We start from the raw sequence: 115,343 nt of genomic DNA, 5'->3' as shown, positions 1-115,343 counted from the left end.
AACACTTTCAGCTTCACCTGAATGAGTAATAAATTCACTTGCCATTTCTGGCTCATCTACCTCCACATGCTTTTGCAGTGAATGAATAAGGTCTTCCTTTAAATCAGCGGGCGACAATGTCTCTTCTGCTATTTCACGCAAAGCAACAACTGGATTTTTATCATTATCACGATCAACAGTAATCTGCGCTCCTTGTGAAATCTGACGCGCCCGATGACCTGCTAAAAGTACCAATTCAAAGCGGTTGTCAACTTTATCAATACAATCTTCTACCGTTACACGGGCCATTTATGCCTCTTTCTCAAACAAAAAAATTTAATAGCGGATAGAGGAGTATATACAATAATCAAAATAAAACACAAGAAAAACAACACAAACTTTTATATTTTTTGATTAAAGAACTTACTTCAGGAAATTCTTAGAAAATTTATAAAAATGTATAATCTATTTATGCTCGTTATCAAAGCTGCTCTTAAAAGCATTCCAATAGATTGGCTTCAAACAAAGGAAGGTCTTTCTTGACAAAATACTTGTCTGGAGTCTTCATCCTTTTAAAAGGAATACCAGCCGTTTAAAATTCTTTGCAATAACAGCAGCCTTATGTATACTTTTATGATAATATCTTTAATTTAAAGAGAAAACTTTTTTCTTTGAACATCGTGTGTATTGCAACTCTTATTCATTGAATAAATTACTGAAAGATTACCTCTCTTTACATAATAATTAGCAATAAGTTTATATTAAACTTTATTTATATTCATTATAGATTGTTTATTAAAACATAACTCGTCATATACGCTATAAAAGACTCAAAAAAATAGAAAAAATGATTGATGCTTAACACCATGAATAGCCAATTAACATCACTTTGCCCAGAACCACCTCAAAATTGCAATTTATGTCCTAGGCTCCATCAGTTTATTGCTGACTGGCGTGTAAAAGAACCAAGTTGGTATAACGCACCGGTGCGCCCATTCTTTCCTTATAAAGGGCTAGACACAACGCGCCTTCTTATTGTTGGGCTTGCTCCTGGATTACGCGGAGCAAATCGAACTGGACGTCCATTCACTGGTGATTATGCTGGGCACTTACTTTATTCAACTTTAAAAAAATTTGGTTTTGCCCAAGGAACCTTTGAAGAAAGAGCAGACGATACTCTTGAACTGATTGATGCAGCAATCGTTAACTCTGTTCGTTGTGTTCCACCAGAAAATAAACCCACCGGTGCAGAAATTAACACGTGCCGCTATTTCTTCTCACCTCTTTTAACAAATCTTCCCAAACTTAAAGCTGTTATTACCTTAGGCACCATTGCGCACCACTCAACAATACGTGCCCTTAATGCAAAAGTTTTAGCTCACCCTTTTGGACACGGCAAAATCAATAACATCGGCAGATTACGCATTTTTTCAAGCTATCACTGTTCTCGTTATAATACAAATACTGGACGCTTGACAGACGCCATGTTTCACCAAATTTTTCAAGCAGCAAAAACATACTTAGATCAATGCTAAAACTGTTTTAAACCAGCGCTATAAATAAAGAATATCTAAATCGCATCCGTCATCCATATCTTTTTAAAAGTCTTGCTTTTTCACGTCCCCAATCGCGCTTTTTTTCCGTTTCGCGCTTATCATGAAGCTTTTTTCCCCGCGCTAGAGCAATCTCCAACTTAACGCGCCCTCGTTCATTAAAATAAAGTTTAAGAGGAACAAGTGTCATCCCTTCACGAGACGTTGCATTAAAAAAACGTGCCATCTCACGTTTTGAAAGTAATAATTTGCGCAAACGTCGCGGTTCATGATTAAAACGATTAGCCTGCGTATATTCAGGAATATAGCTGTTTACTAACCATAATTCCCCATTCTCAAAACTCGCATAGCTTTCAGCAATATTGGCATGATTAGAACGTAAAGACTTCACTTCCGCTCCCTGAAGGACAAGACCCGCCTCAAGATTATTAAGAATTTCAAAATTAAAACGTGCTTTACGATTGTCAGCAATTATTTTCCGTACGGGCGCGTTCTTTTTTTTATTCATGGCTCTATCAATATCATTTTATGCTTTTAAAAGACCAGCATGACTGAGAGCGGCATCAATAATCTTCTTTGTGCTCTCTGTTAATGGAACAATCGGAGAACGCACAGTATCACCACAAAACCCTAATTTTGCAGCAGCATATTTAATACCTGCTGGACTAGGCTCAATAAACACAGCACGATTAAGAGGCATCAGGCGATCATTTAATTCTCGTGCTGTTTGATAATCACCACGAAAACAAGCGGCTTGAAGCTCTGCACAAAGCTTTGGAGCAACATTGGAGGAAACCGAAATACACCCCATACCTCCATGTGCATTAAAGCCTAACGCTGTACAGTCATCACCGGAAAGCTGCACAAAATCTTTTCCACACTTTTCACCTTGTTCACTAACGCGCTCAATTCTACTTGTTGCATCCTTAACACCAATGATATTGCTAAAATCTTGATAAAGGTCTTTCATCGTTTCCACAGCCATATCGATAACAGAACGACCAGGAATATTATAAATTATAATCGGAATAGAAACCGCTTTGGCAATGGAAGAAAAGTGCTTGTATAAACCAGATTGATTTGGTCTATTATAATAGGGAGTGACAACCAAAACTGCATCTGCACCAGCTTTTTGTGCGTATTGTGCAAGCTCTACAGCCTCACTTGTGCTATTTGATCCCGCTCCAGCAACAACAGGAACACGCTTTGCAACCTGCTCAACACACAATTCTATAATCCGCTTATGTTCTTCATGACTTAACGTTGCTGATTCACCTGTTGTCCCAACTGGGCTTACACCGTTAATCCCTTGTGTGATCTGCCATTCAATAAAATCACAAAACGCCTTCTCATCAATTGCGCCCTTATTATCAAACGGTGTAATAAGCGCAGTTATCGCTCCCTTGAGCATGATAAACTCCCTATAATGTTCGCTTTTATTTTTTTAATAATCGCCTTTTATAAATTTTAAATAGAGCATAATCTTGCTCTATCATTGAAGCAAGATGAATTTCAAAAAAAGCCCTCATAAGATAAAAATGGCCCTCCTTAAATTTTGCACATTTCTTTAAAATAAGCCGTCTATATTAACGCGTTTTTCATGCTTATGTTCTATAAACCCTTAAGTTTTTACAAAAAGCAAGGTCTCAAGGTCTTTTCTCTATGCGTGTATTTTCCACCTCTCTTTTCGTATCAACCTTTACTGCACTTATACTGGCAATAAAAATTTTATTTTCAAATGTATACGCGCAAACACCCCTTTTGCACGGGAAAACGCCAATCCCTTTGGTGCGCCCTACTCCCTTTACCGAAAAAGAAACTCTAGAGCCTTTTCAACAGATACACACGACATCACACAATACTGCTACACTTCAGCAACTGAAAGCTGGGCTAGATGCACTAGCAAACAACAATATTGCAAAAACAATAAATCTTCGTAATTCAATGGAAAAACATAGCCTTGATCGTCATATTTTGACATGGGCGATGGGAGTATCAAACCAGGAAAATATACCAAGTTCTGAAATATTTAATGCAATCAATATGCTAAAAGGATGGCCAGGTATAGAAGCGATGAAGTGCAATGCTGAACGTGCTTTTCTTAATGAAACCAACGTTACACGCACAATCATCCAAAAATTTTCTCATCACCCGCCCCAAACAGCACAAGGGATGGCTCTCTTCGCTAAAGCACTTATCGCAACGGGACAAACCATTCGTGCTCAACACGTTATTGCACCGTGGTGGCATAAAACACAGCTTAATGCAAAAGAAGAAATATTTGTTCTTAAAAATGCAAGCGCTGCATTAAAACCTATTGATCATTTGAAACGCATGCAGTCTATGCTGTATGCACATCGTTTTGATTCAGCAGCACGCGTTGCAAAATTAGCCCATGCTCAATCTCTTTTTAATGCTTTTGTGGCCGTTGAAAAAAATGATCCTAGAGCTACACAAAAATTAAAAGCTGCAGAGAGATCATGGCAAAAAGATCCTCTTTTTCAGTTTGCTCGAATACGCCATCTTCGACGAACAGAGCAATATGATGCAGCCGCAGCACTCATGATGAAAACATCAAAAGACGCATTCCGCCTTATGAACCCTCATTCATTGTGGAAAGAACAACGCGCCCTCTCTCGTGAAATGCTCGATTTAAACAAACCCAAAATTGCTTATCAACTCGTTACAATGCACACTGGTATAACATCTACATTAGCCATCGATGCTGAGTTTCATGCAGGATGGTACGCACTACGGTTTCTTCATAACCCTAAATTAGCAATGCAGCATTTTTCACGTATTCCTCAACTCTCTTCTTTACCTTTTTCTGCATCACGTGGATATTACTGGCTAGGACGAACAGCAGAAACGCTAGGAGAACATAAAAATGCCCAGCATTATTTTCATCGCGCAGCTCATTTTGGTGCAACTTACTACGGTCAATTAGCCGCTGCACGACTCAATCAAAAAAAGCTTAAAGTTTCCTTTCCCAAACCAACAACCGCTGAGCGACAACATTTTAGTGCACGAAAAGCGATCAAAGCAATTCAACGTCTTGAAGCAGCCGGCTATGCTGATTTTGCTAAAATTTTTTATAGAGAGCTCGGAAAAAAAATAGAAAGCCCCGGTGAATTAGCTCTTCTGGCTGTTATGGCAGAAAAAAATGGAGACTATTATACCAGCCTCAAAATTGGAAAAATGGCTGTTTTTCAGGGAAAAAATGTCGGTGCACTCTCTCATCCTCTGGGAGCTATACCAGCTTCTGCTAATATTTCTGTAGAAGAAAAATCGCTTATCTATGCCATTGCACGCCAAGAAAGCGAATTTAATCCAACTGCCATATCAAAAGCAGGTGCACAAGGTATACTCCAATTGCTTCCTACAACAGCAAAAGCACTGGCAAAAAAACACTCAATCGCATGGTCTTCTAAAAAATTCAGCAGTGATGCTCGTTATAATGCAACATTAGGGGCCCATTTTATCAATGAACAATTGGAACGTTTTAATGGATCCTATATACTAACTCTTATTGGCTATAATGCGGGGCCTCGTCGAGTCAATGAATGGATAAAACGTTATGGCGACCCTCGAGGACAATCTCTCGATAACGTCATTGATTGGATTGAGCGTATTCCTTATACAGAAACACGTAATTACGTGATGCGTGTCATGGAAAATTATGGTGTCTACAAAGCAAGACTCACTGGAAAAATAGATATAAAAACCGACCTTCTTTCTGGTCGATGGAAATAATATACCTTAACTTCCCAAATAGCATTTGAAAGCATTCATAAGAGGTGTTTTTATTCTTTTCTAAATAGTACCCACATACCCGCTTGCTTGTGATGTATAAGAAAGTAATTTTAATTAATTCGGTATCAATAAATTCGAAATGAGAGAATTATACGCTATTCGGGTTTCTTATTCCAAATACAAAATGATGAATTATCATTATAATCAACATGTCGTACAAATAGTTCATTTTTCTCAAAATAAATGGCAATATCATAGATGATTACAAATATTAAGAGAAGAGTGAAACAAATAGCGCATCCTTTTACTGTGGCTTATTAGTCAATATTCAAATCTTGTGCAACAGCATATTTTAAGACTATTTTGTTCTGCTTATAACATTTCTATACCAAATAAGAATACGTTATTATATATATCGTTTGGATTATCTCTGATAACAGAAAGACAGACTCATTGAGTTTAAAAGCCTTAAAGACAAATAATTCTCTTATACCCCTTCCCTTTTCATTCGGTTTTACAACTTTTAAATATGTTAATATCTTTATAATGGTGAAGATAAAGCTTTGCTTTTTGTTTTTCTCATTTTTACATATAAGCTTTCTTTACATATAAGCTTTCATCCTTCACACAAAACGAAGCATACAAAAATAGTATGTTTTTCTTATTTATATTCTTGTTTTATTTTAATGTTTTTAAGTCTATTTCACAACGGTGTATCTGAAAAGTACTTACGAAAATCCTCTCACGAATGGTATGCAAATCGATTAGAAACGATTAACCTTTACTTAATAAAAGCTATAGCTTTATCATCCCTTAACTTCCAATGTTGCAACAACCCTTTCATTTAGGGCATTCATAAGAAGTATATTCACTGCTTTTTAGAAGTTTTTTATCCATGCTCCCCCCTCAACTTGTGTCATAAGTAAGCGGATGGTTTTGATTGATTCAACGTCAAAAAAATGCGAACGAACTATATTTTAACTTTCATTCAAATTATAAATAATCATTATAAAACAATTATATTATAAGAAAAGCACCTCGCATAAAAATCAGCTAAATATCAGGGATACTCTGATCATTTTATTCACTTTTGATGGTGGTGGTGGCGGAAAAGAACCAACGCGTTGAAGTGCTGCCATAGCTAATCGATCAAGTTCTGGATCTCCAGCAGAAGCGACAACACGGCTAGAAAAAATGCTTCCCTGCTCATGCACCCTAAATTCTAACTTCACCGTTCCTTTTGCTCGGCTAGTACGATGTCCTACAACATAATTTTTTTGCTTTTCTAATTGTGACTGTACCTTTGCTAACCACTCCATTAACAACATATCTTCAAGCCCTGCGGTACTGCCGCTCTTTCTGGCGGTCACTGAACGTACGGCCTTTACAGGTAGCTGCTTTACAACTGTCTTTGTCCTTGTTTTTTTTTCAAATATTTTATCTTTTAATTTTTGAGGAAGGGGTTCTTCCAAAGACTTTAAGTCATCTTGTTCTACCATATGCTGAGGTTCTTCCGATTGAACTTCATCCACGGGTTCCAATATCTCTGGATCTTGCTCAGCAAGATCTGGCTGTAATCGTTCTGATTTTGTGCTGACACTTGCTAAATCTGTATCATGATCTGGATTCGACGAATCTATATCAGCATCCAGATAGAGCCCCTCTTGGGCAAGCGTTAGCATAAGCGTCGCCGAGAGCATACCATTAGTGACGCCAGTCTTTCGAAAATAAAACTGTGCTCCCAATACTATATGCAAAGAAAGAGCGCAGAAAAATGCACAAATCCAAAGAGTTGATAACTGCCTCGTGTTTGTAAAATTCATCGTTTTTTTCCGCTATTCTTTAAGTGCAATATTGATATTTCCTCTCATTAAAACAAGCTATTTTGAAATTGCAACTTTTTTCTTGACTGATTTTATCATGTTTAATATGGTCTCCCCGTGGTTTTATATTGTTAAATCATTCCTGCTTGGTTAGCTAATTTTTGATAGGGTTAGGTCAAGCATTTTTACGGGCATTTTTATATGTAAAATTTCAAGCTTAGAGAGGGGATGTTTTTAAAAAAGGTTATAATGTGTTATGCGAATAAGACGAAAAAATATCCATAAGAGCTGTGTGATTTTAGGTGTGTTATCGGTCTGTATACCTTCATTTGTTTTTGCACAAAACAGCGATAAGAGTGTTGTGACTGAGCTCAAACCAATCCTTATTAAAGGAAAAAAAATAGAAAATTCTTCAAATTCAATAACCATTCTAACTGATCGTAAAAACAATAAGAATATTGATGAAAAACAAATAACTGATGTTTATGATGTGAGTCGTCTTAATCCTTTTGTCTCTTATAATTCGGAAAATAATAGTTTCATTATTCGTGGTTTAGATGCAAACCGTGTTCTTACGACAATGGATGGTATTTCTCTTCCATGGCTTAATGATATATTCCGTGGTGGAGGTGGAAACACAACTTTTGATTTCAATGCTCTTTCTACGTTTGATACTATTCAAGGATCAGATTCTAGTCTTTATGGTTCTGGCGCCCTGGGAGGAATAATTGCTCTGCGTACCCTTAATCCTGAAGACCTTATCATGGAAGGAAAGAATTGGGGAAGCCTTATAAAAGGTGGTTATCATTCTGTTGATAATAGTTGGCGCGTCGATCAAGCTCTTGCTGTGCGCAATTACCAAACACTTTTGCTTTTCCAAGGGTCTTATGTAGAAGGTCATGAGCGCAAAAATATGGGAACAGTGGGGGGATATGGAGAACGCACGCGTAAAAACCCCTCTCACTTTGACAAAAATAACTTGCTTTTTAAAATTCATCAATATTTGAGCGATAATCATCGGCTTGGTTTTACTGCAGAGCGTTTTGGTCATAATAGTAACACACATGCATTAAATTCGTCTAAAAGATATGCTCCTGGTTCCGTTTATGAACGGGATAATAAACTTCGTGAGCGTTTTTCTCTTTCTTATGATTATAATGGTGATGGTGATGCAGTTCTTGATGCGTTTAGTGGGCTGCTTTATTGGCAAAGGCAATCAAGTCATTACGTTATGACTGGCGTTCGTGTTTCAGCCCCTAAAGGGGATTATTTGAGAGATAATTTTTTACGTAATATCAATTACGGTTTCAATGCTGATGCACTTAAAAAAGTGGATTTTGGCACTGTAAGCCATACGTTAAAGTTTGCAACGAATATTTCGTCATCTAAATTTCATCACTATTTGTTTGGTAAAGACAATTGTCATATAAAAGAATACGCTCAAGGATGTCTTTTTGTTCCTGCTAATCGATCAGATTCACCAGACACCAATGGTTACAATTTGGGTTTTGCTTTTGAAGATGAAATTGGATTCGTTGATGATCGTTTTCGTGTAACGCCGGGAATCCGGTATGATTGGTACAAATATGTTCCTCAGAAAACATCTTCTTATGAGAAAGCTCTGCTTTCTGACAAATTTCCTCCAGAAAGAGATGGTTCACGTTTTTCTCCTAAATTACGCATGGAGTGGGATGTTCGTAATCAAGTTACGCTCTATGCTCAATGGGCACAAGCTTTTCGTGCACCACGTATTTCAGAGCTTTATGTCTCTTATATAAAACCCCCTGCTTATTACGTGAAAGGAAATCCTGACCTTCAACCAGAAACGAGCAATGGGTATGATGTGGGGCTACGCTATGGAAATGTAAATTTTGGTGGTTCCTTCAATGCCTTTATCAACCAATATAAGAATTTCATAGATACCGAGGATAGAGGACCATCAGAGGAGTTCAAATTTGCGCGTCGGCATTACATGAATCGCTTCCGCGTGCAAATTTTTGGTGTTGAAACAAAAGCGCATTTAGTTCTTAAAAATGGTTTTCATAGCAATATTGCTCTTTCTTATTCACAAGGAAAAGATCTTGATAAAAAAGAGTATCTTAACTCAATTCCTCCTTTGAAAACAATTATCGGATTAGGATATGCAAAAGAAGTTTGGGGAAGCGATGTTATACTTACTGTAGCAGCCAAACGTGACAAAATAGCTAAAGCATCTGATTACCAAAAAAATCCAGGATACCATGTCGTTGATATGACAGGGTGGTGGAAACCATTCGGTGAAACGGGACCTATTCTAAGAGCCGGTATTTATAATCTGTTCAATCAAAAATATTGGAATGTTTCAGATCTTCCTTCCGGTGAAAGCTCAACACCGAAGGATTATTATAGTCAGCCTGGTCGCAACTTTAAAGTTTCGTTCGTGCAAAAATTTTAGTCACTTTTGTTAACCATTAGATCAATTAAAGAGGTTATATCGATAAAGAATAAATTGTTGCGTTTCTGTTCTGATTGTTCTTTGAACAACAAATTTTGATGTTTTTGCTTTAACTCTTTGTAATTTATCGGTTTTTATTGTTCTACTGTTGATAAAATCAGGGCTTGTTTGGTGGTGGGTTGAACCATTAATTGATAGTGGTTTGACTTACTGCCTTTGAGTTGTAAAATTAGACAATTAACCTTCAAACAGGTAATATAAGGATAAGCCCATGTCATACACAGCCGAAATGATTATTCGCTTGCGTGAAGAAAAAAAAGAGATGCGTAACCGCGATTTCGCGGCCTCTATTGGTATATCTGAAGCAGAACTCATTGCGGCTTATTGTACAATTGGAAAAGCAAAAAAACTACGTGCTGATGTCGCTACTCTCTTGGAAAATGCTCCTAAACTTGGGACAGTTATGGCATTAATACGGAATGAAAATGCTGTTCATGAAATAACAGGATGTTTTGAAAAGATTGTTCAAAGCCAGCATATTCCGATAACACTCGGTGAAATTGACTTGCGTATTTTTTCAAAACAATGGAAGTTTGGTTTCGAGCATGACGTGACTATTCTCGAAAGACCTATGAAAAGTCTGCAATTTTTTGATCAATATGGCATTGCTATTTTCAAACTCTATTCTAAAGACGCAACAAATATGGAAGAGTGGGCTGCACTTGTTGAAAAGTTGCTTCATGACGATCAATCACCAGTACTTGATATTTCTCCCGTTCCTACTCCAGTACAATGTGATACAGCAAAGCTGAATGTTGAAAAGTTTCGAGATCGTTGGCGACAGATGACTGATGTACATCAACTTCATGGGATTATTTCTGAACTGAAAATTAATCGACACGATGCTGTAAAACATGCCGGAAATGAATTTGCCGATGAGTTAAAAATAGAAGCTGTTGAGATGATGCTCAAACAAGTTGCACAAGAAGAGTTACCAATTATGTGTTTTGTTGGTAATAAAGGATGTATCCAAATTTTCACTGGGCAAGTAAAGAACATTAAGCAAATGGGACCTTGGCTTAATGTTCTCGATCAGAAATTTCACCTTCATTTACTCGTTTCTGGGATCAATAAAGTATGGCGTGTTCGCAAACCTACGATTGATGGGTATGTCAACTCTCTTGAAGTTTTCGATAAAGATGATGAGATGATTATTCAATTCTTTGGCGTACGCAAGGAGGGTCAAAAAGAACGTGAAGATTGGCGCTCTTTATTGAATGGTTTACCATCGTGCCAAGAAAACAGCAGTAACTAAGATAAGGTAAGGTCGGACATGTTTATATCTCTTTTGCATAGATTATCAAACCTTTTTCTTATGTGTTTACTGTTCTCTCTTATCTGTTTTTCTAAACAAGTGATTGCTGAACCCACAACCCGTTTTCCTGAAAATGCTCGAATTGTTTCTATCGGCGGAGCACTTACAGAAATTGTCTATGCATTGGGAGCCCAAAATCAACTTGTCGCCCGTGATAGTACAAGCGTTTACCCACAAGAAGCGCTCAAGCTTCCTGTGCTTGGATATATGCGTTCTCTTTCGCCTGAGGGTGTTTTATCACTTGCCCCAGAGGGCATATTGCTTGTTGAAGGAAGTGGTCCTGCTTCAACAATTGATATTCTCAAAAAAACATCAATACCTCTGGTGATCATACCAGAAGATTACTCCCGTGAAAATGTAGTAGAAAAGATTCGCCTCGTTGGCCAAGCTATCCATCGGGAAGTGCAAGCCGCTGCGTTAATTGAAAAGTTGAAGCGTAATTTTTTAGATAACGATGCGCTTTTGGCGAAAGTAATAACACCGAAGCGTGTTCTTTTTGTTTTCTCTGTGCAAAATGGACGCGTCATGGCATCTGGAACAGGTACTGCAGCTGATAGTATGATAAAACTTTCAGGTGCTATCAATGCCATCACCGATTATAAAGGATATAAACTTCTCAACGGCGAAGCGTTATTGAAATCAGATCCCGATGTTATCTTACTTGTAAAACATGGAGCAAGATCAACCAGCATTGATAAGATTTTAGCCATACCTGCAATTCAAGCAACAACTGCAGCAAAAAATCATGCCATAAAACAGATGGATGCTATGTATCTTTTGGGATTTGGTCCACGCACTGCAGATGCATCAAGAGAGCTTATTGAGATACTTTATGGTGCAAATTAAAATGGTAAAAGCTGATAAAAATGGCAGATGATACATCCATAATGCATTTACCTGAAACAAAAGAAGGTAAAAAAATAAACCGTTCAAAGCAGGGGAAGATTTTATTATTAAGCTTAATAATATTCCTTACCTTCAGTATTTTTGGTGGGCTCTTGAATGGTGCAGCAAAGGTTTCTTTCGTTGATCTCCTCCATGTGATGCTTACACAAGATTTTTCGGTAAGTAGTAAAACGCGTGATTACCTTGTGCTTATCGACATAAGGCTTCCCCGTGTTATCTTGGGATTGTTGATTGGAGCAGCTTTAGCTGTCTCCGGTGTTCTTATGCAAGGGCTTTTCCGTAATCCTCTTGCAGATCCTGGAATTGTAGGTGTATCAGCAGGTGCTGGACTTGGAGCAGTCTTAGCAATTGTTGTCGGTATTGCTTTTCCTGTTTCATTTGCACCTTTTCTAGAGCCTTACAAAGTTATCATAGGTGCTTTTTTGGGTGGACTTTTATCAACGATTATTCTCTACATAATAGCAACGCATAATAGCTTTACCTCTATTGCAACCATGCTGCTTGCTGGTATTGCTCTTGGTGCATTAAGCAGTGCAGTTGTCGGAACATTGATTTTTATCGCAAATGACCAACAACTCCGTGATATCACTTTTTGGAGTCTTGGCTCTCTTGCGGGTGCTACATGGTTGAAAATATGGCTCGTTCTCCCTTTCATCGTTATTGGTCTTCTTTTCTCTCCCTTTTTATCACGAGCACTTAATGCCCTTGCTCTTGGAGAAGCTGTTGCTGGCCATATTGGATTCCATATTCAACGCGTTAAAAATATTGCTATTCCCCTTGTTGCTCTTATGTGTGGTAGTGCTGTTGCTGTCAGTGGTGGTATTGGTTTTATTGGTATTATTGTTCCTCATATTTTACGTCAGCTCATTGGTCCTGATCATCGCTATCTCATTCCTTGCTCTGCTCTCTTGGGAGCAGCATTACTTATTTTTGCTGATACGTTTGCACGCTTAATTGTTGCCCCCGCAGAATTGCCGATTGGAATTGTAACAGCACTTTTTGGTGCACCTTTCTTTCTATGGATCCTTATATGCAAACGAGGAACAGATTTTTCATGATTGAAGCGACAAATATTTGTGTTCAGCGCGGAAAGAAGCAGATTCTTAAACACATTAATCTTCAAGCTAAAAGTGGTGCTTTTACCATTATTATTGGTCCTAATGGATCTGGAAAAAGTACCTTTATCAAAGCTCTGAGTGGTGAAATTCCTTACAGTGGAAAAATAACCTTAAATGGTTATAATGTATGCCAAACAAAAACGCATGAAATGGCAAAAATGCGTGCTGTGCTACCACAATCAACAACGCTCGTATTTCCATTCTTAGTCCATGAAGTTGTAGGACTCGGCCTTTCTGTAAACCAATTTACCATTACTAAAACTGAATTGCAAAATCTTATCCAAAAAGCTTTAGAGTGCGTTGACCTTTCTGATTATGGCAATCTGTATTATCACCAATTATCAGGTGGAGAACAAGCTAGAGTACAACTTGCCCGTGTACTTTGCCAAATCTGGAAACCTGTTCATAACGGGATTCCTCGCTGGATGATATTAGATGAACCTATTGCTAGCCTCGATATTCAACATCAAATCATTGTTATGGATATTGCTAAACAATTTGCCCATTCTGGTGGCGGCGTTCTTGCTGTTCTTCATGACCTCAATCTCGCGGCACATTATGCAGATAACATGATCTTGCTCAAGGAGGGAGAGATTTATTGCCAAGGGAATGCAACTAACGTTTTGACAACACAAAATCTTCGCAACGTTTATCATTGTTCTTTAAACGTTTCTGAATTACCTAAAAAAGATATCCCTTTTATACTCCCTCAAACGGCATCCTCTATCAAATTAAATCTTTAGCTATCGGCTTCAATCTAAAAACTAAAATCCATAACAAAATAAAACACACAAATATCTAGGAATCTGTTTTATTTTTATATGAATTCCTTTTTGTCATCTGTCATTTTAAACAAGAATACCAAGCATCCTAAAGATATTTTTGGAAAAAACTACTAGTTCAAAATCTTTCAAGATTTTACGTAACTAAAAACATGTGAAATTTTGTTTTGCTATCACACTGTTAGATAGTACGAATTTATACAACATAAATATGCGTTTTCCCACTCTTTCTATCACTTTTATCTTTATAAAAATGATTCAAGAAATGCGTACAAATGTCTTTGTTATAATAATGGGGTGTATTACTTATATCTTCTAAGGACCATATAGAAATCAAGTCCCTTTCTCCCTTCCATAAAAGATTCATTTGTAGCTTTAATAGTAATATTTTCTTTATAACATATATACTTTAGCTTTTTGTATAAATAAATATTGATTTATAATGATATTTTTTTTTTTTCTCTAATTAAAAAATTGGTTATTGGCATATCACAAAGAATTAAACTATTGAATAAAAACTTCAAAATAAACTCAATAACGCTTCTTGTAAGTCCCCTAATGCAAAAACAATGCGGAATACAGGGATGAGGAGAGAGTATAGAAACAGTGTTTGTCTGCTGCTTCACAGGCGTAACTATGATTCCACTCAAGGAGTACTATCATTTACAGATAAAGCCACCACCATGGCAATGCAAAGAAATGAAATAGACAACAAGAGGAGAGATATCTTTATGAAATGAATTAACTCATACAGGGGTAAGCTATTTTTGCACAAAAAACGTTAAAAGTATTGTACTTTTTTATGCCTCAGGTTGAATAATTTTATCACCTTATCCCCTATCAAAACACCCTATGAAAAAATATATCTCCAGATCTCTTCATGGCACAGTTTAAATGATTTTACACATTTTCTCTATGTTATCATACAATTATAAAAAAAATCATGATTTTCTTTTTCTTATAATAAATTATATCCTTAACTCTTTCTTTCAATCATTTTAAAATTATTTCTTTGCCCCTCTTAAGTATCGTATTAACAATATAGATTTTCCTTCATAGACATAGAAGATAACGCGGAATTGCTCCGCGTTAACAAAATTATCAGGGTATATAGAATTATTATTACTCAAACATACTCATGATTTTATCGCATAGACAACGGTTGTATTAACAGGACGCGTTTCTACCTCACCCGTATGGGAAAGAGTTACCTTGTGTGTATGTGCGCCAGCAGAACCTGTTTTCCCTTTCAGGGTCGCATCATAAGTATAATGATTCGGTAGCCTCCCAATATCACCAGTTGGCCATCCAACTCCTTTATACTCAAAACTATGCGCATGCTCGCCTGCATTTTCAATGCTCCCAATATGCGTATGCGATTTTATGCTATCTTGTTGTTCATCTGCAAATTTTCTATCACCATCTAAACCCCGACCATTATCAAAGCCGCGTAAAAACATGCCTCTAAAATCAGGAACTTTAAAAGTTTTATCGCTGTCTTTTCCCCATTTATCACCTATTGCCTTGAATAACTGCGGATAATCCTCACGCTTATAGGCCTTACCATCACATAAAAGCCAACCATTTGGCACATTTTGCATAGCAAATGTTGCAATGAATCCAGCAGGAAAACTTTCTATCTTTGGTGGTGTAGGATTTAATAAATACCAACCCTCATGCTCTTTTATTAAAACACCATTATTGTATACCATTTCATAAATACCATCTGTTTGAAATTCTCCACCTTCTAATGGCATAACCCCCGCATCAGTGGCTTTATAGATAAGCTTTTCTCCTATATTATTAACAGTTATTGTTGTCGCACCAATATTTACACCACAAGCTTTAAAACGTATGACGATATCATTGTTGTATTTCTTTATAGGCGAAACTGTCTTTAAGGTAATTAATGTTGTTTTATTTTCCACATTTACTGTAAAGCTTGAATTAATAGAACCACCATTATCTGCAAGATATTCACGCACGCGCTGCATCATCGCCCGTGCACTATCATTAACAGAACTAGGCGGCTGACCTTCAGCCCAATTAATGATGCTATCTGAATAAGCATTTTCATCAGCCTTTAGAGACCAATCGTAAATATTAGACATTCTAAATCCCCCATTATTTTCATAGTTTTTCTAACAACTTCTCGTTCTGTGTACTAAAATGTGCTGCCGCTGTTGATTGGTATATCATAACCACTGCGCCATCCGTATTTACACATTTTACCTCTCTTCACTCCTTGCAATTTAATAACCTAAATTCACCGGATGCTTTTCATAACATTAGTATTAATGCTTTCTCTTCTAATGTGTAATGGAACCACCTCATCTGAGGTTACTTAATATCTTGTTTTGTTGCTTTGCTGTTATTATATAATTATTTTTCAAATTTTGCTTCTTGTTGCAAAATTTATAAATACTGTTTAAAATCTTTCTTATTATGGATTTTATATAACCATTATTGAATGTAATAATTTATCATACACATAGAAAGTTTCTGACTTAAACATTATCTTTTTTTATTTTTTTAATCGTTTAAATCTATCTCATCGATATTTTATATTTAAACAAAGAAACTCTATCTTTTGGCTATCATTTGTATTAAAATTTTAAAAGTTAGCTTCAAATTCTCTGCATGCTTCATTATGTTTTTATTCGCATGATTATGTTTTTATTCGCATGATTATGTTTTTATTCGCATGCAGATACTTTGTTCTATTTTATTCAATTTATTCCTGAAATTGTGTTACAAGATCAGCATCAATGTTTTTTAAACAAGCTTTTGTTCAATCTAAATGCACCATAGAGAATATATTCAATATGGTCATTTTTTCACACTTTCATTGAACTGGAAATGAAATACTAAAGAAATACCGCACACCTTCACCAAACTTGAAGGTTGTATCCGATCCGGAAAACATTAAAAAGAATGACCTAGCATCCTCCCCCAATCTTTATGAACAACATCCTTGTTTTTTTAACGCCCCGTAACTAACTTCTCCCCTCCTGCACTTAGCACATCTCTCTTTTTGTATATATTATTATATGTATATTTTTTTTGCAAGAACAATAAATCATTCTCAACAACATCTTGCAATTATTAGTGTTCTTCTTAATTCATGGCAATATCAAAAAGCACTTTCCAAACTGTTTTGCTAACTCATCTGCCTCATCAATCCAAACAAAAAATATGCTCCATCGATTTAACACTTGCTATACCCTTAACTATCAAAGAAAACGCCTTACAAAATCTTACTAAATAAGTAGCCAGACAATTGGACTATCCATGGCTTGTTTTTCCAAATAGAATACCCCCTCCACTCATTACCGACTTTATCTTCAGTGTTCTCTACACCTTTAACTTTTATCTTCCCTTCAAAATACGCATCATTTATTAGCTACACCCTTTACACGCCCTTTACCAGCTCTACATGGCGTTATTTTTTACTGTTTTCGAAGTTATCACTATATTTTCTAATGTCAGAAACATTTTCTTTAGGTAATAAAAAACTCAGAAATTCCAGACTTTTTAGATGTATAACGCCATACATAATCTTACCATACATGAATGAAATGTAATCTGTTCTAGTCTACAAAAGATATAATACGTATTGATATAATTATATTAATGAATCCACAAAATGAACACTCAAAAAGAAAGATGGAGATATGAGTTTTGGAGATCTTATAGTATGCAGTATATTAGGATTTTTGTTTATAATCTTTTCATTGGGGGAGGATGCTTAAAATTGTTACAGTGGAATGGAAAAAGAATATTTTAGGTTCTTTTCTATTCCTTGCAGCATTTACCTCATTATTTCGTATAATTGCATTACCTAAATATGATTTTTTAACAAGATCTAAAAGATAAGCTGTTTTTATATCCTTCCTAATGTGCATAACGAGTTTTATGATATTAATAGGACAATACAAAGCGATTATAGAATGCTATGATAGTACAGATAAAGAATTCACTAACGAATTTATCTATGAGTCTCATGTTAACACATTTGTATATCTCTGGGGTATACCAATCATCTTTTCCTGCATAGCTGCAGCTTTTATATGCCTACCAATTATAACATTGCTAATAATAGGAATTTAGTTACTCTTCCTCATAATTCCCTACTTATTCAAAAATTGGTTTTTGGCTTTGTTAATCATTATCATAATAATTCTTTGTTTGCGTTTGTTTTATTTATTACCTATTTTAGTGTTTAAAATTTTTTTGACGCAAATTTACTCAATTTTTCTCTTGTTGTATTATAACAATAAGAGCACTTCATTATAATTAGGAAGCTTTTTGTATATAATTAATGATTTCTTATCTGTAGTATTGTTGCACGATATCACATGACTCTTGAATAACTTTACCTTGAAAACAATGAGCTTTATGTCTCAGAAAATGAATTTTTACCTCGTCTTAAGATAAAACTCTGTGCTTTGCACGCATTTTTATTGCAAACTAATTAATGAATTTACGTAGTATTCTATGCTGAGATACATCCTTTTGCTTTCCTCTCTCTTCCAACTATTTAAAAATGTTGATGAATCTTCAAGATGAAAAACCTTTGTTCGTTTTCATCATCATTTTTTAATTCAGCTTTACGATTTTTAAAACATTCAAGGCAATATTATTTTTAATGATAAAGATTAGGTATTATTTCACGCTTTTGTTTATTGCATTCTTAATGGGAACATCCCCCCATGAAGAATAGAATACCCCAACCGTTCATTTTACGACAGCACACGTCAATGATACAATAGTAAGCCATTATAGATCATCATCTTTAAGCTTTTGAAGATACAAGCTGGAACCCATCATACATTTTGTTGTCCCCACGTTGCGACAGTCCTCGCATCTGAGAATGTTCATAAATGACATTTGGCTTTCTTTCTTCAAGTATCTTGCCCCATACGCCCCCACTTATGACGTGCAAGGAAGTGATTTTATATGAAAAGATGTATCATGAGAGAATCTTATGGTATTCTGGGTGGTTATTTTAATATGAAAAAAATCTCAATCAGAGCTATAAACTATCTACTTTTTCCTTGATAATCCGTTTTTAACTTTATTCTTGTTTATAAAAGCTTGTTTATAAAAGCTTCAATATCATAGTTTATTACTTCATAATATTTATTTTCACTCTTAAAAAACACACCAAAATCGTTTAAAATATATTTTTATGATTGACAATATAGATATTTAAGCCAACCATATTCATATTAACAAAAATACTTTAAGTGGGAGGAGGCATGCAAATATGAGAATAGATATTGTATCAATTTTTCAAAATAAATTTTCTTGAGCTTTATTAGATTTTCTTTGCTATAAAGCAATACTACTCCTATTCATCCGAATGCTCGTAATTGATAATTTGAATACATCCCCATTAACATCGCAACCTATTTTTGAACTCTGTGTCTATAAGGAAAAAGTTTGTGCAGAAAAATACTCCATCAATCAATTGTAGCCCTTTTCCCGCTTCACGCAAAATTTATCAACAGAGCCTTCTCTTTTCTGATGTACGTGTACCATTGCGTGAAATTTCACTGACTGATGGCAGTGGTAAAAAACCTTTAAACGTTTACGACACTTCTGGCCCCTACACAGATAAAGATATGATCATTGACATTACAAAAGGCTTACCAGCAATTAGCTTGCCTTGGCTCTCTAAGCGAGATAATACTGAAACTTATCCTGCACGATCAGTGAAACCTGAAGATAATGGTTTTGCTTCTGATAAAAACCTTACACCAACCTTTAAACAAAAACGCCCCATTTTACGAGCAAAAAATGGCAAAGCAATTACACAAATGGCTTATGCGCGCGCAGGCATTATTACAGCGGAAATGGAATATGTGGCTATACGAGAAAATGAAGGATTAGTAGTAAAAGAACGGCAGAATATATCATCAGATGAAACATTTGCTGGATCAATACCAGAAATTTATACTGCCGAATTTGTTCGCAATGAAATTGCTTGTGGACGCGCCATTATTCCACAAAACATTAATCATCCAGAGTGCGAACCCATGATTATTGGACGTAATTTTCGTGTTAAAATTAATGCCAATATTGGCAATTCAGCAGTAACTTCATCTATGGAAGAAGAAGTTGATAAAATGGTTTGGGCTATTCGCTGGGGAGCAGATACAGTTATGGATCTCTCAACAGGTCGAAATATTCATAATATTCGTGAGTGGATTATTCGAAATGCCCCTGTTCCCATCGGGACTGTTCCACTTTATCAAGCACTCGAAAAAGTACAGGGTATTGCCGAAAACTTAACATGGGATATTTTCCGTGATACCCTTATTGAGCAGGCAGAACAAGGTGTTGATTATTTTACCATTCATGCGGGATTAAGATTACCTTTTATCCCTTTGACCATTGATCGGGTAACAGGTATTGTTTCACGAGGTGGTTCTATTATGGCAAAATGGTGCTTGCATCATCACAAAGAAAGTTTTCTCTATGAACATTTTGATGAAATTTGTGATATTGCACGCACGTATGACATCTCTCTTTCCTTGGGGGATGGATTGCGCCCTGGCTCTATTGCCGACGCCAATGATGAAGCCCAATTTGCAGAGCTTAAAACCTTGGGTGAATTGACAAAAATTGCTTGGGAAAAAGATGTACAGGTTATGATTGAAGGTCCTGGGCATGTCCCAATGCACAAAATTAAAGAAAATATGGAGCAACAATTAGATCTTTGTCATGAGGCGCCTTTTTATACTTTGGGACCTCTTACAACCGATATTGCTCCTGGTTATGACCATATTACATCAGCAATTGGTGCCGCTATGATTGGATGGTTTGGAACAGCTATGTTGTGTTATGTAACACCTAAAGAACACCTAGGACTCCCCGATAGGAATGACGTAAAAACTGGTGTAATCACTTATAAAATTGCGGCTCATGCTGCTGACCTTGCCAAAGGTTTGCCTAGAGCACAATTGCGCGATAATGCTCTTTCGCGTGCACGATTTGATTTTAGATGGCATGATCAATTCAACCTTTCTCTTGATCCAGAAACAGCCTGTGCCTTTCATGATGAAACAATGCCTAAAAAAGCCCATAAATTGGTCCATTTTTGTTCCATGTGTGGACCAAAATTCTGTTCTATGCGTATTTCCCATGATATTCGTGAAGCAGCAGCAATAAGAAAAACAAAAGGGGAAGGTATGGTCGCCATGGCCGAAAAATATCAGAAAAATGGTGACCTTTATATAGATGCCATTCCTATTCAAAAAGAGCAAGTAAACAGTTGAAGAAGATTCTTATCAAAGGTGCAGGTGTAGGCGGCTTAACAGTTGCCTTTATGTTACAGCAAAAAGATGTTTCTGTTACTATATCGGCTCCCCCTTATTCTCCTATAGGAAGTGCTAGTTGGTATGCAGGGGGAATGCTCGCACCTTACTGTGAAAGAGAAAATGCAGAACAGATTGTTGAAGATCTTGGTATACAGGCTATACAGTGGTGGCGTAAAACGCTCCCCAACCTTGTCGTACAAAAAGGCACTTTAGTGGTTGCACCTACACGAGATAGAGGAGAGCTTGAACGATTTTCTGTGCGCACGCACAATCACAAAACCATAGATAATACAGAAATAGCTCATCTTGAACCAGATCTTGCAGAATGTTTTAACTGTGCGCTCTTTTATGAAAATGAAGCCCATCTTGATCCTCGCAAAGCGCTCATGGCTTTAAAAGAAAAGCTTCTCAACAATGGAGCGTGTTTTGTTGATGTAAAGACAGCTGAAACAAATTTTGATATTGTTATTGATGCGACAGGAATAGCACGTTTAGGAAAAGACAAAAATATACGGGGTGTACGCGGCGAAATGCTTCTCGTGCGCTGCACCGATATTAAAATTTCGCGTCCAATTCGTCTGCTTCATCCACGGTTTCCTCTCTACATTGTACCTCGACAAGATAATATTTTTATGATTGGCGCAACAATGATAGAAAGTGACTTTGATGGTGCGATCTCTGTGAGATCAATGATGGAACTGCTCAACGCGGCTTATACTTTACATCCTGCTTTTGCTGAAGCAGAAATTATTGAATCTGGCGTTGGTGTTCGTCCATGTTATCCTAATAACTTCCCTTCTGTGCATAAAGATGGTAACTGTATTTTTATTAATGGGTTTTATAGACATGGTTTTCTTTTGTCTCCAGAAATGGCAAAACGAGCAATGAAATTGGCATTGGAATAAAGCATGCAAATATTTGTTAATGGTGAAACAGTCCAAACAGAAGTTATGACTCTCGGTCTCTTGCTTGAAGAATTGGGGTATGAGGGAAATTGGCTTGCAACCGCTGTTAACGCTGAAGTTGTTCCCATAGATGCACGAAGCCAATTTACCTTGCATGAAGGAGATAAAATTGAAATTTTAAGCCCAATGCAAGGAGGCTAAAATTATGCTGAATCTTTATGGACGACAGTTCTCTTCCCGTCTTCTATTAGGTACAGCACAATATCCTTCACCAGCAATCCTTCGTGATGCTATTCATAAATCGAATACGGAAATTGTGACTGTTTCCTTGCGCCGTGAAACTGCAGGTGGAAAACAAGGTGGACAATTTTGGCAATTTCTTCAAGAACTTGGGGTAACAGTGCTTCCTAATACTGCTGGTTGTTATACTGTTAAAGAGGCCGTAACCACAGCGCAATTAGCAAGAGATCTCTTTAAAACAGCTTGGATTAAACTCGAAGTTATAGGAAACCCAGACACCTTACAGCCAAATATTTTTTCCTTAATCGAAGCAGCGCAAATCTTAAACAATGAAGGTTTCAAAATTTTTGCTTACACAACGGATGATCTCATTGTCGCTGAAAAACTTTTCGACATTGGTTGCCGTGTTATTATGCCTTGGTGTGCTCCTATTGGTTCTGCCAAAGGACCTCATAATACTGATGGATTGCGTTCTATCCGTGCTTACCTTCCTGATGCTACTCTTGTTATTGATGCCGGCATTGGACGCCCATCACATGCCACCATTGCGATGGAACTCGGTTATGATGCAGTACTTCTTAATACTGCAGTTGCTAAAGCAGGTGATCCTGTCTTAATGGCTGAAGCATTTTCTAAAGCTGTTCAAGCAGGACGTATAGGGTATAAAGCTGGCATGATCGAAGCACGCAATGTAGCAGTCCCTTCAACGCCTGTCATTGGAAAAGCAGTATTTTCATGAAACTGGATCCATTTTACCTCATCGTTGATAACGCTGATTGGATTGAACGTTTGCTTCCTCTTGGAGTTAAACTCGTACAATTGCGTATGAAACATGAAAATCAACAAGTAATCCGTCAACATATCAAGCGCGCAAAAAACATATGCAATAAATTGGGAGCACAATTAATTATTAATGATCATTGGGAAATAGCAATTGATGAAAAGTGCAATTTTATTCATCTGGGACAAGAAGACTTAAGCAATGCTGATCTTCACGCAATTCATAAAAGGGGTATAAAAGTTGGCCTTAGTACACATGATGAACATGAATTGGATATCGCGCTCTCTGTTAATCCTGAGTATATTGCACTTGGTCCTATTTATCCGACAATCTTAAAAAAAATGAAATGGATGCCGCAAGGACTAGAAAAAATCAAACAATGGAGAAAGCGGATTGGTACTTTACCTTTGGTGGGTATTGGTGGTTTAACACCAGAACGCGCAGTTGGTGTTTTAAAAGCAGGAGCAAATAGTGCTGCTGTCGTAACTGATATTATCCTTCATAAAAAACCTGAAGAGCGTGTACAGCAGTGGATAAAAGTGACACAAACATGGCGTTGATACCTTCCATTCTTATTGTTGCGGGCACTGATCCAACGGGAGGTGCCGGTATTGTTCGTGATATAGAAACCGCTGTATATTTTCAAATAAAAGCAAATTTAGCAATTACTTGTGTTAACGTACAAGATGATAATCGCGTTGTCGAAATCATTCCAATGCGCGGAGACCTCGTCGCTGCGCAAATGCGTTCCGCCCTAGAAGAAAATCCTATAAGGGCAATAAAAATCGGTATGACGGGGACAAAAGAAATTATAGCAGCAATCAGTAACGTACTCGAAGATTATCCCCATGTCCCAGTTATTTTAGACCCCGTACTTGTTGCTTCATCAGGAGGAAAACTAACAACAGAAACAATCATTGACACTATGATCGATAAACTGCTTCCTCATGTTGATCTTTTAACACCGAATAGAGAAGAACTTGCTCTTCTTAGCCAAAGTCCATTGGCATCTCAGGATAAGCAAGCAATACAACAAGCAAAAAAACTTTTGTCATTGGGAGCTCGCTCTATTTTAGTAAAAGGGGGACACGCAGAGGGTCCTCTTGCAATTGATAGCTTCATTGACAAAACTGAAGTCATAAATATTTCCGCGCCACGCTTAACAGGAACAATGCGAGGAACAGGTTGCACCCTTTCCAGCGCTATTGCTGCGCATTTAGCATTAAATGAACCTCTCATTTCAGCTATAAAAAAAGCAAAAGCATATATCCACACATTGCTTTTAACCCATTGTAAAAACAATTTGTAAAGTCTTAGTATTTTCTCATATAAAAGTAATATTTATATATTTCATTCATATATTTAATATTTTTAATAAAAATTATTAAATATAGAATATAATGACTAAAAATGTTATCATACCACTTGCATTCAGTAGGGAATGCTTTTATTATAAAAAGCTTAGTCTGTTTAAAAAGTTAAAATAGCGTAATTTAAACAAATTGTACATTTAAAGATGTATATAATCGTGAACACGCGCATTTTACGATTTGCCTTTTTTGTGAAAAGAGAAGATCCTATCAGCATTCTTGTACATTAAAGGCTAGCGAGTACATTGATAAAACTTGAAGGATGATTTTGTTTGATCTATAGTTGTTAGATCATTAGAAAAAATAAAATGTTAAATCAAACGTTTTGCTCAATTTCTTATGAAGAACTCTTAAGCTTTTATAAAGAAAGTGGTGCGGATGCTGTCCTGACAGATTTCCCTATTGATCGTTTTAGCCAATCTGCCTCCTTAGAGAAAAAAACGACACAAACGTTAAACATTTCTCATAATCAACAAACATCTCCCAAAACATCTCCCACCGTAAAATTAGATCATCATCCGCTGCATAACTCTGGGGCTATACAAAACAAACCTACAGCTATAGAGAGTGCAAAAAGCGCAGAAACACTTGATGAATTAAAGTCTGCTCTCCTTGCATTTAATGGCTGTTCATTAAAATTGACAGCAAAAAATACCTGTTTTTCAGATGGAACAGCAGGAAGCCCCCTAATGCTTATAGGCGAAGCACCAGGACGAGAAGAGGATATACAAGGAATTCCTTTTGTGGGAAAAGCAGGGATGTTGCTTAATAAAATCCTCGCATCAATTGGCTTAACAAGAAATAATGTTTACATTGCCAACACTATTCCTTGGCGTCCACCAGGAAATCGTACACCAACACCAAGAGAAGTTGCCTTGTGCCGCCCTTTTATTGAACGGCACATTTATTTAGCGCGTCCTCGTGTACTTATCGCACTGGGAGGCATTGCTGCACAGCTCCTTACGGGATCTCAAAATGGAATTATCCGAACACGAGGGAAATGGCATATTTATGAAAGTGAGGATAATATAAAAATACCTGTTATGCCAACTTTCCACCCTGCCTACCTTCTCCGAACCCCTAGTCAAAAAAAACTTACATGGATAGACTTCTTAGAAGTAAAAAATCGCCTCGATGGCCTTTTGTAATTCTTTAATCTTCTTTGACTCTAAAATTAAACACCTTCTTTAACTCTTAAAATACGAATGGGAACAACTATGGAACAGCCAACAACATCTATTTATCGTTTGGAAGACTACCAGCCAACCCCTTACGCCATCCCTAAAACACAACTTTTCTTCCAATTGGCACCAACAAAAACCTATGTTACAGCCATATTGTCTATTGAGACCCGTCACAATACAAAAGAGTTAACACCTCTTGTTCTTTCTGGTGATGATCTTACTTTAATTTCCGTTTCTATTAATGATGAGTCATTAGCGCCAGACACTTATAACGTGACGCCTTCACGTTTAGAAATTACAACGCCACCAGCAACTCCTTTTACATTGAAATTGGTTACGGAACTGAATCCTGAAAGCAACCGCCAACTTATGGGCCTTTATCTCTCAAATGGTGTTTATTGCACACAATGCGAATCGGAAGGTTTTCGTCGTATTACCTATTTTTACGACCGCCCAGATGTTCTTTCTACCTATAGAGTGAAAATTGAAGCAGATTCCCAAACAATCCCAATCTTGCTTTCAAATGGTAATCTGGTGGAAACAGGAGCTTTAGAGAATAATCGCCATTTTGCCATTTGGGAAGATCCTTATCCCAAACCATCTTATCTCTTTGCTTTAGTAGGTGGAGATCTTGATAAGTTAGAAGACCATTTTACAACCGTATCTGGACGACGTATCGAGCTTGGTATCTATGTGGAAAAAGGAAAAACCAAACGCGCAACTTATGCAATGGATGCTCTTAAACGTTCCATGCGTTGGGATGAACAATGTTTTGGGCGCGAATATGATCTTGATGTTTTCAATATTGTTGCTGTGTCCGACTTTAACATGGGTGCAATGGAAAACAAAGGTCTTAACGTTTTTAATGATAAATATGTTCTTGTCGATCCTGAAACAGCAACCGATCAGGATTATAGAAATGTTGAACGTATCATTGCACATGAATATTTCCATAATTGGAGCGGTAATCGTATTACCTGTCGCGATTGGTTTCAACTCTGTTTAAAAGAAGGATTCACTGTTTATCGTGATCAGGAATTTTCCTCAGATCAAAATGTACGCAGCCTACAGCGAATTCAAAATATAAAAACATTAAAAGCTACTCAATTTGCCGAAGACGCTGGGCCCCTCGCTCATTCTGTACGTCCTCGTCAATATAGCCAAATTAACAATTTTTACACCACAACTGTTTATGAAAAAGGTGCTGAAGTTGTTCGCATGATACGAACTATTTTAGGACCCTCTCTGTTTCGTAAAGGTACAGATCTTTATTTTCAACGTCATGATGGACAAGCTTGCACAATTGAAGATTTTATCGCTTGTTTTGCTGAAGTATCTGGTCAAGACTTCTCTCAATTCATGTTGTGGTATGAACAAGCTGGAACACCCAATGTAGAAATCGATAGTCATTATAGCGATGGTGTTTTAACAATTCATGCAAAGCAACATATTCCCGCAACTCCACAACAAAATACAAAAAAGCCCATGCTTATCCCTATCGCTTTTGGACTCTTAGGACACAACGGAGAATCTCTCACTTATGAAGCGGATGTGGATATTCAATCAGATGTTATGCTTCTCTCCAAAGAAAACCAAACGTTTACATTAAAAGGTCTGCGTGAAAAACCTATTTTATCACTGCTTAGAGACTTCTCTGCGCCTATCAAACTACAAACTCCATTCAATGAGAGCGAACTTATTTTTCTTGCACAACATGATGACAATCACATCAATCGCTGGCAAGCTCTTAATCATTTAGTGACGCAAGCTTTGATTCAAAGCATTCAAGATAAAACACAAGCAAAAGAGGGTATGCCCTCTGCTTTGATAAAATTGATTGAAGCTATCATTACAGATGAAAGTCTTGAACCTGAGTTTCGTGCATTTTGTTTAAATCTACCGAGCGAAGTTGAACTTGCCCATACGCTTGGTAAAAATGTTGATCCAGATCGTATTCATTATGTACGCAATCAGTTTTTAGCTTCGCTCGCGCATACACATCAAGGGCTCTTCACAAAAGTGTATATGCAAATGGAGACTCATGAACCCTATTCACCAAACACTGCACAAGCTGGAAAACGAGCATTGCGGAATATTATACTAGACTATCTCTCCATCGCCGAAGCCCAACCAAATCGTGCTGCCACACAATATGCAACTGCTGATAATATGACTGACCGCATAGCTAGTATAACCACGTTAGTAAAGCGTTTTAATGAAAGTGAACAGGCACAAAATGCCTTAAATGATTTTGAAAGTCGTTATCGCCACGATCCTTTGATCTTGGATAAATGGTTCTCCATTCAAGCAATGGTTGCAGGAGCATCAACACTTGACTATGTTCAAAAACTTATGCAACACCCGCTCTTTTCAAAAGATAATCCCAATCGTGTGCGTGCCTTGATTGGTGTTTTTGCGTCTCACAACCTAACAGGCTTTAACAGGATGGATGGAACGTCTTATCATTTTCTTTGCCAGATCATTTTGGAAATTGACAAAAAAAATCCACAGCTTGCTTCACGATTATTAACAACGATGCGCTCTTGGCGACAATTAGAACCCATTCGACAACAAAAACTTGAAGCTGCATTAAAAACGATTGCTGCTGCGCCAAAATTATCAAGTGATGTCGCTGATATCATCAACCGTCTGCTCACTTGAAACGAAAAGTTATTTTAAATCAATATGCTATAAATATTTTTCAAAATAAATTATATAAACTATTCGATCATCGTTAAACCTATAAACAGGTAATCTAAGCCTGTTTATAGATCATGTTTAAAGTGCCTTGTCCTTTTCATATTCCAAGTTCATAGAAGTAAAATTATTTTTTTTAAAAAAAGACTGGACAGAAGACTCCTGTTTTGATTCATTGCACTCGATGGGGTTACTATGAATATCGAAGCAGTTTTTAAATCACATTATTCCGGAATTAAAGGAACAAGAGATGGCTAAATTGGACGCATATAATGCGCCAAGGGAGATATATGCTGATTCAAAATCCAGCGCTCCAGGTCATAAAGCGCAGAAAAAACGTATTCATCTGCTTCCTGACTCTGCCTATCAAAAGCTTCTCTTTATTGAACCTTGGTTGCGTCGCTCACTTCCATTTGTCATTGTAGCATTTCTTATTGTACTTGCATCAATTCGTTTTGTATCACTCTATGATTGGCGTAACACAATTGATAAGAACACGCGTTCTACCATCACTCTCTTAGCTTCTCATATTACCAACACAATTAATCATGACTTATTGGCTGTTTCTCAGAAAGGAAAAGTCTCTGCCCTTTCTCATAGTCATTTGCAAAATATCCTCACCACTTTTCGTAATCAAGGTCTTATTAATCCTAGCACTCTGATCGCCATTGTTAATCAAGAAGGAAATGTCTTGGCTTCATCCAGTTCAGAGATTGCTTTAGAAAAACCTTTGCAAGATTTTATCTCTGACAGCATTGCTTTACAATCTCTTGGACAGCACATTGGAATTATGAAAATCACAATAGGAAAAGATGCCCCTGCTCTTGCTTCATTTCACCAAACAGAAAATGGGCAATATGGCGTATTCATTAGCGAAAAGATGCAAGATAGCGCCATGGAATGGCGAAAAATTCTCTCATTAAATATAACCCTGTTCATTGGAACTAGTGGCGTTATCCTCGCTCTTCTTTATGCTTATTATAATCAACTTTTACGAGCACGCAAAACGGATCTTGTTTCAGAAAAAATTCAAAACCGTATTGATATGGCAATGATGCGTGGGCGTTGTGGACTATGGGATTGGAATATGGCAAGTGGGCGCGTCTACTGGTCACGAGCAATGTACGAAATGCTCGGTTATGTCCCTCAAGATGCATTGCTCTCAATTTCCCAAATTAGCGCCATTATAAATCCGAATGATGCAAATTTTTTTGATCTTGCTCAAGAATTAATGGCAGGCCAAAAAAAGCATATCGATATTAACGTTCCCATGCGCCATGCCGATGGCCATTATGTCTGGATGCGCATTCGTGCTGAAGTTACTGAAGAAGAAGAACCCCATTTGGTTGGTATTTCCTTCGATATTAGTGAACAGCAACAATTGGCTGAACAAACAGCGCAAGCCGACCTTCGTATCCGTGATGCGATTGAAAACATTTCAGAATCTTTCGTCTTGTGGGATTCAGAAGGACGTTTAGTCATGTCTAACAGTAAATTTTGCGAATATGCCGCTATTCCTAAACAAATTCTACAATCAGGTATCCAACGTGCAACTGTCGAAGCCATGGCACGCCCTCCTATCAGTGAATATCCCCTTAAAGATGATGGTACTGGTAACTTAACCAGTATTCGCCAAACGGCAGATGGTTGTTGGCTCAAAATTAATGAACGGCGAACCCAAGACGGAGGATTGGTTTGTATTGGTACTGACATTTCTGAGCTTAAACAACAACAGGAAAAGTTTGAGGACAGTGAAAGGCGTCTTTTTTCTTTCATTCAAGAACTCAAGCGCGCGCGAGGAAGTGCTCAACAACGCGCAACAGAAGTTGAAAAACTTAATAAAAGTTTGAAAGCAGAAAAAGAGCGCGCCGAAAGTGCTAATAAGGCTAAATCAGAATTTTTAGCCAATATGTCTCATGAGTTGCGTACGCCACTGAATGCTATTCTCGGTTTTTCAGATATCATGTTGCAATCGACTTTTGGCCCTCTTGGTTCACAACGCTATAAGGAATATATGCATGATATTTACAATTCAGGAACTCACCTTCTAACCCTTATCAACGACATCCTTGATATGTCAAAAATCGAAGCTGGAAGATTTACGCTTGATTGTAAAAATACCGATCTTGAGCCCATCATTAGTGAAGCAGTACGAACACTAACGCCTCAAGCTCAAGAAAAAAATATTGTTGTTATAACAAACATTATCCCAGAACTTCATGCTGAAGTTGATGGTCGTGCAATGAAACAAATTTTCCTTAATCTCATCTCTAATGCCGTTAAATTTACGCCTTCTGGCGGAAATATTGATGTCTGTGCTTTTAAGAGAAAAAACAACCTTATTTTTAAAATTACAGATACAGGTGTTGGTATTCCCCAATCAGCAATAAAAAAACTTGGGCAGCCTTTTGAACAAGTTGAAAATCAGCTTACTAAATCTCACACGGGCTCAGGTCTTGGCTTAGCCATTTCACGCTCCTTGCTAGAACTCCACAAAGGAAAACTTGAAATTACTTCAAAAGAAATGAAAGGAACAACTGTAACGATTATAATGCCCATCACACAAAGTTAAATTTTTCCATTTTGTTCTCGTTGTAGCAAAATCTGTTTTCGTTTGTCCCCCCAACGATACCCTGAAATAAAACCATTTTTACGCACAACACGATGACAAGGAATGATAACAGCCAATTCGTTACGTGCACACGCATTAGCAACGGCACGAAAAGCGCTTGGTATACCAATACGGTGCGCTAAGACTTCATATGAAATTGTTTCACCACATGGTATATCACATAATACTGCCCATACTTGTCGTTGAAAAACTGTACCATTTATATCTAAGGGAAAATTATATTTTTTTACCAACCTAGGTGTTTCTATCATAGCTATAATATGAGCAACTTCTCTCTTAAATGTATTGTCACCTACAATTTGTTGTGCATTGTCAAAGCGTATCATAACCCCCTGTAATAATTGCTCTATAGTGTCTCCTAACGCTATATGACAAATCCCTTTTTGAGACCTAGCCACCAAAAGCTTTCCTATTGATACATCTTTCAGACAGAATATTCTTGTTTGGGAAATGTCCAGCATTTTAGCCTTCTTTATATTCTAAAAAAGTTTTGAACATCATTCATAAAATAAAGGGGAGAATAATCACTATCTTTTAAAAACAAACAAGATCATTCTGAAATTATCTCCTTAGCCATTGTATTAAAATACACTCTTACCCTTTTATGAAATGAGAACATACATAGATTGGCTTTCGTCCTACCCTAAAGAACCAAAACTTCGACCAGAGCCGATCTATCAACAATCTTGCTTTTTATCTAACAGATTCCAACTGAAATGATTTCCATATGGTTTATTTCATAAGCTCTTTACAGACAAATCCTGCCCTGAGTTCTATCATATACTCTAAACAAAAAACACCTTAATGTGGTAAAATTTCATACCTTATATCACAGTTCTAAACAGCAATATTTTACGGAATAACACGATAAACTTCCCATTTTATTTTACGAAATCCCATTGAAACATAAATAATGGCTTATGTTTTACAAGCAACAGAAAAAGCATGCACTCTCTTAGGCAAACAACATCATAAAACACAAAATATGTGGCAACGAATTGGAAAGATGTTCCGGCTTTTTATTCTCCACAGTATGCTTGAATATTCTAATTTGTTGAAGCACTATTATTATTTTTTTATCAAAAGTCATACTTTTGATATACTGATGAGATGACTCAACTCAAAAAAGAAATTTATCTTCAATTTTATGAAAAAAGCATGGAAAAGGTATTTTAGTGCTTACTTTCTTTGTCACTTAACTTATAAAATGACTGTAGCCTCAGAACTGAAATATTTTGCCCGCATCACGTACAGATATTTGTCATAGGAAAAAGCCATGCCCAAACGCACAGATATAAAATCTATTCTTATCATCGGAGCAGGACCTATTATCATTGGTCAGGCATGTGAATTTGATTATTCAGGCACACAAGCCTGTAAAGCATTAAAAGAAGAAGGTTATCGAATTATTTTGGTAAATTCTAATCCTGCCACGATTATGACAGATCCAGATCTAGCTGATGCAACTTATATAGAGCCCATTACTCCTGAAATAGTTGCCAAAATTATTGCCCACGAACGTCCCGATGCCCTTTTGCCCACTATGGGAGGACAAACAGCCCTCAATACTGCTTTATCATTAAAGCGTATGGGTATTTTAGACCGCTATCATGTAGAAATGATAGGGGCCAATGCTGATGCTATTGATAAGGCCGAAGATCGTGCTTTATTCCGCCAAGCGATGGCAAAAATCGGTTTGGAAACGCCACGCTCTATGTTAGCCAATGCAACAGAACTAAAAGAAAAAAATCGCCGACAGCACGCAAAAACGCGTGCTGAACTTAAAGCAAAACTTTCTGGTGCTGTACTTGACAAAGCACTCGAAGAACTTGAGCGTAACTGGCGACATACCGAAGCTGATCGCAAACAACATTATATCGCTCATGCAACAGCAAAAGCAGTTCAAGCTCTTGATGTTGTTGGACTTCCAGCTATTATTCGTCCTTCATTTACCCTTGGTGGAACCGGTGGTGGAATTGCTTACAACCGTTCTGAATTTTATGAAATTATCGAACGCGGTCTTGAAGCTTCGCCTACAACAGAAGTTTTAATTGAAGAAAGTGTTTTAGGGTGGAAAGAATATGAGATGGAAGTTGTTCGTGATAAGAACGATAACTGTATCATTGTTTGTTCTATTGAAAACATTGATCCAATGGGGATTCATACCGGTGATTCGATCACTGTAGCACCAGCTCTCACCTTAACAGATAAAGAATATCAATGTATGCGTAATGCTTCGATTGCTGTTTTGCGTGAAATTGGTGTTGAAACGGGGGGATCCAATGTACAGTTCGCTGTCAATCCTGAAAATGGGCGCCTCATTGTTATTGAAATGAATCCGCGTGTTTCTCGCTCTTCAGCGCTTGCCTCAAAAGCAACGGGGTTTCCCATTGCCAAAGTAGCAGCTAAACTGGCTGTTGGTTATACACTTGATGAATTAAAAAATGATATCACGGGTGGTGCAACACCAGCATCATTTGAACCTTCTATTGACTATATTGTGACAAAAATTCCTCGTTTTGCCTTCGAAAAGTTTCCTGGTTCATCACCTGTCCTCACAACTGCGATGAAATCTGTAGGAGAAGTCATGGCAATTGGACGCACTTTTCAAGAATCGTTACAAAAAGCACTCCGTGGACTTGAAACAGGACTTACGGGTCTTGATGAAATTGTGATTCCAGAGCATGCTGAAGGTGATGAAAAAAGTTCTATACGCTCAGCTATTGCCATACCAAGCCCTGATCGTCTACGCTATATTGCTCAAGCCATACGCACAGGCTTACCCTTAAATGAGATTCACCAAATTAGCAAAATTGATCCGTGGTTTTTAGAACAAATAGCCTCCATCATTGAAATGGAGCAGCGTATCCGCATTCATGGATTACCTCAAGACGCAGATAACTTACGTATGTTAAAAGCTATGGGCTTTTCAGATGCACGATTAGCCTCCCTTACCGGAAAAGAACCCGATGATATTGCCGCTTTACGCAAATCACTGAATGTTAAACACGTATTCAAACGGATTGACACTTGTGCCGCTGAATTTTCTTCTCCTACAGCCTATATGTATTCAACATATGAAGTTCCCTTCGCAGGTGTAGAGCACTCGGAAGCACACGTTTCTGAACGCAAAAAAATCGCTATTTTAGGCGGTGGACCAAACCGCATTGGGCAAGGTATTGAATTTGATTACTGTTGCTGCCACGCTGCTTTTGCACTGCGTGATGCAGGCTTTGAAGCGATTATGATTAACTGCAATCCTGAAACAGTTTCAACCGACTATGATACCTCTGATCGCCTTTATTTTGAATCTTTAACAACAGAAGATGTTATCGCTATTTTAGAAGCAGAACAAGAAAAAGGGGATTTGGTTGGAGTCATCGTCCAATTTGGCGGACAAACACCCTTGAAATTGGCAAGCGCTCTAGAAAAACACAACATCCCCATCCTAGGTACTTCACCTGACGCTATCGACTTAGCAGAAGATAGAGATCGCTTTCAAAAACTGTTATTTAAACTTAACTTAACACAACCTCAAAATGGTATTGCCCACTCCATCGAACAAGCACGTCTCATTGCCCACGAACTAGGCTTCCCATTGGTTGTACGTCCCTCTTATGTTTTAGGAGGACGTGCTATGCAAATTATCCGTGACGAACGTAGCTTACAAAATTATTTACTTGAGAGTGTCCCTGAATTAATTTCAGAAGATATCAAAGTCCGTTATCCTAACGATACAATAGGACAAATCAATATATTGCTTGGTAAAAATCCGCTTCTCTTTGATACCTATTTAACAGAAGCAATTGAAGTAGACGTTGATTGTCTATGTGATGGCAAAGAAACACTGATCGTTGGTATTATGGAACACATTGAAGAAGCTGGTATCCACTCTGGTGATTCAGCATGTTCTTTACCAGTCCATACGCTCTCAAATAAAATAGTTACTGAATTAGAGTGCCAAACCAAAGCATTAGCACAAGCACTTTATGTCCGCGGCTTAATGAATGTACAATATGCTATAAAAGATGACACCATTTATGTCTTAGAAGTCAATCCCCGTGCTTCACGTACTGTCCCATTTGTTGCAAAAACGATTGGTCGCCCTATTGCTAAAATGGCTGCACGTATTATGGCAGGAGAAACGCTTCATGATGCTCTTCAAGCTTATGGTGGATTACCTTCTTTGCAGGAAAAACAACATATTGCCGTCAAGGAAGCAGTGTTTCCTTTTGCTCGTTTTTCAGGTGTTGATACACTTCTTGGTCCAGAAATGCGCTCAACTGGTGAAGTTATGGGTCTTGACTATGAATTTTCGCTTGCTTTTGCTAAAGCCCAACTTGGAGCTGGTGTAAAACTCCCTAAAGAGGGAACTTTGTTCGTTTCTGTAAAAGATGAAGATAAAAAACGCATCTTAAATCCTGTAAAACGTTTAACTGAGCTTGGCTTTTCTATTGTTGCCACAAGTGGAACACAAAAATTTCTCACCGAACACCACGTTGAAGCAAAAAAAATCAACAAAGTTCTAGAGGGACACCCTCATATTGAAGATGCTATTCGCAATCGCCAAATTCAATTGATTTTTAATACAACTAGCACTGCCAGTGCCATCTCAGACTCAAAATCATTACGTTATGCAGCGCTCATTCAAAATGTTCCCTATTATACAACAATAGCTGGAGCCGAAGCCGTCGTAGAAGCAATCAAAGCACTCAAAAAAAGGCGCCTTGAAGTACGTTCACTACAAAGTTATTTCAGTTGAATTTTTGCTACTCAGCAAAATGTACACTGTTTTCTTATTTTTTCTTTATATAAAAATTGATTAAGACTTGCTTTTTGTTCTAAAGACTTTTATAGAAGTTTTATCGAATTTTCGGTTACGTGACTTTCTTTCCTGTGCAATCTGCACTTTTGACGAAACTTCTCCCACCTAATTTCGATCTACAACCGTATTGAAGAAATGAAAGCTTCAATACTCAATATAATTATATATTCTAAGGAGTTTCCTATGTCTACAGGAACAGTTAAGTGGTTTAATACAACAAAAGGTTTCGGATTCATTCAGCCTAGTGATGGTAGTGCAGATGTATTTGTACACATTTCTGCCGTTGAGCGTTCTGGTCTAAACAGTCTTAATGAAGGACAAAAAATTTCTTATGATGTTCTTCAAGATCGTCGTTCAGGAAAGTTTGCCGCTGGCAACCTTGCAGCCCTTTAAAATTTAAATTCTGCGATGTTTTATTTAAAAATCTTCGTCTGTAACGACGAAGATTTTTTTTATTTTGTATAAAGCATCATTTTACCTTATTAAAATAAAAGATTGCTTATCTCCTTTGCACAATTTATCAAACCTCCCTTATCCTTCCTCTAAAACTTTCATAAAATCTAAGAAGAGATTATCTTGTAAAAATCTCAAAAAAGAAGAACGTAAAGCCCGTGTAAGAATATTTTAGAAGTTTTTTATTGCATACAATATAATCTCTTATAGAATATCCTTAAAGCAATAACCATTTGTTGATATAATATAAGGATTTTAATTATGGCTTTTATTGCCGACAAACTGTCTCGCATCAAACCTTCTGCAACAATTGCTGCTTCCCAGAAAGCCCGTCATTTAAAAATGTTAGGGCGCAACGTTATTGCCTTAAGCGCTGGAGAGCCAGACTTTGATACCCCAGACAATATCAAAAACGCAGCCATTGAAGCTATTCGAAGAGGAGAAACAAAATACCCTCCCATATCTGGAATTCCAGAATTGCGCCAAGCAATTTCTGCAAAGTTTAAAAGAGAAAATAACCTTCTTTACCAACCAGAACAAATTATTGTTGGTACCGGTGGAAAACAAATTCTCTTTAATGCATTCATGGCAACTTTGAATAAAGGAGATGAGGTCATCATCCCATCCCCTTATTGGGTTAGTTATCCAGAAATGGTTGCACTCAACGATGGTACGCCTGTCTTTTTAGAAACAAAAGCCGAATTTTCTTATAAACTCCAACCTCAAGAGCTAGAAGCTGCCATTACCCCCAAAACCAAATGGTTCATCTTTAACTCTCCTTCAAATCCATCAGGTGCCGCTTATACACACAATGAATTGAAAAAACTCACAGATGTTTTAGTAAAATATCCTCATGTTTATATCCTTTCCGATGATATATATGAACATCTCACATATGAGGGTTTTACCTTTGTTACTCCAGCTCAAATAGAACCAGCGCTTTATGAGCGTACACTCACAATGAATGGTGTTTCTAAAGCCTATGCGATGACGGGATGGAGAATCGGTTATGCAGGCGGACCACAAGAATTAATTAAAGCTATGGATACCATTCAAGGTCAGCAAACATCTGGGACAAGTGTCATTTCACAATGGGCTGCTGTTGAAGCACTTAATGGGACACAAGATTTTATCGCTAAAAATAAAAGTATTTTTCAAGCACGCCGTGATCTCGTTGTTTCTATGCTAAACCAAGCTCCTGGCATTCACTGTCCAACGCCCGAAGGTGCTTTTTATGTTTATCCTTCTTGCACAGGACTTATTGGAAAGAAAACACCTAACGGTCAATGTATTACGAATGATGAAGACTTTACCATAGCGCTTCTAGAAACAGAAGCTGTTGCTGTCGTCCAAGGATCTGCTTTTGGACTTGGATCAACTTTTCGTATTTCTTATGCAACATCAGAAGAATTACTTGAAGAAGCTTGTATACGTATACAGCACTTTTGTAACAGTTTAATTTAAAATTTTTAATATCATCTCTTGTGATCGTTTTTTGCCGAATGTCAGTATATCCGAAAAATTATCAGAAGCTGTATCATGGTCTGAATCAATCGATTCCGCAAAAATATCCATGAATAAACACAACAATAGGGGCTGTAGATAAAGATCAAAAAAATCTAGCAATCAAATAAATGAATCGGTCTATTATTATGAGAGGTGAAAAGCCTATTCTGCTTTTTCTATTCAATTTATAACTCTAAAAAAGACCAAGCACTTTTAAACACAATTGCCCTTATAATCAGATCTTTTCTATTTCTCGGCTTCTTCTTCGTCCTAAAATGAAGAAGAAGCCACCTCCCATCCGTTATGTAAACAATCCAGTTTCCTTTAAGTTTTATCTAATAACTACTTGATAGGCTTTATAAACAAGAGCTGCCTTAAATATTCACCTCACACTCTAATAAAAAGCACTTCATGTATAATATTTTAAATATTTTATATCACGCCTCTAAAAGACAGACTTTTATGGTACAATGGGATAGATCTCCCTCAAACTCCTCATTGAATTTTAGTATTCTTAAAAAATTGTTGGGGATCCACAAGTTTCGAAATTTTTTCCTTATCACCTTCCCATATATTGCAATTTCTAGGGACTTTTTCAAAAATAAAAAAAAAGCCGGACATATGTCCGGCAAATTTGGAAAATCCTCAGAGATAAAATCAATCCGATAGATCTTCGTAAGGGAACACTCAAGAAAATGCAATGGGAGGCAACATAATCAAGAGATGATATTCTATGTCATTTTATAAGAAAAAGTACAATAAAGACTTAAGCGTATCTGCTATGCAATAAACACATAGCTTTAAATTTGTCTCCATCATGTAGCACTCTCTTTAAATTAAATATAAAGATGTAAGCTACACCATCACACGATTGTCCAGTTTTCAATATACAAGAACCCTCACATTTTCTAGCATTCACAAAAAACATTTATCACTTTTTTCAAAAAGATTTCTCTACGCGGCCTCCCTTCACTTTTAACGTGCAACGAATAGTTTTAATTGATTCAATATGGGCAAACTTGAAACGAAAGAATATTAGGGGAATCTCAAGTTGCACAACAGTTAATTATTCCTTATAAATTAAGGCATTAATATTAAAAAGACCACTGACGGGCTTTTAAAAAAATATAATCTCGAAAAGCATTTAACCTTGCCAAATTCTTTAAATTATAAGGATAACAAAAAAAAGTATCAAAAGAAGGAATATCAACCATATCAGGAAAAAGACGCACCAAATGCTCATCATTATTGACGATATAATCAGGCAGCACAGCAATCCCAAGATCACGCATAAGCGCATTCTTTATTGAGATGATATTGTTGATTTGTAGAACTGAAACGCGCAATGATCCATCACTTCTACCAGCCTTTTCCAACCAATTTAAACCAGACAAATAAGGTGGGACAGGCTCACCGAACGAAATAATACGATGCTCATCGAGATCAGACAATTTTTTTGGCTTTCCATAATTTGCAATATACTTTTCCGAAGCATAAACATGCATATGAATTGTAAAGAGTTTTCTTTGTATAAGATCAGGTTGTTGGGGTTGATGTAAGCGAACAGCACAATCCGCATGACACATTGTCAAATCAAGCTCTTCATCGGAAAGCAAAAGCTGAACCTGCATATCAGGATAAAGACTAAGAAATTCTGGCATACGCTCTGCAATCCACCCTGCCCCCATTCCAAAAGTCGAGGTCACACGCAAGTGCCCCGTTGGTTTTGCATAGCTTTCACTTAATTGCAAACGTACACTTTCAAGCTTCATCAAAACATCATGAGCTGTACGATAAAGAGTTTCTCCCTGTTCTGTAAGAATCAAACCACGCGCATGACGTTGAAATAAGGATACCCCAACCTCTTGTTCTAAAGCCGAAACCTGTCGTGAAACGGCTGATTGAGATAAATGAAGTTTTTGAGCAGCATGCGTAAAAGATCCCGCTTCTGCTGCAGCGTGAAAAATCCTTAACTTATCCCAATCCAACGGTGGCGCCACAATTAATTCTACCTCTAGATTCTCTATGTTCTCAATGAGTTGCTAACGCTTAGGTATATCCAAAAACCGTTCTGCTTCCAACGCTGCCATACATCCTCTTCCCGCAGCTGTTACAGCTTGGCGAAATGTTGCATCTGTTACATCCCCAGCAGCAAAAACACCAGCAATACTTGTCGCTGTTGAGTCCGGTGCTGTCCATAAATAACCGCCTCGTTTTTGTTTCAACTGTCCTTCAAACAGAGAAACAGCAGGATCATGCCCAATGGCAATAAATATGCCCTCTGCATTCACTTTCATCTCGTGGCCTGTCTTAACATTTTTCAGACGAGCCCCTGTTACAACAGCCCCCATTGAATCTTGAGCTGGCAAACCAATAATTTCTTCCACCACATGATCCCAAATAATACGTACGTTCTTGCAAGCAAGCAACCTATCTTGCAAAATTTTTTCTGCCCGAAAATGATCTCGGCGATGAACTACACTTACACTTTTAGCCAAATGCGATAAATAAAGTGCTTCTTCAACAGCCGTATTTCCTCCTCCCACGACAATAACGTCCTTATCACGGTAAAAAAAGCCATCACATGTAGCACAAGCGGAAACACCACTGCCCATAAAGGTCTGTTCACTTTCTAAACCAAGCCAGCGCGCTTGAGCTCCTGTTGTAATAATCAGTGCATCACAAGAATATTGTGTTCCTGAATCCCCATATAAGACAAAAGGATACTTCAACAAATCAGCCTTTATAATTGTATCATAGACAATTTTTGTCCCCATATTCTCAGCTTGTTTTGCTATTTGTTCCATCAACCATGGTCCTTGAATGGGATCTGCAAAACCTGGATAATTCTCAACATCAGTTGTAATTGTTAATTGTCCACCCTGCTGCAAGCCCGTCACCAAAACCGGCTTAAGCATTGCTCTTGCTGCATAGATCGCCGCTGTATAACCAGCCGGACCTGAGCCAATAATCAGCAGACGAATATGCGATTGTATCATTAAATCCCCTTTATTTTATTATAACTTAATTATTCTGTAAACGATAACGGAATGCAGCCTTTTAAAAAACATTTTTCAAGAGCCTCAATTATGTTATACATACTCCTTTTCAAGTTTTATGAAAAGGTCTGATTATCAATTCATCAAGGCATGCTAAGGTTAAGAATTAATCTTTATCCTATAAAGAGAAAAACGTAAATTCTTATGGGCACAAAACCATAATAAAAAGAGATACAAAGATAGGGAACGGTCATTTTTCAGTTTATTATCAATGTTTGTGCACGTTTTGCGTTAATCATGGGAGGAGCAATGCTTTTGCCAATTTTTGTGGATTTGCACGACAACAATCGTAATTGGATAACCTTTCTCTATTCTTGTGCCATAACTACCATGTTAGCAACGCTGATTCTTTTAGCAACTAAGGGAGCTACTTGTCGTTTTTCAGCACGACTTGGCTTTATGCTCACTGTTTGTCTTTGGCTAACAGGAAGCATCGTAGGTGCCTTACCTCTTTATCTTTCTCCTCTTCCCATTTCTCTAGCAGGAGCCATTTTTGAATCTGTTTCTGGAATTACAACAACAGGCTCCACAGTCCTTTCTGGTCTTGATAATTTATCGCGAAGTATTTTATTATGGCGTTCTATTATATGCTGGATTGGGGGCATTGGTTTTATCGGTTTAGCCCTCTTGCTTTTGCCTTCACTGCGTGTGGGTGGTGTACGACTTTTTCATATGGAATCATCTGATAAATCTGAAAAAATATTGCCTCGCATCAACCAAATTGCTAACGGAATTATCATCGCTTATGTTGGACTCACATTGGCTTGTATGCTTTCTTATTTTACTGCAGGCATGAGTTTATTTGATGCCATTAACCATGCAATGAGTACAGTAGCAACAGCTGGTTTTTCAACGCATGATGCTTCTTTTGGCTATTTTTCTGATACACCAGCCATCTTAATTATTTCAACAATCTTCATGTTGCTTTCTGCTTTGCCCTTCGTACTTTATGTTAAATTAGTCCTTCCTGGACACTCCAAACGCTTCCTTGACCCACAAGTGATTGTTTTTCTCCATATCGTTCTCCTTTTCAGCTTTGCTTTAGCGGCATGGCTACGGTTTTATGATCATCGCGCTTTCCACTTGATTTTCCTTGATGTCATTTTTCATCTTTCATCCATTATTAGCACCACAGGTTACAGCGCTGAAGATTATCAACTTTGGGGACCGTTTGCGCTTGGAATTTTCTTCATTGTTTCTTTTACAGGCGGATGTGCTGGTTCTACTTCTGGTGGCATGAAAATCAATCGCCTCATTATTCTTTGGCGTATTACACAAACAAATATAGAAAAACTTCTTTCTCCTAATGTCGTTGTAAAGGCGCGCTACGATCACTCAAATATATCAAACGATGTTGCTCAAGCCGTTTTGTTTTTTGTCTGTCTTTATATGTTTTGCCTTGTTATCGGCACGGCACTTTTGCTTACAACCGGTCTTGACTTTACCTCTGCCTTTACAGGGGTCTTAACCGCACTTTCAAATGTTGGTCCAGGCTTTGGAGATATTATTGGCCCCGCTGGTAATTTCTCTACAATCAACGATAATGCTTTATGGATTTTAAGTTTTCTAATGCTAGCTGGACGTCTTGAAATTATAACAATATTCGTCCTTTTTATTCCCGCTTTCTGGCGTGAACAATTCTAATGCTTAAAGCATTTTATTCTACCATGATAAAAATTTTACAAGATAAAACGGTGTGAATAGTATGCGTCATAATATTCACACCTCACTCAATCCACTGAAGATTTCCTAAAATTTCATACAAATCATCATATTAATGATATAAAAGTTGATATAAAAATAATTCGACAAAAATAATCAAATATCAAGAGCTTTCAAAGCCATAACATATAGAACTTCACTTTATTGATCTTCTTTATCAAATAAAGTGGACGCATAAAACATCCTTTTTTACGAATAATCTCTCATGCCCAAAATATGAATATTTGCTGATAAAAATGTTTTTTCTCTTTAATAGAGTTACATCCTTATAGAAAATTAAACGCTATTATATTACGAATTCACAAGCTTGTAAAAAAACATCTCACAATATTCATCACCCCCATTTTACGATAACCCTCATGAAAAATATAAAATGGGCACCATCAATTTCACTTAAATAATAATAAGGTGCAAGTTTGTACTGCAAAATAAGATATAAATTAGTATCACCATACTATTTTCTTTCTGTTAATGTCGTAACAGCCTGCATTTCAGACAATTTATAAGAAATCTCTTTACACCTTGTCTTCAACAGCTTTTATCCACCACATGCCTTCTTCCAATTTTGATATGCAAAAGGATAGCTCTCATGGATTTAATATCAACAGATTTGACATGAGAAAATCTTACGGTACTCAAAGCTCTTATTCAAATTGAAAAGGTGAATTATCTATAAAAATCATATTATATATAATATTGATCTTAGATCCATCTTATTATGAATTTATTGAATAATATGTACGACTATTTCATCTATGGAGATACCATCATTATCTTTTTAAGACAAGGAAACGTTTTTTGCTATCTATTTAAGTTTTACAAAATGAACAATACCAGTACAACACCGTATAAGATAGTGCATGAATCTCTAGACTTGAGTTAAAGCATTATTTTCTTATTCTAAAATATCACTGAATGAAAGTAGCTTTCCTCTCTCCTATTATGCTTTATCATAAACCACATAGCGCTCTCAAGCGTATACATTTTTAATCTTTTAGCCAAAATTTTGAGAACTTCTTATAGCGTTCTACTAAAGACAATATAAATTTTGTAAAATAACTTTTATACCATTGAGCTAGTTTTCTTGATGACTATGAAAAACCTTTAAGGAAAATACTTTTTATCATTTCTCAAGAAGATTTTCGATATCATATCAAAGTGTTTTTTCCGCAAATAGTTCTTTGTAAACATTTTCAATCTCGGCTGCCTCTTTTCCAAAGGAAAGTGAGTACGAACATGGGTTAAAGCTTTCTTTCCGGCTGCCAATGTTTTTTCTACATCAGCAAAATAAGGTTCAATTGCTGCTGTTAAAGCCGCTCCATCTCCTGCTTGAATAACCGTTCCTGTTCCTTTTGCTACCAATTCGTTATAAGCTCCTGCGTCACTCGTTACAACCGCAACCTGTGATGCCATTGCTTCTAATGGTGTTAAACCGAAACCTTCTGTACGAGAAGGTGCTACATAAAGCGACAGACGGCGATACCACACAGGAATGTCCAAAATCTCACCAAGGAAAATAATGCGGTCATTTAAACCAGCTTCAGCAACCTTCTGTCGTAATTTCTTTTCAAAACCATAATGCTGTTCTGCAGTCCGACCAGCAATAAGTGCTGTCCACTCAGGATAGCGGAGCAATAATGTTATCATTGCGTCCACAAACAAATCAGTACCCTTTGAATAGCGCAGACGTCCAAAACATCCTACCGCATATTTTCCAGGAAATCCTATCGAAGAAAAGCAGTCATCAAGAGTCTGTGGTGGAGTAAAACGCCTAATATCCACCCCATGCATAATAACCTTATGAGGCACTTCCAGATAAGCGCCCGTATGTGTACTGGTAGCAATAACCTTATCCATACGGCACAATAACCACTTAGTAAAAGGTTTGTGATGACGTTGAGATGCCGAAGTAAAGATGAGTTTTAGCTTCATTTTCAAGATATCGCGCAAAAAGATCCCACAAAGCATCTCAATATTGCGTCGTGCATGCCAAATACGAAATGGTTTAGCCTTCGGACTTTTCCAAAGTCCGAAAAGGTCTCTAAAGGAAAGAGCCAGCAAAGTTTGTGGTAAACCAAACCCAAAAGTGGATATACGCACACCCTGTTCGCGTTGCAGTGGAATAAGCTGAATAATCGTAGATGTTACTCCCGATAAACGCCTTTTAAAGTGAGGCGCAATAATCTCAGTTTCATCCAAAGATACACGCATAATAATCCATATGTTATTTAGATGTACTGAACCTTAATGATCTCGTAATTATGCGCACCACCGGGTGCATTCACCTCAATCACATCACCTTCTTGCTTGCCAATGAGTGCACGTGCAATAGGCGAAGAAATAGAGATTTTACCAGTTTTTACGTCAGCTTCTTGGTCACCAACGATCTGGTAAACCTTTTTCTCTTCAGTATCCTCATCCAAGAGTTTAATAGTTGCTCCAAATTTTATTTTGTCGCCTGAAAGACGCGAGACATCTATAACTTCTGCTCGTGCGATATAATCTTCAAGCTCATTTATACGCCCCTCATTATGACTTTGAGCTTCTTTAGCTGCATGATACTCAGCATTTTCTGATAAATCACCATGTGCACGCGCCTCAGAAATTGCTTCAATAATTCGCGGACGCTCTTGTTGTTGACGCCAACGCAACTCCTCTTTAAGACTCTCAAAACCAGCTGTAGTCATCGGAACTTTTTCCATAATCCGTCCCTTTCTATTACACGGAAGGTTTAATAAAAATACAAAAAACGGCTTCCAAAATTACTTTTGGAATCCGAAAACTACGATCTTTTTTATTATATAGTACAGTATCGCTATTTTCCATACAAAAATAAATAAAGGAAACAAAACATGCACAAATAATGATTAAAACATCTCATTTTGGTGTTTAAAACGTTAAGCTTCATTCTTTTCTTTAAAGTGTCATAAAGAAGAAAGAATTGTATTTTTTTCTGTTTTATCATAATCTAGCAAAAGAAATCATATGGGATACGAAGAGAGAAGGATAGAAAATCTCTACAGAAAAATGAAAAAAATCGTCATTTTTTTTATGTTTGGCTCTTTCTTTTTAGCCACAACAGTGTCTGAAGCTGCAGATGCTTTTGTGACGAGAAATCTTAATTTTAGAACAGGTCCCAGCACTCAGTATGCACTTTGCGGTTTAATCTCTGCTGGGGAATTGGTTTTTGTTAAAAACTGTGAAGGGAATTGGTGCCATATCCGATATAACACTCAAATAGGTTGGGTGTCATCTCGTTATCTTTCATTTAAAGATGGAAATGATCTTTATCACACATATACAATGTCTTTAGTGCCCAAACGTACCGATTATTCTCCATAACCGCCATAATAACCTATACCCTCTTAAATATCATCATGGCAAAAATGCAATAGTGCCCACGAACAACCACAAATATGCCTCCTCTAAAGAAACACTTCGAAGAATTTGTCTCATAGAAAAAACTTGGTCAATATCCTAATGAAAACTCCAATAAACCAAAATAAATCTGTTCAATAACATTTTGCTGTTGTCGTAATGAAATTGTAAAAATTAGTATTTTCTTTAAAATCACCAGCACTTTTCTATCAAAGGATACAACAATGAAAAATGGTGTTACAGCAACAGTAGAAGCTCTTTCTGCTCTCATTGCTTCAGGTAATCCTCTTTTTAAGAATGGTGCATTATGGACACCTCATCGCCCTATTCGTCCTGAAAAATCTGAAGGTGGTATTCCATTTCAACTCGAAACATCCTTTAAATCAGCAGGAGATCAACCTCAAGCCATTAAAACTCTGGTTGAGGGAATTCAAAAAGATGAGCGTACGCAGGTGCTTTTGGGTGTTACTGGCTCAGGAAAAACCTATACAATGGCCAAAATCATTGAAGAAACACAGCGTCCAGCTCTGATTTTAGCTCCCAATAAAACTCTAGCAGCACAGCTTTACGGAGAGTTTAAAAGTTTTTTTCCCCACAATGCCGTCGAATATTTTGTTTCCTATTATGACTATTATCAGCCAGAAGCCTACGTTGCGCGCTCTGATACCTATATTGAAAAAGAATCCTCAATTAATGAACAAATCGACCGTATGCGCCATGCTGCAACACGTGCTGTCCTTGAACGTGACGACGTTATTATTGTCGCATCTGTATCCTGTATCTACGGGATTGGTTCAGTAGAAACTTATACTGCTATGACCTTCAAAATAGAAAAAGGTGATAAACTCAATCAACGGCAATTACTGGCCGATTTAGTTGCCCAACACTATCATCGACAAGATATTAATTTCATTCGTGGTTCCTTTCGTGTTCGAGGGGATACAATTGAAATTTTCCCTGCCCACCTCGAAGATCGTGCTTGGCGTATTTCTCTCTTTGGCGATGAAGTGGAAAGAATTACGGAATTTGATCCTCTCACCGGACAAAAAACAGGCGACCTTCAATCCATTAAAATTTATGCCAACTCACACTACGTAACACCACGCCCAACACTTAACCAAGCGATGAAATCGATCAAAATGGAACTCGTTCAACGCCTCGATGAGTTGAACGCAGCTGGACGTCTTTTAGAAGCACAACGTTTAGAACAACGTACAATTTTTGATTTGGAAATGTTGGAAACCACCGGCTCATGCTCTGGAATCGAAAATTATTCACGCTATTTAACAGGACGAAAACCTGGTGAACCACCACCAACCTTGTTCGAATATATTCCAAACAATGCTCTTGTTTTTATCGATGAAAGCCATGTAACCATTCCCCAAATTGGAGGCATGTACCGAGGTGACTTTCGAAGAAAAGCAACCCTAGCAGAATATGGGTTTCGCCTACCTTCCTGTATGGACAATCGCCCTTTACGCTTTGAAGAATGGGATGCCATGCGCCCACAAACTATTGCCGTCTCTGCAACACCAGGACGCTGGGAAATAGAACAATCTCACGGCACTTTTGCAGAACAAATTATTCGTCCAACAGGGCTCATTGACCCGCCAACAGAGGTTCGTCCAGCCAGCAATCAAGTCGATGATGTTGTGAATGAAATTCGTAAAACAATTCAAAAAGGTTACCGTACATTGGTGACAGTTCTCACAAAGCGTATGGCCGAGGACTTAACTGAATATCTCCACGAACAAGATATTCGCGTACGCTATATGCATTCTGACATTGATACATTAGAACGCATTGAAATTCTACGCGATCTGCGGCTTGGCACCTTTGATGTCCTCATCGGTATCAACTTGCTCCGAGAAGGCTTAGATATTCCGGAATGTGGTTTTGTTGCTATTCTAGATGCCGATAAGGAGGGCTTTTTGCGCTCTGAAACTTCCCTCATACAAACAATCGGACGTGCTGCACGTAACGTAGATGGCCGCGTTATCCTCTATGCAGATACAATCACAGGCTCCATAGAACGAGCCTTACAGGAGACACAAAGACGTCGACAAAAACAAATAGCCTATAATGAAGAACACCATATCACACCGAAAAGTATCAAAAAAAATATCGGAGATATTCTTAATTCAGGCTATGAAAACAACCTTATTCGCACAAATATCCCTAATGTCATCGAGAAAAAAAATATGGTTGGCAACAATTTAGCATCTCATATTAAACACCTTGAAAAATTAATGCATGAAGCAGCTGCTGATCTCAACTTTGAAGAAGCAGCGCGATTTCGCGATGAAATCAAACAATTACAAAAGATAGAACTAGAAATCGCTGAGAGCCCCTTAATACATCATAGCGAAAAATCTACCCATGAGCCCGTGTTACAACCAAGTCTTTTCTCCAAACCAGACCTTGCACACATGGGGCCAACCATGGTCACTGGTATTTTAGAAAATCGAAAAAGAAAGTCTCGTAAAAAACCCTAATCAAGCAACAATAAAATGAAAAAAAACGCAATCAACAAAGGAGTAAAAAATTTCAAACCGCCTAAAATAAACTTCAGCTCTTCTAAAAAAGACTAAAGCTCAAAAGCAAACAGCATTATCCGCAAAATAGACAACCTCAAACACCAAGGGTGCTCCAATTTGTCTAAAATACCATAAGAGAAAACATTTTACAAAAAATGCCTAAAATTTATTGACTTTTTAAGCAATTTTTCTTATTAAACCGCGTTATAAAAAATCCCTAAAAATGTAAAAAACTTCTAAACTCTAAAAAATGCAGACAGATTTAAAGAGAATATCTTATATATATATCAAAAGAATTCCTAAAATATATTATCTTTATACAGTTATACTCTGATATCGAACTCAAATATTATTTAGCCTCATAAGAGAATATTCAAACAGGACACTGTTCTATAACACAAATAAAGCAAAACAAGACTTTATCATAGCACCATAAGCCTGTAATAAAAAATGATAACTTTTATTCATACACCTGTTGTTCAATTCATATTGTATCAAGTGATACAAAAAGTATCCCTAAATAAAAAGTTTATATCCCATAGTAAAAAATAGGGGAATCTCAATACAAACTTATTAATTAAAATTAAGCAAAGTAAAATAATAAAAATAAAAATTCTGTCATGATTTTATTTTATTGTACCTACGGTAGGCTTAACTAAATGACTTTTTAGTTGTTTTATCCAAATAAAGTCTAAAATTGTTCAGGCTCTATTCAGTTTGACACATGTAGGATGCGGAACATACGAATTAAATAAGGAGTATCATTATGAAAAAAGTGATCAAGTTCGCGGTATTATCAGCAATGTCAACTGTAACCGTTTTGATGCCAGTAGATGCAACGCTTGCAGATATGGCATGGGATCATAGTAATTATGTTACGAGAAAAATAGATAATACGATGAGTGATATAAATAAACGAATAGATGATACAATGAGGAATATGAATAGGAGAGCAGATTTCTCATCTCGCAATTTTAGCTCCTATTCTTCTCATAGTAAACATCACCCTTCTTTTGATAAGCCCCATCCTCATCACCATGTCAACCATAGAAGGACGAAATACCACCATCATCATGTTGAACACAACACATATAACTATGTCGAGCGCAAAACAACAAAACGCAGTAATATTCATATAAACAACTCAGGAGATGCTTTAGCAATGGGTATTCTTGGTCTTGCAACAGGTACAATTCTTGGTACAATTTTAAAAAAACCAGAACAGCCACAAGTGGTTTATCAAGTGCATCAAACGGTGGGATATGAGCCACTCCAGCAATCATTAGAATCTGATTGGCTTAACTATTGCAAGAAAAAATACCGCTCCTTCAACCCTAAAACAGGGACTTTCCGAGATCGTAATGGTTTGGAACACATTTGTTATGCCCCAATAAATTAACTTCTGTTCAGTCTTACTAAAAAAGTCTTAAATGGCACAAAAAAACGCTTCAAAGCGTTTTTTTGTTTGCTCATATATTAAAATCTTGAAGAAAAGGATTATTTTGGCGCTCATAGCCTATGCTACTTTTGGGGCCATGCCCGCAAATAAAATGAACGCTGTCGCCTAAGGGTAAAACTTTTTCTCGAAGGGATTGCATCAATTTTTCATGGGAACAGAAGGGGAAGTCCGTACGTCCAATAGAACCCCGAAAGAGAACATCACCCAAGAGGGCTAAGCGTTCTTTTTCATTGAAATAAATAACATGACCAGGGGAATGTCCTGGGGTGTGAAAAACCTTAAACATATGTCCAGCAAAATGAACGCACTCACCATCTTCTAACCATTGGTCAGGAATACAGATGCAAGCATCAGTAATGCCGTAACTTTTTGCGCTTTCGCTCACGGCATCCATCACAGGCTTATCATCGCGATGGGAACCGATAATTTTTACATTAAGCGCTTCTTTCGCTTGCATTGCAGCTCCCACATGATCAAAATGACCATGTGTTATCCAAATAGCTTCAACGATAACACTATTCTTTTCGATTACGTCTTGAATCCGCGGCCAATCACCACCAGGATCAACGAGAACCCCCGTTTTACATTCACTATCAAAAAGCAAAGTGCAATTTTGTTGGAATGTCGTGACTGGAATAATATGTATATTAAGACTACCCATAATATCCTTTTCAAAAGTAACTTTTTTAAATTTATGAATAAAACTTTCTCTCCTTTAAGGTAAAGGTGCTGCTCGACAGCTTTATACAACTTATGTAAACTTGCATTTGGTGTAAACTAAATTTTTATCAAGGTTTTTAAGAATGACCAATCACGTTCAAGTTTTGTGTGATGACGCACCTCACCTTCTTGTGATTGATGACGATACACGTATTCGCAATCTTTTATTTCAGTTTCTCATTAAAAATGGATTTCGTGTTTCAGTTTCAGCCAATGCTAATGAAGCAAGACGACTGTTGGCAAGTTTAGATTTTGATCTTCTTATTGTTGATGTCATGATGCCTGGTGAAAACGGTATTGATCTCACTCATTCACTCCGCCAAACAAAAGATGTTCCTATCTTCATGCTAACAGCTTTATCAGAAATAGATAATCGTATCCGTGGATTAGAAGCAGGGGCAGATGATTACCTGGCTAAACCGTTTGACCCTCGTGAACTTCTCCTTCGCATCAACGCCATTTTACGACGTGGTTTTCCCCTTAGCCAACCCAAAATTGAGCAAATCGTTTTTGGTCCTTATATATTTTCAATTTCACGACGCGAACTCAAAAAAGGAGGAGAAATTATTAAATTAACAGATAAAGAACAAGAAATGATGGTCATGTTTGCCGAAAATGCAGGCGATACAATTCCGCGCCATAAATTCGCGACCGATGACAGCAATATAAGTGAACGTGCCATTGATGTACAGATCAACCGCCTTCGTCGTAAAATCGAAAAAAACCCAGCACTGCCTATATGGCTCCAAACCGTGCGAGGAATAGGGTATAAACTCTCTATTGAATAGGCACAAGAATGATCAAACCTTTAAGATTTTTTCTTCGATGGTTAACGAAAAAAATGCCTAAACGGCTTTATGCTCGCTCTTTGATCATTATTATCGCTCCTATGGTGCTTTTGCAAACGGTCATTGCTTATGTCTTTATGGAACGCCATTGGCAAATGGTAACCGAGCGTCTTTCAACGGCTGTCGTGCATGATATTGCAGCCATCATTGATATTCTTGAAACATATCCACAACAAGATAACTATGAAGATATCAAGCGTATTGCACAACAACGTATGGGATTAAACATTTCTATTTTATCTCCTACCTCTTTACCCCCTCCAGGACCTAAGCCATTTTTTGCAATTCTTGACTATTTTTTAAGTGAAGAAATCACCCGCCAAATTAACCGTCCCTTCTGGATCGATACCGTAGGAGATTCTGATCTTGTTGAAATCCGTATCCACCTTGGTCACAACATCTTACGCGTCTTTGCTCCACGCAGCCAAGCTTATGCTTCCAATACTGCTATTTTTTTAAGCTGGATGGTAGGAACAGCTCTTGTTTTATTGCTGATAGCAATTTACTTTTTGCGCAATCAAATCAAACCGATTCAACAATTAGCTGAAGCAGCAGAAAGCTTTGGACGTGGTCGTCCTTTACCAAAAGGATTTCAACCACAAGGAGCTGATGAAGTCCGTCGTGCAGGCATCGCTTTTTTGCGCATGCGTGAACGTATTGAACGCCAAATTGAACAACGCACCATGATGCTCTCAGGAGTAAGCCATGATTTAAGAACCATTCTTACACGCTTTAAACTTCAGCTAGCGTTAGCCAATACTGACTTTGATATTAAACCGCTTGAGCAAGATGTAAGTGACATGCAAAATATATTAGAAGACTACCTTGCTTTTGCCCGTGGTGAAGGAAGTGAAAGTGTCAAGACTTTTGATTTAAATGCTCTTATGCAAAAATTCTCTGCCGATGCTCATCTTCACAAACGTCAATTTTCTTACACCATTGAAGGTCCTACAGAAATACAAGTACGTCCCCGTGCTTTCACACGCTTAGTCAGCAATCTTGTATCAAATGCATTTTGTTATGGCACAACTGTTAAACTAACAGCTAACTCTCAACAAGAATCTTTTATATTGCTAATCGATGATAATGGACCTGGAATTCATGAAAATATGCGCACAGAAGTTTTTAAGCCATTCTTTCGACTTGATAAAGCGCGAAATCAAGATGCAAGTGGAACAGGACTTGGTCTTTCTATTGCTCAAGACATAGCACGCAGCCATGGTGGCAATATACAATTAGATGAGAGCCCACTCGGGGGATTACGCGCTATTCTTGATATCCCCCTATAAGCAACATTTCAGCAAACCGTCTGTAAAAATAACAGACCGTATATTTTAAGCATTCCCTACAGTTTCAAACAAAGTGTACTGCAGTGCCTTATAAGCACTTTCTCCCGACAAAGCAACCATCTGAAATGCAACATAATGGCTTTCACAGGCTTTAAGTGCATGTATCAATAATGTTTCAACCTGTATATGAGATGGATGTATCCCACCAGCCAAAAGAAGACCTTGCCGATAAATAACCGAATTATTCCTTTGCCAATAATCAAAATGTCCCAACAACAACTTTTCATTAATTGCTAGCAATAAGCGCTGTATTTCAGCTGTTCGAGCGTTTTTAATAAAGAGATCAAACGAACAAGCCAAATGAAGTGCTTCATGCTCTTCCATCCATGAAAAAGCAAGACGATAATTTGCGCGTTTTCCTTCCACACAAACGCTAATTTCATCTTGCGCATCCCGCTCAAACGACCAATCATATTCACAGGCAATCTGTTCAATAAAGTCAACCGGGTGCTCTTTTCTTTCTGTGGCGCAAAATGCAAGCCTCATCACAATCCTCAATCATCTTAAAACATTGTCAACAGAATATAAACCGCCTAAACTGTAACAACATTTTGCTACAATCAGAACCTTTACACCAAACAAATACACATAAAACACCGACAGTACACAAACACCCAGAACACAATCGCGCTGTTTAGGGCAACCTGATAGTCATAAAAAGAATCATCAAGTCTTTTCAGTGTATTGATACAATTTCATAGTGCCAGCCCCCCTGATTCAAAAAAATGTATTTTACCCCCAAAAAAAATCAAAAATAAACAAATCCTCCGCTCTAACAGACTCAAGATTAAGCATTTTTTAGTTTCACGCATCATATTGAAAAATTGGGGATATTTTTTTAAGATTCTTTTTTTAAGAAGCTATTGTACTTTTTTGTGTCTGCGTTCTTTTTTAATCGTCTTTTTTTAAATCATCAAGGCGCCTTTTCAAATCAGCATTATCATCATGGATTTTCAGCACCATCTCCTTAAAAGTCTCAAACTCTTCGCGAGAAACAAGATCAAGTTTGTTTGCTATCTTTTCAGCCTGCACACGAAAAGCTGTTCCAGCTTCACGTCGTATACCTTGCGCGACGTCAGCAGCATCTGTTGCTAATTTTGCTAGTTCATCAAGAATACGATTTGATCCGTTACGCATAACATTTTTCCTTAAATTTTAATTATTGACGCACGCATTATAGCGTGTTCTCATAACATTTAGATACTGTAATTTGTTCCTTTTACCCTATATTTTACATATTGTGCCGATTTTTCATGACGATTTTGTTTAAGATTTTTTAATATTCCTTTTATCACCACATTTTTTTACCGCGATAAACCAGTGGAAATCTATCCCCCTTTCTGACTAGCCTCCCTACTGACTTGACCATTGCGTATTCATCTGTCATTTCTGACCACCAGAGTCACTTCATATTCATCTCGTATAATGTAAGATGCTTAATTCATGAACAATCTGTCTTGTCCAGCCATTGCTTTTCCGTCTTTTCTTGATCCTGTCATTATCCAGCTAGGTCCCATAGCACTTCATTGGTATGGACTTGGTTACGTGGTGGGTATTCTTTTTTCTTGGTGGTATGCGCAAAAATTATTAAAAAAAACACCTCTATGGTATAGAGACCACCCTCCTATGGATAAAGAAAAGATCGGAGATTTTGTTGTCTGGTCTGCCATAAGTGTTGTTGTCGGAGGGCGTTTAGGACAAGTTCTTGTATGGGATCCCATTTACTATTTTAACCATCCAAATGCTATCATTGCCGTATGGGATGGGGGAATGTCCTTTCATGGCGGACTTATTGGTATTATCATTGCTATGATCTGGTTTGCCCGTAAAAATCATATTAACGTACGAGCCATGTTTGATATCGTCGCTGCAGGTGCTCCTATTGGTATCGGCATTGTACGAATCTGCAACTTCATCAACCAAGAGTTATGGGGCAATGTTACTACACGTCCTTGGGCTGTTTGTTTTCCTCTCGATCCTTACTATCTACCGCGCCATCCAAGCCAGCTTTACGAAGCATTCATGGAAGGATTTCTTCTCTTCATCATCCTGTGTCTTCTTATTTTTGGGTTCAACGCATTAAAACGTCCCGGTACTGTATCAGGAACATTTATTATAGGCTACGCAATAGCACGCAGCATTTCTGAAGTTTACCGTGCGCCTCAAGAAGATCCAGAATGGTTTTCGACTCTTTTCCATTCTACTGGTTTTACCTATGGCATGGCTTTATCTCTTCCCATGCTTCTTTTAGGGTTTTATCTTCTTCTCCACGCCTTTAAATATAAATCGACAGAAAATGACCAATCTAAAAGAAAAAATTAAAGAAATTATTGCCCTTAATGGACCAATCTCTGTTAGCCAATATATGGCGTTAGCACTTACCGATCCTCAATTTGGTTATTATCAAACCCAAAAACCTTTTGGACGTTCTGGTGATTTTATTACAGCACCTGAAATAAGCCAACTATTTGGAGAGATGATTGGCATTTGGACTCTTGCGAGCTGGAAAGCTCAAGGTTGTCCTCATCCTTTTATCCTCGCTGAGATAGGCCCAGGACGTGGAACTTTGATGGATGATATTTTGCGTACCATTCAAAAATTATCCACGACAGCATTTGAATCTGCTGAAGTTTATCTCCTTGAAATAAGCAAAAAGCTCGCAGAGGAACAAAAAAAATGCCTTTCCTCCTATCAAAAACAAATCCATAGCATTGAAAGTTTTGATCAAATCCCCTCAAAACCACTCTTCTTAATAGCCAATGAATTTCTCGATACACTCCCTATGAACCAATACATTAAAGTCAATGGAGAATGGAAAGAGCGCTGCATTACAGTCAATCAAGATGGAGATTTCATCTTTATTGCTACCCCGCATAAATTTCCTTCTTCTTGCTTACAATCCTACGGTTCTAATGTCCCTGATGGAACAATTTTTGAACATGCGCCCTCACGGCATCAATTCATGCAACAAATCAGCCACCATTTAGTGCACGTGACAGGTTCTGCTTTACTTATCGACTATGGTGCTGCTGATCTTGCATTTGGTGATACACTGCAAGCGCTGTCAAAACATAGATTTCGTGATGTTTTCGATGCTCCTGGTGAACATGATTTAACATCACATGTTGGTTTTTTCTTTTTAAAAAAAATAGCCCTTGAACAAGGTTGTTTTGCTGAAATCGTCGAGCAAGGAGAATTTCTTTTAAAAATGGGGCTGCTGGAACGCGCAAAACAGTTTGGAGTGGGCAAAAGTACTACACTACAAGACAAAATCCGCCAAGATATCGAACGATTAGTCAGTTCAGATCAAATGGGAAAATTATTTAAAGTCTTGTATGTTTGTGATAAAAATATACCTCTACCTCCTAGGTTTTAATGACCGGCAATAATACTTATTGACACATGCATCTCATACACCATTTTTACTTTGAAAATAACTACCCATATAAGGAATTTGTATGAATCCTGTCCCTGTTCCTATCCTTGCAAAAAATCTTTCTGCTTTACACCACCAAGGGATAAAACATGGTTTTTTTACTCGTCAAGGTGGTGTTTCAAAAAGCCTTTACCAAAGCCTTAATGTTGGACAAAGCTCAAATGATCATCCTGAACATATTGCACAAAACCGCACTTTGGTCGCTCATTATTTTGATGTTAAGGCGCAAAATTTAGTCACTGTCAATCAAATACACTCTTGTGAAGTCATTGTCGTCGATAAAGCTTTTATCGCCTCCCCTCCTAAAGCCGATGCTCTCGTTACGACTACAAAGGATCTTATAATTGGGGTTCTTACAGCAGATTGCGGGCCCATTCTGTTTGCTGATCCTCAAGCTGGGGTCATCGCTGCAACTCATGCTGGCTGGCGCGGAAGCTTAAATAGAATTATCGAAAAAACAATTGCTGTTATGGAAAAACAAGGAGCCAAAAGACAATCAATAACGGCAGTCCTTGGACCTTGTATTGGCCCACATAACTACGAAGTAACAAGTGAATTTTACAACCAATTTATTGATTGCCACAGCAAGTACCAAAAATATTTTTTAAAAACAGAAAAAATAAATCATTTTTATTTTAATCTATGGGCGTTCATTATGCATCAACTCAACGAGTCAGGCGTTAATGCTTCTTGTGTAGAGCTTTGCACCTACAAAGATGAACAGCGTTTTTTCTCCTATCGTCGTGCAATACACCGCAACGAACCCGATTACGGACGGCAAATTTCTGCTATTATGCTGAAAAACAAAAAATGAGACCCTTTTATGCTTGAGAACAATACCAAAACTAAACTTTTTATCCAAATGTAACAATAAACCCCATTATACTTTGCTTTTTTTACAAAATCATCTACCAGCCTATAAAATATGATAGCTTTCGCTATGAATCATTTTCAATGTTTGGTTATAATGATTGAAGAAAAGATGATACTCCTTTTGATTACTCCCCTTTATTCATCTTAAATATGAGAGATTCCTTATATTGAAAGAATTTTTTTATAAATTAATAACCAAAAAGCTTAATCAATATGTATTTCTTTGCCGCATGGAGAAAAAACTTTGCTCTACAAAGTAACAAACTTTTGGAAAAAGAGGAAACATACCGCATAGCTCTTTAACAATAATGAATAAAATTGTAATGCTCTCGTGATTGTTTCCTTGCAATCTGGTAACAAGAAGTTAAAAACCATGTCACACTTCATCGTGATTACTCAGAGGATTTATCATGAAACTTTTCTGCGGAAATTCTAATCCACGCCTAGCTGAAGATGTTGCAAATTATTTGAACATCCCCTTAGGCAAGGCAACTGTAAAGCGCTTTGCTGATCAAGAAATTTTCGTAGAACTACATGAAAATGTACGTGGACAAGATGTTTTTGTTTTGCAATCTACATCCTATCCAGCCAATGATCATTTGATGGAATTGCTCATCATGGTTGATGCGCTTCGCCGTTCTTCAGCACGTCGCATCACAGCTGTTATCCCCTATTTTGGTTACGCCCGCCAAGACCGTAAACCTGGACCACGTACTCCCATTTCCGCAAAACTTGTTGCCAACCTGATTACTGAAGCAGGGGCTCATCGTGTTTTAACATTGGACCTTCATGCAGGACAAATTCAAGGTTTTTTTGATATCCCTACAGATAATCTCTATGCTGTTCCTGTCATTTCTCGCGATGTCAAAGTGCATTATTCTCTTGAAAATGTTATCGTTGTTTCACCTGATGTTGGTGGTGTTGTACGCGCACGCTCGCTCGCCAAACGTTTGAACAGTTTGCTTGCTATTGTTGATAAACGTCGTGAACGTCCTGGTGAATCAGAGGTTATGAATATCATTGGAGATGTATCGGGAAAAGATTGCCTTTTGCTTGATGATATTGTTGATTCAGGTGGAACTTTATGCAATGCAGCAAGTGCTCTGCTTAAACATGATGCCAATAGTGTCACGGCTTATATCACGCACGGTGTTCTTTCTGGTAATGCAATAGAACGAATTACCAATTCAGAGATGAAAGAATTGGTTATTACAGATTCAATTATGCCAACACAAGTTATTGAGAAAGCCCATAATATTCGTGTTTTGCCCATTGCCGACCTTATTGGAGAAGCAATAGCAAGGACAGCAGCAGAACAATCGGTTTCCAGCTTATTTGGTTAAAGTGGTTCCTTGGGATCTCCTGGTGCTGTTTCAACACCAAGATCAGGAAATGCAACAATACGTTGACCACTAAAATGCGTATGAATAACAATAAGACCACGCTCTTCAAAGTAGGTTAAAAGTCGGCGCGCACGACTTAAAGAATGAGTCCCATAAAGACGTGCTAAAAATGCATCAGATGGACATGGCTTTCCCCTTAATGCGGCCTGTGCGACATTCAAGAAGACTCCTTGAACATCTTCTTCCAAACTTTCTGATATCTGCAAAATATGTTTCCAATGTTCACTGACAGCCGTTTGTTCATCAACAAAAGCCTGAGCAATAGCCAATTTACGCCGAAATTGTGAAAGATTAAAAGGAACCTTTGGCATACCATGGATACGGCAACGAACTGAAAAATCTTGATAAAGCACCGCTGTCGAACGATAAAAAGCCTCAGAATCCTCAAGAATTTCCCGAATAATATGTTCTGCTTGGCCGTCACGCTCAACATCAGAAAGTTCAGGAAATAAACTTAGGTTTTCTTCCAAAAACTCTTGTTTTTTATGCACTACCTCCTCTAACATCTCGTGCATTGATTTCTCCCTCATCGGCTCTCGTGTTTGTTTAAATGGCGTTAAAATTTCCTCTGGTGAAGCAGTAAAAACAAGCTCTTGCACATCATCTCGCTCTGTTGGAAGTGGCATCAATTTAGGACTAGAAGAGCGTGCCAAAGTTTCAACAGAACCGATAATGATTGGTAAGGGACGTCGTGATAAAGCGGGGCCTAAAGCTATAAAATTTCCCCGCTCAAGATCTCTAAACATTTCCGCTTGGCGACGCTCCATTCCCAAAAGATCAGAAGCGCGCACCATATCAATATCTAAAAAAGTCCGTCCTATTAAAAAGTTTGAAGCTTCAGCAGCAACATTTTTGGCAAGCTTAGCCAAACGTTGTGTCGCAATAACACCAGCAAGACCACGTTTACGCCCTCGACACATAAGATTGGTCATCGCACTAAGAGAAGTCTTACGTGCTTCATCAGAAACTTCTCCTGCCGCAGTTGGAGCAAACAATTGCGCTTCATCGACAACGACAAGCATAGGATACCAATAATCACGTTCTACATCAAACAGTGCCCCAAGGAAAGCCCCTACAGCACGCATCTGTTGTTCAGTATCCAAGCCTTCAAGATTAAATACCACTGAAACCCGATGTTGTCGAATGCGATGGGCAATACGAGTCAATTCTAATTCACTACGTTGAGCCTCTACAATAACATGACCAAATTTATCTGCCAAAGTTACAAAATCGCCTTCTGGATCAATTACACAATGCTGCACCCACTTAGCACTTTGCTCCAAAAGACGGCGTAAAAGATGTGATTTCCCTGATCCAGAATTACCTTGTACAAGAAGACGTGTCGCCAATAATTCTTCCAGATCAAGAAGTGCTGGCATCGATTTATGCAAAGCACGACTCTCTGACATCTCACCCAAGGTAATCTCAACCTTCATAACATCTCCAGTGTTTGATTTTGAACATATCAGTGCCAGCACATATTGGTTGATTCTCCATCCACACCGTAATCTGTAACATTTCCTCCTTTTTAACGGTAGAAATCATCAATTTTTCCCACAACTCTTGCATCTATGAATAGTTTGAATTATAGAACAAACTTCTGCGTAGACACCCTTGGAGGCAACGCAGAATGGAGCGATCGCTGTTGGTTAGCGCATATCTTCATATCCATGCAAAAACTATTGCTGTTTTTGAAGGATCTCCAATCATGTAAAAAGGACTTAAATTATGGGCAAAAGCTACACTCTTAAGGCCGAAAAACGCGAGCGGGTTGGTAAGGGGTCCTCCCGTGAACTTCGCCGCAACGGTCTTATTCCTGCTGTCATTTATGGTGAAAAACAACCTCCCTTGGCAATAACAGTTCCCTATAAAGAAATTTTCTACAAAATTCACGCCGGTGGCTTTCGTACCACCATTGCAACGATTATTCTTGACAAGCAAAAAATTATGGTCTTGCCAAAAGATTATCAATTAGATCCCGTGCGTGACTTTCCCCTCCATGTAGATTTCTTACGCATTTCAGCAAAATCCGTTGTAGAAGTGAATATTCCTGTCCACTTCCTCAATGAAGATACAGCACCTGGACTTAAAAAAGGTGGTGTCCTCAATATTGTTCGGCACGAAATTGAATGTACTGCTCCAGCAAGTGCTATTCCTGAAGCTATTGAAATTGATCTCTCCAGCTACTCTATTGGTGATTCTATTCACATTTCAGCAGTGCAACTGCCAAAAGATGTTACTCCCATCATCCAAGATCGAGACTTTACTATTGCAACCATTGCAGCTCCTGCTGGCATGGATGTCAGCGATGAAACTTCTGAACAAGAAAATGATGTAGAAGACACGCAAACTTCATAAAACTCAAAAGGCGGGAATTTTTTCCGCCTTAATTTATGAGACATTACCTTTCCTCATAGCTTTGATTGAAGATACACATGTGGCTTATTGCTGGTCTTGGCAATCCTGGTTTACAATATCAAAATAACCGCCATAATATTGGTTTTATGGCTGTTGATGCCATTTATCAGTTCTTTTCTTTTTCTCCATGGTCGAAGAAGTTTCAAGCAGAAATCTCCAATGGTTTTATAAATAATGAGAAAATTTTTCTTATAAAACCACAAACTTTCATGAACCTCTCTGGTCAAGCTATCGGTGAAGCTTTGCGATTTTATAAATTAGATTTGAAGAATTTGATCATAATTTATGATGAGTTAGACCTGTCACCGGGAAAAGTTCGTATAAAAATTGGTGGAAGAAATAATGGGCATAATGGTATTAAGTCTATTGATGCCCATTGTGGTACTGACTATTGTCGTATACGTATAGGAATTGGTCATCCTGGAAGTAAAGAACTTGTTCATCGGCATGTTCTGGGAAATTTTACCAAATCTGATCAAGAATGGTTATCCCCTCTCTTAGAGGCAATTGCAAAAAATATCGCTCTCCTTATAAAAGATGACAAATCCCTCTTTATGAATGAAGTTTCACAAACGATAAAAAACAACTCTTCTTTATAGAATCCTTCTATAATGTATCGATTTATAATCAATTAATTATTTTGGAAATTGAATAAAAATTTTTAAAATCATAAGATTCATTTCAAATCTGTTGATAATAAAACAATCAAAACCATTGGTTTGCCTGTCACAGTCGCGTGAAGCATATGGATAAGAACTCTTGAAAAAAGAAAAAAACGTCTCTTATAAACTTTCTCAAAGACAAAATCTGTTGGCAACGTGAAAAGTTAGAAAATAGAATAAGGATACAAGCTTATATACACTTTTGAAAAAGAAAGGCTTATATTCTCTTTGAGAGAAAGAGAAGATTGAACAGCAAACCAAAATACTCAAATAGCTCTCTCCAATCTTCTCCCCCAAATTAAAAAAATTCACTTGGCTGAATGGTCGACTGTAGGGGATCGTAGCCATTTGATTGTTGACTATAAACTGTAGGAATACTCCTATTGTTTTGCAATACCACAACACGCGAACCAACGGGAACACGATCATAAAGATCAATAATATCTTGATTAAGCAAACGAATACACCCACTTGAAATAGCACGCCCAATTGACCACGATTCGTGTGAACCATGAATACGGAAAAGTGTATCTTTCCCATTTTTGAACAAATAAAGTGCCCGCGCACCCAACGGATTATCGGGTCCTGGTGGCATTCCTTTCCCAAGATGACCATAACGTTCTGGTTCTCGAGCCATCATAGCAGCAGTAGGAGCCCAATTTGGCCACCGACGCTTGCGCTGTACAACCCCTTCACCTTCAAATGCTAAACCTTCCTTACCGACCCCAATCCCATAACGTAAAGCTTTTCCATTTTCACCAATAAGGTAAAGAAAACACTCTTGCGTATCTATAACCAATGTTCCAGGCGCATAAGATGTATAATAAATCACTTCTTGTCGCCAAAACTTTGGATCAATTGTCGCAAGATCAACAGCAGGTAACGAATAGGTCTCATTCGTTACAGGACCGTACAAAGCCTGTATTTCTGGTGGAATGTATCGAACTTGTTGAAAAGAAACCGATGACATATCTGACTGATGTGTAGCACATCCAGCCAAAGCCAAAAGTGCTGCAATTAAAAAAGCACAACGAGATAACACTCTTCTATTTTCTCCGATTAATTATTTATGCAGATTTGCATACCATGGAAAACTTAGCACACTATTAACATTAATTCGAAGTTTTCTTATCCTTGGACTAAGGAGAGCATTAAGATAAGAAGAACTAAGGTAAAAAGCAGATTATCTGTTACTTTAGACTTTTTTCTCACTTATCGCAACACCAAAGACTACAACTCTTCTGAAAACATGCTATAAATAAAGAAGCTTTATCTTGACTATAAAATCAAAAGAAAAGAAAGACTCTCATGGGCTTTAAATGCGGTATTGTCGGATTACCTAATGTTGGGAAATCAACTCTTTTTAATGCATTAACAAAAACAGCCACTGCACAGGCTGCTAATTATCCTTTTTGTACCATTGAACCCAATACCGGTGAAGTTGCTATTCCAGATTTACGAATGGAAAAAATTGCATCAATCGCTGGTTCAAAAGAAATGATTCCTACACGCATTAACTTCGTCGATATTGCGGGGCTTGTACGAGGAGCTTCAAAAGGCGAAGGTTTAGGAAATAAATTTTTAGCCAATATTCGCGAAGTCGATGCCATTATCCACGTTTTACGCTGTTTTCAAAATGAAGATATTACTCACGTAGAAGGACGTATTGATCCCGTTTGTGATGCGACAACGGTTGAAACCGAACTCATGCTTGCGGATCTTGAAAGTCTTGAGAGACGAATCGTACAAATCCGTAAACGAGCAACTGGAAAAGACAAAGAAGCTCTCACAATTTTACCCATTATGGAAAAAGCATTAAACATACTGCAACAGGGAACCCCTGTTCGGTTATTACTCAAAGATATCTCTTCCGATGAACACCACCTTCTTAAGAGTTTAAATCTTTTAACCTCCAAGCCCGTACTCTATGTTTGTAACGTAAGCGAAAATGACGCCGCTCATGGAAATAGCTTTACCCAAACAGTTGAAAAAATGGCAACAGAGCAAAATGCGCAAAGCATTATCATTTCTGCTTCTATCGAAGCGGAAATCACACAACTGAGTGATGCTGAAGCATCAGAATATCTCAATGCTCTAGGACTCTTTGAACCAAGTTTAAATCGTCTTATTCGCGCTGGTTACCGTTTACTTGATCTCATTACTTACTTCACCTGTGGTCCTAAGGAGACACGAGCATGGACAATTACGCGTGGTACAAAAGCTCCCCAAGCAGCTGGCGTTATTCACTCAGATTTTGAGCGCGGTTTCATTCGTGCCCAAACCATCAGCTACAATGACTATATTGCTCTGGGTGGAGAAAGCGGTGCAAAAGAAGCAGGAAAAGCCCGCGATGAAGGAAAAGAATACATTGTGCAAGATGGCGATGTCATGTTATTTAAACATAATACTTAAATCTTCACTCTGTCTTAATAGTTTATCTTGAAAGCTTTGTAATAGGTCCTTGGAATCTTGTCGCCAAAGCTCCTAAGAGTTTTTTGAACAAAAAAACTGTTGCTAGCATATTATTATGATAGCAACAGTTTTATCCATTAAAGAATGGAACTATAAAATTAGCGTGTCCAACGCCCTTCGTATTTAAATGTTGGAGCGTCCTTTAAAGAATCTTTTGTCGCATTTATAATGAGTTTCCATTTACCATAATCATTTGTCATCTGGATTGTTTCTGGAGAAATGACCACATAACTCTCACCTATGCCAAGAAAACCACCAACAGCAACAACAAACCCTGCAATATTATTTTCACGTAAAATAATATCTTTTACTTCACCAATATTTTCATCTTCTATATTGTATACATTGGCGCCTATAAGGCTGGAAGCAACAAAATCCGTTGCTAAAGGTGTTACATAACGCACAGAGTTATCTATCCCCACCTGTACAATACCCGTCGAAGAGATTATGTCAGGTTTTGAAGGCACTTCAAAAGACTGAGCGTAAGTACTAGAAACCATCAAAATTGACATAATAGTAGTACATACAATTTTTTTCATTTTAACATCTCCGTTTTTACTTTGCTTTTACTTTATAAAACCTCAATGCATCATAAACAGATTTGTTCCTTATACTCTTTATACTCTATACTCTTTCAAGCCTTATTGCTCTACCATTTTCCCTTTATTTCTTCTTTTGTTTCTTTCTCTACCTCTTCTTCTAAACTACACCAAATACGATTTTTTAAAATATAAACAAGCCCCGCAAAAATGATTAAGAATAAAATAACACGAAAACCGGTTTTTTTACGAATTTCCATATGAGGATCGGCAGCCCACATCAAAAAAGCAGAAACATCGCGCGCGTAATGTTCAATGATTTCTGGGGTGCCATCTTCATAAGCAACCATACCATCACTCAAAGGAGGAGCCATAGTTAAAGAATTACCGGCAATAAAATAAGGATTATACCAATAACCATCCGCAATTTTTATCTCCTTCGGTGCCTTCTGATATCCTGTTAAAAGAGCTGTAATATAATCTGGACCAGCTGTATCATAATGATTCAATACATCAGTAATTAAAGCAGGAAACGGCAAAGATACACCACGTGCACGTGCCATCAATGACAAATCTGGAGGATAAGCCCCATTCAAAATAAATCTTGCTTCTTCTTCATATGCAAAGGGAGAAGGAAAATAATCCGTTGCACCCCCAGCACGTTTAAAAAATTTTCCTTCTCGATTAGGACCATCGCGCACTTCATATTGCCCCGCCAAAGCTTTAATCTGTTCTTGATCATACCCAAGAGCTTTTAAATTGCGAAAAGCCACATATTTTAGCCCATGGCAGCTGGAACAAACTTGTTTATAAACCTTTAGTCCACGCCTCAATTGCGCCTTATCATAAAGCCCAAATGGCCCTGAAAAACTCCATTCTTGTTTTTTAGGAATCCGTAAAGGAAAAGAAATAATTTTCTCCTCCTGATCAGAGGCATCACTTGCTAAACTCTGAGCAGAAAAGCTCATAGCAACGATAAAAACCAGTCCGACAAAAACATTTACCATAGTCTCTTTTTTTTCTGTTTCAAATCTTGCATAATTGAAGAAGGAAGAGAACGACTTTTTTCAAACGCTGGTAAAGTCGGCAAAATAACCAAAAAGAATATAAAATAATAAACCGTAGCCAATTGAGTCCATAAAAGAATTTTGTCATTTATTTCTTTTGTACCTAACCAACCAAGAAAAACCACATCAATAACCAACGCCCAAAAGAAAATTTTATAAATAGGTCGATATCTTGCTGAACATATTTTAGAGCGGTCTAACCATGGCACAAAAATTAAAACGCAAATCGAACTGACGAATAAAACAAAGCCCACAAAAGTTGAAGGAAAAATACCAATATCAAAAGTTATAGCACGCAGCATCGCATAAAAAGGCAAAAAATACCATTCTGGAACCACACGAAGAGGTGCCTTTAAAGGATCTGCCACACTATAATTTTCAGCCTGCCCCATATAATCGGGCATATAAAACAAAAACCAGGCAAAGAAGATTAGAAAAACAGTAATAGAAAAAATATCTTTGATAAGTGCATAAGGCGAAAATGGAACCGTTTCCTTATCTGATTGTATAGCAAGACCCGTTGGATTACCTTGTCCAACACAATGGATTGCCCAAATATGCAGCCCTACAAAAAGAAGCAAAACAAATGATAAAACATAATGGAAAACATAAAAACGATTCAACGTTGGTTGGCCTACGCCATAACCACCCAGAAGGGTCTCATGCAACCAGGACCCCACCAAAGGTATCGTTTTTAAAAGCCCTGCAATCACTGAAGCCGCTGAAATAGACATCATCCCCCAAACAAGCACATAACCAAAAAACGCTATTGCCATCATGATGATATAAATAAAAATACCTGTAACCCACACCATTTCTCGCATATTTTTATAAGAACCATAATAAAGTCCACGTGCCAAATGGATATAAACAGCAATAAAAAAAAACGAAGAGCCTACACAGTGCCATGGACGAAAAAGCCAACCAAACTGCCCTTCACGTCGAAATCGTTCACTAGTTTCAAAAGCCAAATGAATATCTGGAACATAATGCATAGCCAAGACAATACCAGTCAAGAGCTGTGATAAAAGCATAATGGTCAAAATACCGCCAAATGTGTAAAAGTAATTAAGATTACGTGGAACAGGAAAAATCACAAATGTATTATAAAAAAAACGAGGAAGAGGAAAACGCTTATCAAGCCAACGGGCAAGAGAATTTTTAGGACAATAAGGAGGAAACCTTGTCATGACCTTATCCTATTTTGAGCAAAGTATCAGAAAGAAATTGGTAAGGTGGGATAGCCAAATTATAGTTAGCTGGGCCTGACCGCACTCTTCCAGCGGTATCATAAACAGACCCATGACAGGGACACAACCATCCTCCAAATTTACCCGATTGCCCAAGTGTTACGCAGCCTAGATGCGTACAAAGATTAATAACAATAAGCCAATTTTCACGTCCTTTACCTGCTGAACGCGCAAAATCTGTTGCTTCTTTTTCACCTTCAAGATTAGGATTGCGCGCTTGACGATCTTTTAGAAGACTCAATTCAGTAGCGCGCGCATCAGCAATTTCTTTTGTCGTACGATTTCGAATAACAACAGGCTGCCCTCGCCACTTTACCGTCACCGACATCCCCTCTTCAATACCAGAAAGATCAACCTCAACAGAGGAAGATGCCAAAACAGCTTCATCTGGACGCAACTGACGGATAAAAGGCCACGCAACCGCTCCCATTCCAACTGCTCCTGCAACAGCTGTTACCAAAAACAGAAAATCCCGCCTCGTTTGCTCACCCATTGACTTAACTTAAAGAGACACTTTGCTAAAGCATTCTTTTACCATACCCTCTCCCATTGTACAATGCTTGATCACTCAGTTGCCTCAACCATAAAAACATCCCCGTAAAAAACTGTTTTATAATGATAATTTGTTTTACAGAGTGAATGAAATCCTGAAACACCGTGAGTTTCTTTCATTTCAAACCTATTCATATTAATCAATCAAAATTACTCCCCCGTCTGTGAAAAACAAAGATAGCGTGTAAATAAACACTCCTAACGAAAGATAGATAGTCTTGTTATGACCAGATCTCAGTAAATAAGTTGAGGTTATCGGTTATTTCTTTAACACATTTAGAGCATCTCTCCCCCCCTCAATTCCAACTGCTTGAATGAGTATTTTTTCTGCTTCTGCTTTTGCATAAAAAGCATATTTTGTTGATTTTAATTAAAATGGATGATCTAACCTCATTAAATATCCCTCTTTTCAACATAATGAGTCAATCCATTTCATGTATCGCTCAATAAAAGGAAGTCCCTAATAGAGGGAGATTCTCTATTATCCCAAACACGCCTGTGTACATACCTTTTTCTCTGAAATTTAAAGTGAATAAAAATTAAACGTAAAAAACATGTATTTCTCAAGCATATTTTTCGAATAAATTATGGCGCTTCTTTACAAAGACGAAAGAAAAATCATATTACAGAGAACATGACACTTCATATAGCTCTTTTCCAACCTGATATTGCAGGTAACACTGGCACGATTTTACGTCTTAGCGCCTGTTTTGGTTTACATGTGCATATTATTGAACCCACAGGCTTTAATCTGTCGGATCGTAATCTCAAACGCGCAGGACTGGATTATCTCGAATATGCTTCCTTAGAACGACACATTGATTGGCAACATTTTATAAGCTCCATGAAACACTTTAACCGCCGTCTGTTGCTTTTAAGTACAAAAGCAAAAACATGCTATACGCAGATATGCTATCAAAAAAATGATGTTTTACTTTTTGGTCGTGAAACAGCTGGCGTTCCCGATTATGTTCATGAAGCAGCCGATTACACATTGAAAATTCCCATGCAACCACAGGCACGCTCTCTAAATCTCGCCATGAGCGTAGCCATAACAACAGGAGAAGCATTACGCCAAATTGGTTATCATGAAAGAAACTGTACTCTATAAAAACACAAGAATTCCATTAAAATATTTAATAAAACGATAAAAATACATAAAATAATTTAAAAAAGCGCATAAAGTTCAATAATACTTTTGGAATAACTTACAGAATGCCTATAAAAACCCATAAATTATCACGAAAAACAATATACAACATATAAAGAATAGTTAGAGCGTATAACGCCTATCATTTTCCAACAATCAAGTGCTAATAAAATAAACATTTCTTAGTGCCCATCACATCCATTTCATATCACAACCTATAAATGATTAAATACTCCTCATAGTAAAAATCCATTGCCCCCTCTTTATGCTCATACAAGGTGCAAACCGCTATCATTATTCTCTTTATCGATTCTCACTTTCGAGAATCCTTATCTTTGAAATGGTTTATAAGAGACTTTTTTCCTCCCTGTAATCACTTTTCCTCACACGATTTCCCCTACTTGTGACTGTGTAAGGCAATAATTTTGATGGATGTAATATAAACAGGTTTGAAATAACCTTACAATATTCGGAGCTCTTGTTTCCCATGAAGAATAATGAATTATTATTATAAATTAATATGTTGACTTAAAAAATATAAACAGAAATATTATAAATCTATTTTTTCTAATAATATATGACGATCCATTAAAAATCCGCTTTTAACCCATATCATTTCTAACTCTTTAAGCTTTTTTCCTAAAAGCACACCTTTAGCAAAACCTTTCTTTATTAAATCGTTGCCATTAATAGGAAAAGTTGGAATCTGCCATTTTTGGGCAAGCTGATGAAGTTTGACATAATCCTCTGCTTTTTGCAAAGCAGCACTTTTTTCCAGATTATCGAGATGTGATGCAGCGACAGACAACGATAATTGATCTAAAACTGGTTGTCGTCCATGAAAATAAATCAGTTTTTGCACAAAATGATCAGAACAGTTTTGGTTTATTATTTCTAACTCTGCCCATTCTTTTAATCGCGTTGTTTCTTTATGGGAAAAATGCAAGCGCTGTGCCATTTCATGAAGACGTATGGGGTCAGGAGGAAGAAGGCTTTCCAGCCGTAACAATGGATCAACTTCCCAACCAAGAGTCTGTTCTGTCTTCACCAATGCGTGAATTGCATCAATACCCCATCGTTCCGTTTCAGGAAAAATGAGTGCCAAAATTCTGCTTTGTCGCATCCATAAAAGAGCACGCGTTGGATCAAACGCCGCAAGAAGCTTTTTCATTTCTGCCCAAATACGTTCAGAAGAAAGTTTTTTTAAACCGTGTTTTAAACGAACACATGCCTTCAATCCTTGCACATCAGGTCGCCCTGTTCCATACCACGCAAAAAAGCGAAAAAAACGTAAAATACGCAAATAATCTTCGCAAATACGATCTTCTGCAACGCCAATAAAACGAACTGTTCGGCTAGCAATATCACTCAAACCTCCCACATCATCATAAAGATTGCCAGCAGCATCACAATAAAGCGCATTTATCGTAAAATCCCGCCGTTCAGCATCTTTTTTCCAATCACGACCAAATGCCACTTTGGCATGACGACCATCTGTTTCAATATCGCAGCGAAGCGTTGTAACCTCATAAGAACATGAATGAGAAACTACTGTTATTGTACCAAAAGCAATCCCTGTAGGAATAGCCTTAAATCCTGCTTCTTCTACACGTGCAATAACCTGTTGCGGCAAACAAGTTGTTGCAATATCAATATCACTAATAGGCTGCCCTAGCAGTTGATTGCGCACTGCTCCCCCTACAATACGCGCCTCTTCCCCCTCCAAAGATAAAACACGAAGAAGCGTTTGGATATCACTTTGTTGTAACCACGCAACCTGTTTGAAGTCCTGTTTTATATTCACCCTTTAACCTTTCAAAAAAGTTGTCTTCATTGCTTTAAAGAACTCTCTTCATAAAACAAAGTTTTTAAGACATCCCTTATAAAGCACGTCTATTCCTTCCAAAGAACTTTTCTCTTTTATATACGAATATGAAAAAAAACGGCATATGATACTTCTTTTCTTCTCATTTTCTGTTACAAACAATAGGATATCCATTTTCATGCAGAGAAAATTACCATTTTGCGACAAACGCCTTAAGGAAGAAATATGAGTCAACATGATCCATCATCCAATTCTGTAAAAAAGGTCAATATCAATCATGAAGCTCAAGTCATTATTGATGATATTGATACGGCACACAAAGAATTGGATATTTTACAACAAGAAATTGACAAAGTTATTTTTGGGCAAAGTCAGGTGATCGAATATGCTTTAATCGCTATTTTTGCTGGTGGTCACGCCCTTCTTGTCGGTGCTCCAGGACTTGCAAAAACACGTCTTGTTGAAACATTGGGAACAGTCTTGGGACTTGATGAAAAACGCATCCAATTTACTCCTGACTTAATGCCATCGGATATTATTGGTTCTGAAATTATGGATTCCGATAAAGACGGTAAGCGTTCTTTTCGATACATTCAAGGCCCTATTTTCACGCAACTTCTCATGGCCGATGAAATCAATCGTGCTTCTCCACGGACACAGTCAGCCCTTTTACAAGCTATGCAAGAATATCATGTTACTGTTGCAGGTAACCGTTATGATTTGCCACAACCTTTTCATGTTCTTGCAACGCAAAATCCTCTCGAACAAGAAGGAACCTATCCACTTCCTGAAGCACAACTGGATCGCTTTTTGATGCAAATCGATATTGACTATCCTGACCTCACAACAGAGCGACGGATCATTTTAGAAACAACAAAAGAAAAGAAATCAAATGCAAAACCAATTTTATCCGCCAAAAAATTGCAAAAAATTCAAAATATCGTTCGCAAAATGCCTCTTTCAGAAAATGTGATCGAAGCTATTTTAAAAATTGTCCGCTCAACTCGCCCTCATAAAGACAATAACCTTGCGAATACTTATGTTTCTTGGGGACCTGGTCCACGGGCATCTCAAGCCCTTTCACTTTGTGTTCGCGCCCGTGCTCTTTATTACGGACGCTTAGCCCCCTCACTTGATGATATTGAAGCATTGGCCTATCCCGTATTACAACACCGCATGGCTCTTAATTTTTCTGCCCGTGCTGAAGATATAACCGTAAAAGATATTATCAATAACCTCGTGAAAGAGGCCCTTTGAATGGCTATTGGCAAAAAAGTTTTACAAAAGCCTCCATTGTTGCTGGCAAAGGAGCTGCATAAGGATACTGGCAAAATGCCATGTTTCCTTTTACAAGCGCATCGTATCGCTAATACACTGATGACCGGATGGCATGGACAACGTAAACGCGGTAATGGGGAAAACTTTTGGCAATTTCGTCCCTATGTTGAAGGAGAATCCATTACCCGCATTGATTGGCGTCGCTCAGCGCGTGATGAAAATACGTATCTCCGCGAACACGAATGGCAAATGACACAAATCGTTTGGCTCTGTCTCGATCAGAGTGCATCAATGCATTACTGTTCGCGCTTTTCTAAAATCTCTAAAGGTAATCATGCCATTATTCTTACCCTTACCCTGGCATCACTTCTTGCACGCAGTGGCGAACATATTGCTATTCCCAACTTAATGTCCCCCACAATGACATCCAATGTCGTAGAACGAATAGCCTTTGCTTTAGAAAATCATTCAGATGAAAATTTATTTCCGGATTTTTCAACGATTACACGCTTTTCACATGTCATTATAATGAGTGATTTTCTCGACTATCCTGAAAAAATCATCCAACATTTAACCGTTTTGACTACAAAACAGGTGACAGCTCATTTAATTGAAATTTCTGATCCCGCAGAAGAAAGCTTTCCCTACGTAGGTCACACAGAATTTTTTGATCCTGAAACGAAAGAGAAACATGTTTCCACAAAAGCAGAAGATCTTCGTGAGAGCTATTGTAAACTATATCACGCAAGGCGACAAGAATTGGCAAATTTTTGCGCACACCAAGGATGGTCTTATCACGTTAGTACAACGGATCAACCTTTAACAAAGACCATTTTGCATCTTGCAAATACAATGGGCAGCTCTCCATTGCAAAAAAGGAGGACACTTTGAGTTTTGCGTCTCCCTTTCTGTTACTAGGGCTTTTGTTCCTACCGGTCATTTGGTGGCTGTTGCGGATAACTCCTCCATCTCCACGTAAAGAGCTTTTTCCTCCATTACGCTTCTTACCCAAACCAACTCATCAGCAAGAAACAGCAAAACATACACCTTGGTGGTTGCTCTTGTTGCGTTTAACCATAGCGGCACTTGTTATCATAGCTTTAGCACGCCCTACGTGGAATCAAAAACCAATCAGCTTTTCCGGATCTCAACCCCTTGCACTCATTATTGATAATGGTTGGGCTTCTGTAAAAGAATGGAAAAAGCGTATCTCTATCGCTGAAATGCTCCTTACACAGGCAGAAAAACAGCAAAAAAATATTTATCTTGTTGCAACGGCTGAAAATGATATCTCCAATATAGAGCCCCAACCAGCCAAGATTATAAAACAGCATTTAATGCATTTGCAACCGCGTCCTTGGCCTGTCAACCGTGTGCATGTCTTAAAAAAACTCAGAAAAATAACCAAAGGAAAACCTCTTGATATTGCTTATTTAAGTGATGGATTACAAACAAATGAAGATGAGAAAACTTTTGCTTTGCTTGAAGAATTAAAACCTGAAAAATTCTTATGGTATTTGGCTGATATTTCCGATTTAATCGGCATAACATCCGTAGGAAATAACGATGGAAGCATGGTCGCGCGTATTATCCGCTCAACAACACACGGCAAAACTTCCGCTACACTCAACCTCTACGATTCAAACAATCAACTTCTTGGTCAATTTACGAAAAGTTTTTCTGAAGGAGAAACAACAGCTCTTGTTCCTTTTGATGTACCACTTGAACTACGCAATGATATCGCTTGGATAAAAATGAATAATCAAAACCATGCTGCTGCAACCTTCTTGGTAGATAGCCATAACAGGATAAGCCGTGTTGCTCTTCTATCACCCGATACCAATGAAATGGCACAGCCTTTACTTTCTCCATTTTATTACATTATCAAAGCATTACAGGGATATACACAGATTATAACAGCCGGTGGAAGAGAACTTTCAACGGATATTGATTATTTGCTTAAACAAAATCCATCTGTTTTCATTATGAGCGACATGGTTAACATGCCTGAAAAAGCAGAAAAAAAACTTTCTGACTTTGTGAATAAAGGGGGAACACTCATCCGCTTTGCAGGAGAAAAACTCAGTAGTGCAGAACATTATGATAGTCTCCTTCCGATACCGCTGCGTCAAGGTCAACGTTTCCTTGGAAGTATTATGTCTTGGACGAAACCACAAAAACTTGCCCCTTTTGCAAAAAATAGCTTTTTCTTTGATCTTCCTTTTCCAGAAGATGTCACTGTCTCGCGCCAAATCCTCGCAGAACCAACCCCAGATCTTTTTGAAAAAACGTGGCTTAGCCTTTCGGATGGAACCCCTCTTATTACCGCAGCAAAACGTGGTAAAGGAACCCTCATTCTCATTCATGTTGCTCCTGACCCAACATGGTCTAATCTTCCTCTTTCTGGCTTTTTTGCACAAATGTTGCAAAAACTAATCACATTAGGGTCTAACGAAAACACCAACCTAACACACAGAGAAAAAAGAACAATGGTACAAAAACCGTGGCGAACCATAGCCGCTAACGGACAATTACAAGTACCGCCCTCTGATGTTGTTCCAGTGGTCTTTGACTCTCAGAATCCATCCCTTCCTTCTCCTTCCTATCATACTCCCCCAGGACTTTATGGTATCAAAAACGATTTTTATGCAATCAATCTCTTAACTCATTCGTCGCACTTGATAAAACAATCATCATTGTCAACGTCTCTTAATAAAAGCCCTTTATCTTACGATACAAAAGAAAAAAATCTTATCGGTCCACTTTTAGGATTAGCCATCTTATTATTCGCCTTTGACAATTTTCTCATTTTATGGATGGGAGATATTTTTTCTTTCATGAAACGACGTAATATGTTTCTCCTCCCTTTTATAAGTTTTATTGCCTTGTTTTCATATGATCCAACGCTTCATGCACAAACGACAGAAAATCATCATGATAGTGTACAAGCTGCTGGTGCAACACATCTTGCCTATGTTATAACCAATAATCATGAAATTGATACAACGAGTAAAAGTGGTTTAGAAGCCTTAAGCCGATTTATCGCAGAACGCACAATGCTTACCCCCGGCTCTGTTACGGCACTTGATCTCGATAAAGATGAACTCTCCTTTTATCCTCTTATTTACTGGCCCATTGATGTTAAGAGTCCTACACCAACCCCCAAAAGCCTTGAAAAAATAAATAATTTTATGAAACATGGGGGAACCATTTTATTTGACACGCGCGATCAAATGAAGAGCAATCTGAATCTTGAAGGAGATGCCACTCCAGAAACGCAAAGATTACGAACCATCTTAAAAGAGTTAAACATTCCCTCCATTGAGCCCGCATCAACGGATCATGTTGTTGCTCGTTCCTTTTATATTATGCCAGGTTTTCCTGGTCTCTACAATGGTTCACCTTTATGGGTTGAATCCTCATCAACGAACAAAAAAAATAAAAACTCTCTTGCCAGCGGTGATAATGTAAGTTCTCTTCTCATCACCGCCAATAACTTTGCCGGTGCTTGGGCCATCGATGAAAAAGGGACATGGAAATATCCCCTTGTTCCCAATGATCCAATGCAACGTCTATGGGCATTTCGTGCAGGTTTAAATATTGTCCTTTATGTTCTTACAGGAAACTATAAAGCGGACCAAGTTCATGTTCCAGCGCTCTTGGAACGCTTTAAAAGAGAAAGAAGGCAATGATCCCATTTTTTACTTTTCAGCCTTTTTTACCACTCTTTTGGATTCTGCTGTTAAGCGGAATATCGATTCTTTTTGTCGTTGTTGGTCTTGTTGCGCAACGTCAAGCTTCTTTATTTCGTCTGATAGCATTAAGCGCCCTCATCCTTGCTTTGCTCAATCCAATGATCATAAAAGAACAGCGCGAACCACTGAAAAGCACAGTAGGAATTGTCATTGACCGCAGCAAAAGCCAAACATTTGGAACACGTACAAACGACAGTGATGAAGCGCGCGCGCAATTAACTCAAGCATTGGCACATTATCCACAATTTGAACCACGCTTTATTGAAGCTGGAAAACTTGCTGATAATCAGTATGCGCCCTCAACGAATTTGTTTGATGCTTTAAGACAAGCAATATCTGATGTACCGCTCTCTCGTTATGCAGGAACCATTTTTATCACCGATGGACAAGTGCATGACATTCCTGACCTATCAGATCTTCATCATGAAGCCCCTCTCAATGCTCTGATTACAGGACACTCAAATGAATTTGATCGCCAAATCAAGTTTATTTCTCCTCCACGCTTTGCCCTTGTCAACAAACCACAAACGCTCTCCATTTTGGTAGAAGATAAAGGAGCCTCCCAAGAAACAATACCACAGAAAGCAAATATTACACTAAGCGTCAATGGACAAGACATTGGCCATTATTCTGTGACTCCTGGCGTAATTTTTCAAACCGAAATTACCCTTCCTCATGCTGAAAAAAATATTATCCAAGTGATAACTGAACCTTACAAAGATGAACTAAGCTTTGAAAACAACCGCGCCATAACAATCATTGAAGGAATCAGAGAAAATTTACGCGTTCTTCTTATTTCAGGTGCTCCTTATAATGGAGAACGGACATGGCGAGACCTTTTGAAAGGTGACTCTAATATTGATCTTGTTCATTTTACTATTTTACGTCCTCCCACCAAAGCAGATAATACGCCCTTAAGCCAATTATCCTTGGTGGTCTTTCCCACAAGGAAACTCTTTGTTGAAGAGATTAATAACTTTGATCTCATCATCCTTGATGGCTACCAGCACTCTGCTGCTCTACCCTTAATCTATTATGATTATATCGCCCAATATGTACAAAAAGGGGGCGCATTGCTGATGGTAACAGGACCTGAATTTACCCAAAACAACTCACTTGCGAAAACACCTTTAATAAGCATTCTACCGGCATTGCCCAATGGAACTATTATTGAAAAGCCTTTTCGTCCCACATTAACCAAAGAAGGGAAGCGCCATCCTGTCACAAGGGGCCTTGCAACACTTAACCTTCCAGCTTCTCAATGGGGCCAATGGTTGCGACAAATTGCTATTCAAAACATAAATAACGGAATCGCCCTCATGAAAGGAGCCGATGAACAACCACTTTTACTTCTCTCGCATGTTGATAAAGGACGTGTAGGCATGTTGCTCTCTGATGAAAGTTGGCTTTGGGCACGAGGTTTCGAAGGCGGCGGTCCTTATGCAGCTCTTTATCGTCGTATTGCCCATTGGCTCATGAAAGAACCAGAACTTGAGGAAGAAAAATTAAGTGCAACCAGCAACCATCATCATTTAACAATTCGCCGCCAAACTCTAAAAGACCATCCAGATCCCGCTGAAATAACCTTTCCCTCTGGAAAAAAAGAACATATCACTCTCACCAAAGAGCAAGAAGGTCTCTTCAGCGCAACTGTGACCACTGATGAAACAGGGGTTTTTACCATTAAAAATGGCGATTTAACAATACTTTCTTCTGTAGGGATGCTCGATAATATTGAGTTGTTGGACTTAATTTCAACACAAGAAAAACTAACCCCCATTATTAAGCACACCGGTGGATACATCGGACGGTTACACCCTGATGGAAAAGACAACTTTCATCTTCCTCCATTCAAGCTGATTCAATCAAAAATACGCCCGTCTTCTTCCCCAGCACATTCAATTGTTCTGAAAGAAGCGACAGAAACCCGTTTAATTAATACTTTTTATTTTTCGATATTTTCTGGTTTCTTGGCACTGCTTGCTTGCCTTTTACTGTTGAGTAGCATGTGGTATCGTGAAAGCCGTTGAAAAATATGAAATTTCATATAATAGTTTTAAAATTCAGCCTATCTTTTTGTGTATTTTCTTGTCTTTTACAATTAGATAAAAATATCGATCTATAATGATAGTTTATCATTATTTTCATATTGAGTCATTATTCCCTGTAGGATTCTTCTTCTTTGTAATACTTTCCATATTAAATCAATTAAAATCACTCTCTTGCACACCATTAAAAGAGGTCCTGTATAAATAAAAACCATTGAAGAAGAGAATGAAGTACCTCTTATGAATCCTCTTAAAGCAAGGATTTTCACAAAATTGGGAGGAAATGGTACGATTGTTTTGCTTTGCACCTTGTATAAATGCAAAGATGGTGGCGCATAATAAGCCTAAACGAGACTTTTTATAGGATTGAGCGCTTTCGTGAAATGGGATCAAGCGCACTGGGAAATACCTCTTCAAAACAAATATGTGAATATACAACACAATGATATTTTATTTGGAATACTCCTCTTGAAGCGTTCTAGTTTTGCGTGAAAAAATCTCCCATTAAAAGCAATACATGGCAGCGCAAAACCGTAAAAATTCCTGATAAATACAACACATTCTTTTGCATTTTACACTGAATAATTAATTTTTTTATAATAATGTATGGTCGTATAAAAACTATTTAAAAGTTTTAAAACTTTATGACCATCATTTTAAAATTTATCCCATCATACAAAATACATATTGGTTACCAAGAATGATATGTTGTATTATGCCGTCTTTTTTCGTTTTACAATCCTTCTTGCCTTTAAGTATCAACTTATCTTATGTTTATTTTTTAAATCGTTTTTAATACTCTACGAGCTTTTATGTTTTATCTTGCCCATATATCGGATGTACATCTTTCCCCTCTCCCGCAACCTTCCCTTTTTGAACTTTCTGGAAAGCGTCTTACCGGTTATCTGAATTGGCAAAAAAAACGTAAAAGTCAAATGGCGGCAAATGTCCTAGAAACTTTAATAGATGCCTTGAACAAAAAAAAACCAGATCATCTCGTGATCTCTGGTGATCTTGTGAATCTTGCTCTAGATAAAGAATTTGAACAAGCACGGCGTTGGCTACTTAACTTAGGACAACCTCAAGATATTTCCTTAACATTTGGAAATCATGATGCCTATGTCCGCGGTGCTTTCCAAAAAGCATGTACTCTTTTTAAACCTTGGATCACAGGTGACGTTCCTCAAAAAAGCACCTTTCCTTATATGCGCATTCGCGAAAATGTTGCTATCATAGTAGCTTCTTCAGCCATCGCGACGCCACCTTTTCAAGCTTCTGGTTATTTTGGTAAAATGCAAGCGCAAACTTTACCGCTCTTTTTAAAGGAAGCAGCACAGCGCAACCTTTTTCGTATCGTCATGATACACCACCCCCCCTTTCCCAAGGCAACGTCTTGGCATAAAAAACTACGGGATATAAAACGTTTTCTAGACGTTATCAAATATCACGGTTGCGAACTTATTCTTCACGGACATACTCATTTACCCACATTGAATTACATTGAAGGACCAATTAAAAAAATTCCTATTGTTGGTGTTCCTTCCGCATCACAAGCTTTTGGTGATAAAAAACCACCCGCGGGCTTTAACTTATTTTCCATTGAACGCTTACAAAATCAATGGCACTGCCAGTTGCAACGTTATAGCATTATCAACACCCAAAACGAGATCGCATGTACTGAAACAATTAATCTTTAAACACTTCCACAGTTGCCAAAACAACAAAAAACGAAAATATTTTTACTTCATATCCCTTTCATAAATCATAATTTTATTGCCCTCTTTATCTTAACAAGACAAAGTTTCACCTTCTTTGTCGATAGATCAATTTCTTTCAGAGTTCTCCATCTGTTCCCCACTTATGTGACTGGCTTTACAAACTCATCGGTTTACTTCCTTCTCGTCCTAAAGGATAAAAATTTCTACCCTATCTGATCTATAAATAATCCGGATTCTTTTCACGCGGGTTCCACCTGCTAATTGCGTATATGATTTACTTCACAAAGTTCTACAAACAAATCCTGCTTTGCACTTCATCACTCACTCCCCCAAAAGATCTCATACGCAAAATCCTCATACCGCTTAATGTATTTTAGAGGATAATAAAGAAACTCATTTAGCTTCTATACTCAAATATCAATGATGATAAAAAGTCCAATAATAACTAAACATATAATTTCAATAACCCATCCCCCTTGTAATTCATAACAAATGATGTTGATTTATTTATGGTAAATAGATTTGAAATGATCCCCTACTATTATACGCAACTGTTATTATCGAATATATGAAAAATTTATAAAAAATAATAGATTCTATTTCAATAATAGATATAGGTAATAATGTTTTTATGTTCGATAAATTCCTAATTTTCTATCCATTTTTTTCTATAAATCCTTTATAATACTCTTTAATAATTATTATATTACTATGTATTATTATCTATAATAAAGCACAAAATACCCAATAATCATAAAAATTATAATATTAATTTTTATGATTATTGAGTTATCTTGTGGATGTAATTTTATGCGCTTTAAACAGAAAAGTTAATTGTATGAGAGGTCTTTCAATACAACATAACACCATTGGCTTGCCAATTCACACGCTTGTTTTAAAAAAGCATATCTTTTTGCTATCCAAACCCATTTCGCGCCCCCTATGAATGATTTGATGATAAAGAATGGTGTAATGATAAATCCATCAGCACCATTTTTACGTTTATGAAAAGTTCGTACTATCTCACACTTTTCCTCCCAATGTAGCAATCGTCTTTAGCACTTGAGATGGTTTATAAGAGGCATTTTTATTCTTTCTTTAATGTTTTTATACTTACGGATCTCTCTGCTTTTGACGTGCAAAAGACATGGTTTTGATTGTTTCAACGTGGAATAGGTTTGAAATGAGAGAATTTTACAATATTCGAAATTCTCATTGCACATGAAAAACAGTAATTTATATTTTTAAATCAAACTATTGTCCAAATAGAATACTAGCCCCTCTGAGTAAAAGATATCCTCCAGCACCTATCTAAAAATAAAAGCCTCATGCGAAAATGAGACTTTTAAATTTTTTCATTCTGCAAAAAATTAAAATTTATAAGCTACACCTACGCGAAAATCGTTTGTTTTGTAGCCCATTTCAAATTTATCATGTATGAACTTCTTTTTGCCAAAATCTGAATAACGATATTCTGCACGCACAATAACATTATCAGTCATTGCAAAATCAACCCCCCCTCCAAGGGTATAACCAATCATGGTCTTTTTTTCATCATGCAACCAATCAGAAAGATCAACGGCTCTATTTTTGCTATCAGTTACTGTCGCAAAAACATTCTGAAGCTGCGTATAAACAATCCCTCCAGAAATATATGGCATCATACGCTCAATCGCAAAACCAATTTTCACCCGTGTAGCACCGGACCATTTTTGTTTTAAAGTATGACGTATAGCCTTAATATGCGTTGTTGAACCATTCTCATGCAAATCTCTTGTTAGACTTTTTTCTTCTGTAAGTTGTAGTGTTTCTTCAGTTGGACTTTTTTTCGGTAGATTGATATCTTTCGAATCCTTTTTACCAGACCACATAATATCCGTATCAATCCCTATAATAAAAGCATTATCGATATCAATATTGGAACCTGCATAAACTCCCCCCATAAAACCAGAAAGTTTAGGTAAATCCTCCTTTCCAATTGGATTCCATATCCCTGTCTCAGCTTTAAAAAAACTTGCAGTTGTTTTACCTGAAAAGTTACCAATCTGTCCTCCAAGATAAAATCCTGTCCAAGAAAAAGAAGGAACTGCAACAACAGGAACAGGCCGTTCAGGAGTAACGATATTCGCCGCCTGTACTACAGAAATTGAAATTAAAGAAAAGATAGATGTTGAGACTAAATACTTATTAATCATAATTGCTCCCCTAAAAGCTAATGTGATACATAAATAATAGTAAATCATTTCACAGTTTTTTTAAAAATCTATAGCAAAAATGACACAGTTACAAAAAAATAAATTTTCTATTTAAAAATAAACGTAGTTTTAATAAATAATATATGAAAAATTTAAATATGCTTTATATTCTATTAATTATTCATACTAGCTTTTATAGCTTCATACTAATCATTATTATTCAGAATTATATAAATAATTATAATGTCACTTTTTTGAAAAAATGAGATATGTAATCAATAAAGCTTTTTATCATATTGATTTCAGTATTTTGGTATTAAGTGTAATAAGACATAATCTCTATAAGTTTTTATATAAATCTGTACGATAAAAACATTCTTGCATATATTCTTGTGTTGAATATCTCTTAATTCATAAATGTATCTGATATACTACTGCTTAATAAATGACCAATATGCTTTTATCATACACATGAGATAAGGTTCATAAAGTATATCATTCACTAAACTAATCACTCATCGCTTTTTGTGTAAAGAATGACACTTAGAATGGCACATTTAACAGAGAAATTTTTTTCATCATAATTGAGAAACCAGTAGAGAACTTTACTCTAGCCCTCTCAAGCGTATAATGAAATAAAAGACAAAAATTAATATATAAAAATGGAATTAATAATTTTTATTATTCTTATAGAATTATTTTAATGTTTCATGATTTTTGTAAAAACTGAACAGACCAATTTCCCAGTTTCTACAATTAATTTTTCAACACGAAGCAAATCAGGTTCCCCAACACTATTTAACAAAAGGTCACTTAATCCAAGTGGCATATCATTGGGATTAAGAGAATCATTTAAGCAAAGCCGTATAATTTGACTCAAATTTGTATAAAGACGATAGGCATAACGTAAATCAGCAATACATGACTGATTAAGAAAACTGTTTGGTAAGTGATCTAAAATATCCACTGTCGTCGCTCCAATTTGAAACTCAATGATATGCGTAATAAGAGAAAATTGAGCAATAAACTCCAAATCCATAATGCCACCAGACATCGTTTTTAAATCCCATTGATTTTTTGGCGGCTTTTCTTTTGCAATCAAGGAACGCATTTCACATACTTCTTTTGCAACTTCCTTCTTATCACGAGAAATAGCAATAATTGCACACACTTCATTTTCTAGCTTTTGTAAAAAATCAGGATCTCCTGCAATGCCTCGAGCCCTTGTTAAAGCAAGATATTCCCATATCCATGCTTCTTGGCGATAATACTTTTTAAAAAATGGAAAAGAAACAGCAACAGGTCCTTTATTGCCTAACGGCCGTAACCTTAAATCAACGACATAAAGAACACCCTGGCTTGTAAGAGTGGATAAAGCAGAAACGAGGCGCTGTGCTAAACGCGTATAATATTGAGAGATATAAAGAGGCTTTTCTCCATCAGATATTTCTGCATCATCATCGTGTTCATAAAGAAAAACGAGGTCAACATCGGAATCTGCCGTTAATTCGTGACTTCCAAGCTTCCCCATACCCAATATGCCAACACGCCCCCCTTTAACACGACCATGAAGACGAGAAAATTCCTCTTGAACGGCAGCAAATGTTTTTGTAATCATAAGATCAGCAAGCGCAGTAAAAGCAAAACCCGCTCTTTCTCCTGTAATTGCACCATTCAAAATTCGAATACCAATCAAAAAACGCTGTTCATCTGCAAAAATTCTTAAATGATCGAGAATTTCCTCATAGGGAAGAATATTTTCAAGAAAATATTCAAGCCGTTTTTCTAAATACGTTTTTGTTGGTAATTCTGAAAGAATATTCGGATCTAACATTCCATCAAAAACATGGGATCTTCGTGTAATAATTTCTGCAAGACGTGGAGCAGCACCCATAATAAGGACAAGCATATCCAAAAGAGAGGGATTAGACTGCAAAAGGCTAAAAAGCTGAATTCCTGAAGGCAAGCCCTGTAAAAAACTATCAAAACGCAACATCGCCTCATCAGCTCGTTTTGTCCCACCAAAAGCTTTCAAAAGAGCTGGTGTTAATTCCGTTAACCTCTCGCGTGCTTCGGCTGATTGCGTTGCTTTATAACGACCACAATGGAGAGTGCGCATAATACGACAAATATCACTTGCTCTTTCAAAGCCTAAACGACTTAACGTTATTAATGTCTCCGGATCATCTTCTTCACCTGTAAAAACTAAATTACCAATTTCTAAACCAAGTTCTTTCTCATTCTCAAATAGTGCTGCATAATGTTTTTCAACAACCTGAAGTGTTTTTAATAAATCATGGATAAAACTGCTACTGTCTTGATAACCCATTAAATAGGCAACACTCGTGAATTGAGCAATATCATTTGGAAGAAGATGTGTTTGTTCATCGAAAAGCATCTGAATACGATGTTCCACATTTCGAAGAAAAGCATAACTTTTTATAAGGCTATTTCTCGTTTTCTCACTAATCCAACCAAGCGTGTGAAGTTCTGCTAACATTGCAACTGTCTGACGTCCACGTAATTGAGGAAAACGCCCACCAGCAATGAGCTGTTGTGTCTGAACAAAAAACTCAATCTCACGAATACCACCACGACCTAACTTTATATTATGTCCATAAGCTGCAATTTGACCGTAATTTTTATGCGCATGAATTTGACGTTTGATCGAATGAATATCAGCAATAGCAGCGTAATCTAAATATTTCCGCCATACATAGGGAAAAAGCTCTTTAAGAAAATTAAAACCTGCCTTCTTATCGCCAGCAACTGGACGTGCTTTAATCATGGCTGCTCGTTCCCAATTTTGCCCACGCCCTTCGTAATACCGCAAGGCAGTCCTTACTGGTAAAGCCAAAGGGGTTGATCCTGGATCTGGACGAAGCCGAAAATCAAGACGAAAAACATATCCTTCCGCTGTGCGTTCTTGAATGATACGGATTAATCGGCGTACCATTTTAGAAAATATGTCAACACTTTCAGAAAGATTACCAATATGGGGTGATGTTTCATCAATGAAAACAATAAGATCAATATCAGAAGAATAATTAAGTTCCCCTGCTCCTAATTTTCCCATCCCTAAAATAATTAAACCACAGTCTTTTTCTGGATTCTCACGGCTTAATAAATTGATCTTACCATGATCATGTGCTTCTCTTAATAGAAAGCGCAGCGCTACACTTAATGCTGCTTCGCCTAAACGTGTCAACCAAGCACATGAAACTTCGTAAGTAAAAACCCCACTTAAATCAGCTAAAGCAATAAGAACATGCGCTTCTCGTTTTTTGCGCCTTAAAGCAGCCATCAATGAAATTTCATTTATAGATTCATCCTTATCAATAGCCGTAATATCATCTATAATTTCGCTCAGCCTTGTTTCTATATCAACATTTAATAAAGCACTAAGATATGATGGATTGGCAATTAAAACCTCACGCAAAAAAGGAGATAAGGTCATAACCGAACTGATAAATTCAATCTGCGTTCCACTCTCTGAAATAAGGGAAACAAGCGATCCTAAACCTTCTTTCCTTGCTTGTTCTTCCATGTCTTTTAACCATTGGAAACCACTTTTATCGAGAGGACATAAAGGGAGAAGCTGTGTTTTTAAAAAAGCTTGTTTCGTCTGCGCTCCCTTGAAAAGCATTTTGCCTTCCTTTCTATTGCTTTATATTTTTAAAATAGTCGCTATGTATGAAAAGAAAAAATGAGGAAAAATATCTTTAAGGAAATAACAAAATAGCCCTAAGCCCTGGATTTGCATTTTCAAGTAACAATTCACCCCCGTGAAGCTTCATAACTGCTTTTGCTATACTTAAACCAATCCCAAACCCGGGCTGTGTGCGGCTTTCTTCAAGACGAACAAATCGTTCTGTCACTTTTTCAAGTTTGTCCTCTGCTATCCCTGGTCCATTATCGCTCACAACAACTAATAAATGTTCATCACGATATTCCATTGATAAGTAAACTTCCGCTTTCCTTTCACCTTTAGATGCATATTTAACGGCATTATCTATAAGATTAAAAATTGACTGTGCAACAAGCTCACGATTCAACTTAAGCTCTTTATCAAATATATTCCCCAACCGAAGTAAAACACCTGATTCTTCAGCAAAAGGTTCGTAAATCTCAACAGCATCTTCAAGGATCAGTTTCATATTCATCATTTCAAGATGCTCAATTGCACTGCTGGCCTCAATACGTGAAATCATTAAAATCGCATTGAACGTACAAATAAGTTGATCTGATTCTGCAATAACTCTATCAAGGACCTGACGATATTCAAGCTTTGTCTTATTTCCTGAAAGCGCCTCTTCAGCGCGATTTCTAAGACGCGTTAACGGCGTTTTCAGATCATGAGCAATATTATCTGATACTTGACGTAAACCAATATTTAACTCTTCAATACGGTCTAACATAACATTAAGATTAGTTGACAATCGATCAAACTCATCCCCTACTCCAGAAACAGGTAAACGCCCACTGAAATCACCATCCATCAAGCGCTGTGATGCAGCCGTTACATGATCAATCCTTTGTAAAGCTCTCCTGCCAACAAAAAACCATATGAGTAAAGCTCCTCCAACCATTGCAGCAAGTGCAATGATCACAGCTTTACGAATAACCACTGCAAAACGTTCTGGCTCATCCAAATCGCGTCCTATAAGAATCTTCATAGCATTCGGTAAATCAACAATAACCGCCAAAGCGCGATGTTCACTTGTTTTGCCATGTTCTCCAAAACGGGAATACCAAAAAGAGGTAGAAATAAAACCACTCTGATTCAAAAGACCTAATTCAATACGTGCTACATTTCCTGCTAAAATACGCCCCATAGAATCCGTGACAAGATAAAGAAATGCTCCTGGTTGTCTTGAACGATAATCAATAGTACGCATTAATAAGGATAATCCCCCATAATTATAAGCATTTTCAATATACTTTAATTCTTCATGTAAAGCCTGTTCAGTTTGCTCTGTTAACAATGAAGCAGAAAATGCCGTCATATAAATAGAAAGCCCTGTTGCCACCAATCCAAACAATAAAATGTAAAGTGCTGAAAGCCTCAGCGCCGTCGTGCGCATTATATTAATCAAACGATTCATACTTTGTTATCTGGTGCTTTCAGCATATATCCAGCTCCACGCACGGTATGGAGAAGGGGAACATCAAAATCTTTTTCAATTTTGGCTCTCAAACGGGAGATATGGACATCAATGACATTCGTTTGTGGATCAAAATGATAATCCCAAACATTTTCCAAAAGCATAGTGCGTGTAACAACCTGCCCCGCATAGCGCATCAAATATTCAAGTAAACGAAACTCTCGTGGTTGCAATAAGATATTTCTATCACCCCGTTTTACCGTATGTGCTAGCCGATCAAGTTCAAGATTGCCTACACAATAAACAGTTTCTGCTTCTTTAGGATTTTTCCGCCGTTGTAAAACTTCAACACGCGCAAGAAGTTCAGAAAAAGCATAAGGCTTTGTCAAATAATCATCTCCCCCTGCACGCAACCCCGCTACACGATCATTAACTTGCCCTAAAGCCGACAGGATAAGAACCGGTGTTGCATTGCCTTTAGCGCGCAATTCAGCAATAATAGAAAGACCATCACGATGCAAAAGCATTCGGTCAACAACCATAACGTCATAATTTTCCGTGGTCGCTAAAGCGTATCCCGTATCCCCGTCATAAGCAACATCAACAGAATGCCCTACTTCCAAAAAAGCTTTTTCGAGATAATGCCCCGTCTCATGATCATCTTCAATAACGAGTATCTTCATAAAACGTATCTCCATTATTTTATTATGTTATAGGACAAATATTTAATAAACATTTATCCTACAACTAAAGCCTTATTTTTTGAAAATTGGAAGAGCAACAAAACGATTTTGATCATTTGTTCGCACTTGTAAGAGTATAGCCTTTCGTCCTAACTGCTGAGCATTTTTGATTGTGCTAATAATATCAGAGACTCGTTTAACCGGTTTATTATTTACTGTCACAATGATATCACCAGGGCGTATCCCTTTATCTGCTGCATCTGAATCGGTATCAACATCCGTTACGACAACCCCTACACCATCATCAGAAGGCATAACAATCAGACCATAATCTTCCAATGTTTCATCTAAATCACCACGTCCATTTGAATATTTTGAACTCTCTTTCTTACCTTCATCTTCAGACATTGAAGCGAGTTTAACCTTGATACTCTCCTCCTTACCTGATCTCCAAATCCCTATGGTTACCGTTTCTCCTGGTTTAATATTTGCAATACGTTTCGCCAGCTCACGCGCATCAGCAATCTTTTCATTATTCACTGAAATAATTACATCACCCGCTTTAATACCAGCCTTTTCTGCCGGTCCTTTTAACGGATCAGTGACCAAAGCACCTTTGGCTTCTTTCAAACCTATTGAATCGGAAATCTCCTTTGTTACCGGCTGAATCTGAACACCTAACCAACCACGTTGAACTGAACCTTTTTCGATAAGTTGTTGTACAACCTGTTTTACAGTCGCTGCCGGAATAGCAAAAGCAATCCCAACATTTCCTCCAGAAGGAGAAAAAATTGCTGTATTAACCCCAACAACCTTTCCATTAAGATCAAACGTTGGACCTCCAGAGTTTCCTCTATTAACAGCAGCATCAATCTGAATAAAATCATCGTACACACCAGTGCCTATATCACGTCCACGTGCAGAAACAATACCTGCTGTCACAGTTCCACCAAGGCCAAATGGATTCCCAATGGCAACAACCCAATCTCCAACACGAAGCTTTGAATCATCACCAAAATCAACATAGGAAAATTTTCTTTTATCATTCACTTTTAATACGGCAAGATCTGTTTTGGGGTCTTTCCCAATGAGCTTTGCATTCAATTCTGTACCATCATCAAGAACAACAGTATAACTTGTTCCGTCAGAAATCACATGATCATTGGTTACAATGTAACCATCAGACGAAATAAAAAAACCCGATCCAAAAGCAACAGGACGAAGTCTCTGCGATTGATGGGGAAATTTATTTTTAGGTTTATCAAAATCATAAAACTCTTTAAAAAATCTTTTCAAAGGATGCTGGTCTGGTAATTGATCAAACCCTGGAGCACTAAAAAAGTTGCTAAAGAACCTATCTTCTTTCTTTTTATTGCTCTTTACTTGTACTGCTACAACAGCTGGTTTCACTTGAGCAACAATATCGGCAAATCCCTGTTGTTGCATTAACGAAGTAAATACAGAACTTGCATGAGCCTTTGTCATCCACAAGCTTGATGTACATCCACTAAAAAACAGTGCACTTTCTAATATCGCAGAAAAACTCACTGCGACAAATGTTTTAAAGAAAGCCTTTTTAACCATTTACTCTATGCTCCTATTCAATTACACTTTTATTCCAATTTCGATCACTTATAAAATATCAGACCTTACCGTTTTCTGTCTAAATTATTAAAGTTTTGTAAGATTTCAGTATTCCCTCATATAATTACAATAAGATTGTATGCTCATTGCAGATGAGCTGATTTTTTCTTTTATGTAACATCTTTTTTAATGCAATGGCATTTTTGACTGTTCTTTTTTACTTACATAACTCACTATTTTCTCATGATTATTCCGTTTGAAGTGGAAAAATATGATACTTGCGCCAATGATGATAATGATCAAAGGCGAAAACCATAAAAACCAAGTTATTTTATTCAACGGTGGTTTCAAGAGAATAAATTCACCATATCGCTCAACAAGAAAGTCAGTGACTTGCTGATTACTGTAGCCCATCTTTAGCCTTTCCCGAATTAAAAGCCGTAAATCACGCGCTAGAGCAGCATCTGAATCATCAATTGATTGATTTTGACAAACCGGACAACGTAAATGCGATGAAATATGGCGTGCCCGCGCTTCAAGAATCTTATCCTTTAAAATCTCATCCGGCTCTACTGCTATTGCTAATCGAAAAGGAAACGTTGCAATTAAAAAAAATACAATCCAAAGAATTTTTTTCATCTCAATGTCTTTTCCAAAAGTTTAAAGCAAGCAGTACCCTATTGTATATGCCAATGCGAAACCAATATCCCAGAAGAGAAAGACATCCACCTACAGCCATCATGAATGCCCCTAACCAAATACATATTACATAAGGCTTCCACCATATGTGCACAACAAGACCCCGATTATCGATATGTCCCGGTACAATATATAGCTGCGATAAGCCATAATTTTGAAGACCAATTTCTGTTGTTGATGTATTTTGGCTTGAATAAAATCGCTTTGAGGCCGTTACATGACCCACAATGTTTTTATTTTCATATATTTTAAAATAAAACTCCATTGCCGAATAATTCGAACCAACACCATCATACACTGCATCAAAATGAAGCGTTTTATCCGCTATCGTCACCTTATCTCCTACGTTCATGATTAAAATACGTTCTTGCCCAAAACTTGCCACACAAACAATACCAAATAATGTAACGCCTAATCCCATATGTGCTATTGCTGCACCAAAAGTAGACCATGGCAATCCAAGAAATCTTTTAATACGTACTGAAAAAGCCCTCTTGCCATATCCACTCTTTCCCCATAAATCCGCTAAACTGCCTAAAACAACAAACGCTGAAAGCCCAATCCCTAAAACTGCAAAAATATCACGCACAGATGTCGCATAAAATATTATAAAATAGACGATACCAACCAATACAAAAACAAACCACAACCGTTCAAAAACTGCAAGAAAATCACCGCGTTTCCATGCCATCATTGCCCCAAACGGAACAAACAACAACAGCAAAACCATTAGCGGTCCACAGGTAAGGTTAAAAAAAGCAGCCCCTACAGAAATTTTTTGCCCTGTTAATATCTCAATAAAATAAGGATAAAGCGTACCAATCAATACTGTTGCTGTTATTGTTGTAAGTAATAAATTATTTAAAACAATAAACCCTTCACGTGAAATTGGTTGAAAAAATCTTTCTGTTTTTAAAATAGGGGTGCGCAAAGCAAAAAGAAGAAAAGCCGCTACTGTAAAAAAGAATAAAAGCGCAAGAATTGCTTGCCCCCGTGCTGGATCAACAGCAAAACTATGAACAGAAACTAAAAGCCCCGAACGCACAAGAAAAGTTCCCATTAGAGAAAGGGAAAAAGTAAGCAGCGCTAAAAACAAAGTCCAACTTTTCAATATTTCTCGCTTTTCGAGAACAAGGGCAGAATGTAAAAGAGCCGTTCCTGAAAGCCAAGGCATAAACGAAACATTTTCAACAGGATCCCAAAACCAATAGCCCCCCCATCCTAGCTCATAATAAGCCCAATAGGAGCCAACCATAATACCCAATGTCAAAAAACACCAAGAAAGTAAAAGCCACGGACGCATCCCACGCGCCCAAATTCTATCAACATGTCCCATAATCAATGCCGCAACGGCAAAAGAAAAACAAAGTGAAAAACCAACATAACCTAAATAAAGTAGCGGTGGATGAATTGCTAATGCGATATCTTGTAAAAGAGGATTGAGACCATTTCCCTGCAATGCTGGTGGATACACACGTAAAAATGGATTAGATACAAAAAGAATAAATAAAAGAAAAGCACTTGTAATCAAACTTTGGCAAATTAAAATAAGCGTCTTAAAATCTTCTGGAACATGTTGGCTAAAAAAGGCCATCAATGCACTAAAAAAAGAAAGACTTAAAACCCATAACAACATAGAGCCTTCGTGGTTGCCCCAAACACCTGTAATTTTATAGAGCATCGGTTTTTCTGAATGAGAATTCTCAACAACGTTCAAAACAGAAAAATCAGATACGACATAAGCATAAATTATCACTAAAAAAGATAAAAGCAGTAATGTAAAAGCGATATATGTTAGAGGAACAGCTGTTTGCATTAACAAACGCTCTCTCCACCAAAAACCTAAAGCAGGTAAAAACACCCCTAATAAGCTTACTGAAAATGCTGCAGCTAAAAAAATATGACCCAGTTCGACAAGCACAATCGAATTATTTCTCCATAATGTAATGTTTTTTCAAACGATCAGCTGTTTCTTTAGGCATATAAGTTTCATCATGTTTTGCTAAAATACGCGTCCCTATAAAAAAGCCCTGTTTATCAAAATGCCCTTCTATAATCACCCCCTGACCTTCACGAAAAAGATCCGGTAAGGCACCGTTGAAAACCACTTTTTCATGTTTTTTGTTATCCGTTACAAAAAAAATAACACCTCTCTCTCCAACATATTGAACAGTTCCCTTTTCAACAAAGCCACCCAAACGCAAAGGGCGCCCCGTTAAAATATCTTCTCTTGTAATTTCAGAGGGCATTCTAAAAAAACTGACCGCATGACGCATTGCATACACTATGAGACTTGCTGCAATTATCATAACAAAACAACATAATAATATGATAAGTAAGCGCTTTTTTTTTCGCTGCTCTAAAATAACCTTCAACGAAGCAGAATTCTTTAAAGATTGACTGTTCATAGACACTATACGAAAAAATTTTAAAGACGTTATAATTAAGTATCAATATTTTATTTTTTTTAAGAGCTTTGCACATCTTCTACATAGGTGCAACTTTTTATCCAATACCTTACCTTTGCTAACAAGCTTATCAAGCTCTTTCTTCCTTTTTTAGTTTTGCAACCAATTTTCATTTAACCTATAACCACTTATATCGCGCTCTTTACATTCTTCATTTCTGTTCTTCAATCTTCTTCACAAACACCTACTTCTAAGACGATTACTTCTCTTGTCTTTCTAAACAGCTTTTCTCTTTATATTTTATCATCTCAATTGGCGACGATTACTTTTCTTTGTATACTTACTCGATAAATCACGTAACTGAATCATCATTTTTTTAACACGTGATTGTCCTGAAAAATTTTCAGGCATTGTATCAAGAAAGCTTTGTAAAAATTGCACTGCCTGCGCAGTTTTTCCTGCTTGATGAAATGCATCGGCCAACAATAAACGTGGATAAAAATCTGTTGGCGCTAAATCCGCTGCTTTTTGAAAAGCATTTTGTGCTTCTTGTGTTATCATTCCCCCTTCATAACCAACCAATGCTAAACCATATCCTACAAGTCTCGGAGCTGTTTCTCCATTCAAACGAAGTGCATCTAAATAAGTATTCACAGCCTCTTGAAAAAGGTTTTCTTCGAGATACCCTACCGCTAACGCATCTGCTAGCTTGCCATCATGAGGTGCACGGGAAAAAAGTACTTGTAAACGAATAAGCTTTTCTTGCTTACTGAGAGTTTTAGGATCCTTATCCATTAATTCGCTAAAAAAATAACTTTTCACTTCTGGATTGCCTGTTAGCCCATAAATATTCCATGTTATAAGAAGAACAAACAAAATACTTAAAGCCTTAAGAATATTTCTTTTTTTATAATGCATATAAAGCTTATTCAACTTAATCGTATGCTTATGACTTCTATAACCATCCAAGGCTTCAACTTTCCATTCTTTCTTTATCTCATCGTCAAAACGCAGTGAAAGAAAAAGAACACTTGCCAGAAAAGTCAAAAAAAATGCTGCAAAAATTAATAAGAGCATATCATTTTTTTCCAATACGAACAGAGAATAACTCGCTTACATTTTAGCCTCTTCATGGGAAGAGTGATGTGAATTGATAAAAATTCATTTTTTCACAGAAAATATTATTAAATCTATTGTTCATTTTTCTTATATATATCAATTAAACAAGGAAACTAAAAATAATGCTTCCCTACTCTTTATGTATTATCTGTAAATACTACTTTACAAACTTTATAGACATTTCTTGCTTAAGGAGAAAATATGTTATTCTCCCATCTTAGGTAATAAAACTTTTGCATACAACCCACCCAAATCAGAACGTGATAAAAAGAGATTGCCACCATATTCACTGACCATATCTGAAACAATTGCTAACCCTAAGCCTGCCCCTAGTTTACTTTCATTAAACCGCCGCCCTCTTTTTAATGCTTCATCAATTTTGTCTTCTGTTAAACCAGGACCATCGTCTTCTACAAAGATACTAAAATATTCTGTTTCTTCAACATTTTCTTCTAAACAACAAGAGATCAAAACCTTTGTGCGAGACCATTGAGTGGCATTTTCAATCAAATTCCCTATAATTTCTTCTAAATCTTCCTTCTCTCCAGAAAAAACAATATCATCAACATCCATAATAAATTGAATTTGTTTTTCAGGATTAAGCTTTTTCATAACCCGCACCAAACGTTCAAGCACACTGCGAACAGACGTATGATAGATAATACTATCGCATTGTGCTGCAATCCGTGCACGCTGAAGATAATGATTGATTTGAGCTTGCATTATTTGCGTTTGCTCTCTCAACAAAAAAGCCTTTTCTCCGCGCATCTTATCTGTCTCATTCATAATCACGGATAGAGGCGTTTTCAATGAATGCGCGAGATTACCAACCTGTGTGCGAAATCGCTCAATAATACGCTGATTATTATTAATGAGAGCATTCATCTCTTGTACAAGCGGCATCACTTCGCTTACTAAATCCGTATTCACGTAGTGAACTCTTCCTTCGCGAATATCATTCAATGCGCGTCGAATAAGCTTCAACGGTTGAAAACTAAAGAAAATAATAGCAATATTAATAAGAACACTCCCGATACCGAAACTCCAAAGAAAAATTTGCAAAGTTCGCTTAAATTCCTTTACCTGGGCATGAGCTTCATCGATATTCCCAACAAGCCGAAAACGTGCAATATGATTTTTATTATCAAGAACAACATCACTCTCAATCACTTGTAGCTTTTGACCATTGTTCCCCGTTATCCGATAAGAGCGAAAGAATTTATTGTCAAAAGGTATATCAACATCACTTGGTGTAAATATCTCGCCTGTTCCCAATGAGGGGGATGTCAATCTTCCTTTTAAATTATGGGATATCGCAATAACTTCCCAATACCATCCTGTTGTTGGATCAGAATAACGAATATCATCAATCCCGGCCCCTCCTCTCAAAGTACCTTCCGATGACACCGTCACTGTTGCAATAAGACTGTAGAGTTGAGCAGAAAGGATACGCTCTAGGCTTTGTTCAGTTGAACGCTTATAAAATAAAATGCTTACTGCAGAAATCGATAAAAGAGAAATAACAACCCATAATGTTGATAAGATCATAACACGTAAACTGAGAGATCGAGTAATTACAAAAAAGAACCTCCTACACCAATTATTCTCTTCGAAAACAGTCATTAATCACCTCGCGTTCTCACGCGATACCCCATTCCTCGAATAGTTTCAATCAAATCCACTCCAAGCTTTTTCCGTAACCGACCTACAAAGACTTCCACCGTATTCGAGTCCTTATCAAAATCCTGATCATAAAGATGTTCAGTAAGCTCTGTTCTTGAAATGACCCTGTCACAATGATGCATGAGATACGAAAGCAGTCTGAATTCATAAGATGTTAGTTTAATCAATTGACTATCCACAAAAACACGAGACGTCTTCGTATCCAACAAAACATTTCCGCAACATAATGTACTTGTCGCATGTCCCGTAGCACGACGAATTAATGCTCGCAAGCGCGCCATCACTTCCTCCAAATGAAATGGCTTCACAACATAATCATCAGCCCCAGCATCAATACCGTGCACCTTATCAGACCAACGGTCCCGCGCCGTTAGCATTAAAACAGGCATGGAATGCCCTTCTTGACGCCACTTTTCAACAACACGAATACCATCAATATACGGTAAACCTATATCAAGTATCACTGCGTCATAAGACTCTGTGCTACCTAAAAAATAAGCCTCTTCACCATCGAAAGCACTATCGGAAACATATCCTGCACGTCTTACAGCTTCTGCTAATTGATGGTGAAGATTTCGATCATCTTCAACGATTAAGATACGCATCACAACACCATCTGCCAAAGACTAATCAGCAGGAACAAAAAACTCAACACGACGTAACTTTTCACCAATACGGGCTGGTACAACAACCACAATTGCACACATGTCCTTTCCATCCTGAACAACCGATTTTGAACGGACGAGAACCCCGCTCTCTTGCGCGGCAACCTTCCTACCTACTTCAGCACACCCAGAAGCTAAAACAGAATCTGCTCCTAAAAAAGCTGCCATTATTACGAACAACAAAAATTTATCATAAATATTTCAATAATTCATCTATTCTCCTGATAAAGGATAAAAGAAATAATGGTTTTTTTTGGTTAATTTAAAAACCACAAATGGAAATAATTTATCCTCTATCTTACAGAAGAAGGTATTAACATTACTCCAAATTTTTAAAAAATCAAAATAAGTTCTTTCTCTGTTAGCACTATAGCAAAAAAATACTTCTACTCCATATAATTATTGTAGATTTGTTTGGTTGTATTGCTTTGCCATAGGCTCTCTTTAAATGTTTGATTTTTTAAAAAAAAAGAAAGGGAAACACCGTAAGCCATTTCACAGTCCTGCTCTCATTGAATTAGATGCATGGTTAGATACAGCACTTTATCGCATTCGTTCTGCTAACAGTTTTTTCTGGAAAAAAGCAAAAATCGTCTCACAAAATTTTCATCTTCAAGGATGGAAACGTTTTATCATTGAAGTTCTCGATGAAACGCTGACATTAGGGTTGATAGGATTTACTCTTTTCACTATTTTGGGCATTTCTGTTTTTGAACTGACCAAAACAGATTGGTCTGCTCCTAAAAACTTTTCCATTCTTTTTCTAGATCGCTATGGAAATTCCATTGGACACCGTGGTGCACTGCCGGCGATCTCTGTCCCCGTTGAAGAAATGCCTGACACTGTCATTAAAGCGGTTCTTGCTACAGAAGATCGTCGTTTTTTCGATCATTGGGGTATTGATTTCCAAGGACTTACACGAGCAATTTCACAAAATATGCAAGCTAGAGGTGTGGTACAAGGTGGTTCAACTCTCACACAACAATTGGCTAAAAATTTATTCTTAACAAACGAGAGAACCATAACACGTAAAATCAAAGAAGCTTATCTTGCTCTTTGGCTAGAAGCAAATTTTAGCAAAAAACAGATTTTACAACTTTATCTTGACCGAGCCTATATGGGAGGAAACAATTTTGGTATTGCAGCAGCGGCGAAATTTTATTTTGGAAAAAACATACGTCATGTATCTTTAAGTGAATCTGCTATGTTAGCAGGACTCTTTAAAGCTCCCACAAAGTATGCTCCTCATAGTCATCTCTTTGCTGCTCAAACACGTGCCAATGTAGTCCTTTCTAATCTTGTTAATAGTGGCTTTATGACGAAGAGCCAGATTATCAATGCGCATCGCCACCCTGCTAGGGCACTTCCCCAAATAGAAAATAATCAGGCTGATTATTTTCTTGATTGGGCATTCGAGGAAGTCAAAAAAATGCGGAATCAACTTCCAAGCCATAGTTTAATTATTCAAACAACCCTTGATCCGAATATTCAAAAAGCAGCAGAAGAATCAATTGCATATTATTTACATCAATATGGTCAACAATATCGCGTAACACAAGCTGCCACTGTTATACTCGATAATAACGGTGCCGTATGTGCAATTGTTGGAGGACTAGATTATAAAAAGAGCCAATTTAACAGAGCGACACAAGGTGGCCGGCAAACTGGTTCTTCATTCAAACCTTATGTTTACGCAACCGCACTAGAACACGGACTATCGCCCTCAACAATCGTTTTAGATGCTCCCATCAATTGGGGAGGTTGGACACCAAAAAATAATTCTGGTCGTTATTTGGGGAAAATTGATTTAGCAACAGCTTTAGCCTTTTCCATTAATACAGTCCCCGTGTATCTCACCTATCAATATCTTAACCGCGATACCCAACCCATCATAGATCTCATCAAGAATATGGGAATTAACGCGCATATTTTATCACACAAAACGATGGTTCTTGGCACTTCCAACATGACCCCCATGGATCAAGCAACTGGCTTTAATGTCTTTGCGAATGGCGGAATAGCTGGTAATCGTCATGGGTTCACACAAATCAGAACACTCGATGGTCATTTAGTGTGGGATTTCGAGCATAACGGAAAAAAACTACACCGAGTTCTCAGCAGACAATCAGCTGCTTATATAAACCAAATGATGGTGGGTGTCACAACACGAGGGTCTGGTAAGCGTGCTGCTCTGCCCATGACTCTTGTCGCTGGGAAAACTGGAACATCACAATCCTATCGTGATGCTTGGTTTGTTGGCTTTACAGGCAATTATACTGGAGCGGTATGGATGGGAAATGATAACTTTTCACCGATGAAACGTGCTTTTGGGGGTGACGTTCCTGCCATGATATGGCATCGCATCATGCTTACTGCACACCAAAATATTATGCTCAAACAACTCTACGGTGTCAAAGATTCTCTTCTTTCTTATCATCCCCCAATACTTTCCTCCCATGCAGATTCTGAATTTTCTTCCCCAATACCTTCTACGCTTTCTCCTGAAACATTGAATATCATGCGATTGATTAACAAAGATCTGAAAAAACCCTCTGCAATTTCTTTGAAAATGAAAACAACTGGAGATTCAACATTTTGAATTCAAGATATTCTATGATGTTTTTTAATATCACCATTTTCTTTTTTATCTTCGCTTTTTCCATTCTATGTGGAAAACTGAGTGTCGATTATGTACTCAAGTCCTTTCATCATTTTGGACTATTTAGAATTGGAAAATGGAGTGCTTATCCACAAATGGGAACCGCCAATATGGATCCTTATACCCGCGCCCGCACCGCTAAACAAGGCATTGTTTCACTCGGACGCACTGAAGGCATTCAATTCCAGATTTGGCAAGATAACCAAGGGCGCCCACTCCACCCTCACTGTCATTATTTGCTCAAAGGCACCATTCCTGAAACCCGTCTTTTTACCCTTTATACAGCTGACAAATCCCTACAACCCTATACTTCATCCCAAGAAATACCTTTTGAACTCCACACAAACGCTATTACTTATGAGCATGATGGCTCATTGCGCATCAAGATTTCACCTACACCACAAGCCGGCAATTGGCTTGCAACCGTTAGTCAAAAAGAATTCGGGCTTATTCTTACCTTATACGATACCTCAATCATCTCTGCAACGGCATTACAAAAGCTTACAATGCCATCAATAGAACAAATCCCATCAGGACAAATAAATTGTGACTAGATTCATTTATATCGCACTTCTTGCAATCATTGGTGCTATTATCGTTCATATTTGCGTTCTCTTTCTGATCCCCTTTTGGGCACAAAATAATATATGGACAGCACTTAAAAAATCCGGAGCCCCTTACCAATTTGTTGCTTTTACTCCCAATAATCCTATTCAACAATCTGCTGATCCACTCTTTCTTCTTAAAGTCTGCAGATTTAATCTTGAAAATGGACCTGTTCATTTAAAAGCTTTGAAAACACGACAATTTTGGTCACTCGCTGCTTACACACACAACGGAATTATTTTCTATAGCCTTAATGACCGAACAGCCCCTGATAATACACTCGATCTTATTATTGGAAAACCAATACAAATAATAGAACTCAAAAAATCAAAACCTAAAAAAAACGCTAATTCAGTTTTAGTTGCTAAAAATTTGAATGAAGGTTTTGTCATTTTACGTATTTTTGCACCTTCTTCACTTGCAAAAAAGGAAAGTGAAGCTTTCCTTTCATCTGCGACCTGCCGCATATTTTATGAATAAAAACGGACGAACCTCTCATTTGGACAACACCTTACTTTCTATACAAAATTAACAAAGCCTATCAAAATGGTTATCTTTTTCCTCTATTAATTGAATATTCAAGTTCAGGTTTGTCTGATTGTAGATCCCTAAATTTTTTATTGAGGTAGAATGAAATCTCTATTGTATAAATCATATCCTATTTGATACCCATTATCTGATAGAAAAAACTCCACACAATCAGAAGAGAAAAATAAAGAGTAAAGCTCTAAACAAATATGCTGCTAACAACCGTAAAGCTTGTTATTTTAGTTTATTTCTTTTTATTTACAAACATTCCCATAAAATTCACGTCGATGACATGATAAACTATAGAAGAAATACTGATTACCTTCAATGAAGTGCTAAAATAATCGCTGGAAACTTATAAGACATTACGCATCCTTGACCTCAAAAATAAGTGCTTTACTTTTGTCTTATAAGCAGAAGCTTTTTGTAAGATATGCACTCTGAAAAAACTTGGCTTATAATTTACAATTGAGGGGAAAAAACTTCATGAAGAAGAGATATGTTCGATTCATTTCAAGAGCAGCAGTATGGTCCCCTCGATTTGGTGGATTAGCGTTCTTTGTTTTATTATTTTCGGTCATTTTACAACGTTTTTCCGTCATTAACGCAACCGACTTCATAATTTTGATAGGTATCTCTACTGGCTGTGTGATTATTTCTCTTTTTCTTGCTTTAAAAGCACTTTACAGCTTATGGGTCTATGGAGCCCTAGGGGGAATGAAAGCTTTAAAAGGGATCATTTATTCGTTAATAACTGCTACACCATTGATGTTATTTTTTGAACTTTGGTTTACCTTACCGGCTCTTTACGATATTTCTACCGACACACAAAGCCCGCCAGCTTTTTTTCGCACAATACGTCCCAGCGATGCTTTACCCCTCAAAAGTGTATTGATTAAACAAGCAACTTTACAGAGGTCACAATGGCCAGAAATGTCAGGGCGCCGTTATGATGGTTCACCTGATCGTATTCGCGAGTCTGTTCTCAATGTTTTAGCAGCCTACAATTGGCCTATTGTAGCGCAACGAAAATTTCAAGGCGAAGAGGATGAACTGTATATTGAAACAATGGCAAAAACTTTTTACCTTGGCTTCATTTCAGACATTGTCATTCGTTTAACCGATGAAGGGGATACAACTTTTGTTGATATGCGTTCTGCTTCACGTTATTTGCCAAGAGATTTGGGAACGAATGCTGCTTTTATTATCGATTTTATGGATGCACTTGATACAGAAATCGCGTCACTTCCTCTTTCCCAAGAGAATGAGTAGAGACTAGAAGTATAATAAGTTACATTTAGTAAATTAGCTTATTTCAAAAATAAATTTTGAGACGTGAAAAAACGAATAAATCAGTTATCGCCTCTCAACGGCTATAAGCATACTGACCAGTTCTTTGACCACCCCAAGGCAACTTATAGCCTCTTTTTAGCGCGTCACACGTAGATAAAATATCTGAATTCAAATTCTAAACTTAAATACTATAATTGATTTTACATATATTTTTTATACTCGGAAATCTCATCATAAGAGTAGGTAAGAAGACTTCTCTAATAAGGAAATTAAGCATTTCGTACAGGCTTATTTTTCCAATGAGAGTAGAAAAATATATCTCCATCAAGATAGAGAAATCTATTTATCCAATCTGATGTAAACTTACATAGTTACAGAAAAAATCAATAATAAAAACAGTACAATACACACAAATTCACCGATAATTGTCACAATCAATGATTATTGCAATTTCATAAAGAAAATTCATAATAATAAAACAAAAATTATATATAAATAAAGCACATGTAGAAGATAATAATTCTACAATAATACGAATAATATCATTCATAAAAAAATCAAAATTAAATATATAAAAAAACAATAAATATTAACATATATTATATAAAATTTAACCAAGTAAAATAATATAAAAGAGATTTATTCTTATTAATGATTAATAAAATATTTAGAAAAATTAAAATTATAGTATATTTTATATAATATTAGTTTATAAAATAATAAAATCCTAAATATATTATAAAATATATGATAGTTATATCTCAATACTAATTTAATAGACTTTTTCCAAGTGGAAAATTTTAATTTAGAAGAAAATATGCTTAAAACTAGAAATATATTTGTTGCGAGTAACGCATTTTTAATATTAAAAAAATATCATCCATAATAAATTCCAATTAAAATCATATAAAATAAATAAACATTAAAAATATATTTAATTAAATTGTATTATTTTATATAAAAATTAACTAAGGAAAATATTGTAAAAAATGAAATTATTCTTACTAATGATTTAATTTTAATATTTTTTATTAAATCCCTTAGAGATATAATATAATTCAAATAAATATAATTAAAAAGTAAACTAATAAAAATAATTCATTAATAATATTTAAAATATACATAATGTATAAATTTTCTAAATTAATATAATTATAATTTAAATATTATAATTAATAATAGCATGCATTATACTGAGAACCTATCCCTACAAGCCCTCCCACACCGAAGCCAAAACCAGAACCAATTCCACCACCAGCAAACACTCCTGCTACCGTACCTGGACCAACTCCGAGTGCTCCCGCAACACCTCCTACAAATACTCCACCAGTCTGTCCTACATGATATCCTACTAATCCCGATGAATATGCTGCAGAGAGATAATCTCCAACAGTACCCCCAGGTCGTGATCCACTACTTGAAAAACTCATTGATGAAATACTTGACAACTTATTAGAAACATAAGACCAACCATTAGATATGCTAGACCCAAATGAACCAAACATATAAATCCTCTTTGTAATTATTAAAAATAACTGTATCATAACGATACAATTAAAAATTAATTATTATTCATTTTAGCAAATTTAAAATATAATTTGTAAAAATAATAATAAAATACTTTATAAATAATAAATATATTATGTTTATATTTCACGCATAAAAAATGTACATTTTAATTAAGCAATAATACTATTTACAGTGCTGTTTAAGTATGCCACATCCGTCACTCTTTCTCTTAAATAAAATCATAAATTCAAATGAGTCATTCACAAGAAAAGCTAGTATCGTTCTCTTGTTTCACAAAAACTACCAAGAAATATATTCATTGTGTCATTGAACTGAGTCTTGTGGCCATTGTTTTGCGCTTACTTGGCTTGGTGAATCCTTTTATTTTTCAAGCGATTATTGACCGTATCTTACCCTTTCAGCGTGCGGAAAGCCTCTATGCTATTGTTGTCCTTATGATTGCTATCATGCTGTTTAGCACGGCTCTTAGCTCTCTATCAGGCTATTTAGGAGCTTATTTAGCCAATCGGCTTACGCTAGAATTTGGACAGCGCATTTACACCCATGTGTTAAGTCTCTCCTTGCCCACTTTACGCCGTTGGCAAGTGGGAGAATTGTTTACGCGTATCGGAGAAGTCGATACAATCCGTGTTTTTTTTAACTGGAACCATCGCAACAACTGTGCTGAATGTTTTGTTCGCCATCATTTATCTCGCAGCACTTTTTTCTATCAGTCCGCAATTCACTTTCATCGTTCTTATTTTTTTACCGTTACAAATGACTTCTTTAGCATTGGTCGGTCCCTTCTTGCGCCGCCAATTACGCCGTGCTTTCACTCTGCAAGCTGTCCATAAATCGCGCCTTATTGAAAGTTTTACCAATCTTGAAGCCATAAAAGCACACGTAAAAGAATCTGCTCATACGATACGCATGCAAGAAACTCTAGCCCGTAGTTTGGATCAAAGCCTCACTACCAGTAAGTTTCATCTCTTAAATGGGACTTTAAGTCATATTTTGGGTGATCTTTTCACTATTTTTATTATCTTTTTTGGTGCTCAGGCAGTTCTTCAAAACCAGATTACGCTAAGGCAACTTATTGCCTTTCATCTCCTCACCGGAAATGTTTCTGATCCTATCTTAAGCCTTGCATCCCTATGGGAAGAATGGCAGCATTTGAAAATCTCTCGTCTTCGTTTGGGCAATATTCTTAACTCCCCTCCAGAATGGGAAAAGGAAAAGCCACCTCTTCAACTCAGCGCTCCTCCTCATCTTGAAGTTGAAGATGTCTGTTTTTCTTATGGAGATAAGCCCATTATCAATCATCTTGCTGTCGGTTTACAACCTGGGCAACCGATTATGTTGCTTGGTCCTTCAGGATGCGGAAAACAACCTTGGCAAAACTCCTTTGTGGACTCTACCTCCAACAAGCGAGAAGATATTGATTAATGCCCAACCTTTACAGAATTTTGATGTCCGTAGCGTGCGTGAAATAATCGCGTATTTTCCTCAAAATCCTTGCCTTTTTTCCGGAACCATTCTTGAGAATATGCTTCTTGCCAAACCAGATGCCACTAAAGATGAAATCGATGCTGCACTATATGTTAGTGCTTGCCATGATTTGATTGCTCAGTTGCCTCTAGGACTCCATACTCAAGTGGGAGAGCAAGGTGTTTTTTTATCAGGTGGTCACCGCCAACGCTTGGCTTTGGCTTGTTTCTTTCTGATAAACCCAAGCCTTCTAATTTTGGACGAACCTACTTCCGCATTGGATGACACTGTCAGTGCACAAATTGTGGAGCATTTATATAAACTTTCGCAAGTGTTCTTGTTATTACCCACAAACGTGACCTCTTTCCTCAGCATGCAACCGTCTTAAACTTTACTGATTTGGAGGCAAAAAATGGCAGATAAAGCTCCCTATTTGCGCCCTTTGTCACCAACGCTTCATATGGTTGTTGCTGTTTTAATTGCTTTATTTCTCTTTATTGTGATCGGCAGCTTTATCGCAAAAACAGAGATTGTTGCACGGGGGCAAGGAAGTGTTATTCCCACCGCTTACGTTCAGCTGGTCCAAGCGCAAAATACAGGACGCATTGAGAAAATCCTTGAAAAGAAGGGCAATTTGTTCATCAAGGTGATCTCCTTATTCAATTAGATCCCCGTGAAGCCCTCAATGAGCGCGCACGTGTTCAAGCAGATATCGCGCAACAAACCCTTCAAGCACAAATCGCAACAGCTATTTTAACAGCTTTGCATGAAGGTGACCCTTTGGATAAAGATTTTGTGACCAAAAGGCTTGCCTATCTGCCTGTTCCTCCTTCTGGCAATAAGACTGCAAGAATAGAAGAAGAAAAACTCATTAGCGCTACCCTTCAATCTCTCCAAGATAAATTAAGAGCGCTAAAAGCACAAGCGGACCGCGTCGAGCGCAGCGGTGCAACACAACATGCGCAAGCAACACAACATGCGCAATTAGATAGGTTGAAAGATGATCGTCAATTAAGCCAAGGAAAATTAAAAGCTGCAAAAAGCCTGATGGAAACAAAAGTCATTAGCCAAGCCGTTTATTTAGAGTGTTTACATGACCTTTAAAAGATCGAGCATGAAATTTTAACCAATCAAAGACGTTTGGAAGAAAATGCCGCCGAAATAAACACCCTCCGCCAACAACGGAAAAGTCTCATTTCCGATGAAATTGCCCGCTATCGGCAACTTTCGCGTGAAACAGAACTGAATCTTCAAGGATTAAAAGCAAAGCTTGATAGCACTCAATACCGTCTTGACCACTTATCACTTTATGCACCTGTTGATGGACGTATCGATGATTTTAGTATCATACTTTGGGCGGCTTTGTAGAGGCTGGAAAAACTCTTATGCGTATTGTCCCTGGTGCGGGTGGTCTCATTGTTGAAGCGTTTTTTGATAATCGAGATATTGGTTTTTTAGAAAAGGGTCAACGTGCTTACATCAAGTTTTCTGCCTTTCCACCTGAACGTTTCGGTGTTATCCACGGTACAGTCGTTAATGTAGGCGCTACAGCGCGCTATGATAAAGAAATTAATGGTGCCTACGCTGTTTTAATCAAAATTGACCAAGATCACATCACTTTGAATAACAAACATCTTAAATTTATCCCTGGCATGACTGTGACAACGGATGTCATTACCTCAAAACGTCGGCTCATTTCTTATTTCTTTGAACCTATCACCAAAATTTTAGAACAATCTCTAAAGGAAAGATAATGTCTGTAAATGAAAATTCATCACCTTCACTCATAGATCCTCTTACAGCGTTAGGAGCTATGGTTGTTTTAATGCTTACATCTCCCTTATACCGCCGCTGGCGAATCTGGGATATCGAACGAAATTTAGGACCAGCTTTACAGACTGGGCAATATAAACTCTATAAAAATGAACGTGGAGAATTTTGTGCCTTTATCACTTGGGCTTTTTTAGATGAAAAAAATCATCAATCTATGCTTGAAAAGGGAGAGCTTTTGTCCGATGCGGATTGGCAAGGCGGAGAATATATGTGGTTTATTGATTGTGTAGCACCCTATGGACATGCTGCTGGTATGGTACGTGACATGCAGCGGCATGTGTTTCCTAATCAGCATTATTGCTACGCTGTTCGGCGTAATGAAGATGGTGGAATACGGAAAATTACCCGCTGGTGTTGCTATAGAGCAAAAAATCCAGCTAAATAGTTTTTCTAAAGCAAGTGCGCATAAATCATTTACCCCCCCTCTTATAAAAAAGAATCTTTTAAAAGAGCTCTTTGAGCGATACCTATAGTAAAAGAAAACCTTACCATATTTAGAGCTAACCCGCTACAAATGGGTATTTTTCAGCTTACCAGACTTGCTATGAATAGCAACAGGTGGTTAAGGGGATTAATCCTCTCTTAAGCTGAACTTTGATTAACTAATTTCACTAAAATTGGCTGGGGTACCTGGATTCGAACCAGGGAATGCCGGTACCAAAAACCGGTGCCTTACCGCTTGGCTATACCCCAAAAAAAACACGCTTTATGGCGACTCTTGCACCTTATAGCGATTCCTGTGATTGGACGCAATATCTGAAAATCAAAGACCTTACTTTTTTATCATAAAGTTTCTAAGTCTTGTATGGCATTGCATCGATTACAAATTCGTAGCAGAAACTGATATACAGTTGTGCTTTTAACACAAGTAGAAACCATTTATCCACCAATTATTCTGCTCTTTGTATTGATTTTCTAAGAACAGAAAATGACAATCTTGTAGTTTACCATGTATCTAATAAATTCGCATATGATTTACTTTTCTTGATATATTAAAATCTCATCTTGCTTAATTAAGATAAAAGCTATCACCACATTGGGGACAGGTAAAGTGTATGATAGTGCTGCTGTGCTCTTTCATTAAGCGTAAAGATGGTAATGTCCGCTAGCTTTTACATTATATTATTCATGGGAAGCTCCATAAAATGAAATCAAGCACATTGAAAAATATCTCCTAAAAAATAACACTTAATATTCTGTTGAAAACACTATGATACACCTATAGATTAGAAGGGCTTTGCAAAAATTAAAAACATTTTATCTGGTATTTGAAAAAATAGAGATATAAAAACTAAGGAATAATAGCTATTTCCATTTACTTTTTATTCAAAAGATAATGATATTTTTTACCCACTCATAGATGTAAAAAATCTTCAGAAGCAATCTTTATGTAAACCAATGCCCTTTTTGATTGATGAGCATACATTTCCTAAAAGCTTCTTTTACAAAAAGAGAGACATTAAAACTAATTTCATACAAATAGGTATTCAACATTTGCTTTTAAATTCGGTAAATGGCAAATTAGGCTTATGAATAAGCTTAACAATTAGAATCGAGGAGATTTTTAAATGGCTTTTGAATTGCCCCCGTTGCCTTATGATTACGATGCCCTTTCGCCTTATATGTCACGAGAAACGCTTGAATATCATCATGATAAGCATCACCTCGCTTATCTTAACAACACCAATAATTTTGTGAAAGAGTTAGGCTTAGAAAATGAAAGCCTTGAAGATATTGTTAAAAAAAGTTTTGGAAAAAATATTGGTTTGTTTAATAATGCAGCACAGTATTACAATCATAACCACTTTTGGCTTTGGATGAAAAAAGATGGTGGTGGCCAAAAACTTCCTGAAAAGTTAGCAAAAGCTATTGACGCTGATCTAGGCGGTTACGACAAATTCCGCGCTGATTTTATTGCTGCCGCTAGTGCCCAATTTGGTTCTGGATGGGCGTGGGTTGCTGTTAAAGATGGCAAGCTTGAAATTATGAAAACACCCAATGGCGAAAATCCCTTAATTCACAATGCTCGACCTATTTTGGGTGTCGATGTATGGGAGCATTCCTATTACATTGATTATCGCAATGCTCGACCGAAGTACCTCGAATCCTTCGTAGATCATTTAATTAATTGGGATTATGTTTTGAAACTTTATGAAGAATGTGAATTTTAAGCTATCTAGGTAATTTCTTAGTGTATGAAAGTCCCTATAATCCAATAAATTATTGGGGACTTTCAAACAAAGATATTATGGATTAGCAACAGTCTTTTCCTGCTATCTTTAGAATATATGCATAGATATAGGCAACTTCTTCTAGCTTTGAAAAACGTCCAGCTGCACCAGCGTGCCCTGAATCCATATTAATACGCAATAAAATTGCATTATCGTCTGTTTTTAAATCTCGTAATTTTGCCACCCATTTTGCAGGCTCCCAGTAAGTTACACGAGGATCTGTTAATCCTGCCATCACAAGTATAGGGGGATAGTTTTGAGCTTTGACATTATCGTAGGGTGAATAAGAAGCAATAAGCTTATAATCTTCTTCTGATTCAAGAGGATTTCCCCATTCTGGCCATTCTGGAGGTGTGAGTGGCAACGAAGCATCTAACATTGTCGCTAAAACATCAACAAAAGGCACATTCGCTACGATTCCAGCAAAATCCTGTGGAGCTATATTGGCAATAGCCCCCATCAACATCCCACCTGCTGAACCACCGTGAGCAATAAGCCGATCGTGAGAAGTGAATTTATTGTTTACAAGGTAACGCCCACAAGCAATAAAATCTGTAAATGTATTGTGCTTAAAGAGGTATTTTCCTTTCTCATACCATTCTACTCCCTTTTCTTTTCCTCCACGAATATGAGCAATAGCGTAAATAAAACCTCTGTTTACGAGAGAGAGTACATTACTATTGAAACTGGCAGGAATAGAGATCCCATAAGCACCATAACCGTAAAGCAGACAAGGCGCACCACCATCAAGAGGGGTATTTTTATGATAAAAAAGTGAAATAGGAATCTTCTCACCATCATCTGCTATTGCTGTAATACGTCGTGTTAGATATGCATCTTTATTATGTCCAGAAGGAATTATTTGTGTTTTTAAAAGCATTCGTTTACGACTTTTCATCTCATAATCAAACACTTGATCAGGTGTTGTCATAGACGAATAGGAAAAACGAATAGTTGGACTGTTATATTCTGCACCCCCTTGCAAACCTAAAGAATAAGCCTCTTCAGTAAACGCAATGGAATGAACTTGTTTAGTAGTACGTTCCATTACTTTTATACGTGGAAGCCCCTCAAAACGTTCGATCCAGACAAGAAAATCTTGATAAGCATCATGGGATAATATTAGGCACCCAAGCTGATGTGGAACAAACTCAGACCAATTTTCTGATTGTGGAGATGTATATGGCGCTACCATAATTTTGAAATCTTTTGCATTATCTAGATTGGTCAGAATATAAAAGACATCGCCCCCTTCTGTAAGTGAATATTCAATACCTTTTTGTCGTCTCCTTACACATTGGGGAGTAGTAAAAGGTGACTCAGCAGGAATCAACCAGATCTCTGATGTTTCATGATCATGAATATTAATATAAATAACATCATTAAGCTTAGAGCCACTTAGATCTAAGAAAAAACCAGGATTGTCTTCACGAAAAATAAGCTTATCTTGTGATTGATCAGTGTTTAATCGGTGATAATAGAGCTCTGAAGGTCGGTGATTTTTATTCATCTTAGTATAGAAAAAACCTTCAGATCTAGCATCCCATACAATTTGACCAGATGTATTAGTAATTGTGTCCATACAGTCAGACAATGTCTCAAAATTACGAATTTTAGCTGTATAGAATTCTGATCCTTTGTCATCATAGGTCCATACCACATGTCTATGGTCAGGAGATTCTTGAACTGAACCAAACTTGAAATATTTTTTGCCTTCTGCCAAGGCATCACCATTAAGGTAAACGTTTTTTTCTCCGCCATTCCTTAATGTCCGAAAATAATGTGGTTGTTGTCCTCCGGTAACATAAGAGAATCCGTAAGCAAACGGACCATGTTTTATAGGAACAGAACTATCATTCTCTTGGATCCTGTTTTTCATTTCGGTAAAAAGCAAATCTCGTAATGATTTTGTATCAGCCATTTGAGCTGATTGGTAAGCATTTTCTTTTTCAAGATAATGTCGAATATTTGGATCAAGACAGTTAGGATTTTTAAAAACATCTTGCCAGTTAGACGCACGTAGCCAATGATAGGGATCATCACGAAAAATACCATGATATATTTCCTTATGAGTGATTCTAGGTGCTTTGGGAGGAATTGCAAAAGTGTGGGTCATACACAATCCTATATCAAAATATGTTAACATCTTCGTTTATATGTTAGAATCACAATTATTGATGCAAGTGTAAAAACCATAAGTTCTATTCACTTGCAAAAATAGCGCCATGATAATTTTAAAAACTAATACCTTTTTGTTCATTATATATCACAGCTATTGTTTTCTAGGGATATAATACCACTTTTATAATGAAAGTGACTGGTAAGACAATTAAACTATGAGAAAAAGAATTGATTTTTTTGAAACAGTATAATCGCATAATTTTATAGAAATGAATAAATATATATAAAGTATTATCATTATATTATAAAAACAAAAATATTCTATATTGTTTTAATGAATAGTTTTATACTTATAATATATATACTATTACGTCATAATTATAATATATTATGTTTTTTATTATTAAATTTAATAAAATAAATAATAAAAATAAATTTACTGAATTACAAGTATTCAAAACAAAAATAATAATTTATATATTATATTTTTATAATTAATAATTTTATTTTTACATTCTCAAATAAAATAAATAAATTTTATCATATACTTTTTTATATTTGTAATATATTGTATACTATGTATAATATGTTATAGGATAAAAATATATTTTACCATGTAATAATTTCGTTTTTCTTATTGTATATTATGACAAAAAAGGGGTATTTGTTTGATTTTTTTGTGTTTTGGCAATTTTATAGAATAATTGAATTGACAAAAAAGATTTTTGTACAATATGAAACTCATGTGCATGAGATCTTTATATCATGAGTATATGCACTATATCTCGATTTTGAATTACTCAATTTTTAAATTAAAGGAAACAAGAATGGAACATCGTGCAGTCTTAGAGACTGAAAGCAATTTAGTTATTACATTGGTTGCTGATATTGTTGCTGCCTACGTGAGTAATAATTCTATTCGACCGACTGAAGTGCCAAGTTTAATTGCTGATGTCCATGCTGCTTTTCGTAAAGCAGGGAATCTGGAGTTAGCAGAAGTCGAAGTTGAAAAACAAAGGCCTGCCGTTAATCCAAAACGTTCAGTATTTCCTGATTATCTTATTTGCCTTGAAGATGGAAAGAAATTTAAATCTCTAAAGCGTCATCTCATGACACATTATGGAATGTTACCAGAGGAATATCGTGAAAAATGGCAGTTAGATAGTTCTTATCCTATGGTGGCGCCTAATTATGCAAAAACACGATCAGCTTTGGCCAAAGAAATGGGTCTTGGACGCAAAAGTAAACGGAAAAAAACTAAATAATCTTATTTTGCAAAAAAGTAGTTTCGTGTATAAAGTCGATTTTAGTATACATGTTTTGTGTGAAGCTTTTGTATATAGCAATTTCTACCAAGGAGATTATATATAGCTTTCGCTACGAATCTGTTTAATCATTGATTTTAGACCATTTGATCGTTGTGGTGTAAGATTTTCATTTAAACCAAGTTTTTCAAAGAGCTCTTGGGCATCAGAATTGCGAATTTCAGAAGCTTTTTTGCCTGAATAAAAAGCAAGAAGTATATAAATGAGTCCACGCACAATATGAGCATCGGAATCGCCTTGAAACGTCAATATTGGATCTTCTGAGTTATTACGTGAAGATAAAAGCCATACTTGGCTAACACAACCAGGAACTTTGTGAGCATCGTTTCGGGCGCTTTCCGGAAAAGGTGGCAATTCATGGCCAAGCTCAATGACATAACGATAACGATCTTCCCAATTATCCAAAAGCGAAAAGTTCTCTATAATATTACCGATTGTTTCCGCCATTATTTTAGTCCTGTTTCGTTTGAATCATCATTCTTGAATACACTTATAAAAAATAAATATTTATTCTTCCTTACATAAATAACACGAAGAACGTTAAAAATCCTTATTTCAAGATAACATTGTATGATTTTGTAGAAACTTTTGTATTTCGATTTTGCAAGAAACATTAGGGGAAGTCTCTGATATTATTTTTATTCCCTAATATGTTCCCTAAATATTCATAAGCAGCTCTTGCACCGTAATATGCGCGTTCGCCAAGTGAACTTAAAAAGGATTTTCCTACTTTGCAGGTTTCTATATTACGGTCACAAAATGCTCCTAAGTCATTTAAAGCTTCCTTAAAAGCAATAATCACATCGCTCATTATTGTCTCATTATTTTTAGGGCTAGAAGAATGATTACTGCTTGGATTTGCTACAAAAAATGAAATAATGACAAAAATAAAAAATAAAAAAAATGATAATTTGATCAAAAAACGTATCATGGACAATCAATGTACCACAGTGGTAAATACAATAAAAGAAGCATTTTATAAACTGTTTCTTTATAAAAAATTTATAAATGTGCTTTTTATAAAATTGAGTATTCATTTATTGGATCTGTATCATTGGCTCTTTTGTAAATATGGCATAATGCTGCAGTATAAAATGGGATACATTGTCTATTCAGTAAAAAATTAACATCCCAATTATACACTTACAGGCTGATCATATTAATGAACATACTATAATAAAAATGAGAGATATAATCATGACTGTGCAGAAGCGTTAGGAAATGTACAACCCACATTTGTAACCTTTTATTCCACAAGAAAGTGTAGCGATAAGATAAGGATTAAACACAGAGTCCAATTTCTTTTCCATATTGTGTACATATTTATTTAAAATAATAGTTCACCATCTTAGTTTAGTTGAAAAGGCTAAATAGAAGTAAATTTTGTTTTTTGACTCTATTATCGATAGAATGTTTATATTATTTATAGAATTTTTACTGGCACGTCATGAAAATGATCAACATGTAGATAAAAATTAAAAAAATAAGTGCATCTCTTATGATTCTATTTCAAGGCAAGTTTCTTTCTACAACATTGTAAACATCAATTTAATTGATACTTATAAAAGCTATTGAATATGCCTAGAAGGCACTTATACAAAAAATATAATATTAAGAGATGATTATTCTTACCAAAGCATTTACGAAGAAATAACTCTCTATATGTAAATTATAAAGAATAAATAATGACTGTCATCTTTTTAGCGTTATAGGAAAATATTCTCAGCTTTATTTTAAATAATAGGCAAACATATGCGCCAAAAATGAAGAATAACGTGGCATTATTGTTTAGATGGTTATATGTGATAATGCAGTTTGCAAACACCAAAATGGTCTTGAATATTAACCATTTATGCCCTCTTTATACATATTAAAGATTTGTAAAAAACGAATTTAATAAAAGTTGATAAGAGCTCTTGTTGATTTATCAACTTATAAATTGATATAATAAAGCTGCTTATTTTAGGAATCTGAAAGGAAAAAGTAATAATGTTAATGCACTTCTTTCAGGCTGGAAGTAAGGACTAATTCACATTCGTTTCTTTATAAAAAATAAACGCAAATGAAAATAAAAGTAATGACAACAAAACGGCAGATATCACGAAAAAAAACTGTAAAAAACCGTAAATACTATAGTAGTATTGTTATAACACTTCTTCTTATAATTTTTCATTTTATTTTTTGGAGTGTAAAAACTCTTTATTTCTATACACGAAAAAATACTTTATTTTTTGTTGGATCTCTTCTTTTTAGCATTAGTTTTTTATTTATTTCATTTAATGCTTTATTTTCGCAAATGACAACGCATCAAAATATTTTAACTCAAATGAAATTTTCCTCCATTCAAAGTATAGGGAAGAGCTCTACTTTATCGGAAAAAGAAGCAAAATTACAAGAATTCTCTCGTGCAACTTCTGTATATTCTCCAAATCATCACCACACAAATTCACCTTTCCCCCCTCAATCAGCAAGCATGCTGGAAAAGCAAAAAAAACTAGCAAAATTAGGACTTTATGATGGACCTTTAGATGGACTGGAAGGACCTAAAACACGCCGAGCCATCACTTTATGGAAACAACAAACTGCTCAGAAAATGCAAAAGAATGCTCTATCTAATCCTGCAACAGATGAAATTGCGATATTGATTAAGCAGAGCGAAACAGATACAACAGATACAAAAAATGTAACACACTTAAAAGAAGCTATTTTAGAGCCTTCTGTTGAAGATATCATCCAAGTGCAAAAAGCTTTACATATTTTTGGGAATGAGGAGGTTATTGTCACGGGAATAGAAGATCAAAAGACGATAGAAGCCTTAAAACAGTTTCAAAAAATGTTTGATCTTCCTGTAACAGGAAAAATTAATCACACAATTTTAATGAAAATGCGTGAAATTGGTTTATTAAATTGAAGCTAACCATCTACACTATAAAAATAATCTCTTAATTTATAATGATAATTCATCTTTTGCTTGTTTAATGCCCCCCAAACATTTCTTCATCTCAAGCCCTCTTATGTTTAATCAATCAGAATGGTTTTCTTACATATTACATATTGAGCCGTACAATTTGCTGCAAAAAAAACACAACCGATTGCAGAAAAAGAAATATTGCAAAATAGCAAATGCGTTTGTTCTAGCATTTTTATTGCTTCTGCTGATAAAAGGACACAAAATTTTTTTGTAGTATCACATAAACCTTTCATATTCTCGAGCCACGAATTGTCCATATATTATCGTCAATTTGATCTTTATAAATATGACGCAAAGAATTTGTGCAAACACCTGTAAGGATAAGTAGACGTAAAGCTAATTGTGTTATGGTTGTTGTTTTGCAAAGTGTCTGATAAAAAAACCGGCACTTCTCTCCAATCTATTGCTGAAAAGTTTTGTGTTTTATGACATTGTTTTCCTAAGAGAGCGTGTTCTTCTAGTGTTGCCTATAAATTAACATCCAAACCTAACGCAGCAGTATGTTTGAAACAAATGTTAAGACAGTTTAGTACTTTCTCAGTTGTTATAGCTTTTGTATGCAAATGGGAGCAAGGATATTACGCATCTCGTATAATCTCTGAAACAGGGAGACAGCCTAATCTGGGAAGAATATGAAATTTTAAGGGTAGAAACCAGTTTTCATCTTTGCCATTTATTTTTAATTCAGCTTTACGACTTTTAAAGACATCTAAAGGAATGTCTTTAAAATAAGGGAGATTACCTATTGCTACTTTTATTTATCACGTGTCTTTTTGCGCTCCCCCCCCTCACGTAAAACAAAATGTCCCAAACGGAATATACTTGGATTGCCATTCACGGGCTTTCTTAAAAAACATCTCTTAAAGCACCCAAACCCATTTCGCAACAATGCCCGTGAATAATAATAGCAGCCCCTCTGTGCACTATCATCTTTACGCTTGTGAAGAAGCAAGCCGGCACCGTTAATATGTACCTACCTTCAATTTGTGACACAGTTCTTGACACTTGAGACGATTCATAAGAAGCATATCCTTGCTTTATTTTTTATCCACAGATGCTAATTCCGCCTGTAGCATGCAAAAACATGCTTTTGATTGATTCATTATCAAAGAAGTTGAAATGAGAAAATCTTATGATATTTGTAGCTTTCATTCAATATGAGAAATAAAAAACTATCATTATAAATCAACATATTGTATAACTTTGATATTCCTTCATAAATGTAAAGATGGTAGCGCATAGGGAAGTTTATAAACTTTGGGAAGATTTTATAAATTTACAGGGAGCTCTGCATAATCTCTATTCCACGAATGTCAATGTGAAATGGAGCATCCACTGAGAGATGTCTATCTCAAACAGCATGATGTGCAAAAAAATGTATTTTTTTGGAGCATTCTATTTTGCGTGAGAAGTTCATTCCCTTATAAAAAAGCAAACGCATAAATTGGCTGTACAATAAAACGTTTCTTTTCTATCAAA

The 115,343-nt window shown here is 36.9% G+C and carries 86 protein-coding genes, 1 tRNA gene and 3 pseudogenes (1 of these 90 running past the window's edge); 53 read left to right on the top strand and 37 right to left on the bottom strand.

The features are described from left to right. On the bottom strand, positions 1 to 288 hold the 5' portion of the coding sequence (gene rpoZ, locus QHG57_RS04780; protein ID WP_273723642.1) for a DNA-directed RNA polymerase subunit omega. Its footprint begins 111 nt before the window's first position; 288 of the gene's 399 nt are visible here — the first part of the coding sequence; it begins with the start codon at positions 286 to 288; its stop codon lies beyond the left edge, outside the window. A 557-nt stretch (positions 289 to 845) separates the two neighbouring features. On the opposite strand from rpoZ, the gene QHG57_RS04775 reads away from it, so the two are divergent. Then, positions 846 to 1,514, top strand: coding sequence for a uracil-DNA glycosylase (locus QHG57_RS04775; protein WP_330168811.1), 669 nt, complete (start codon positions 846 to 848; stop codon positions 1,512 to 1,514). Between the two features lie 49 nt (positions 1,515 to 1,563). On the opposite strand, the gene smpB is transcribed toward QHG57_RS04775, so the two are convergent. Together smpB and dapA are read right to left on the bottom strand one after the other, a co-directional pair. Further along, complete coding sequence (smpB, locus tag QHG57_RS04770) at positions 1,564 to 2,040, bottom strand: SsrA-binding protein SmpB (protein ID WP_012231306.1); 477 nt, start codon at positions 2,038 to 2,040, stop codon at positions 1,564 to 1,566. An 18-nt stretch (positions 2,041 to 2,058) separates the two neighbouring features. Continuing rightward, entirely contained in the window at positions 2,059 to 2,943 is an 885-nt protein-coding gene (gene dapA / locus QHG57_RS04765) for a 4-hydroxy-tetrahydrodipicolinate synthase (protein WP_330167347.1), read from the bottom strand. Between the two features lie 251 nt (positions 2,944 to 3,194). On the opposite strand from dapA, the gene QHG57_RS04760 reads away from it, so the two are divergent. Further along, positions 3,195 to 5,285, top strand: a complete 2,091-nt coding sequence (locus tag QHG57_RS04760) for a lytic transglycosylase domain-containing protein (RefSeq protein WP_330167346.1) — start codon at positions 3,195 to 3,197, stop codon at positions 5,283 to 5,285. A gap of 1,049 nt (positions 5,286 to 6,334) precedes the next feature. Here QHG57_RS04760 and QHG57_RS04755 read toward each other — a convergent pair. Continuing rightward, entirely contained in the window at positions 6,335 to 7,108 is a 774-nt protein-coding gene (locus QHG57_RS04755; RefSeq protein WP_330167345.1) for an energy transducer TonB family protein, read from the bottom strand. 256 nt (positions 7,109 to 7,364) lie between these two features. Between QHG57_RS04755 and QHG57_RS04750 the strand changes: the two genes are divergently transcribed. From QHG57_RS04750 to QHG57_RS04730, 5 genes are all read left to right on the top strand, one after another. Then, on the top strand, positions 7,365 to 9,542 hold the full coding sequence (locus QHG57_RS04750; protein ID WP_330169570.1) for a TonB-dependent hemoglobin/transferrin/lactoferrin family receptor: 2,178 nt from the start codon (positions 7,365 to 7,367) through the stop codon (positions 9,540 to 9,542). A gap of 271 nt (positions 9,543 to 9,813) precedes the next feature. Continuing rightward, entirely contained in the window at positions 9,814 to 10,857 is a 1,044-nt protein-coding gene (locus QHG57_RS04745; protein WP_330167343.1) for a hemin-degrading factor, read from the top strand. Positions 10,858 to 10,875: 18 nt separating this feature from the next. After that, positions 10,876 to 11,763: a heme/hemin ABC transporter substrate-binding protein gene (locus QHG57_RS04740; RefSeq protein ID WP_330169569.1), complete on the top strand. Its 888-nt coding sequence runs from the start codon at positions 10,876 to 10,878 to the stop codon at positions 11,761 to 11,763. 20 nt (positions 11,764 to 11,783) lie between these two features. After that, complete coding sequence (locus tag QHG57_RS04735) at positions 11,784 to 12,881, top strand: FecCD family ABC transporter permease (protein ID WP_330169568.1); 1,098 nt, start codon at positions 11,784 to 11,786, stop codon at positions 12,879 to 12,881. Further along, on the top strand, positions 12,878 to 13,684 hold the full coding sequence (locus tag QHG57_RS04730; protein WP_330169567.1) for a heme ABC transporter ATP-binding protein: 807 nt from the start codon (positions 12,878 to 12,880) through the stop codon (positions 13,682 to 13,684). Before QHG57_RS04735 ends, QHG57_RS04730 begins: the two co-directional genes overlap by 4 nt. A gap of 1,175 nt (positions 13,685 to 14,859) precedes the next feature. Here the strand turns inward: QHG57_RS04730 and bgtC are convergent. After that, on the bottom strand, positions 14,860 to 15,834 hold the full coding sequence (gene bgtC / locus QHG57_RS04725) for a gene transfer agent tail collar protein BgtC (protein WP_330167339.1): 975 nt from the start codon (positions 15,832 to 15,834) through the stop codon (positions 14,860 to 14,862). Between the two features lie 3,336 nt (positions 15,835 to 19,170). Here bgtC and thiC point away from each other — a divergent pair. The 9 genes from thiC (at position 19,171) to QHG57_RS04680 (ending at position 30,797) form a co-directional block, all read left to right on the top strand. Then, positions 19,171 to 21,006, top strand: coding sequence for a phosphomethylpyrimidine synthase ThiC (gene thiC / locus QHG57_RS04720; RefSeq protein ID WP_330167338.1), 1,836 nt, complete (start codon positions 19,171 to 19,173; stop codon positions 21,004 to 21,006). Further along, positions 21,003 to 21,953: an FAD-dependent oxidoreductase gene (locus QHG57_RS04715; RefSeq protein ID WP_330167337.1), complete on the top strand. Its 951-nt coding sequence runs from the start codon at positions 21,003 to 21,005 to the stop codon at positions 21,951 to 21,953. The genes thiC and QHG57_RS04715 overlap by 4 nt, the downstream gene beginning before the upstream one ends. A 3-nt stretch (positions 21,954 to 21,956) precedes the next feature. Continuing rightward, on the top strand, positions 21,957 to 22,154 hold the full coding sequence (thiS, locus tag QHG57_RS04710) for a sulfur carrier protein ThiS (RefSeq protein ID WP_330167336.1): 198 nt from the start codon (positions 21,957 to 21,959) through the stop codon (positions 22,152 to 22,154). A 4-nt stretch (positions 22,155 to 22,158) separates the two neighbouring features. Continuing rightward, entirely contained in the window at positions 22,159 to 22,932 is a 774-nt protein-coding gene (locus QHG57_RS04705; RefSeq protein WP_330167335.1) for a thiazole synthase, read from the top strand. Beyond that, positions 22,929 to 23,534 (top strand): thiamine phosphate synthase, encoded by a 606-nt coding sequence (locus QHG57_RS04700; protein WP_330169566.1) that lies wholly within the window; start codon positions 22,929 to 22,931, stop codon positions 23,532 to 23,534. Before QHG57_RS04705 ends, QHG57_RS04700 begins: the two co-directional genes overlap by 4 nt. Next, positions 23,525 to 24,283: a hydroxymethylpyrimidine/phosphomethylpyrimidine kinase gene (locus QHG57_RS04695; RefSeq protein WP_330169576.1), complete on the top strand. Its 759-nt coding sequence runs from the start codon at positions 23,525 to 23,527 to the stop codon at positions 24,281 to 24,283. The genes QHG57_RS04700 and QHG57_RS04695 overlap by 10 nt, the downstream gene beginning before the upstream one ends. 369 nt (positions 24,284 to 24,652) lie before the next feature. After that, positions 24,653 to 25,492 (top strand): uracil-DNA glycosylase, encoded by an 840-nt coding sequence (locus QHG57_RS04690; protein ID WP_330167332.1) that lies wholly within the window; start codon positions 24,653 to 24,655, stop codon positions 25,490 to 25,492. Between the two features lie 69 nt (positions 25,493 to 25,561). Further along, the gene (gene pepN / locus QHG57_RS04685) at positions 25,562 to 28,189 is read left to right on the top strand and encodes an aminopeptidase N (RefSeq protein ID WP_330167331.1); all 2,628 of its coding nucleotides are present in this window, start codon (positions 25,562 to 25,564) and stop codon (positions 28,187 to 28,189) included. A 286-nt stretch (positions 28,190 to 28,475) separates the two neighbouring features. Next, a complete protein-coding gene (locus QHG57_RS04680; RefSeq protein WP_330167330.1) occupies positions 28,476 to 30,797 on the top strand; it encodes a sensor histidine kinase in 2,322 nt (773 codons plus the stop codon). On the opposite strand, the gene QHG57_RS04675 is transcribed toward QHG57_RS04680, so the two are convergent. Beyond that, positions 30,794 to 31,318 carry a methylated-DNA--[protein]-cysteine S-methyltransferase gene (locus QHG57_RS04675; protein WP_330169565.1) on the bottom strand — a complete coding sequence of 175 codons (525 nt, stop codon included), beginning with the start codon at positions 31,316 to 31,318 and terminating at the stop codon, positions 30,794 to 30,796. The genes QHG57_RS04680 and QHG57_RS04675 overlap by 4 nt on opposite strands. Positions 31,319 to 32,133: 815 nt before the next feature. Between QHG57_RS04675 and carB the strand changes: the two genes are divergently transcribed. From carB to QHG57_RS04660, 3 genes are all read left to right on the top strand, one after another. After that, positions 32,134 to 35,619, top strand: coding sequence for a carbamoyl-phosphate synthase large subunit (gene carB / locus QHG57_RS04670; RefSeq protein ID WP_330167328.1), 3,486 nt, complete (start codon positions 32,134 to 32,136; stop codon positions 35,617 to 35,619). 246 nt (positions 35,620 to 35,865) lie between these two features. Beyond that, positions 35,866 to 36,075, top strand: a complete 210-nt coding sequence (locus QHG57_RS04665) for a cold-shock protein (RefSeq protein WP_012754908.1) — start codon at positions 35,866 to 35,868, stop codon at positions 36,073 to 36,075. 321 nt (positions 36,076 to 36,396) lie between these two features. Continuing rightward, positions 36,397 to 37,599, top strand: a complete 1,203-nt coding sequence (locus tag QHG57_RS04660) for a pyridoxal phosphate-dependent aminotransferase (RefSeq protein WP_330167327.1) — start codon at positions 36,397 to 36,399, stop codon at positions 37,597 to 37,599. A 1,136-nt stretch (positions 37,600 to 38,735) separates the two neighbouring features. On the opposite strand, the gene QHG57_RS04655 is transcribed toward QHG57_RS04660, so the two are convergent. Next, complete coding sequence (locus tag QHG57_RS04655) at positions 38,736 to 39,641, bottom strand: LysR family transcriptional regulator (RefSeq protein WP_330167326.1); 906 nt, start codon at positions 39,639 to 39,641, stop codon at positions 38,736 to 38,738. A 42-nt stretch (positions 39,642 to 39,683) separates the two neighbouring features. Next, positions 39,684 to 40,640 carry a thioredoxin-disulfide reductase gene (trxB, locus tag QHG57_RS04650; RefSeq protein ID WP_330167325.1) on the bottom strand — a complete coding sequence of 319 codons (957 nt, stop codon included), beginning with the start codon at positions 40,638 to 40,640 and terminating at the stop codon, positions 39,684 to 39,686. A 309-nt stretch (positions 40,641 to 40,949) separates the two neighbouring features. Here trxB and QHG57_RS04645 point away from each other — a divergent pair, with 309 nt between their 5' ends. Next, positions 40,950 to 42,344 carry a TrkH family potassium uptake protein gene (locus QHG57_RS04645; protein ID WP_330167324.1) on the top strand — a complete coding sequence of 465 codons (1,395 nt, stop codon included), beginning with the start codon at positions 40,950 to 40,952 and terminating at the stop codon, positions 42,342 to 42,344. Positions 42,345 to 43,575: 1,231 nt separating this feature from the next. On the opposite strand, the pseudogene QHG57_RS04640 reads toward QHG57_RS04645, so the two are convergent. Further along, a pseudogene (locus tag QHG57_RS04640) lies at positions 43,576 to 44,633 on the bottom strand (glycosyltransferase family 4 protein). Positions 44,634 to 44,650: 17 nt separating this feature from the next. After that, positions 44,651 to 45,124, bottom strand: a complete 474-nt coding sequence (greA, locus tag QHG57_RS04635) for a transcription elongation factor GreA (RefSeq protein WP_330167322.1) — start codon at positions 45,122 to 45,124, stop codon at positions 44,651 to 44,653. 325 nt (positions 45,125 to 45,449) lie between these two features. Here greA and QHG57_RS04630 point away from each other — a divergent pair, with 325 nt between their 5' ends. From QHG57_RS04630 to QHG57_RS04620, 3 genes are all read left to right on the top strand, one after another. Beyond that, positions 45,450 to 45,764 (top strand): SH3 domain-containing protein, encoded by a 315-nt coding sequence (locus tag QHG57_RS04630; RefSeq protein ID WP_330169564.1) that lies wholly within the window; start codon positions 45,450 to 45,452, stop codon positions 45,762 to 45,764. A gap of 260 nt (positions 45,765 to 46,024) precedes the next feature. Further along, positions 46,025 to 48,295 carry an excinuclease ABC subunit UvrB gene (uvrB, locus tag QHG57_RS04625; protein ID WP_330167320.1) on the top strand — a complete coding sequence of 757 codons (2,271 nt, stop codon included), beginning with the start codon at positions 46,025 to 46,027 and terminating at the stop codon, positions 48,293 to 48,295. An 808-nt stretch (positions 48,296 to 49,103) separates the two neighbouring features. Next, on the top strand, positions 49,104 to 49,736 hold the full coding sequence (locus QHG57_RS04620; RefSeq protein WP_330167319.1) for a BA14K family protein: 633 nt from the start codon (positions 49,104 to 49,106) through the stop codon (positions 49,734 to 49,736). Positions 49,737 to 49,806: 70 nt separating this feature from the next. On the opposite strand, the gene QHG57_RS04615 is transcribed toward QHG57_RS04620, so the two are convergent. After that, complete coding sequence (locus tag QHG57_RS04615; RefSeq protein WP_330167318.1) at positions 49,807 to 50,457, bottom strand: MBL fold metallo-hydrolase; 651 nt, start codon at positions 50,455 to 50,457, stop codon at positions 49,807 to 49,809. Between the two features lie 142 nt (positions 50,458 to 50,599). On the opposite strand from QHG57_RS04615, the gene QHG57_RS04610 reads away from it, so the two are divergent. Both QHG57_RS04610 and QHG57_RS04605 read left to right on the top strand, forming a co-directional pair. Next, entirely contained in the window at positions 50,600 to 51,304 is a 705-nt protein-coding gene (locus QHG57_RS04610; RefSeq protein WP_330167317.1) for a response regulator, read from the top strand. Between the two features lie 8 nt (positions 51,305 to 51,312). Continuing rightward, positions 51,313 to 52,653, top strand: coding sequence for an ATP-binding protein (locus QHG57_RS04605; protein WP_330167316.1), 1,341 nt, complete (start codon positions 51,313 to 51,315; stop codon positions 52,651 to 52,653). Between the two features lie 45 nt (positions 52,654 to 52,698). On the opposite strand, the gene QHG57_RS04600 is transcribed toward QHG57_RS04605, so the two are convergent. Both QHG57_RS04600 and QHG57_RS04595 read right to left on the bottom strand, forming a co-directional pair. Continuing rightward, positions 52,699 to 53,199 (bottom strand): type III secretion system chaperone family protein, encoded by a 501-nt coding sequence (locus QHG57_RS04600; RefSeq protein WP_330167315.1) that lies wholly within the window; start codon positions 53,197 to 53,199, stop codon positions 52,699 to 52,701. Between the two features lie 405 nt (positions 53,200 to 53,604). Next, positions 53,605 to 53,850 carry an accessory factor UbiK family protein gene (locus QHG57_RS04595; protein ID WP_330167314.1) on the bottom strand — a complete coding sequence of 82 codons (246 nt, stop codon included), beginning with the start codon at positions 53,848 to 53,850 and terminating at the stop codon, positions 53,605 to 53,607. A 306-nt stretch (positions 53,851 to 54,156) separates the two neighbouring features. On the opposite strand from QHG57_RS04595, the gene lgt reads away from it, so the two are divergent. From lgt to QHG57_RS04575, 4 genes are all read left to right on the top strand, one after another. Beyond that, positions 54,157 to 55,035 carry a prolipoprotein diacylglyceryl transferase gene (gene lgt / locus QHG57_RS04590; protein ID WP_330169563.1) on the top strand — a complete coding sequence of 293 codons (879 nt, stop codon included), beginning with the start codon at positions 54,157 to 54,159 and terminating at the stop codon, positions 55,033 to 55,035. Continuing rightward, a complete protein-coding gene (locus QHG57_RS04585; RefSeq protein ID WP_330169562.1) occupies positions 55,010 to 56,089 on the top strand; it encodes a class I SAM-dependent methyltransferase in 1,080 nt (359 codons plus the stop codon). The genes lgt and QHG57_RS04585 overlap by 26 nt, the downstream gene beginning before the upstream one ends. Positions 56,090 to 56,171: 82 nt before the next feature. Then, complete coding sequence (pgeF, locus tag QHG57_RS04580; RefSeq protein WP_330167311.1) at positions 56,172 to 56,963, top strand: peptidoglycan editing factor PgeF; 792 nt, start codon at positions 56,172 to 56,174, stop codon at positions 56,961 to 56,963. Positions 56,964 to 57,432: 469 nt separating this feature from the next. Continuing rightward, a complete protein-coding gene (locus tag QHG57_RS04575) occupies positions 57,433 to 58,365 on the top strand; it encodes a ribose-phosphate pyrophosphokinase (protein WP_330167310.1) in 933 nt (310 codons plus the stop codon). Here the strand turns inward: QHG57_RS04575 and QHG57_RS04570 are convergent. Beyond that, on the bottom strand, positions 58,362 to 59,861 hold the full coding sequence (locus QHG57_RS04570; RefSeq protein WP_330169561.1) for an ATP-binding protein: 1,500 nt from the start codon (positions 59,859 to 59,861) through the stop codon (positions 58,362 to 58,364). The genes QHG57_RS04575 and QHG57_RS04570 overlap by 4 nt on opposite strands. Before the next feature lie 292 nt (positions 59,862 to 60,153). Between QHG57_RS04570 and QHG57_RS04565 the strand changes: the two genes are divergently transcribed. Next, positions 60,154 to 60,783, top strand: coding sequence for a 50S ribosomal protein L25/general stress protein Ctc (locus QHG57_RS04565; protein WP_330167308.1), 630 nt, complete (start codon positions 60,154 to 60,156; stop codon positions 60,781 to 60,783). A 77-nt stretch (positions 60,784 to 60,860) separates the two neighbouring features. After that, positions 60,861 to 61,442, top strand: coding sequence for an aminoacyl-tRNA hydrolase (gene pth, locus QHG57_RS04560; protein WP_330167307.1), 582 nt, complete (start codon positions 60,861 to 60,863; stop codon positions 61,440 to 61,442). Positions 61,443 to 61,803: 361 nt separating this feature from the next. On the opposite strand, the gene QHG57_RS04555 is transcribed toward pth, so the two are convergent. Continuing rightward, a complete protein-coding gene (locus QHG57_RS04555) occupies positions 61,804 to 62,547 on the bottom strand; it encodes a L,D-transpeptidase (protein ID WP_330167306.1) in 744 nt (247 codons plus the stop codon). 266 nt (positions 62,548 to 62,813) lie between these two features. Between QHG57_RS04555 and ychF the strand changes: the two genes are divergently transcribed. Continuing rightward, positions 62,814 to 63,917, top strand: coding sequence for a redox-regulated ATPase YchF (ychF, locus tag QHG57_RS04550; protein ID WP_330169560.1), 1,104 nt, complete (start codon positions 62,814 to 62,816; stop codon positions 63,915 to 63,917). A 158-nt stretch (positions 63,918 to 64,075) separates the two neighbouring features. Here the strand turns inward: ychF and QHG57_RS04545 are convergent, their stop codons facing one another. The 4 genes from QHG57_RS04545 to petA form a co-directional block, all read right to left on the bottom strand. After that, positions 64,076 to 64,516, bottom strand: a complete 441-nt coding sequence (locus QHG57_RS04545) for a PRC-barrel domain-containing protein (RefSeq protein ID WP_330167304.1) — start codon at positions 64,514 to 64,516, stop codon at positions 64,076 to 64,078. A 110-nt stretch (positions 64,517 to 64,626) separates the two neighbouring features. Then, positions 64,627 to 65,523: a cytochrome c1 gene (locus QHG57_RS04540; RefSeq protein WP_330169559.1), complete on the bottom strand. Its 897-nt coding sequence runs from the start codon at positions 65,521 to 65,523 to the stop codon at positions 64,627 to 64,629. After that, complete coding sequence (locus QHG57_RS04535) at positions 65,517 to 66,773, bottom strand: cytochrome b (protein ID WP_330167302.1); 1,257 nt, start codon at positions 66,771 to 66,773, stop codon at positions 65,517 to 65,519. Before QHG57_RS04535 ends, QHG57_RS04540 begins: the two co-directional genes overlap by 7 nt. A gap of 4 nt (positions 66,774 to 66,777) precedes the next feature. Continuing rightward, entirely contained in the window at positions 66,778 to 67,326 is a 549-nt protein-coding gene (gene petA / locus QHG57_RS04530; protein ID WP_330167301.1) for a ubiquinol-cytochrome c reductase iron-sulfur subunit, read from the bottom strand. Between the two features lie 693 nt (positions 67,327 to 68,019). Here petA and QHG57_RS04525 point away from each other — a divergent pair. Beyond that, positions 68,020 to 68,496: a tRNA (cytidine(34)-2'-O)-methyltransferase gene (locus tag QHG57_RS04525; protein WP_330168810.1), complete on the top strand. Its 477-nt coding sequence runs from the start codon at positions 68,020 to 68,022 to the stop codon at positions 68,494 to 68,496. Positions 68,497 to 69,085: 589 nt separating this feature from the next. Here the strand turns inward: QHG57_RS04525 and QHG57_RS04520 are convergent. Further along, a complete protein-coding gene (locus QHG57_RS04520) occupies positions 69,086 to 70,339 on the bottom strand; it encodes a CCA tRNA nucleotidyltransferase (RefSeq protein ID WP_330169558.1) in 1,254 nt (417 codons plus the stop codon). Positions 70,340 to 70,585: 246 nt separating this feature from the next. Here QHG57_RS04520 and QHG57_RS04515 point away from each other — a divergent pair, with 246 nt between their 5' ends. From QHG57_RS04515 to QHG57_RS04495, 5 genes are all read left to right on the top strand, one after another. Beyond that, the gene (locus QHG57_RS04515) at positions 70,586 to 71,617 is read left to right on the top strand and encodes an AAA family ATPase (RefSeq protein ID WP_330169557.1); all 1,032 of its coding nucleotides are present in this window, start codon (positions 70,586 to 70,588) and stop codon (positions 71,615 to 71,617) included. Then, entirely contained in the window at positions 71,618 to 72,529 is a 912-nt protein-coding gene (locus tag QHG57_RS04510; protein ID WP_330169556.1) for a DUF58 domain-containing protein, read from the top strand. Then, positions 72,526 to 75,330 (top strand): DUF4159 domain-containing protein, encoded by a 2,805-nt coding sequence (locus QHG57_RS04505; protein ID WP_330167297.1) that lies wholly within the window; start codon positions 72,526 to 72,528, stop codon positions 75,328 to 75,330. The genes QHG57_RS04510 and QHG57_RS04505 overlap by 4 nt, the downstream gene beginning before the upstream one ends. After that, on the top strand, positions 75,327 to 77,423 hold the full coding sequence (locus QHG57_RS04500; protein ID WP_330169555.1) for a glutamine amidotransferase: 2,097 nt from the start codon (positions 75,327 to 75,329) through the stop codon (positions 77,421 to 77,423). The genes QHG57_RS04505 and QHG57_RS04500 overlap by 4 nt, the downstream gene beginning before the upstream one ends. 830 nt (positions 77,424 to 78,253) lie before the next feature. Then, positions 78,254 to 79,138, top strand: a complete 885-nt coding sequence (locus QHG57_RS04495; protein ID WP_330169554.1) for a metallophosphoesterase family protein — start codon at positions 78,254 to 78,256, stop codon at positions 79,136 to 79,138. Between the two features lie 1,391 nt (positions 79,139 to 80,529). Here the strand turns inward: QHG57_RS04495 and QHG57_RS04490 are convergent. From QHG57_RS04490 to QHG57_RS04435, 12 genes are all read right to left on the bottom strand, one after another. Beyond that, a complete protein-coding gene (locus QHG57_RS04490; RefSeq protein WP_330169553.1) occupies positions 80,530 to 81,354 on the bottom strand; it encodes an outer membrane protein in 825 nt (274 codons plus the stop codon). Positions 81,355 to 82,054: 700 nt separating this feature from the next. Then, positions 82,055 to 85,000 carry a bifunctional [glutamine synthetase] adenylyltransferase/[glutamine synthetase]-adenylyl-L-tyrosine phosphorylase gene (locus tag QHG57_RS04485; protein ID WP_330167293.1) on the bottom strand — a complete coding sequence of 982 codons (2,946 nt, stop codon included), beginning with the start codon at positions 84,998 to 85,000 and terminating at the stop codon, positions 82,055 to 82,057. A 76-nt stretch (positions 85,001 to 85,076) separates the two neighbouring features. Further along, the gene (locus QHG57_RS04480; protein WP_330167292.1) at positions 85,077 to 86,459 is read right to left on the bottom strand and encodes a sensor histidine kinase; all 1,383 of its coding nucleotides are present in this window, start codon (positions 86,457 to 86,459) and stop codon (positions 85,077 to 85,079) included. Further along, complete coding sequence (locus tag QHG57_RS04475; protein WP_330167291.1) at positions 86,456 to 87,142, bottom strand: response regulator transcription factor; 687 nt, start codon at positions 87,140 to 87,142, stop codon at positions 86,456 to 86,458. The genes QHG57_RS04480 and QHG57_RS04475 overlap by 4 nt, the downstream gene beginning before the upstream one ends. A gap of 72 nt (positions 87,143 to 87,214) precedes the next feature. Next, entirely contained in the window at positions 87,215 to 88,726 is a 1,512-nt protein-coding gene (locus QHG57_RS04470) for a Do family serine endopeptidase (protein ID WP_330167290.1), read from the bottom strand. Between the two features lie 186 nt (positions 88,727 to 88,912). Continuing rightward, positions 88,913 to 89,365 carry a cytochrome c-type biogenesis protein gene (locus tag QHG57_RS04465; RefSeq protein ID WP_330167289.1) on the bottom strand — a complete coding sequence of 151 codons (453 nt, stop codon included), beginning with the start codon at positions 89,363 to 89,365 and terminating at the stop codon, positions 88,913 to 88,915. A 1-nt stretch (position 89,366) separates the two neighbouring features. Next, positions 89,367 to 91,346 (bottom strand): heme lyase CcmF/NrfE family subunit, encoded by a 1,980-nt coding sequence (locus tag QHG57_RS04460; RefSeq protein ID WP_330169552.1) that lies wholly within the window; start codon positions 91,344 to 91,346, stop codon positions 89,367 to 89,369. A gap of 7 nt (positions 91,347 to 91,353) precedes the next feature. Continuing rightward, positions 91,354 to 91,833 carry a cytochrome c maturation protein CcmE gene (gene ccmE / locus QHG57_RS04455; protein WP_330167287.1) on the bottom strand — a complete coding sequence of 160 codons (480 nt, stop codon included), beginning with the start codon at positions 91,831 to 91,833 and terminating at the stop codon, positions 91,354 to 91,356. Positions 91,834 to 92,136: 303 nt separating this feature from the next. Continuing rightward, entirely contained in the window at positions 92,137 to 92,910 is a 774-nt protein-coding gene (locus QHG57_RS04450) for a tetratricopeptide repeat protein (protein ID WP_330169551.1), read from the bottom strand. A gap of 246 nt (positions 92,911 to 93,156) precedes the next feature. Beyond that, on the bottom strand, positions 93,157 to 94,575 hold the full coding sequence (locus QHG57_RS04445) for an ATP-binding protein (RefSeq protein WP_330169550.1): 1,419 nt from the start codon (positions 94,573 to 94,575) through the stop codon (positions 93,157 to 93,159). Beyond that, positions 94,575 to 95,240, bottom strand: a complete 666-nt coding sequence (locus tag QHG57_RS04440) for a response regulator transcription factor (RefSeq protein WP_330167284.1) — start codon at positions 95,238 to 95,240, stop codon at positions 94,575 to 94,577. Before QHG57_RS04440 ends, QHG57_RS04445 begins: the two co-directional genes overlap by 1 nt. Before the next feature lie 21 nt (positions 95,241 to 95,261). Next, entirely contained in the window at positions 95,262 to 95,468 is a 207-nt protein-coding gene (locus QHG57_RS04435) for a hypothetical protein (RefSeq protein ID WP_330169549.1), read from the bottom strand. A gap of 280 nt (positions 95,469 to 95,748) precedes the next feature. Here QHG57_RS04435 and QHG57_RS04430 point away from each other — a divergent pair, with 280 nt between their 5' ends. From QHG57_RS04430 to QHG57_RS04415, 4 genes are all read left to right on the top strand, one after another. Then, entirely contained in the window at positions 95,749 to 97,899 is a 2,151-nt protein-coding gene (locus QHG57_RS04430; protein ID WP_330169548.1) for a transglycosylase domain-containing protein, read from the top strand. Between the two features lie 17 nt (positions 97,900 to 97,916). Then, positions 97,917 to 98,513, top strand: coding sequence for a DUF1214 domain-containing protein (locus QHG57_RS04425; protein WP_330168809.1), 597 nt, complete (start codon positions 97,917 to 97,919; stop codon positions 98,511 to 98,513). Next, positions 98,506 to 99,045: a DUF1254 domain-containing protein gene (locus tag QHG57_RS04420; protein ID WP_330169547.1), complete on the top strand. Its 540-nt coding sequence runs from the start codon at positions 98,506 to 98,508 to the stop codon at positions 99,043 to 99,045. The genes QHG57_RS04425 and QHG57_RS04420 overlap by 8 nt, the downstream gene beginning before the upstream one ends. 534 nt (positions 99,046 to 99,579) lie before the next feature. Beyond that, positions 99,580 to 100,365 carry a DUF1499 domain-containing protein gene (locus QHG57_RS04415; protein ID WP_330167280.1) on the top strand — a complete coding sequence of 262 codons (786 nt, stop codon included), beginning with the start codon at positions 99,580 to 99,582 and terminating at the stop codon, positions 100,363 to 100,365. A gap of 1,193 nt (positions 100,366 to 101,558) precedes the next feature. On the opposite strand, the gene QHG57_RS04410 is transcribed toward QHG57_RS04415, so the two are convergent. Further along, positions 101,559 to 101,891 (bottom strand): hypothetical protein, encoded by a 333-nt coding sequence (locus QHG57_RS04410; protein WP_330169546.1) that lies wholly within the window; start codon positions 101,889 to 101,891, stop codon positions 101,559 to 101,561. Between the two features lie 255 nt (positions 101,892 to 102,146). Between QHG57_RS04410 and QHG57_RS04405 the strand changes: the two are divergent. The 8 genes and pseudogenes from QHG57_RS04405 to QHG57_RS04370 form a co-directional block, all read left to right on the top strand. Next, positions 102,147 to 102,503, top strand: a pseudogene (locus QHG57_RS04405) (ABC transporter transmembrane domain-containing protein); the annotation flags it as partial. Between the two features lie 40 nt (positions 102,504 to 102,543). Next, positions 102,544 to 103,341: an ABC transporter transmembrane domain-containing protein gene (locus QHG57_RS04400; RefSeq protein WP_330169545.1), complete on the top strand. Its 798-nt coding sequence runs from the start codon at positions 102,544 to 102,546 to the stop codon at positions 103,339 to 103,341. Then, entirely contained in the window at positions 103,334 to 103,771 is a 438-nt protein-coding gene (locus QHG57_RS04395) for an ABC transporter ATP-binding protein (RefSeq protein ID WP_330169544.1), read from the top strand. The genes QHG57_RS04400 and QHG57_RS04395 overlap by 8 nt, the downstream gene beginning before the upstream one ends. Positions 103,772 to 103,795: 24 nt before the next feature. Beyond that, on the top strand, positions 103,796 to 104,050 hold the full coding sequence (locus QHG57_RS04390; RefSeq protein ID WP_330169543.1) for a hypothetical protein: 255 nt from the start codon (positions 103,796 to 103,798) through the stop codon (positions 104,048 to 104,050). Between the two features lie 113 nt (positions 104,051 to 104,163). Continuing rightward, positions 104,164 to 104,487 (top strand): HlyD family secretion protein, encoded by a 324-nt coding sequence (locus QHG57_RS04385; protein ID WP_330169542.1) that lies wholly within the window; start codon positions 104,164 to 104,166, stop codon positions 104,485 to 104,487. A 36-nt stretch (positions 104,488 to 104,523) separates the two neighbouring features. Further along, the gene (locus QHG57_RS04380) at positions 104,524 to 104,751 is read left to right on the top strand and encodes a hypothetical protein (protein ID WP_330169541.1); all 228 of its coding nucleotides are present in this window, start codon (positions 104,524 to 104,526) and stop codon (positions 104,749 to 104,751) included. A gap of 17 nt (positions 104,752 to 104,768) precedes the next feature. Beyond that, positions 104,769 to 105,137, top strand: coding sequence for a beta-barrel domain-containing protein (locus tag QHG57_RS04375; RefSeq protein ID WP_330169540.1), 369 nt, complete (start codon positions 104,769 to 104,771; stop codon positions 105,135 to 105,137). Further along, complete coding sequence (locus tag QHG57_RS04370; RefSeq protein ID WP_330169539.1) at positions 105,137 to 105,601, top strand: toxin-activating lysine-acyltransferase; 465 nt, start codon at positions 105,137 to 105,139, stop codon at positions 105,599 to 105,601. Before QHG57_RS04375 ends, QHG57_RS04370 begins: the two co-directional genes overlap by 1 nt. A 233-nt stretch (positions 105,602 to 105,834) precedes the next feature. Here QHG57_RS04370 and QHG57_RS04365 read toward each other — a convergent pair. After that, positions 105,835 to 105,909, bottom strand: a tRNA-Gln gene (locus QHG57_RS04365). 875 nt (positions 105,910 to 106,784) lie between these two features. Between QHG57_RS04365 and QHG57_RS04360 the strand changes: the two genes are divergently transcribed. Beyond that, positions 106,785 to 107,387, top strand: a complete 603-nt coding sequence (locus tag QHG57_RS04360; protein ID WP_012754850.1) for a superoxide dismutase — start codon at positions 106,785 to 106,787, stop codon at positions 107,385 to 107,387. 82 nt (positions 107,388 to 107,469) lie between these two features. Here the strand turns inward: QHG57_RS04360 and QHG57_RS04355 are convergent, their stop codons facing one another. Beyond that, complete coding sequence (locus QHG57_RS04355; RefSeq protein WP_330169538.1) at positions 107,470 to 109,563, bottom strand: S9 family peptidase; 2,094 nt, start codon at positions 109,561 to 109,563, stop codon at positions 107,470 to 107,472. A gap of 832 nt (positions 109,564 to 110,395) precedes the next feature. On the opposite strand from QHG57_RS04355, the gene QHG57_RS04350 reads away from it, so the two are divergent. Then, entirely contained in the window at positions 110,396 to 110,833 is a 438-nt protein-coding gene (locus tag QHG57_RS04350) for a Ros/MucR family transcriptional regulator (protein WP_330167236.1), read from the top strand. Between the two features lie 96 nt (positions 110,834 to 110,929). Here the strand turns inward: QHG57_RS04350 and QHG57_RS04345 are convergent, their stop codons facing one another. Continuing rightward, positions 110,930 to 111,340 carry a SufE family protein gene (locus tag QHG57_RS04345; protein ID WP_330167235.1) on the bottom strand — a complete coding sequence of 137 codons (411 nt, stop codon included), beginning with the start codon at positions 111,338 to 111,340 and terminating at the stop codon, positions 110,930 to 110,932. A gap of 108 nt (positions 111,341 to 111,448) precedes the next feature. Continuing rightward, positions 111,449 to 111,824 (bottom strand): annotated as a pseudogene (locus tag QHG57_RS04340) (DUF5330 domain-containing protein). Between the two features lie 1,146 nt (positions 111,825 to 112,970). Between QHG57_RS04340 and QHG57_RS04335 the strand changes: the two are divergent. Further along, on the top strand, positions 112,971 to 113,804 hold the full coding sequence (locus QHG57_RS04335) for a peptidoglycan-binding domain-containing protein (RefSeq protein ID WP_330168808.1): 834 nt from the start codon (positions 112,971 to 112,973) through the stop codon (positions 113,802 to 113,804). Positions 113,805 to 115,343: the final 1,539 nt, after the last annotated feature.

It is taken from the genome of Bartonella grahamii subsp. shimonis, from assembly GCF_036327415.1.
Taxonomy (GTDB): Bacteria; Pseudomonadota; Alphaproteobacteria; order Rhizobiales; family Rhizobiaceae; genus Bartonella; species Bartonella shimonis.
This window is presented reverse-complemented; position numbering and strand designations above follow the sequence as displayed.

Coding starts and splice junctions, on each gene's coding strand:
- QHG57_RS04775 (WP_330168811.1), top strand. CDS start 846: ATGAATAGCCAATTAACATCACTTTGCCCAGAACCACCTCAAAATTGC.
- smpB (WP_012231306.1), bottom strand. CDS start 2,040: ATGAATAAAAAAAAGAACGCGCCCGTACGGAAAATAATTGCTGACAAT.
- dapA (WP_330167347.1), bottom strand. CDS start 2,943: ATGCTCAAGGGAGCGATAACTGCGCTTATTACACCGTTTGATAATAAG.
- QHG57_RS04760 (WP_330167346.1), top strand. CDS start 3,195: ATGCGTGTATTTTCCACCTCTCTTTTCGTATCAACCTTTACTGCACTT.
- QHG57_RS04755 (WP_330167345.1), bottom strand. CDS start 7,108: ATGAATTTTACAAACACGAGGCAGTTATCAACTCTTTGGATTTGTGCA.
- QHG57_RS04750 (WP_330169570.1), top strand. CDS start 7,365: ATGCGAATAAGACGAAAAAATATCCATAAGAGCTGTGTGATTTTAGGT.
- QHG57_RS04745 (WP_330167343.1), top strand. CDS start 9,814: ATGTCATACACAGCCGAAATGATTATTCGCTTGCGTGAAGAAAAAAAA.
- QHG57_RS04740 (WP_330169569.1), top strand. CDS start 10,876: ATGTTTATATCTCTTTTGCATAGATTATCAAACCTTTTTCTTATGTGT.
- QHG57_RS04735 (WP_330169568.1), top strand. CDS start 11,784: ATGGCAGATGATACATCCATAATGCATTTACCTGAAACAAAAGAAGGT.
- QHG57_RS04730 (WP_330169567.1), top strand. CDS start 12,878: ATGATTGAAGCGACAAATATTTGTGTTCAGCGCGGAAAGAAGCAGATT.
- bgtC (WP_330167339.1), bottom strand. CDS start 15,834: ATGTCTAATATTTACGATTGGTCTCTAAAGGCTGATGAAAATGCTTAT.
- thiS (WP_330167336.1), top strand. CDS start 21,957: ATGCAAATATTTGTTAATGGTGAAACAGTCCAAACAGAAGTTATGACT.
- QHG57_RS04705 (WP_330167335.1), top strand. CDS start 22,159: ATGCTGAATCTTTATGGACGACAGTTCTCTTCCCGTCTTCTATTAGGT.
- QHG57_RS04700 (WP_330169566.1), top strand. CDS start 22,929: ATGAAACTGGATCCATTTTACCTCATCGTTGATAACGCTGATTGGATT.
- QHG57_RS04695 (WP_330169576.1), top strand. CDS start 23,525: ATGGCGTTGATACCTTCCATTCTTATTGTTGCGGGCACTGATCCAACG.
- QHG57_RS04690 (WP_330167332.1), top strand. CDS start 24,653: ATGTTAAATCAAACGTTTTGCTCAATTTCTTATGAAGAACTCTTAAGC.
- pepN (WP_330167331.1), top strand. CDS start 25,562: ATGGAACAGCCAACAACATCTATTTATCGTTTGGAAGACTACCAGCCA.
- QHG57_RS04680 (WP_330167330.1), top strand. CDS start 28,476: ATGGCTAAATTGGACGCATATAATGCGCCAAGGGAGATATATGCTGAT.
- QHG57_RS04675 (WP_330169565.1), bottom strand. CDS start 31,318: ATGCTGGACATTTCCCAAACAAGAATATTCTGTCTGAAAGATGTATCA.
- carB (WP_330167328.1), top strand. CDS start 32,134: ATGCCCAAACGCACAGATATAAAATCTATTCTTATCATCGGAGCAGGA.
- QHG57_RS04665 (WP_012754908.1), top strand. CDS start 35,866: ATGTCTACAGGAACAGTTAAGTGGTTTAATACAACAAAAGGTTTCGGA.
- QHG57_RS04660 (WP_330167327.1), top strand. CDS start 36,397: ATGGCTTTTATTGCCGACAAACTGTCTCGCATCAAACCTTCTGCAACA.
- trxB (WP_330167325.1), bottom strand. CDS start 40,640: ATGATACAATCGCATATTCGTCTGCTGATTATTGGCTCAGGTCCGGCT.
- QHG57_RS04645 (WP_330167324.1), top strand. CDS start 40,950: ATGCTTTTGCCAATTTTTGTGGATTTGCACGACAACAATCGTAATTGG.
- greA (WP_330167322.1), bottom strand. CDS start 45,124: ATGGAAAAAGTTCCGATGACTACAGCTGGTTTTGAGAGTCTTAAAGAG.
- QHG57_RS04630 (WP_330169564.1), top strand. CDS start 45,450: ATGAAAAAAATCGTCATTTTTTTTATGTTTGGCTCTTTCTTTTTAGCC.
- uvrB (WP_330167320.1), top strand. CDS start 46,025: ATGAAAAATGGTGTTACAGCAACAGTAGAAGCTCTTTCTGCTCTCATT.
- QHG57_RS04620 (WP_330167319.1), top strand. CDS start 49,104: ATGAAAAAAGTGATCAAGTTCGCGGTATTATCAGCAATGTCAACTGTA.
- QHG57_RS04615 (WP_330167318.1), bottom strand. CDS start 50,457: ATGGGTAGTCTTAATATACATATTATTCCAGTCACGACATTCCAACAA.
- QHG57_RS04610 (WP_330167317.1), top strand. CDS start 50,600: ATGACCAATCACGTTCAAGTTTTGTGTGATGACGCACCTCACCTTCTT.
- QHG57_RS04605 (WP_330167316.1), top strand. CDS start 51,313: ATGATCAAACCTTTAAGATTTTTTCTTCGATGGTTAACGAAAAAAATG.
- QHG57_RS04600 (WP_330167315.1), bottom strand. CDS start 53,199: ATGAGGCTTGCATTTTGCGCCACAGAAAGAAAAGAGCACCCGGTTGAC.
- QHG57_RS04595 (WP_330167314.1), bottom strand. CDS start 53,850: ATGCGTAACGGATCAAATCGTATTCTTGATGAACTAGCAAAATTAGCA.
- lgt (WP_330169563.1), top strand. CDS start 54,157: ATGAACAATCTGTCTTGTCCAGCCATTGCTTTTCCGTCTTTTCTTGAT.
- QHG57_RS04585 (WP_330169562.1), top strand. CDS start 55,010: ATGACCAATCTAAAAGAAAAAATTAAAGAAATTATTGCCCTTAATGGA.
- pgeF (WP_330167311.1), top strand. CDS start 56,172: ATGAATCCTGTCCCTGTTCCTATCCTTGCAAAAAATCTTTCTGCTTTA.
- QHG57_RS04575 (WP_330167310.1), top strand. CDS start 57,433: ATGAAACTTTTCTGCGGAAATTCTAATCCACGCCTAGCTGAAGATGTT.
- QHG57_RS04570 (WP_330169561.1), bottom strand. CDS start 59,861: ATGAAGGTTGAGATTACCTTGGGTGAGATGTCAGAGAGTCGTGCTTTG.
- QHG57_RS04565 (WP_330167308.1), top strand. CDS start 60,154: ATGGGCAAAAGCTACACTCTTAAGGCCGAAAAACGCGAGCGGGTTGGT.
- pth (WP_330167307.1), top strand. CDS start 60,861: ATGTGGCTTATTGCTGGTCTTGGCAATCCTGGTTTACAATATCAAAAT.
- ychF (WP_330169560.1), top strand. CDS start 62,814: ATGGGCTTTAAATGCGGTATTGTCGGATTACCTAATGTTGGGAAATCA.
- QHG57_RS04545 (WP_330167304.1), bottom strand. CDS start 64,516: ATGAAAAAAATTGTATGTACTACTATTATGTCAATTTTGATGGTTTCT.
- QHG57_RS04540 (WP_330169559.1), bottom strand. CDS start 65,523: ATGGTAAATGTTTTTGTCGGACTGGTTTTTATCGTTGCTATGAGCTTT.
- QHG57_RS04535 (WP_330167302.1), bottom strand. CDS start 66,773: ATGACAAGGTTTCCTCCTTATTGTCCTAAAAATTCTCTTGCCCGTTGG.
- petA (WP_330167301.1), bottom strand. CDS start 67,326: ATGGGTGAGCAAACGAGGCGGGATTTTCTGTTTTTGGTAACAGCTGTT.
- QHG57_RS04525 (WP_330168810.1), top strand. CDS start 68,020: ATGACACTTCATATAGCTCTTTTCCAACCTGATATTGCAGGTAACACT.
- QHG57_RS04515 (WP_330169557.1), top strand. CDS start 70,586: ATGAGTCAACATGATCCATCATCCAATTCTGTAAAAAAGGTCAATATC.
- QHG57_RS04510 (WP_330169556.1), top strand. CDS start 71,618: ATGGCTATTGGCAAAAAAGTTTTACAAAAGCCTCCATTGTTGCTGGCA.
- QHG57_RS04500 (WP_330169555.1), top strand. CDS start 75,327: ATGATCCCATTTTTTACTTTTCAGCCTTTTTTACCACTCTTTTGGATT.
- QHG57_RS04495 (WP_330169554.1), top strand. CDS start 78,254: ATGTTTTATCTTGCCCATATATCGGATGTACATCTTTCCCCTCTCCCG.
- QHG57_RS04490 (WP_330169553.1), bottom strand. CDS start 81,354: ATGATTAATAAGTATTTAGTCTCAACATCTATCTTTTCTTTAATTTCA.
- QHG57_RS04485 (WP_330167293.1), bottom strand. CDS start 85,000: ATGCTTTTCAAGGGAGCGCAGACGAAACAAGCTTTTTTAAAAACACAG.
- QHG57_RS04480 (WP_330167292.1), bottom strand. CDS start 86,459: ATGAATCGTTTGATTAATATAATGCGCACGACGGCGCTGAGGCTTTCA.
- QHG57_RS04475 (WP_330167291.1), bottom strand. CDS start 87,142: ATGAAGATACTCGTTATTGAAGATGATCATGAGACGGGGCATTATCTC.
- QHG57_RS04470 (WP_330167290.1), bottom strand. CDS start 88,726: ATGGTTAAAAAGGCTTTCTTTAAAACATTTGTCGCAGTGAGTTTTTCT.
- QHG57_RS04465 (WP_330167289.1), bottom strand. CDS start 89,365: ATGAAAAAAATTCTTTGGATTGTATTTTTTTTAATTGCAACGTTTCCT.
- ccmE (WP_330167287.1), bottom strand. CDS start 91,833: ATGAACAGTCAATCTTTAAAGAATTCTGCTTCGTTGAAGGTTATTTTA.
- QHG57_RS04450 (WP_330169551.1), bottom strand. CDS start 92,910: ATGCTCTTATTAATTTTTGCAGCATTTTTTTTGACTTTTCTGGCAAGT.
- QHG57_RS04445 (WP_330169550.1), bottom strand. CDS start 94,575: ATGACTGTTTTCGAAGAGAATAATTGGTGTAGGAGGTTCTTTTTTGTA.
- QHG57_RS04440 (WP_330167284.1), bottom strand. CDS start 95,240: ATGCGTATCTTAATCGTTGAAGATGATCGAAATCTTCACCATCAATTA.
- QHG57_RS04435 (WP_330169549.1), bottom strand. CDS start 95,468: ATGGCAGCTTTTTTAGGAGCAGATTCTGTTTTAGCTTCTGGGTGTGCT.
- QHG57_RS04430 (WP_330169548.1), top strand. CDS start 95,749: ATGTTTGATTTTTTAAAAAAAAAGAAAGGGAAACACCGTAAGCCATTT.
- QHG57_RS04425 (WP_330168809.1), top strand. CDS start 97,917: ATGTTTTTTAATATCACCATTTTCTTTTTTATCTTCGCTTTTTCCATT.
- QHG57_RS04415 (WP_330167280.1), top strand. CDS start 99,580: ATGAAGAAGAGATATGTTCGATTCATTTCAAGAGCAGCAGTATGGTCC.
- QHG57_RS04410 (WP_330169546.1), bottom strand. CDS start 101,891: ATGTTTGGTTCATTTGGGTCTAGCATATCTAATGGTTGGTCTTATGTT.
- QHG57_RS04390 (WP_330169543.1), top strand. CDS start 103,796: ATGGCAGATAAAGCTCCCTATTTGCGCCCTTTGTCACCAACGCTTCAT.
- QHG57_RS04375 (WP_330169540.1), top strand. CDS start 104,769: ATGCGTATTGTCCCTGGTGCGGGTGGTCTCATTGTTGAAGCGTTTTTT.
- QHG57_RS04370 (WP_330169539.1), top strand. CDS start 105,137: ATGTCTGTAAATGAAAATTCATCACCTTCACTCATAGATCCTCTTACA.
- QHG57_RS04360 (WP_012754850.1), top strand. CDS start 106,785: ATGGCTTTTGAATTGCCCCCGTTGCCTTATGATTACGATGCCCTTTCG.
- QHG57_RS04355 (WP_330169538.1), bottom strand. CDS start 109,563: ATGACCCACACTTTTGCAATTCCTCCCAAAGCACCTAGAATCACTCAT.
- QHG57_RS04350 (WP_330167236.1), top strand. CDS start 110,396: ATGGAACATCGTGCAGTCTTAGAGACTGAAAGCAATTTAGTTATTACA.
- QHG57_RS04345 (WP_330167235.1), bottom strand. CDS start 111,340: ATGGCGGAAACAATCGGTAATATTATAGAGAACTTTTCGCTTTTGGAT.
- QHG57_RS04335 (WP_330168808.1), top strand. CDS start 112,971: ATGACAACAAAACGGCAGATATCACGAAAAAAAACTGTAAAAAACCGT.